This is a genomic window from Allobosea sp. CRIB-10, assembly GCF_900112185.1.
Classification (GTDB): domain Bacteria; phylum Pseudomonadota; class Alphaproteobacteria; order Rhizobiales; family Beijerinckiaceae; genus Allobosea.
This window is the reverse complement of sequence record NZ_FOKP01000009.1, coordinates 1-111,711: the sequence shown is the minus strand read 5'-3', so window position 1 is coordinate 111,711 and position 111,711 is coordinate 1. Positions and strand designations below refer to the sequence as shown.

The following is a 111,711-nucleotide window of genomic DNA, read 5'->3' as shown; positions in this document are numbered from 1 at the left end:
CGGCGCAGTAGAGCGAGGGACCGGGCGTGCCGTCATTCAGCGGCTTGCCCGGCAGCGAGCCGGCGACCACGACCGAATAGGGCGGCACCTTGCCGACATGGACATGGCCGGTGGCGCGGTCGACGATCTTGGTGGTGGCCGAGATGAACACGCCCATGGCGAGTACCGAGCCTTCGCCGACGACGACGCCCTCGACCACCTCGGAGCGGGCGCCGATGAAGCAGTTGTCCTCGATGATGGTCGGGTTAGCCTGCAGCGGCTCAAGCACGCCGCCAATGCCGACGCCGCCGGAGAGATGCACGTTCTTGCCGATCTGGGCGCAGGAGCCGACCGTCGCCCAGGTGTCGACCATGGTGCCGGAATCGACATAGGCGCCGATATTGACGAAGGACGGCATCAGGATGACGTTCGGCGCGAGATAGGAGCCCTTGCGCGCCGCCGCCGGCGGCACGACGCGGAAGCCGGCGGCGCGGAAGCGGTTCTCGCCCCAGCCGGCGAACTTCGACGGCACCTTGTCCCAGAACACGCCTTCGCCCGGGCCATGCGCCATGATCTCGTTGTCGGCGAGGCGGAAGGAGAGCAGCACCGCCTTCTTCAGCCACTGATTCGTCACCCACTCGCCGCCGACCTTCTCGGCGACGCGGGCCTGGCCGGAATCGAGCAGTTCGATCGCCTGTTCGACCGCCTCGCGGATCGCGCCCTTGGTGCTGATGCCGATCTCGGCCCGGTTCTCCCAGGCGGCGTCGATCGTGGTGGCGAGATCGGTCAGGGACATGGAGCGGCTCTCTCGTCATGGTCGGCCTTGTGCCGACCATCCACGTTTTGCGACGTGGATGAAAAGGGGAAGACGTGGATGCTCGGGACAAGCCCGAGCATGACGCGGTGAGCGATGGCGGAACCATGCGGCGCCGTCAAGGCAAAGCGGGAACACCCGGGGCGCAAGCATGTTACAATCCCAGCGGAGCCAATTCAGCGGACGCGACAGATGACCCGGATTCTCACGATGCTTTTTGCCCTCGGTCTCGCCGGTACGGCGCTGGCGCAAGGGCGCCCGCAATCCCAGTCGCTCAGTTGCGCCGCCAACCGCCAGAGCGTCATCGCCAACGGCGCGATCGTACTCGGCACCGGTGGCTATACCTATGACCGTTTCGTGGTCCATCGCGGCTTCTGCCAGTTCGACGAATATGCCGATCCGGCCTGGGTGCCGGCCCGCGACACCCCGCAATGCTTCGTTGGCTACCGCTGCAAGAGCAATCGGCCCTGGGACGACTGAAAAGCCTCAGAAGCCCGTGCGCTGGCGGATCGCGGCCGCCAGCGTGCCGTCGTCGAGATAGTCGAGCTCGCCGCCGACCGGCACGCCATGGGCGAGCTTGGTCACCTTGATCTCGAGATGCGCCAGCAGGTCGGTGATGAAATGCGCGGTGGTCTGGCCTTCGACCGTGGCGTTGAGCGCGAGGATCACTTCCTTCACCGCCGGTTCCGAGGCGCGGGCGACGAGCGCGTCGAGCGTCAGGTTCTCAGGCCGGATACCGTCGAGCGCCGAGAGCACGCCGCCCAGCACGTGATATCGGCCGCCGACCGCGCCGGAGCGCTCCAGCGCCCAGAGATCGGCGATGTCCGCGACGACGACGATCAGGCTGTCGTCGCGGCGCGGATCGCGGCAGAGCCCGCACGGGTCGCTGGTGTCGACATTGCCGCAGGTCGAGCAGACGACGATGCGCTCGCGCGCCACCGCCATCGCCTCGGCCAGCGGGCCGAGCAATTGCTCGCGCTTCTTGACGAGATGGAGCGCGGCGCGCCTGGCCGAGCGGGGGCCCAGGCCCGGCAATTTGGCCAGGAGCTGGATCAGGCGCTCGATCTCGGGGCCGGCGATGGCTTTCGACATGGGTCTCTGGGGCGTCATGGTCGGCCTTGAGCCGACCATCTCGGGACAAGAGGCATTCTGAAAGAGATGCCCGGGTCAAGCCCGGGCATGACTGCCTTCGACCCTCAGAACAGCTTCATGCCAGGCGGGATCGGCAGGCCGCGGGTGACCTCGGCCATCCGCTCCTGCACCGAGCGCTCGGCCTTGTTGCGGGCGTCGTTGCTGGCGGAGATGACGAGGTCCTCGAGGATCTCCTCCTCGCCCTGAACCATCAGGCTCGGGTCGATCTTCACCGATTTCAGCACGTTCTTGGCGGTCATCACCACCTTCACCAGACCGCCGCCGGCCGAGCCCTCGAATTCGAGCGTCTCGAGCTGGGCCTGCATGTCGGCCATTTTCTTCTGCATGTCCTGCGCCTGCTTCATCAGGCCCATCATGTCGCGCATGGCGGCGCTCCCTCGTCAGTTGTCGGTCCAGAATTCGACGCCGTCGAAATCGGGCTCGCTGTCGTCGAAGAGCGGCTCGGTTTCCGGCAGATCCTCGTCGCCACCGGCAGCGGTGGTCGGCGTCTCGGCTTCCGCCGCGCGCGGATCGCGGACGTCGACGATGCGTGCGCCCGGGAAACGCTCCATCACGGCGCGCACGGCCGGGTGGTTGGCGGCGTCGTTCTCGCGCTTGTCGCGCGCCGCCGCCGCCTGCTCGCGCAGCGTCGCCGTGCCCTCGGCGTTGACGACGGCAACCAGCCAGGTCTGGCCGGTCCATTCCTTCAGCCGCTTCGACAAATCGTTGGCGAGCATGCGGTTGCCATGCTCGGCCAGCGCGAACTCGATCCGGCCCTGCTCGAAGCGCACCAGGCGGACATCGCGCTCCAGCGCCAGCTTCATGGTGATGTCGCGCTGGCGCGAGGCGAGCGCGACGACCTCCTCGAAGCTCTGCGGCTGCGGCAGGGCGCTGGCGCGCGGCTGCGCGGCGGCAGGCATCGGATTGGCGCTGGCCAGCACCGGGCGGGCCGCGAGCGCGGTCGCACCACCGCCCGAGGGCGGGCGCGGCGCGGGCGAGCCATTGCCACCGACGGCGCCGCTGCCGTCGCGCAGCATCCGCAGCGCCTCGTCGGGCGTCGGCAGGTCGGCGGCATGAGCGAGGCGCACCAGCGCCATCTCGGCGGCCATCACCGGCCGGTCGGCCTGGCGGACTTCGCCGATCGCCTTCAGCAGCATCTGCCAGGCTCGGGCCAGCACGCGAATCGAGAGGCGCTGGGCGAAATCGGCGCCGCGTACCCGCTCGGCCTGGGACAGGCTTGAATCCTTGGCCGCCTCCGGCACGAGCTTGAGGCGGGTGACGAGATGGCTGAACTCGGCGAGGTCGGCGAGCACCACCGCCGGATCGGCCCCGGCGTCGTATTGTGCCCTGAGCTCGGTCAGGGCACCGGCGATGTCGCCCTTCATCGTGAGCTCGAACAGGTCGATCACGCGCGCCCGATCGGAGAGACCGAGCATCGTGCGGACTTCGTCCAGGGTGATCCTGCCGCCGGCATGGGCGATCGCCTGGTCGAGGATCGAGAGCGAATCGCGTACCGAGCCCTCGGCGGCGCGGGCCACGGCGGCGAGCGCCTCTCCTTCAGCCTCGATCCCTTCCGCCTGGCAGATCCTGTCGAGATGGCCGACGAGGAGGGCGGCATCGACGCGGCGCAGATCGAAGCGCTGGCAGCGCGACAGCACCGTCACCGGCACCTTGCGGATCTCGGTTGTGGCGAAGATGAACTTGGCGTGCGGCGGCGGCTCCTCCAGCGTCTTCAGGAAGGCGTTGAAGGCGCCTCCCGAGAGCATGTGGACCTCGTCGATGATGTAGACCTTGTAGCGCGCGCTGGTCGGGGCGTAGCGCACCGCGTCGTTGATCTGGCGGACATTGTCGACGCCGTTGTTCGAGGCGGCGTCGATCTCCATCACGTCGATATGGCGGCCCTCGACGATCGCCTGGCAGTGCACGCCGAACTGCGAGAGGTCGGTGGTCGGAGCGCCGCTGCCATCCGCGTTCTGATAGTTCAGCGCCCGCGCCAGGATACGCGCCGTCGTGGTCTTGCCGACACCGCGCACGCCGGTCAGCATCCAGGCCTGCGGAATGCGCCCGGCAGCAAACGCGTTGGTCAGCGTCCGGACCATGGCGTCCTGGCCGATCAGGTCGCCGAAATGCGCCGGCCGGTATTTGCGCGCCAGCACGCGGTAGCCCGCGGGCGCTGCGGCCGGGGCTGGCACCGGGGCCATGCCGGGGAAGCCCGGCTCGTCGGCGGGGACGGTCTCGTCGGTCATGCCCCTGCTTTCGCCAATCGCGGCGCGCCGGTCAACGGCGCATCTGCCATAGGAGAGCGCGAACGCGTCAGGAATGTGAGGAGGCGCGGCGCGCACGGTTCAAGCGCAGCCGAAGCTCGCGCTGAAGTAGGAGGTTGGACGAAGACCCGTTCGGTCTCGTTACGGCTGCTTCCTTCCGGACCTGACCGGGTTGGCGAGTGAGACGTCCCTCGCCAACCTCCCGGGCGCTATATCGGTATTTTGGGGGCTGAGCGCAAGCGACATCTTGCCGGCTCGCTCAGACGCGGATGAGCTTCGGCGGCGGTGAGTAGGCGCCGATGCAGCCGGTCGCCGCATGGAACCGGGCGATCTCGTCCTTGGGGAGATGGCCGAACCAGGCGGTGCGCAGATTGCTGCACCGCTCGAGCGGCCGCAGCGATTGCTCGGGCGTGCGGATGCCGATCAGCGTGATGTTCTCGAGGCTGCGCAGTTCTCCCAGCGGCTCGAATGAGGCGACCGTCAGCCGCTTGCTGCCGGAGTCCCAGCTCGGCGGCGTCTCGATCAGCAGTGTCCTGAGATTCTGAAGATGCGCAAGCGGCGCCAGATCGGTCACCTTCGGCAGGTGCAGCAGCCGCAGATACGTCAAGCTACCGAGCCCTTGGAGGAACGTCAGATCGGGATCCGGAATCGACATGATCGCCAGCTCTTCCAGGCCGGTGAAGGCAGCGACCGGTTTCAGAGTCCGGTATTTGCAGTTCCATATCCGGGCGGCGCGGTATCCGGCGGGGTCGGCGACCTCCGGAAACTGCCTCTGCGCATCCCATTCCCGGTCGAAAACAGGAGCGTGTCCGATGCCGGCGCTGGATAGGGGGGTGCTTGTCATGGCCGCGACCGTGCGGCGCATGCCGCTTAGGATTGACTTCATCCGCCCCATCCGCCATAAGCCCGCGACCTGCGCTGCCCCGGCAGCGCTGACCCTTATTGCATGACAGGCTTGGCTGACGCTGGCTTTCCCTCCGGGAGCCGTGTTCGCCCTGCCGAACAAGGCCCCGGAGACGGACCGTGAAGAGAACCTATCAACCCAGCAAGCTGGTGCGCAAGCGCCGCCACGGCTACCGCGCCCGCATGGCGACCAAGGGCGGCCGCAAGGTCATCGCCGCTCGTCGCGCCCACGGCCGCAAGCGCCTGTCGGCCTGATGAACTCAAGGCGCGCTTCAGGCGCGCCCGTTCCGGAAGACTGGCCAATCGCCATGCGCCTCGCCCGTCTGACGCAACGCAAGGACTTTCTCGCGGCGGCCGAGCACGGCCGCCGTTTTCGTTCGTCCGCCTTCACCGCGCAGGTCCTCGACAAGCCGGAACAGGAGGGTTTGCGCCTCGGCCTGACCGCCTCGCGTAAGACCGGCAACGCCGTGGTGCGCAACCGCATCCGCCGCCGCCTGCGCGCTGCCGCTGCACTTGCCCTCGCGGAGCAGACCGGCAAGCCCTGCGATCTCGTGATCGTCGCCCGACCAGAGACCGTGAACGCTGCGTTCACGGCCATGGTCGCTGACATTGCGGTCGCGCTCGACCGCGCCCGCCCGAGCGGCGGCAAGCGCCGCCCCGACCGGCGCTCCGCTTCGCGCCAAGCCTCATAGACGCCCGCCAGGGCCGCCAGCGAGACCGTTTTCAGACGATGATGATGAAAGAAGACAACCGCAATCTGCTGCTGGCGATCACGCTCTCGGTCGTCGTGCTGCTCGGCTGGCAATATTTCTACGGTCTGCCCCAGGCCGAGAAGCAGAAGCAGATCGCGCAGCAGAACCAGCAGACGCAGAGCCAGCAGGCAACTCAGCCGTCCGGCGCGCCGGCGGCTCCCGGCACCGCTCCGGCTCCGGGCCAGGGCAGCGCTCCGGCGCAGCCCGGCCAGGCACCCGTCACGGCCGCCACCGCCGCGACCCGCGAGGCGGCGCTCGCCGCCGGTCCGCGCCTCAAGATCGACACGCCCAAGATCGCCGGTTCGCTCTCGCTGACCGGCGCGCGCATCGACGACGTCTCGCTCAAGGCCTATCATGAGACGGTCGATCCGAAGAGCCCGATCATCGTGCTGCTCTCGCCGGCCGGCGGGCCGAATGCCTATTATTCCGATTTCGGCTGGGTTGCGGGGCCGGGCGCCAATGTCGCTTTGCCGAACGCGACGACGGTCTGGACTGCCGACAGCCAGGTCCTGACCGCGGCCAAGCCGGTGGTGCTGAGCTGGGATAACGGCCAGGGCCTCACCTTCAAGCGCACCATCGCGGTCGACGACAATGCGATGTTCTCGATCCGCGACGAGGTCGAGAACAAGGGCGCCAACGCCGTCACCCTCTACCCCTATGGCCAGGTCGTTCGCGTCGGCAAGCCGGCGACGCTCGGCTACTATGTGCTGCACGAGGGCATGATCGGCTCGCTCGGCGAGCAGGGTCTGCAGGAATACACCTATGACGCCATCGACAAGGAGCCGGCGCTCGGCTCGGCGACGCATGGCAAGGCCTGGAAGGATGTGGTCGGCGGCTTCGTCGGCATCACCGACAAGTATTGGGCCGCGGCCGCCATCCCCGACCAGGGCAAGAAATACGAGGGCCGCTATTCCTCGGTGCAGACCGGTTCGGTGCGCACCTATCAGGCCGACTTCCTCGGCGAAGCCGTCAATGTCGCGCCGGGCTCTTCGGCCAGCGCCTCCTCGCGCCTGTTCGCCGGCGCCAAGGAAGTGGCCGCGATCGACGGTTACGAAAAGAACCTCGGCATCAAGCGCTTCGAGCTGATGATCGACTGGGGCTGGTTCTATTTCATCACAAAGCCGATGTTCTACGTGATGGACTGGGTCTACAAGCATGTCGGCAATTTCGGCATCGCCATCCTGGTCGTGACCGTCCTGCTGAAACTGCTGTTCTTCCCGCTCGCCAACAAGTCCTACGCCTCGATGGCGAAGATGAAGGCGGTGCAGCCGGAGATGATGGCGATCCGCGAGCGCTATGCTGACGACAAGATGAAGCAGCAGCAGGCGCTGATGGAGCTGTACAAGACCCAGAAGATCAACCCGCTCGCCGGCTGCTGGCCGGTGCTGGTGCAGATCCCGGTCTTCTTCGCGCTCTACAAGATCCTGTTCATCACCATCGAGATGCGGCACGCGCCGTTCTATGGCTGGATCAAGGACCTCGCCGCGCCGGACCCGACCAATCTCTTCAACCTGTTCGGCCTCCTGCCGTTCACGCCGCCGGCCATGCTGCATCTCGGCATCTGGCCGATCCTGATGGGCATCACGATGTTCGTGCAGATGAAGATGAATCCGGAGCCGCCGGATCCGGTCCAGAAGATGATGTTCACCTGGATGCCGGTGTTCTTCACCTTCCTGCTCGGCTCGTTCCCGGCCGGCCTGGTGATCTACTGGAGCTGGAACAACCTGCTTTCGGTCGCCCAGCAGGGCTACATCATGCGCAAGCACGGCGTGAAGATCGAGCTCTGGGACAATCTCAAGGGCATGTTCAGCAAGAAGCCGGCGACCGCGAACGGCGCCGCCACGACGCCGAAGCCGGCGAACAGCAACAAGAAGTGAGGCCGCGGGGCGAGAGCCCCGGCCACGATGACATGGAACGCCGGACGCCTCTCGGGGCTCCGGCGTTTTTGTTTTGCGGATGGCCTCGTGCCGCTTCGCGGCTTGTCCGGGGCGGTGGCGATGTGCTTAGTGCCGCGCCATGCCCTTACCTGATCCCAAGACCCGCCATCCGATCGCCGGCTGGAAGGGCACGGCCTTCCTCAAGGCCGTGGTCGACCATCCGCTCGTCGAGGTCGGCGACTACAGCTACTATGATGACTCGCGCGGGCCCGAGCACTTCCTCGCCCGCTGCGTGCGCTATCATTTCGACTTCATCGGCGACCGGCTGATCATCGGCAAGTTCGTCGCGATCGCCCAGGCGGCGCAGTTCATCATGAACGGCGCCAACCATCCGATGGGCGGCTTCTCGACCTATCCGTTCGGCATGTTCGGTTTCGAGAACGTGCCCGACTTCACCCGCGACGGCCTCGGCCTGCGCGGCGACACCGTGATCGGCAACGATGTCTGGATCGGCCGCGAGGCGGTGATCATGCCCGGCGTCAGCATCGGCGACGGCGCGATCATCGGGACGCGCGCCCAGGTGTCCCGCGATGTGCCACCCTATGCCGTGGTGGTCGGCAATCCCGGCCGCGTCGTGAAGCTGCGTTTCGCGCCGGAGGTGATCTCGGCCCTGCTCGAAGTCCGCTGGTGGGACTGGGAGCCCGAGAAGATCGCACGCAACCTGCCCCTGATCGCCGGCGCGGACATCGACGCGCTGCGCGCCGCCGTGTAGGCAGGGGCGATGACCACAGATCAGACCGCGCCCTTCAGCGACGACGAACTCGAATCCGCCCGAAAACTCTTCGAGGGGCCGTGGGAGTTCGTCTGGGCCTCGACCCGGATCGACGATTTGCCGCCCATGGTCGGCCAGGAGATCGCCTTCGCCGGCCGCTCCAATGTCGGCAAGTCGAGCCTGATCAACGCGCTCACCCGCCGCAACGCGCTGGCGCGCACCTCGCACACGCCGGGCCGGACCCAACAGCTCAACTTCTTCCGCCAGGTCGGCCATGACGAGCGCCTGACCATCGTCGACATGCCCGGCTATGGCTATGCCGCCGTCGGCAAGGAGAAGGTCGCGGCCTGGACCAGGCTGATCCACGACTATCTGCGCGGCCGCGCCAATCTGATGAGGGTCTATGTGCTGATCGACGCCCGGCATGGCCTGAAGGATGTCGACGACGACGTGCTGAAGACGCTCGACAAGGCAGCGGTGTCCTATCAGGTGATCCTGACCAAGGGCGATGCGCTCAAGAAATCCGAACAGGAGGCCATGATTGCGGCGACCGCCGAGAAGATCAGGCGGCGCCCGGCCGCTTTTCCCGAGGTGCTGCTGACCTCCAGCGAGAAGGGGCTCGGCATCCCCGAGTTCCGGGCGGCGATCGCAAGGGCGCTGGCGGAGCGGGCCTGACGGCCTTGGCCGTCATCGCGAGCGGGGCGAAGCAATCCAGCTCGCAGAGCTCCTGGCCCCTGGGTTGCTTCGTCGCTTCGCTCCTCGCAATGACGGTGGAGCAGGATTGCGGCTATGCAATCTCGGACTTGCCTCGCGAGGGGACGACAAGCGCGGCTGAAAACCCCATCTTGCTGACGGGCGGCCCTGCCGCCGCAAGTTTGGAGCAGCCCCATGTCCGTAGCCGCCGACACCCAGGCCCAGCCCCGCAACGAGGCGCTCGATGCCCCCGTCCATATCGGCGCGGTCTCCCTGCGCGTGCGCGATCTCCCTGGCCTGACGGCATTCTATCGGGATGCGATCGGGCTTTCGGTGATCGAGCAGGATGCCGACCATGCCGTGCTCGGCGCGGGCGGGGAGCCGCTGGTGAAGCTGGAAGCCGGCGCACAGCACCCATCTTCGGCCGCCGGCCTGTTCCACATGGCGATCCTGCTGCCCTCGCGCCGCGATCTCGGCAACTGGCTGCGGCATGCAGCCGAGGCGCGCATCGGGCTGGAAGGCGCCTCGAACCATCTCGTCAGCGAGGCGCTCTATCTCTCCGATCCCGAGGGCAACGGCATCGAGGTCTATCGCGACCGCAGCCGCCCCGAATGGCCGCGCCTCGACGGCGGCCGGCTCAAGATGGCGACCGAGCGGCTCGACCTCGACGCGCTGCTGCGCGACGCCGACGGGCGCGCCTATGCCGGCATGCCGGAGCGCACGGTGATGGGCCACATCCATCTGCGCGTCGGCGATGTCGCAGAGGCCGAGCGCTTCTACCGCGATGCGCTCGGCTTCGAGGTGATGGTGCACTATCCCGGCGCGAGCTTCATGGCGACCGGCGGCTACCACCACCACATCGCCACCAACACCTGGCACAGCCGCGGCGCCGGCCCACGCCGCGAGAATGAGGCGGGTCTGGCGAGTTTCGAGCTTGTCGCGCGTGACGATGAGGCTCGCGCGGCGCTGAGCCGGCGCCTGGCGGCGTCCGGTGGCGATGCCGGATCGGCGGTCGATCCCTGGGGCAACCGGATCACGCTGCGAAACTGAGTATCTCAGCGCGCCAGCAGATGGCTGCGGCGCGTGCCGCTGCTATCCGGCCGAAAACCCATCGCCTCCCAGAAGGCGGATGCGCCGGCATCGGCGGCATTGAGCGAGAGCCGCGGCGCCAGCGCAAGGCCTTGCTGGATCAGCGCGCCGGCGAGCGCACGGCCGACGCCTTCGCGCCGGTTGCCCGGCCGGACATAGACATGGCGGATGCGCAGCAGATCGGGCGCCGGGTCGTAAGGGTCGGGCGTCACCGCGCCGATCGCCGCTAAAATGCCCTCGCGATAGACGGCGAACAGCGTGCTCCGCTCGTCCGTGCCGGCATAGCGCCCGGCATCCCATTCCTCCAGGATGCCTTCGACGAAGCGATAGCCCTCGGCCGCCGCCTCGTCCTGCAAGGCGGGCAGATCGTCCGGCAGGGCCTCGCTCAGCCGGACGATCTGCAGGCTCGCTGGGATCACAGACCTTCGAACAGGGCGCTGGAGATGTAGCGCTCGGCAAAGGAGGGGATGATCACCACGATCGTCTTGCCGGCATTCTCCGGCCGGGCGCCGACCTCCAGCGCCGCGGCGATGGCCGCGCCCGAGGAGATGCCGGCCGGGATGCCTTCGGCCTTGGCGAGTGCGCGCGCGGTCTCGAAGGCGGTCTGGTTGCCGACGGTGACGACCTCGTCGATCACGCCGCGGTCGAGGATGCCCGGCACGAAGCCGGCGCCGATGCCCTGGATCTTGTGCGGGCCGGGCTGGCCGCCCGACAGCACCGGCGAATCCTCCGGCTCGATCGCGACCATCTTCACCGACGGCTTCTTGGCCTTCAGCACCTGGCCGACGCCGGTGATGGTGCCGCCGGTGCCGACGCCGGAGATGACGATGTCGACGGCGCCATTGGTGTCGTTCCAGATCTCCTCCGCCGTGGTCTTGCGGTGGATCGCCGGATTGGCCGGGTTCTCGAACTGCTGCGGGATGATCGCGCCGGGAATCTCGTTCTTGAGCTCCTCGGCCTTGGCAACGGCGCCGCGCATGCCGCCGGGGCCGGGCGTCAGCACGAGCTCGGCGCCGAGGAAGGCCAGCATCTTGCGGCGCTCGAGCGACATCGTCTCGGGCATGACCAGGATGAGGCGATAGCCGCGCGCGGCGGCGACGAAGGCGAGTGCGATGCCGGTATTACCCGAGGTCGGCTCGATCAACGTGCCGCCCGGCTTGAGCGCGCCAGAGGCCTCGAGCGCATCGATCATGGCGACGCCGATGCGGTCCTTGACGCTGGAGATCGGGTTGAAGAATTCGAGCTTGGCCAGGATCGTCGCGTTGACGCCGCGCTCGGCCGGCAGGCGGTTCAAGCGAACCAGCGGGGTGTCGCCGATCGTGTCGGTGATCGAATTGTAGACGCGGCCGCGGCCGGGAACATGGGCGGGCTTCTGCGTTGCGTCGGCCATGGCGGCCTCCCTTGCTGGTGATCTAGGCGGGTCGTCTCGGATCGAGAACTTGCGCTCAAGCTAGCATCAAATCACAGAATATGTCGAGGAATGGAGTATTTAACATACTAGATTGTAAAATCTGTGTCGGCTGTCGGCTTCCCGGTCGCGGCGCGCTCTTCGGCCTCGCGACAAAGATCGGCCACGGTGACGGCGTCGAGCCTGGCGAGCCAGGCTTCCATGGCCTGCTGCATCATCGGATCGACCACGGCGTCCACCAAGGCCGAACGCGGCAGTGGCGGCAGGGTTTCGTCGGCATTGGCCTGCATCGCGGCGCGCACGATCTCGCCGGCGGTGATGCGGCGGCGCTCGCGCGCGAGTTCATAGCCGCCGCGCGGCCCCCGCACGCCCTTGAGGATCCCGACCCTGACCAGCGCCTGCAGCACCGTTTCGAGATGGCGCGGCGGCAATTCGTGCCGCGCCGCCAGTGCCTTGGCCGCAACCGGGGTGGGCCGGGCATGCAGGGCGATGTCGACTACTGCGGTGACCGCGAGCAGGCTACGGCGCGAGAGCTGGATCATGCCTTGCCTCCGGCGCCCCGCCGGGAGGCGGTGTCGCTCATCCCCGTCGAGCCGAAGCCACCAGCGCCACGCGTGGTTTCGCTGAGCTCCTCGACCTCGACGATTCCCACCTGCAGCACCGCGGCGACGACGAGTTGGGCGATGCGGTCGCCATGCGCGACGATGAAAGCCTCCTGGCCGTGATTGATCAGGATCACCTTGACCTCGCCGCGGTAGTCAGCATCGATCGTGCCGGGCGTATTGAGCAGTGTCACACCGTGGCGCAGTGCTAGGCCCGAGCGCGGCCTGACCTGGCCCTCGGTACCCTCAGGCAGTTCGAGCACGAGACCGGTCGGCACCAGCAGGCGCGCGCCCGGCACCAGCTCAAGCGGTCCGTCGGACAAGGCGGCGCGCAGATCGAGCCCGGCCGCGCCTGCGGTCTCGTAGGCCGGCAGCGGCAGATCGTGGGCGTGCGGCAGGCGCCGGATGCGGAGCGTCGCCATCGGCCGTCAGCCCTTGTGCGCCAGCAGATCGGCGAAATGCGCGACGAGGCGCGTCGCCACCTCCGCTTTCGGCAGGGTCGGCCAGGTCTCGACGCTGTCGGTGCTGACGAGGTGGACGGTGTTGGCGTCGCCACCCATCACCCCGGTGCCGCCGACGTCATTGGCCACGATCAGGTCGCAGCCCTTCTTCGCCAGCTTGGCGCGGGCATAGTCGACGACGTTCTGCGTCTCCGCGGCGAAGCCGACGACCAGGGCCGGCCGGTCAACCTCGCGCGCCGCGATGGTGGCGAGAATGTCGGGGTTCTCGACCAGAGCGAGGCTGGGCGGGCCCTTGCCGTCCTTTTTCATCTTCTGGCCGGCGGCATCGGCGCTGCGCCAGTCGGCGACGGCCGCGGCGAAGATCGCGATATCGGCCGGCAGTGCGCTTTCGGTCGCCGCCAGCATGTCGCGGGCGCTCTCGACATGGACGGTGTTGACCCCCACCGGATCGGCGATGGTCACCGGCCCGGAGATCAGCGTCACCTGCGCGCCCGCGGCCGCCGCGGCTGCCGCGATGGCGTGGCCCTGCTTGCCGGAGGAGCGGTTGGCGATATAGCGCACCGGGTCGATCGGCTCATGCGTCGGGCCGGAGGTGACGAGCACGCGCTTGCCCGCCAGCGGCTTCGGCCCGGATGGCGCGCCACCGGGCAGACGGCCCAGAAAGCCGATCGAGGGCGTCTGCCTGCTGTCGCCGGCGAGCGCCAATTCGATCGCGGCGAGCAGCTCATGCGGCTCGGCCATCCGGCCGGGGCCGCTCTCGCCGCGCTCGGCCATGGCGCCGGAATTGGGGCCTACGACGAGGACGCCATCCTTCTGCAGCGTCGCCATGTTACGCTGCGTCGCCGGATGCTGCCACATCCGCGGGTTCATGGCCGGGGCGATCAGGATCCGTTTATTCGTCGCCAGTAGCGCTGTGGAGGCGAGATCGTCGGCATGGCCGTTCGCCATCTTGGCGATGAGGTCGGCGGTGGCGGGCGCGACGACCAGAAGATCGGTCGAGCGCGACAGGGCGATATGGCCGATATCGGCCTCGTCCGTCAGCGAGAACAGGTCGGTGAAGCATTTCTCGCCCGCGAGCGAGGAGACCGCGAGCGGCGTCACGAACTGCTCGCCGGCCCTGGTCAGGATGCAGCGGCAGGCGATGCCGTGATCCTTCAGGCGCCGGATCAGCTCCAGGCACTTATAGGCGGCGATGCCGCCGCCGATGATCAAGAGGATGGAGCGGGAAGCGGACAAGGGCGTGGCTCCGGAAGGCAGGGCGCGCCGTTTGGTAGCATCGGCCGGGCCGGGCTGTCATGTGCCGTGCAACGCTGCACGAGAGGCGCGTCAGTGACGCATGTTGCAACCGCACCATGCGCTCGGCTAGTTGTTTTCGAAGGCTCCCTTGCGATCACCCAGCGACGAAGGCATCCCGATGAAGAAGGTTTTTCCTGACGCCAAGGCGGCGCTCGCCGGCGTCGTCAAGGATGGCATGACCATCATGGCCGGCGGTTTCGGCCTCTGCGGCATTCCCGATACGCTGATCGAGGCGATCCGCGACTCCGGCGCCAAGAACCTGACCTTCATCTCCAACAATGCCGGCGTCGACGGCGCCGGCCTCGGCATCCTGCTCGAGACCAAGCAGATTAGGAAGATGATCAGCTCTTACGTCGGCGAGAACAAGCTTTTCGCCGAGCAGTACCTTTCCGGCCAGCTCGAGCTCGAATTCAACCCTCAGGGCACGCTGGCCGAGCGCATCCGTGCCGGCGGCGCCGGCATCCCCGCCTTCTTCACCAAGACCGGCGTCGGCACACTGATCGCCGAAGGCAAGGAGGAGCGCGAGTTCGACGGCGAGCGCTACATCATGGAGCGCGGCCTCTTCGCCGACATCTCGATCGTCCATGCCTGGAAGGGCGATACCGAGGGCAACCTCGTCTACCGGAAGACGGCGCGCAACTTCAATCCGATGATGGCCTCGGCCTCGCGCATGACGATCGCCCAGGTCGAGCATCTCGTCCCGGCTGGCGAGATCGACCCGGACCAGATCCACACCCCTGGCATCTTCGTGAAGCGCATCGTGCACGTCGCCAATCCGGTGAAGCGCATCGAGCAGCGCACCGTGCGCAAGCGCGAAACGGCTTGAGAAGGAGATCAACGCATGGCCTGGACCCGTGAACAGATCGCCGCTCGCGCCGCCAAGGAGCTGAGGGACGGCTTCTACGTCAATCTCGGCATCGGCATACCCACCCTTGTCTCGAACTACATCCCCGACGGCATGAGCTTGCAGCTCCAGTCGGAGAACGGCATGCTCGGCATGGGCCCCTTCCCCTATGAGGGCGAGGAGGATCCCGACCTGATCAATGCCGGCAAGCAGACCATCACCGAACTGCCGACGACGAGCTATTTCTCCTCGTCCGACTCCTTCGGCATGATCCGCGGCGGCCATATCGACCTCTCCATCCTCGGGGCCATGCAGGTCGCCGAGAATGGCGACCTCGCCAACTGGATGATCCCCGGCAAGATGGTGAAGGGCATGGGCGGCGCCATGGACCTCGTCGCCGGCGTCAAGAAGGTCGTCGTGGTGATGGAGCACGTCGCCAAGAACAAGGACGGCTCGGAATCGCCGAAGCTGCTCAAGGCCTGCGACCTGCCGCTGACCGGCGCCGGCGTCGTCGACATGGTGATCACCGATCTCGGCGTCTTCGCGATTGACGAGAATGGCGGCGGCATGACCCTGATCGAGCTCGCCGAAGGCGTTACGCTCGACGAGATCAAGGCCAAGACGGAAGCGCCGTTCAAGGTCGCACTCTGACCTCGCAGAGCCGTGCCAGCGCCTCGGCAAAGGCGCGCGCGGCCGGGCCCATCGCCTCGTCGAGGCGGTGGGCGAGATAGGCTTCTGCCGGCAATTGCGCGTTCCGGCCGAGCGCCCCGGTCGCGACCCGGACCAGCCGGCCCTCGGCGAGATCGCGCTCGATCAGCCAGTGCGGCAGCCGGCCCCAGCCAAGTCCGGCCTGGATCATTGCATGCTTGGTGTCTTGCCCGGTGACGCGGCAGGTCTGCGGCGAGAGCACGTTGAAATCCTGCGCGCCCGAGATCGGCGTCGGGTCGATCTGCACGATCTGGAGATGCTGCGCGAGCTCGGAGCGGGTCAATTGGCGTCCATCGCCGGCCCGGGCGAGCGGATGCGTCGCTGCGACGACCGCGATCACCTCGATCGACGTGAGCGCCTCGATCGCGATGCGCGGGTCGCGAAAGTTCTCGCCGACGGTGATGGCGAGCGCGCTGCGTCGCTCCAGCAGCGCCGCGATCGGCCCGCCGAGCGGCTCGATGGCGAGCCGGATCGAGACGGAAGGATAGAGCTCGCGCAGGCCGCAGAGCGCTGCCCCGATCAGCGGAAACGGGAACAGCACGTCGATCGTCAGCGACAATTCGATCTCGACGCCCCGGCTCAGGCCATGGGCGCGGGCCTTCAAGGCGCCGACCCTCAGCAACACCTCCCTGATATCGGCGAGCAGGGCCTTGCCTTCCGCCGTAAGGGCAGGGCGATGGGCGGAGCGGTCGAACAGGGAAAGGCCGAGCTGAGCCTCGAGATTGGCGATGGCATGGCTGATTGCCGACTGTGCCCGCGACAGCCGCGCCGCGGCCGAACGGAAGCTGCCGGCTTCGGCTACGGTCACGAAGACTCGCATCTGGTCGAGGGTGAGCGCATCGAGCATGATCGATTTCCTTGATCGACTCGATGCCAATTATCTCACTTTTCGAGATCGGCTGAAACCCACATTTCCGGGCGACGCCGCAGCGCCATCCAAGGAACCGAGCATGGCCGATCATCCCGCAGAGATCATCGTCGCAAGATCGCGCTCATGACGGCCGCCGTCTCAACACAGGATGCCAGGACCGACTGGCTCGCCGTCTCCGTGGTCGTCGCCAGCGGCATCGTTGCGGCGCTGCAGGTCGGCAAGGCGGCGATCGCGATGCCATTGGTCCAGGCCGAATTCGGACTCGATCTCGGAACGCTGGGCTGGCTCGCATCGATCTTCGCCGTGCTCGGCATGGTCGGGGGCATCCCGGTCGGCACGCTCGCCATCGCGCTCGGCGCGCGAAACGTCCTCCTGCTCGGTCTGTTGGCCGTGGCCGTCGGCGCTTTCCTGGGCGCGGCGGCGCCGCGCTTTCCGATGCTGCTCGCCTCGCGCGTCGTCGAGGGGCTCGGTTTCCTGCTGATCATCATTGCCGGGCCGGCCATCCTCCAGCGTGTCGCCAGCCCGGATCGGCGCGACCTCGCCATGGCGGTGTGGAGCTGTTTCATGCCGACCGGCATCGCGCTCGCCATGCTGGCCGGGCTCTGGCTGACCGACTGGCGCATGATCTGGCAGGTCACCGGCGCTCTCGCCGTCATTGCCATCGTGCTGACGGGGCTGACCGTGCCGAAGTCGGATGGAGGTGCTGCGCCCTCCTGGACAGCTCTTGCCGGCGATGCCGGCGCGGTGCTGAGCACAAGCGGGCCGCTGCTGCTGGCGCTGACCTTCGCCCTCTACGCGCTGATGTTCTTCGCTCTGTTCAGTTTCCTACCGGTGCTGCTGATGCAGCGCATGCAGGTCTCGCTGGCGACGGCCGGCCTGCTCAGCGCCCTCGCGACCACCGGCAACATCGCTGGCAATCTCATCGCCGGTGTGCTGCTGTCGCGCGGCATCGGCCGGGCGAATCTGATCATCGCCGCAAGCCTCGCCATGGGCCTTTGCGGGATCGGCATCTTCCTCGGCCTGCTGCCTGATATTGCGACCTTCCTGCTCTGCGTGCTGTTCGCTGCGGCGGGCGGGCTGATCCCGGCGACATTGCTCGCCTCCGCTCCGCTCGCCGCACCGGCGACGCGATTGATGCCGGTCGTGGTCGGGCTGATGATGCAGGGCAGCAATCTCGGCCAGGTCGTCGGCCCCGTCGCGATCGGCGGCGTCATCGAGGCGCTGGGCTGGCCCTCGGCGGCCGGGCTGGTCGCCGCAGCCGCGCTGCTCGCCATGCTGACGGCGCTCGGCCTGCGCGGTGCGCTGCGTGGCGCCGCCTAGCGACGGCCATTGCGCCGTGGATCGTTCTCCCAGCCGGCGCGGACGAGCTCGGGCAGCTCGTGCTCCTCCTCGGGATAGCCGAGGCAGAGATAGCCGATCAGCTTCCACTCCACTGGGACGCTGAGGATGGCGGCGATCTCGGCCGGGTCGAGGATCGAGACCCAGCCGAGGCCGAGCCCATGGGCGCGGGCGGCGAGCCAGAACTGCGTGATCGCCGCGACGACCGAATAATCCAGCATCTCCGGCATGGTCCGTCGGCCGAGGCCGTGGCCCTGCGCCGTAGCGTGGTCGCAGAACACAGCGAACTGAATGGGCGCCTCGCGCAAACCTTCGAGCTTGAGGCGGGCATAGAGGGCCGCGCGCTCGCCCTCGTACTCCGCCAGTGCATTGGCATTGCAGTGGGAAAAGCTCGCCTGCATCGCAAGCCGCTGCTCGGGATTATCCACCCGCAGCCAGCGCCAGGGTTGCGAATGGCCGACCGAGGGCGAAAGCTGCATCAGCTCGAGCAGTTTCGTCAGCAATCCCTCCGGCACCGGCTCACGGCGGAAGCGCCGGACATCGCGACGCCAGGCGAAGAGCTCGCCGAGCTTGTCGCGGAAGCCGGCGTCGAAGGCGGGAGGCGCGCTCACGCGCCCTCCCGCATGGCGATGGCGTGGAAGAACGAGCCCGAAATGAGGCCGCGGCGACTGCCGGCGGGGGCAGGCGCCGAGCCATGCGGATCGGTGATCTCTGCGAAGGGTGGGTCCTCGCCTTGCGAGATCACCGTCGCATAGTGGAATTCGTGCCCGCTGAGCTTTGCGCCGGCGCGGCCGAGCGGCCCGTCCGCGGCAAGCACTGCATTGCGATAGCCCAGATTCATCTTGCGCTTGGCGAAGCTGGTCTCGACCGAGAGTAGCCCGGCCATGGCATGGCTGGCCCCGCCGGCGTCGATGAGAGTCTTGCCGAGCACCATATAGCCGCCGCACTCGCCATGGACCGGGCGGGTGCGGGCGAAGTCGCGCAGGCCGTCGAGAAAGCGCGAGGCGGCAGCGAGCCGGCCGGCATGCAGCTCGGGATAGCCGCCCGGCAGCCAGCAGGCATCGCACCCGTCAGGCGGCGGCTCGTCGGCGAGCGGCGAGAACGGCACGAGTTCGGTCCCCAGCGCGCGCCAGCCGGCCTCGACATGCGGGTAGACGAAGCTGAAGGCGGCGTCGCGGGCGATGGCGAGCCGCTTGCCGGGTGCCGGCAGTGGCGACATCTGTCGGCCAGAAGCGGGCAACGCGGTCGCACTTCCGGCAGCGATGACGGCGTCGAGATCGACCGCTGCCGCAACCGCTTCGGCCAACGCATCGAGGCGTTGGTGCAGATCCTCGGTCTCGCCGGCCTGGACCAGGCCGAGATGGCGCTCGGGCAGGATCAGGCTGGCTTCGCGCGGTAGCGCGCCGAACACTGGCAGGCCGATTCGCTCCATGCCGGCAGCCGCCAGCCGGCGATGCCGCTCGCTCGCGACCTTGTTGAGGATCACGCCGGCGACGCGAATGCGCTTGTCGTAGAGCATGCAGCCGAGCGCAACCGCTCCGGCCGATTGCGCCTGTCCGGAGACGTCGATGACCAGCACGACCGGCCAGCCGAGCAGCGCTGCGACGTCGGCGCCGGTGCCGGTATGCCCGTCGGGGCCGGGCACGCCGTCGAACAGCCCCATCGAGCCCTCGGCGACAATGATGTCCGCCGCTCCCGCCGCCTCATTGGCGATCTGGCCGAGCAGCGCGTCCGGCATCGCATAGCTGTCGAGATTGGCGCTGGGCGCGCCGGTCGCGGCGGCGTGGAAGGCCGGATCGATATAATCCGGCCCGCATTTCAGGCCGCGCACCTTGAGGCCGCGCCGGGTCAGCGCCCGCTGCAGGCCGAGCGTGATCGTGGTCTTGCCCGAGCCGGAGCGCGGCGCGGCGATGAGCAGGCCGCGGGTCGTCATGCCTGGCCTCCGCGCGGGCGGAAGCGGCGGTCATAACCGGTCGAATAGAGCGCGCTTTCGGAAAAGTCCTCGGCCACCAGCGCCGGCCCGACCAGGATCAGCGCGGTGCGTTCCAGCTCGGCCGCCCGGACCTGATCGGCGATGTCGCAGAGCCGCCCGCGCAGGATACGCTCCTCCGGCCAGGAGGCACGGAAGACGATCGCGACCGGACAGTCCGCGCCATAGAACGGCGTCAGTTCCTCTACGACCTGGTCGATGACATGGATCGAGAGATGGATGGCGAGCGTCGCGCCGGATGCCGCGAAGGTCGCCAGCTTTTCCTTGTCCGGCATGGCCGAGGCGCGGCCGGAGGTGCGGGTCAGCACCAGCGATTGCGCGACGCCGGGCAGCGTGAGTTCCCGTTTGAGCGCCGCCGCCGCGGCGGCGAAGGCCGGCACGCCCGGCGTGATCTCATAGGGGATGCCGAGCTGACCCAGCCGGCGCATCTGCTCGCCGGTCGCGCTCCAGATCGAAATGTCGCCGGAATGCAGCCGGGCGATGTCCTTGCCCTCGGCATGAGCGGCTTCGATCTCGGCGACGATCGCGTCGAGATCGAGCGGGGCAGTGTCGACGATGCGTGCGCCCGGCGGGCACCAGCCCAGCATCGCCTTGGGAATCAGCGAGCCCGCATAGAGGCAGACCGGGCAGGCGCCGATCAGTTCGCGCCCACGCAGGGTGATGAGGTCGATCGCGCCGGGGCCGGCGCCGATGAAATGGACGGTCACGCGGCGCTCCGGGCAAGGGCGCAGGTGACGCGGGCGGTGGCGATGCGCGGCTGGATCAGGGTCGCGCCCGGGCCGGCCGCGGCCAGCGCCGCCGCCTCGGCCACCGAGCCGACGCCATAGAGCCCGGAAATCCGGGTCGAGCGCGTGGCGCAGGCGGCCTCGAAGCCGGCGAGCGCCTCGTCGGGGATGGCGACGAGGGAGAGGTCATGCGCCTGCGCCACTGCCGCCAGCCCCGGCTCGTCCCGGCGCGAGGCAAGGGTCGCGAGGCGCTTGATCGCATCCGCGGGCAGGTTGGCGGCGGCCAGCGTCTGCGTCAGGCAGGCCTCGATATCGGCCTCCGATGTGCCCGGGCGCAGGCCGATGCCGGCGGTGACGTCGCTCACGGCTTTACCACGCGCCATTGCGTCACTGCCATCGCGGCGCGCCAGCCATGCATCGTCCCGATCGGATCGAGATGGGAGACGCCGATGCGGCGCAGATTGCCGCCATGGGCCGAGAACAGCCCGGCCAGCCTGGCTTCGCCCTCGATCGTCACCGCATTCGCCACCAACCGCCCGCGCGGCTTCAGCGCCGCGAAGGCGGCCTCGAAGACACCGGGATCGGTCAGCCCGCCGCCGATGAAGACGGCGTCCGGCGAGGCTTTTCCGGCGAAGCTCTCCGGTGCCTTGCCCTCGACGACCTCGAGCGGCGGCGCGCCGAGCGCCAGCCGGTTGCGGGCGATGCGGGCGGCGCGCTCCGGCCGCTCCTCGAAGGCGATCGCCCGGTTGTGGCGATGGCGCAGGCTCCATTCGATGCCGATCGAGCCAGAGCCGGCGCCGATGTCCCAGAGCAGTTCGCCGGCGCGGGGCGCCAATGCCGAGAGCGTGATCGCCCGGATATCGGCCTTGGTGAGCTGGCCGTCATGCTCGAACCAGTCGTCGGAGAGCCCGGTCACGAGGGGCAGGATACGGGCATCGCGGCTGGCGACGACCTCGATCGCCAGCAGGTTGAGCGGCACGATGCCATCCAGAGCGAAGGCGTCGGCTCGAGTCTGCCGGATGCGTTCGTTCGGGCCGCCGATCGTTTCCAGCACGGTGATCGTGCTTTCGCCGAAGCCGCGCGCGCTCATCAGCTGGGCGACGGCGAGCGGCGTCGAATCGTCCCAGGACAGGGCCAGCACGCGCGCGCCCGGCTGGAGAAAAGGGATGATCCTCTGAAGGGCACGGCCATGCAGCGAGACCAGCCCGCATTCCTCCTGCGGCCAGCGCATGCGCGTGCAGGCCATCGAGAAGGAGGAGAGCTGCGGGATGACGCGCATCTCGGCCGCTGGCACCGCCTTGGTCAGCCCGGCGCCGATGCCGTAATGGAACGGATCGCTGGTCGCCAGCACGCAGACATTGCGGCCCTTTTCGGCCAGAATCGCCGGCAGCGCATTGCGGAAAGGCTGCGGCCAGGGCCTGGCTTCACCGGGCACATCGCCGATCAGCTTGAGGTGGCGCTCGCCGCCAAAGACGATCTCGGCGCCCTCCAGCGCGGCCAAGGCTTCGGCGCAGAGGCCGGCGCGGCCATCCTCGCCGAGCCCGACCAGCGACAGCCAGGGTCCAGGGGGTGCGCTCGACAGCGTGGCGGTTTCAGGCGAAAACTGTTCCATGACGGTCCTCATCCTCGGCGGCACCAGCGAAGCGGCTGCGCTCGATCAGCTCCTGGCTGAACAGGCACCCGAGATTCGCGCCGTGATCTCGCTCGCAGGCCATACCGCCGACCCGCGTCCCTTGTCCTTGCCGACCCGCACCGGCGGCTTCGGCGGCATTGCCGGGCTCAGGCAATATCTCATCGACGAAGGCGTCGTCGCCGTCATCGATGCGACCCATCCCTTCGCCGCGATCATGCCTTATCATGCGCAAGCCGCCTGCAAGGCCGAAGGCGTGCCCCTGCTGGCGATCCGGCGCGAAAGCTGGAAGCCGCAGAACGGCGACCGCTGGAAGAGCGTGCCCGACATCGACGCTGCCGTCGAGGCGCTCGGCGATGAGCCGCGCCGGGTCTTCCTGACCATCGGCCGGCTCGAATTGCCGCATTTCTTCGCAGCTCCGCAGCACGAATACCTCATCCGCGTGATCGAGCCCGTGAACGATCTGCCGCTGCCGCACGCCAAGGTGTTGCAGCAGCGTGGGCCGTTCGAGGCCGCGGCCGAGGAGAAGCTGATGCGGGAGGAGGGTATCGAGGTTCTCGTCAGCAAGAATGCCGGCGGCCCGATGACACTCGGCAAGCTCGTCGCGGCGCGCCGGCTCGGGCTCCCGGTGATCATGGTCGAGCGGCCGCCCAAGCCCGATGTCGAGACCGTCGAGCATATCGATCAGGTCCTGCCCTGGCTGGTGACGCAGGGGCTCTTTGTAACCGAGCGCGGCGTATAGACGATCGGGTTTGCGCCCTCGCGGGCGATCAGCCGTGTCGCGCTGGCGCCGATCATCACCAGGGTCGCCATGTCGGCGGTCTCGGCTGTCGCAATGGCCTCGGCGAGCGTCAGGATGCGCAAGCTCTCATCGGGTCGCCCAACGGCGCGGGCGAAGATCACCGGCGTCTCGGGCGCGCGGATCGTCGCCGCCAGCTCCAGTGCCTTGTGGAGCTGCCAGGGCCGCGCCTTCGAAATCGGGTTGTAAAGCGAGATCACGAAATCGGCCGACAGCGCCGCGCTGAGGCGCGCCGTGACGACCTCCCAGGGCTTCAGGTTGTCGGAGAGCGAGATCGCGCAGAAATCGCCGCCGAGCGGCGCGCCGGCCTTGGCCGCGGCCGCCAGCATCGCGGTGATGCCGGGCTCGACTGCGATGGGAAGCTTGTGCCAATCCGGCTCGCCCGCTTCCAGCGCCTCGAACACCGCCGCCGCCATGGCAAAGACGCCAGGGTCGCCGCCGGAGACGACCGCGACGGCTCTCCCCTCGGCGGCAAGCATCAGCGCGTGCCGGGCACGCTCGACCTCGACGCGGTTGTCGGAGGCGTGCTTGGTCTGGCCATCGCGCACCGGCACACGGTCGAGATAGGGCCCGTAGCCGATAAGATCACTGGCCGCTTCGAGCGCAGCCAGCGCCGAGGGCGTGAGATAACGCGCCTCGCCTGGCCCGAGGCCGATGATGGCGAGCGAGCCGATCACAGCCGCCGCCCTTCGCCGGGGACGAGGATCATCGAGAAATAGGGCGCTTCGTCATCGGGCTTCTCCGCGAGGCGGGTCACCACCTGCCCGGCCATGGTGGCGCGCTCGACATAGATGGCGCGGTTGATCAGCCCGGCCGCTTGCAGCGCACGGCGCACTTTTGGCAGGTTGCGGCCGAGCTTCATGATCACGGCGGCATCGGTGTCGGCGAGCCGGCGCGTCAGTTCGCCCTCGGCGAGCGTGCCCGGCACCACCGTCATCACATCGTCGCCCCAGCTGATCGGGGCATCGGCGCGGGCCCAGGCGCCGGCCATGCCGGTCACGCCCGGGACCACCTCGGTCGGGAAGCGATGGGCGAGACGGCGCCACAAATGCATGAAGGAGCCGTAGAAGAAGGGGTCGCCGTCGCAGAGCACGGCGATGCTGCGGCCAGCCGCCATCTCGCCGGCGAGCTGCTCGGCCGCCTCATCGTAGAAGGCGGCGATCGGCCCGGTATAGCCCTCATCCTCGACCGGCACCTCGATCGTCACCGGGAAGGCGAGCTCGATCTCGCGGGCCGGATCCGGCGCGATGATCGCATCGGCGGTGATCCGGGCATTGCCGCGCCGGCCGCGCTTGCAGAAATGGACGAGACGGTCAGCCCTGAGGATGATGTCGCGGGCGCGCACCGTCATGTAGTCGGGATCGCCGGGGCCGAGGCCGACGCCATAGAGCAGAATGCGCGCTGCTTCGCCCACGCCGCTCATTCCTTCACCTGCGCCAGCGCGTTGACGGCCGCCGCCGCCATGGCCGAGCCGCCGCGCCGGCCGTGCACGACGAGGAAGGGCACGCGCCCGTCCTGCGCCAGCGCCTCCTTCGATTCCGCTGCGCCGACGAAGCCGACGGGAATGCCGATCACGGCAGCAGGCTTCGGCACGCCCTCGTCGAGCATGTCGAGCAGGCGGAACAGCGAGGTCGGCGCGTTGCCGATCACGACGACGGAACCTTCGAGATGCGGACGCCAGAGCTCCATCGCCGCGGCCGAGCGCGTCGTGCCCATTTCCTCGGCCAGCTTCGGCACGGACGGATCGGGAAGCGTGCAGATCACTTCGTTCTTCGCCGGAAGGCGGGCGCGAGTGACGCCATCTGCGACCATGCGGGCATCGCACAGGATCGGCGCGCCCTTTGCCAGCGCCATCTCGGCTGCTTCGGCGAAATCCGGCGACATCGCCACGTCCCTGGGCAGGTCGGTCATGCCGCAGGCATGGATCATGCGGACGACGACGCGCTCGGCCGTTCCGGAAAAGCGCGCCAGGTCGGATTCGGCCCGGATGATGGCGAAGGAGCGCTCGTAGATCGCGGCCCCGTCGCGGATATAGGCGTGACGCGTGTTCAACTTCCAACCTGCTTCTCATGCTGCGCCGCTTCCAGCAGCGCGCGGATGTCCTGACCCGGTTCGAGCCGGCGCACAAGTTCCCCGAGCGAAAGATGCGCGATCGCGTCATCGTCGGCGGTGCCAGCAACGATGACGTCATAGCGCCCGTCGCGGCCGACCAAGGTGAGGTCGGCTTTGCCCGGACGGGCACAGGACTTCGCGCAGCCAGAGACGTGGAGGCTTGCGCCGCTCGTCAGTAGTGGCGCCATCGCTTTGGTCAGCGCCGGGGCATCGGCCAGCGTCGGCATCCTGCCGCGGGCGCAGGCCGGCAAACCAGTACAGGCCGAGACCGAAAGACGTGGGTCGTTCGGCGCGACGATCAGCCCCTGATCGCGCAAGGCTTCCTGCAGGGCGCTCGCGGCGTCCGTCGAGACATCGCAGAAGGCTAGGCCGCGCCACGGGGATACCTTGATCTCGCTGATGCTGGCATTGTGGGCGAGTTCGCCCAGCCGCTGTAAGCCGGCGGTATCGGTCCGGCCGAAGGGTAATCCGGCCAGCGCTGCGACCTTGCTGTCCCGCTGGGCCACGAGGCCGACCGGTGAAGGCTTCGGCCGGATGGCTGGGAGCGGCATCGATCCGAGCCCGGACGATGTCGCCAGTACGTTTAGGGCCTCCGGCGCGAGATCGCGCATGCGGCGGATCCGTCCCGAGCTTTGCCCGCTTGCGGCGACGAAACCGTCGAGCAAACGGGCTGCCAGTATCGGGGCCTGATCCAAGGCGATTGGGCCGAACCAAAGCTCGCCCGGCAGGCCGAACGCGACTGCATCGATCGCGATCGCCCTTAGCCTGAGATCGGTGGCGAAACCATCGAGCGCCAGCGCGCCGCCGCCATCCACGACGATCGAGAACTTTGCCGGCAGGCCCGCGACGCCGCGCCCGGCATGCTCGACCGCCTCAACCAGCGCAGCGGTGTCGAGCAGTTCGTCCGCCGCCCGGCCGGCGAGCGGGGAAGTCAGCACCAGCCGGTTCGGGCCATCGCCCTCGGCTTCGTCGACGAGGCGAGCTGCCAGGAGATCATCGACCAGTGCCGGGTGCGCTTCTTCGCGGATGCCGCGCAATTGCAGATTGCCGCGGCCGGAGACCTCGATCTGGCCATTGCCATACCGGTGCGCCAGCTCGGCGACATGTGCGAGCTGGTCCGGCGTCAGCGCATTGCCCGGCGGATGCAGGCGCACCAGCAGTCCGTCGCCGGTCAGCATCGGCCGCAAGGTGCCGGGGCACCAGCCGCGCCGCATCGTCTCGCGGGCCGGGGCGCTCATTCCGCCGCCTCCCGCCCTTTGAGCATCGCGGCCGAGTTCGATCGGCTTGTCCAGAGCCCGCGCTCCTGGGCCTCCGCGAGACGGGAGCGGATCGAGGCGGCAGCCGGCGCATTCGCCTGCTCCAGCGCCTGCCAGATGGCGGGATCGCCGCAATAGGCCTGGAACACCGCATCGAACAGGCCGTCCGAGACCGCATCGGTCGCAGCCGCATAGACGAAGAGCGCGTCGACCGCCTCGGCCAATTCGGCCGCGCCGCGCCAGCCATGGGCGAGATGGCTTTCGATCCATTGGGGATGGCAGAGCCGGCCATGGACGATGCGCGAGACGTCCTCGGCCAGCGTCCTCGCCTTGGGCTTGTCCGGGTCGGAGGTGTCGAGGCTGTAAAGCGCCGCCTTGCCGCCTTGCGCCTGCATCGCCGCGACGAAGCCGCCGATCACGTCGGCGGCGCTGGTCGCTTCGAGGATGTCGCGGCCGGCGGTGTCGCTGACATGGATGAAGGCCTGCGCTTCGGCGACCCGGGTGGTGAAGCTCTCATCAGCCGCTGCGGCACCGTCAGGTCCGCCATAGGCATGGCTGGTGGCGGCGAGATACGCCTCGCCCAGTTCGGCGCGCGCCTGCCAGTCGCCATCGAGCGCCCGGTCCGCCATGGCGGCGCCGTAGCGGCCGGGCGCGGCGCCGAAAATGCGCGCGCCCGCCTCGCCGCGGCGATGGGCGGCGGCGGGCTCGTTCCACTCCTCCGGCTCGTCGAGGGCCGCGACGGCGCGCGCGGCTGCGTCGAGCAAGGCGATCTGCGCCGGAAAGGTGTCGCGGAAGGCGCCGGAGATGCGGATGGTGACGTCGGCGCGCGGCGCGGCGAGCTTGGCCTGCGGGATGATCGAGAAGCCGGTGACGCGGGTCGAGCCATGGTCCCAGAGCGGTTCCACACCCATCAGATGCAGGGCATGGGCGATGTCCTCGCCGCCCGAGCGCAAGGTCGGCGAGGCCCAGAGATCCATCACGATCCGGCGCGGATAGTCGCCCTCGTCCTGGAGATGCCTGGCGATCACGGCCTCGGCTGCTCTGGCACCGAGCTTGGCGGCCGAACGGGTCGGCAAGGCGCGCGGGTCGAGCGTCGAGAGATTGCGTCCGCTCGGCAGCACCTCCGGCCGGCCGCGATGTGGTGCGCCGGCGGGGCCGGGCTGCACGAAGCCGGCATCGAGCGCCTTCAGCAGATTGCGGCGTTCGTTCTCGGCGGAGATGGGATCGGCCTGCGAGGAGCCGAAGACATGCAAGCCGTTGCGGAAGGCGGTCTCGGCGAGGTCGCAGAGATGGGCGTCGAGTGCGGCGAGCGCGCTCGCCATGTCCTGATCGGGCGCGACGCCGCTCGCAGCGGCGAGGCCGGTCCGCTGGGCCCGGTCAATGATCTCGCGCGCGACCAGCTCGGCCCGGCGCGGATCGAGCACCTGCGCCTGCGAGTACTCCTCGACCAGGTCGCGCAGCAGCGCCGCTTCGCCGGCCGTGTCATGGCTCGCCAACGGCGGCGGCAAATGGCCGAGCGTCAGCGCCGAGAGCCGGCGCTTGGCCGGGGCCGCTTCGCCGGGATCGTCGACGACATAAGGGTAGATCACCGGCAGGGCGCCAACGGCGAGCCGCGGCCAGCAGGCGGCCGACAGCGCCACTGCCTTGCCGGGCAGCCATTCGGTCGTGCCATGGGTGCCGAGATGGATCAGCGCGTCGGCACGCAGGATTTTGCGCAGGCCGAGATAGAAGGCGAGATAGGCGTGCCCCGGCGGCGCGTCGGGGTCGTGATAGCGCGCCTTGCGATCGGGCGAAGCGTCGCGCGGCGGCTGCAGCGCGATGGCGAGCTTGCCGAAGCGCACGACGCGGAAACGGAAGGCTTCGCCGTCGCAGGCCGGGTTGGCTTCGGGTTGGCCGTGGCTGGCGAGCAGGATTTCGCGCGCGGTGGGTGGGATGGTGTCCAGCCAGGCGCGGTAGGCGGCAAGCGGAACAGCGAAGTCGGCGGGGCCTTCGGTCAGGGCCTGCATCAGATCAGCGCCGCCCAAGCTGGCGCTACCAGATGCAGCAGAGCCGATATCATAGCCGGTCTCGCCCAGCAGCTCCCGGATCGCCAGCGTGCTCTCCGGCGTATCGAGGCCGACGGCGAAACCGGCGCGGCCGCCGCGAGCGGGATAGTCGGACATCACCAAAGCGAGCTGGCGCTCGCTGCGTGGCTTGCGGCCGAGCGCGATCCAGTTTGCCGCAAGGTCGGCGAGAGCCGTGATGCCCTCGGCGTCTGGAGCCAGCCGCCGCACCGTCACGCCGGTCGCCGGGTCGGCGATTTCTTCCTTGAAGGCGACGGGGATGGCGCCAAGCCGTCCGTCGAATTCCGGCAGGGCCGCCTGCATGGCGAGGTCGGCGGCAGAGAGCCCGCGCGGCGATTCTATCCAGGCCTCCCGCGCACTGCCGACCGGTACGGCCTGCAGGATCGGGCAATCGGCGGCGTCGAGCACGAAGCCTTCGCCGTCGCGGGCGGAAAAGGCCGTGGTGGTGACGATCAGGGCTGGCTTGCGCGTTGCGATCAGCGCGGCGAGCTCGGCAACGACGCTCGCGTCCTTGAGGCTGGTCAGGGCGAGCGGCAGCGGGCTGAGGCCGCGCTGGGCGAGGGCCGCAGCGATCGCCTCTACCATCGCCGTGTCGCCTGCGGCGACGCCCGAGCGGTAGACGAGGATGGGAACCAATGGGGTATCGGCCGGCAGGGCAGCGAATGCTTCCCGCCAAGGCAGGGGCGTGGCGCTGGGGCCGAGGGCGAAGAGGATGGGGAGTTCGACCGGGGCAAGGTCGCGCCGGCCCTCATCCCCCTGCCGGGACCTTCTCCCCCGGGGGGAGAAGGGGGCTGACAGTGCCGCCTCGTCCTTCTCCCCTCGGGGGAGAAGGTGGCCCGGCGCAGCCGGGCCGGATGAGGGCAGCGCGGCGAGATGGTCCTCGATCCGCCCCAGCAGCCGCCGCATGTTCTCGGCGCCGCCACCGGCGTGGAAATAGCCGAGCAGGTCTACCGCCAACTCAGCCGGCACCGTGCCGTAGCCGGCCAGCCGCTCATCCGCCCGGTCGTCGCCGGGTAAGACCGCCAGTGCAACACCATGTCGTCTGCAGGCGGCGGCGATCTGCTCGACGCCGTAGCGCAGATAGTCGAGTCCGCCGAGGCAGCGCAGCAGCACGAAGCGCGAGCGGACAAGCGTCTTCTCGATCAGCAGGTCGATCGAGAGCGGATGCTTGAAGCGCCTGAGCGGCACCAGGCGAAGCGAGAACCCCTCCCCCTCGTGGGGAGGGGCAGGGGTGGGGGGCGAACGACTGGGTGAGCGCTCACCAAGCGGAACGCCCCCCATCCCCATACCCTTCCCCACAGGGGGGAAGGGAGGCGCTTGTGCCGGCAGCCGCTCGCCTGGCGAAGCCATGGATAGTCGGGACAGGCCCGACCATGACGACTGAGCCGCCGCCAGTGCTGAAAGATCGCTGTCGCTGAAGGAGAGGACGACGACGTCTCCCGGCGGCAGAGCGAGGTCGACGGCGTCTTCGCCGTCGTCGAGCCTCACTTCGCTGGTCGGGAGAAGATGCATCGCATCAGCCGGCGAACATGATGCCGAAAAGTGGGAACCGGTTTTCGGACGACATCATGGTCATCCCTGCAAAGCCGCTTCCACTGCGGCGCGGTCGAAGCCCTTGAGGCCGATCACCACGAGCCGGCCGTCGCGCGGCTCGTCCGCCCCCCAGGCGCGATCATAGTGATGGCCGACGCGCCGGCCGACACCCTGCACCACCAGCCGCATCGGCTTGCCGGGGATGCCGGCGAAGCCCTTGAGGCGCAGCACGCCCTCGGCCTCCGCCGCCTTGGCGAGGCGGGCAACGAGCTCTTCCGGCGAGCCGGCCTGCGGCAGCGGCAGCGCGACGCTGTCGAAATCGTCGTGGTCGTGATCCTCGCCCTCGCCGTGATGCGAGGGGCGGGCGGCAAGATCGGCCTCGGCCGCGGCGCCGAGGCCGATGATCAGCGCCGGCTCGACCTTGCCATGAGAGGTCTCGACCACCTTGATCGCCTTGGGCAGATGCTGGGCGATCTCGGCCTTGACCCGCTCGCGGCCTGCCGCGTCGACGAGGTCGCTCTTGTTGAGCAGGATCAGGTCGGCGCAGAGGATTTGGTCCTCGAACACCTCCTCCAGCGGGTTGTCGTGGTCGACCGCCTGGTCCTGCGCGGCCTGCGCCTTCAGCGCCTCCGGATCATCCGCGAACTGGCCCTCGGCCACCGCCGGCCCATCGACCACGGCGATGACGCCGTCGACGGTCACGCGCGAACGGATCGCCGGCCAGTTGAAGGCCTTGACCAGCGGCTTCGGCAAGGTAAGGCCGGAGGTCTCGATCAGGATGTGCTGCGGCGGGTTCGGCCGGTTCAAGAGCGTCTCCAGCGCCGGCACGAAATCGTCGGCGACGGTGCAGCAGATGCAGCCGTTCGGCAGTTCGACGATGTCCTCCTGCGTGCAGCCCTCGATGCCGCAGCCGGCGATGAAGGAGCCGTCGAAGCCGAGATCGCCGAACTCGTTGACGAGGACGGCGAGGCGCTTGCCGCCGGCATTCTCAAGCAGATGGCGGACGAGGGTGGTTTTGCCGGCGCCGAGGAAGCCGGTGATGATCGTGCACGGCACCTTGCCGAGGGCGGGATTCTGCGGAGCGTTCATTGATCTGATCCTTGTTTGCGCGGCAGAGGAGGCACGCGCGCGACCACGCCCTTGCGGAACGAGACGGGTCTTTCCTTCCAGGGAACGATGCCGTTGGCGCTGGCGGCGAATTTCTCCGCCCCGCTGACGATCTCGTCGAGATGCAGACCGGCGTCGAGATCGCCGATCAGATAGGTCCATTTGCCCTCGGCCGTAAGCGCGATCGTGCAGGGCCGCTTGCAGACGGAAAGGCATTCGACCGGGACGACGGCGATGCCGCTGCCGGCGAAGCGTTCGTCGAGCACAGCTGCGAGCGCGATGCCCGGCTGGTCATAGCCCTCCGGCAGGTCCTCGCGCTGGCGCCGGCAGACCGTGCAGACATGGATCGTACAGCCCGGCTCCTGCCGGGCCTCGGTCACGAGGGCGAGCTCGCCTTCGAGCATGACAACGCCTCCTTGTTCTGGTGCGGCCGTTTCCGGCCGCGCGAGGCGTCAGGCCGCCGCGGTCGCGACGCTGCGGCGCGTGACCCAGGGCCAGAGCACGCCGACGGCGAAGCCGGTGACGAGCCAGAGCGCGGCCTGGATGGCGAGCGAGAGCGCGGCGAAATGCGCAGCGATCTCGGCCGGCACCTTGCTGTCCGGCGCAGCCGGATGCGGCGCGCCGATCAGATGCGGCACCAGCAGCGCCAGCACGGCGAGCGCCCGCGCCCAGGAGGCCTCGACCCGCAGGAAGACGAAGAGCGCGCCGGCTGTGACAACTGCCGTCAGCAGCCACCAGAGCTGGCGCTGCTGCAATTCGGCTGCGGCGGAGCCCGGCAGTTCCGGCGCAAGGCCCATAGCCGGGGCGAGACCGAAGGCCAGGAAACCGCAGACGGCCCAGGCGAGCGTCCGGCGCTGGTCGATCTGCTCATTCGCCGCGATCATGCCGGCGAGCAGCAGAGCGGCGAAGCCGATCGCAGTGCCGATCGTCACCAGGCTGGTGAAGGCTGTGCGCTGCAAACCGTCCTGCGGCTTCCAGTCGTGCTCGCCAGTATGGTCCGCCCCGGCTTTCGGGTCGTTATGGGCGAGGATGATTTTGGCGTCGCCCGAGAAGGCGGCCTGCATCGGCGCGCCTTGCGACCGCAGCGCCGCCTCATAGGTCTCGGCCTTGAGGATCAGCGGGGTGGTGGTGACGTGCTGGAGCGCCGAGATCAGCAGCCCGGCCAGAAGCCCGGCCAGGATGCTGACCGTGAGAACACGCGTGACCATGTGCTTCCCCTCAATGACAGGGGAAAGCGAGGCCGTGACGGGTGTCGTGCGCCGCGTTGTGGACAGTGGACGAGGCGGCGAAGCCGACGGTGTAGATCAGCACGCAGCCGAGGATCAGCGCGGCGGCGACGGCTTTCGCCCGTTCCGAAACGCTGGCCTGGGTGGTGACGGTAGCCGTATTCATCTGGTTCTCCTTGGCCACCCCACCGGCAGCCTGCTGGACGACATCGGATGACGGCAGGTCTCCTGGCTTACGGCTTGATGTCCTGCACCGCCTTCCCGGTCGAGACCAGTGGCTGATGGCGCGGAACTCGCCGCTTACAGTTGCGGGGGCAGCCGCGGTCCTTCACCGCGTTCCCTTTTCACCTCGTCGTCGAGGCACCGTCATCGATGATCATTAGCCATCCGGTGGTCGCTGTGCAATGCAAGGCCCGACCGGAAAGCGCATGGCGGACCGCATGACCCATCCCTTGCTCACCCTCGTCCTCGGCGGCGCCCGCTCCGGCAAGAGCCACCATGCGGAAGCGCTGATCGAGGCGCTGCCGGCGCCCTGGACCTATATCGCCACCGCCCAGGCCTATGACGACGAGATGCGTGCCCGCATCGCCGAGCATCGGGCTCGCCGCTCGCGCGACTGGCAGACGGTCGATGCGCCGGTCGCGCTGCCCGAGGCGATCCGCAATGCGCCGGCCGGGCGGCCCATCCTCGTCGACTGCCTGACGCTCTGGCTGACCAATCTCCTGCTTGCCGAGCGCGACATCGCGATCGCGACCGGCGAACTGGTCGCCGCCTGCCGCGAGGCGAGCGCGCCGGTGGTGCTGGTCTCCAACGAGGTCGGCCTCGGCATCGTGCCCGACAATGCCCTCGCCCGCCGTTTCCGCGACGAGGCCGGCCGCCTGCATCAGCGGCTTGCGGCGCAGGCCGGGAGCGTGGTCTTCATGGTCGCCGGATTGCCGATGCAGGTGAAGTAGCGATGGACGAAACTGACGACGCGGCCCGCCACAAGGCGAAGATGGCAAAGCGCAAGGCGGTGCAGGACGCCGAGGTCGCCGGCAAGACGCTGGAAAAGGGCCTGCTGATCGTCAACACCGGCCCGGGCAAGGGCAAGTCGACCGCCGCCTTCGGCCTGATCCTGCGCGCGCTCGGCCATGGCTGGCGCATCGGCGTCGTGCAGTTCATCAAGGGCGCCTGGTCGACCGGCGAGCGCAAGGCGCTGGAGGCCTTCGGCGATCAGGTCTCCTGGCATTCGATGGGCGAGGGCTTCACCTGGGAAACGCAGGACAGGGCCCGCGACATCGCGGCCGCGACGAGAGCTTTCGAGAAAGCCAGGGAATTGATGGCCGACGAGGGCATCCGCTTGCTGGTTCTGGACGAGCTCAACATCGCCCTGCGCTACGACTACCTGCCGCTCGCCGACGTGGTTGCGGTGTTACAGGCCCGCCGGCCCGACCTCCACATCGTCGTCACCGGCCGCAATGCCAAGCCCGAGCTGATCGAAGCGGCGGATCTCGTCACCGAGATGACGCTGGTGAAGCATCACTTTGCCGCCGGGGTGAAGGCGCAGGAGGGGATCGAGTTCTAGAAGGCGAGCGCGGCAACGCTTCCAGCTGCCGCCAGCCCCCAGAGCAGCAGGCAGGCACGCCGGTAGAGGACGAGCGCCCGCCGGATATCCGCTGCGGTAGCTTCTGCCCTGCCATCGCCCATCCAGCCATCCTCGATCCTGACCGAGCCGTAGACGCGCGGGCCGGCGAGACGGAGCCCGAGAGCTCCCGCCATCGCCGCCTCCGGCCAGCCGGCATTGGGCGAGCGGTGGCGACCGGCGTCACGGCGCACGGCGCGCCAAGCCGCGCCGGCATCGGCCTGGCGGTCGAGCCCCGCGGCGGCGATCAGCAGCAGAGCAGTCAGCCGAGAAGCAGGCAGGTTGACGAGGTCGTCGAGCCGCGCCGCCCCCCAGCCGAAGGCGAGGTATCGCGGCGATTTGTGGCCGATCATCGAATCGGCGGTGTTGATCGCCTTGTAGAGCGCCCCGCCCGGCAGGCCGCCGAGCCCGAGCCAGAAGGCCGGCGCGACGATCCCGTCGGAAAAGTTCTCGGCGAGGCTCTCGATCGCAGCGCGCGCGACGCCGGCTTCGTCGAGGCTCTCGGGATCGCGCCCGACGATCATCGAAACGGCCTTGCGCCCGCCAACGAGTCCGCCTCGCTCCAGTCCGTCGGCAACGCGGGCGACATGCTCATGCAGGCTGCGCTGCGCCAGCAGGGTCGACGCCAGCAGCGCCAGCGGCAGCAAGGCGAGTGGTCCGGCGAGGCGGCAGAGCGCCACCAAGGCAAGTGAAGCCGCGAGCGTCACCCCGAGCAGGATCAGGAGCGCGGCGACGCCGGCCATGCGTCGCATCGCGAAGCTCATGGCTTCGCGATTGAGGCTCCGATCGAGCCGGCCGATCAGCGTGCCGATCCAGGTGACGGGATGGCCGATCCATGCGAACAGGCGCGCCGGATAGCCGATCGCCGCCTCGATCAGGAGGGCGGTGAGGAGGAGCGGCAGGCTTGCGGAGAGCGACATGGCGGCCGGGGAGACGAAGGAAGCGATCTGGCATGGCGGCGATCTCGCCACGGCCCGGGCGCTGTTTCCGCAGGCGCCCGAACCCTGGATCGATCTCTCGACCGGTATCAACCCGATCCCCTATCCGCTTCCGGAGCTGCCGTTAAGCCTGTGGCAGCGCCTGCCCGGCAAGAGGGACGAGGCGGCGCTGCTGGCGGCGGCCCGCGCGGCCTATCGCATTCGTCCGGAAAGCGGCCTCGTCGCCGCGCCCGGCACGCAGATCCTGATCGAGTTGCTGCCGCGTCTCATACCGGCAGCGAATGTCGCCGTGCTCGGCCCGACCTATGGCGAGCACGCGCCGGCTTGGCGCAAGGCGGGCGCGATTGTGCGCGAGATTGTCGATCTCGCCGCGATCGGCGACGCAAATGTCGTCGTCTTGGTCAATCCGAACAATCCGGACGGGCGCGTCGTCGCGCAGGAGACGTTGGTTGAATTGGCTGCTGCGCTTGCCGCACGAGGCGGCCTGCTGGTGGTTGACGAGGCTTTCGCCGATTTCGCGCCCGAGACCAGCCTGCCGCCGATCTTGCCCGATGGTGCACTGGTGCTGCGCTCCTTCGGCAAGGCCTATGGGCTGGCGGGCCTCAGGCTCGGTTTCGCGATCGGCGAGCCGCGTTTCACCGATGCTCTCCAGGCGATGCTCGGTCCCTGGGCGGTGGCCGGGCCGGCGCTGCATGTCGGAGCGGTCGCTCTCGGCGATGCGGTGTGGCTTTCCACGGCAGGAGAGGCCCGCGCGGCCGACAGCAAGCGGCTCGATGCACTCCTTGCTCCGCAGGGCCGGGTCGTCGGTGGGACGACACTCTACCGCCTGCTGGAGACGCCACGCGCCGCTTCGCTGTTTGAGACGCTCGGCCAGGCCGGGATCTATGTCCGCCGCTTCCAGCATGATCCGTCACGTCTACGCTTCGGCCTGCCGGGGAGCGAGGCGGAGTGGTCTCGTTTGGGGGAAGCGCTCGTGTCGGCTTGAACGTCGCTGCGCAGTCATCGCAGCCAGCGCATGCGGAGGCGTACGAGACGAAGCGGCGCCCCGACGTTATCGTCAGGTGATTCCAGCGATCCGGAGACAAGTCGCATGCAGCCTTGGCCGAAGCAGTCCGCCCTCACCATCGGCTTCGCCCATCCGGCGTATCAGATGCGCGACGAATATCTCGCCCGCAATGGCCAGGCGACGAGCTTCGAGGTCCGCAATCTCGACGACCTCAGGGCCCGCGCGCCGGAAGCCGATGTGCTGGTCGTTTCCGGGCTCTGGCGCAATGACATGCTGGAAGGGCTGAGCAGGCTGCGCTTCATCCAGTCGATCAGCGCTGGTACCGATCAGTTCGACAAGCAGAAGCTGGCCGCGGCCGGTGTGCGACTCGCCAGCGCCCAGGGCGGCAATGAGCGCGCTGTCGCCGAGCATGCCATTTCGCTGATCCTGGCGCTGACGCGTCAGCTCCATCTCGCCCGCGACAACCAGGCGAAAGCCCATTGGCGGCCGATGATCGGCGATCGTTCCCGTCGCGAGGACGAGCTCGGTGGCCGCACCCTGGTGATCGTCGGGCTCGGCCGCATCGGCCTGCGGCTCGCGGCGCTGGCTTCGGCCTTCGGCATGCGCGTCATCGGCGTGCGGCGCCGGCCGGGCTCGGAGCCGAATGTCGAGACGATCGTGCCGCCGGCTGAGTTGCATGCTGCGCTCGCCCAGGCCGATGTCGTTGCGCTGACCTGCCCGCTGACGCCGGAGACGGAGGGGCTGATCGATGCCGCCGCGCTCGCGGCGATGAAGCCGTCGGCCTACCTCATCAACGTCGCGCGAGGTCGCGTCGTCGAGGAGCCGGCTCTGATCTCGGCCCTAGAAGCCGGCCGGATCGCCGGCGCCGGCATCGATTGCGTCTATGAGGAGCCTTTGCCGGCCGCCTCGCCGCTCTGGAGCATGCCGCAGGTGCTGCTGACGCCGCACAGCGCGGGCGAGACCCGCGCGTATGAGAGCAATGTCGTCGACATCCTGTTCGACAATCTCGGCCGCCTGGAGCGTGGCGAGGCCGCGCTGCTTAACCGCGTCGTATGAACGGAGAAATTCCTGTCAATATTGGTTGATGATTGTTAATAACTTCCTGTTTGCATTCTAATTCCCATAACGCTTTTAAAATTTAATGCAATTCGGTCGCGTACAATAATATAGATTGTGGCGTCGTCAAATTTATTCTTGCCAATGTTTTTGTACCAATGCTTTGTTGATTCTTTGACGATTTTTTTTATCATTTTCTTTACGTCGCTAAAGCTACCGGGAACTTTTAAAAAAGCATTGTTAAAAATTATCTCGACAAATCCCATTTTGTAGGATGCGTCGATGGCTTCAACTAAAAGTCCTTGTGCAAAATTCATGTCGCCATAGGTGATTTCAGCTTCTTGAATTCGGTGATTTGGCCAGAAGAAACGCAAAATAGACCACGCTTCATTCTTGGTTATAAGAATTTCATCATGAGAAAAATTACGCAAGGTAGTTGCCATGCTGTCCTCTCTGTCCATTCTGCCAAAGTGAACTTTACAGTCCATCGTAGAGGGCTGAGCCTTGCGATGGATCCCGGCGCTCCGGCCGGGGTGACGGTGCAGGTCGACCGAAAATCGGCCTACATTCACCAGCGCGGACGCGGGCCGTAGCTGCCGTCGCAACCCACCAGCGGGCCGCCCGGATAGTAGTCGTCGATGATGATGTCCGGCATCTGGCAGCCACCACGGCTGACGCTGCGGGAGATGCGGCGGCGCTGCTGGCCGTAATCGTCGGGCTCGACCAAGACGGTGCGGCCGTCATAGCGCGGCTCGCCCGAGCGATCGACCGCCAGCTTCTGGGCCGGGCGCGGTGCCGGAGCTGCAACCCGCTGCGGAGCCTTCTCGGTGGCCTGCTGGCGCACCGGCGGAAGCGGCGCCGCGGCGACGTCGGTGTCCTTGCCGGCGGTCTGCGAGGCCGGGACGACCACGTCCTCGGCGCTGGCGCGCACCAGCTTCTGGACGCCGGTGTCGAGGGCGAGCGTGCGGAAGGAGGCATCGCCGCAGCCGCCGCAGCGGGCCGGATCGAGCGGGACGAGATCGACGCGGGCTTTGCCGTCGTCGGCAGCCTGGCCTTCGCCGGTGGCGCGGGCGGCGATCACCACCTTGCCGGCATCCTCGAGCTGCATCTCGATCAGCTGGGTCCGGAGCGCCCGGGCGCGGCGGTAGTTGACGACTTCGTCACCGCCCGAGACCAGGATGGCGAAGGGCGCGCCCTTGGGGGCATTGCCGCGGAAAATGTCGCGCAATTGGGTGATGGCGCGGCGGGCATCGGAGGTGACCTCCCAGCTGCCGGGCGCGAACGGGATCTGGCGCGTCGTCATGATCTCGCGGGCCGCCTGGGCGACGCCGAACGAGACCGTGCGCGAGGAGAACTCCAGCTTCAAAGACTGCGGCCGCTCGGCGACCTTCGGTGCATCCGGGCTACCACCATCGCCCTGGGCCAAGCCGGCGCCGGCAGAGACGATGACGGCGAGGGCGGCGACGGCGAGACGCAGGCGGCTGCTGCGCTGGCGGGCGGTCTGGTCGAGCTGGAAGCCCATGGCGGGTCTCCTCATGACGGGGTGTGCGCTGGGCACGTTGTCAGGCCCTTGGTGATCCCTGAGCCGGTTTCGCGAATGCCGGCGCGAAGGCGGAGCCCGAATGATGACGCGCGCGCGTAGGAAGCCGGGCATTCATTCGCTGTTCAGGAAAAAATGCTGCGCGCGGCGAAAATCCGGCAAACCGTGGCAAAGCTTGGGCAACGCCATTGCCGCGACCCGCTTTCACCCGAGGGGCCGTCGCATTGTCGAGGCTACAGGACTATGCGAAGAGAGGGTAAACAGGGGGTCTGGCTATGAAGATCGCAGATGAGCGCAAGGACAACGTCGAGCTTCCGCAGATGATGTCGCGCCGCGCGCTCGGCGGATTCGTCCTTTCGCTGCCGCTGCTCAGCGCCGTTCCTGCACTGGCGCAGACTGACCAGGGCGCGACCAACATCCTGCGCTCGCTGGCGCCGCATGATCGCGTGCCGGGCAGTGGAGGCGGCAGGGTCGTCGTGCGCCGCACCGCTCCGGTCCCGCGCCGGGTGCGACCGCGCGGTTACGGCCAGGACGTCGTGATCGATCTGACGCGCCGCGTCGAGGTCACCGTCTTCTTCGACAACGACTCTTCGGTGCTGCGCCGGGGCGCCGAGGCCACGCTGCGGCGGCTCGCCGACGCGCTGCGTGACCCGATCCTGCTCGATCAGCGCTTCCTGATCGGTGGCCACACCAGTGCGGACGGGGATTACGACTACAATGTCGAGCTCTCCCGGGAGCGGGCATCCGTCGTGCGCGACTGGCTCGTTTCCTATGGCGGCATCGACTCCGGTCGTCTCGTCGCCCACGGCTTCGGCCCGGACATGCTGCGCAATCCGCGCAGTCCCTATTCGCCCGTCAACCGCCGCGTCGAGGTCATCGCCATCACCGGCTGAGTTTTACCGTCTTCCCGAAACAACCATCGCCTCAGGGGGCACCCGTCATGGCTTTGTTCAAGCGTCTCATGCTCGGCCTCGCGCTGCTGATCTCCTTCGCAGCCGTCGCTCACGCCCAATCGCCGAATTCCCGCATCAACCTCCTGGTGATGTCGGACGACGCCGATCCGGACACGGTTCCGCGCAACAACCGCATCTTCAACCGGGTTCAGCTCCAGCTCTCGGAGTACCTGAACACCCGCGGCTTCCAGGTTTATGACGAGACCAGCCTGGCGCTCGGCATCACCCAGACCGCCCGCGTCCGCCGCCGCGACGCCGAGCTGATCGAGATCGCCCGCGCCGTCTCGACCCCGGTCGACGCCATGGTCGTCTACCAGATCTACGCCTCGGCCCGCCGTGCCGTCGCGGCCGATATCCGCTTCCCCGAGATCCGCATCGCCGGCCGCGTGCTCAATGTCCGCTCCGGTCAGTTCATCGCGGCCTTCGAGGTGGGCGGCTTCCAGCTGCCCGCTTTGCCGAACCCCTGCAGCGCCGAGTGCCTGCTCGAGACCGTCGGCACCCATTCGCGCCTCCTCGCCGCTGATCTCGGCGCGGCGATCGCCCAGAAGCTCGAAGGCTTCGCCCGGCCGGCCGGTGGTGGCACCGCGGCTGTCGGCAAGGACGGCATCGTTCTCGGTGGTGGCGCCGGCGGCGGCGCGGCTCCGGTCGCGGCCAGCGGCGACGGCTGCACCAGCCTGCCGACCGACTACATGATCCAGCTGCGCGACTTCACCGCCACCGAGGTCGACCGGATCGAGGGCGAGTTCGTCCGCTGGGGCTGCTACCGCGCCCACCGCGCCACGCAGACCACCTCGACCTCGGCCGACTTCTTCTACTCCACCTCGGCCGACTCGGCCCGCCTGACCCGCAACTTCCGCCTGATGCTGGAGCTCGTCGGCCTGAATGGTCAGGTCAACTTCTCCGGCAACCGGCTGGTCGTCAGCAAGGTGGCGACCCGCTGATCGGAAGCTGGAGCCGGGTAACCATAAAACCCGGCCTGCCTTTGCGAAAAAGCCGCCCGGTCGACATCGACCGGGCGGCTTGTTACTTTAAATGTGGCAGCAATATGCGCCGGCTGGGCGCGAACGGGGCAGGAGGGGTTCCGTTCGCCGCGACCGGGTCAGCGTTCGATGCGGATATTTGAGACATGGATTGGGGCATTGACCCGGCACGGGTCGCGGAGATCAGCACGATCGCGTCTTCGCGCCGGTTTTCCGCGCGGGACACCGAGAAGTTCGTTCTCGCAATCACCGGTGGCGGCTCGGAGAATGCCGACCTGCCGCTCTGGGACATGCTGCAGGTGCTGTTCTCGCTCGGCGCGCTGACGGCGAACCCGCGCATGCCGGCCCGCGATGCAGCGATCGGCTGCCTGCTCGACGAGAGCGGCATCTTGCTGCGGCCTCTGCGCCAGGAGGGGCCGGTGCGCGCCGTGCTCGCCGGCGCGACGATCGAGGCCTCGGCGGCTGAGATCGTTCTGTCCTACGGCGCGGGCAAGGGCGAGGCCAAGACCCGCTCCTTCTCCTGGAGCCGGATCAGGCGCGCGCTCGGCCTCGCCGACTTCCTGTTCGCCGCCGAGGCCGACGAGCGCTCGGAGGGCGGGCTCGTGGCGCTGCGCACCGCGCTCGACGCTGTCTTCGCGTTGTCGTCCTTCGACGAGGACGGCATGAAGCGCGCCGTCCAGGAGCCGGCCCGCTTCATGCGGGCCTGGCGCCGGCGCCATCTCCCTTTGCTCGCCTTTGCCGACCTGATCCGCCAGCGCGAGGCCTTCCTCAACGCGTCGGGCCGGCGCGAGCGCCAGCGCGAGTTCGATCCGGACGATCTGATCGCGCTCTGGAGCTTCGCCTTGCTGCATGGCGAGACCTGGAGCTTCGCCCGCTTCACCGAGCGCTTCAGCGCGCTGATGCGCGAGGAGCGCTCCAGCGTCGGCCGCCGTGACTTCATGGCGCCGGCCTCGATGGATACGCTGATGGCGCGCCAGCCCTCGGAGAACCCGGAAGAGGCGCTGATCGCCTGGCTCGACCATCAGGCGATCCTCGGCGAACTCGAGGACGACGAGCCGCAGGAGGACGACGAGCCGGAAGAGGAGGATGAGGACGGTGTGGTGCGCGAGCGGGTCTACGCCGCGCTGATGCGCCTGCCGGCCGAGCCGAAATTCCTCAACAAGGAGGAACGCGAGTCGATCGGCCGGGCCCTAGCCATCCTGCCGCTCGCCCATGAGCAGCCGCTGACGCTGGCCCGCTCGCGCGCCGTCGCGCCCTGGGAGAACCGGCTGGTCGAGGCGAGTCGGCGCATCGCCGGCTCCAATCGCGGCCAGGTCGACCAGAGCCCGGAGGCTTTCGACTATGCCGGCATCGGCGCGGCCCTCGCTGCGCTCGGCAAGCGCCTCGACGAATTGCTGCTGATCGGCAACGCGCTCGAGGCGATCGAGGGGCCTCAGAGCGAGGCCGCCACGGCCGAGGGACAGAAGCTGCTGCGGCGCTGGCGCCATGATCGTGCCAGCTTCCGGATCGACGATGCGAAACTGGCGCTGATCTTCGCAAGGCATGGGGGAGCACTGAGAACGGTCGCAGCAGCCCTGCACCGGATCAACAGGCAACAGAAGCGCTTCGGCGAAACGACGGACCTGGTTGCCCAGGCCGCCAGCGACGAGGCGCGGTTCACCGACGTCTTTTCGCAGCGTTATCAAGGGCGATCGAAACGGCCATGACAGACTTCCTCAACCAGGGTCCGCTCGAGGACGACCCGCGCGTCGGCCGCGCCACGGCCCGCCTGGTTCTGGCGGCGCTCGCGAGCGCCGAGCCGGAAGAGACGGCCGCCGCGAGCATCAGCCGCGCCGATCTTTGGGCGCATGCCCGCCGCGTCCGCGGCGAGCCCGTCAATTTCGCCGCGGAGCGCGCAATCCGCACCGATCCGGAGGCGGCGCGGCTTTATCGCCGCCTGCTCTCCTTCCAGGCCGTGGCGCGTAGCGAGCTGGCCGCCGCCGCCTATGACAGCAGCGCCACCCATCGCCGTATCGGCTCCTTCGAGCTCGATGTGATCGAGGAGGACGATGCGCCGCCGGCCTTGGTCATCCAGTGCCTGTCGGAGACCGACCCGGCTCCGACCATGATCGAGGTCGTCTCGATCGAGGGCGTGGTCCGCCTGCCGCTGCCGGCGCCGGTCGACAAGCACATCGTCATCGACCTGCCGCGGCAGGATGCCGAGCGCGACCTCTTGCGATTGATGCTCGCCAATCCGCTCGCGGGCGTTTATCTGCTGTAAGGTCAGGAGCGCTGCCCCAAGCAGCGCTTTTGTCTGGCTGAGGGGACGGCAGGGCCTGCGAGAGAGGACGATGGGAGATCAAAACGTCAGGCGCTCCGGCGTCTTCGTCGTGGTGCCGACGACCGACCAGCCGATCATCCTGAAGAAGCTTGCCTGGTCGGCGCGCGTGCCGGTCTCCCGCGTCGTGCTGGCGACCGAGAGCTCCGAGGTCTGCGAGCCCTGGAGCACGCAGTACAGCAACCTGCTGCGCCCGGGCGAGCCCCTGCGTCAGATCCTCGGCCTGCCCGACGGCGGCAGTTATCGTCTCGCGGCTTCCGGCTCGATCGATCAGGGCAAGAGCTGGATGGTGCCGACGCTCGCGGCCCATTGCGCGCTTGCCCATGGCGAGGCTGTGACGCACAAAGCCTCCGAAGCCAAGCTGGTGATCTGGGGTACTGGTGCGATCGACCTCTCCGTCGCCGATACGGCGGGCGAGGCGCGGGTCACCCAGCAGGAATACCACCTCACCACCAAGATCGACCGCTGCCGCCATCTCTTCGCCGATGCCGAGCATGGCGCCACGCCCGTGCTGGCACTGGTGCCGCGGGGCGAGGAGGCCGAGCGCGCCGTCGCGATCCTCGGCAAGATCCTCGGTGGCCAACCGCATCATATCGTGGTGGTCTCTTCCCTCGCGGACATCGCTGCGCCGATCGATCTCTTCCTGCGCAACGGCTCCTTCGAACCGCAGGCCGCGGCGTCCGCGCCGGAGCGGCCGGCCGCACCGGGATCGTCTTCGATGGCCCTGAAACCGTTCGAGCCCAAAACCGCCGAGCAGCCCGCCCAGCCGCAGCCCGCGCACATGGCCGCGGCGCAGCCGGAGCAGACCCTCGTCCAGCCGCGTCCGGCCGGGGACGAGCCCTCGATCGCCGATGTCCTGAAGAGCCCGCAGGCGCCCAAGCCGCGGCGCTCGGTGCTCGGCGACAAGCCGGCCTCGACCTCCTCGACCTCGCGCCTGCCCGTGATCGCGGCCGCGGCCCTTGTGCTCGTCGCGGGTGCGGCGGGCGCCGGCTGGTATCTGACGCGTGGGACTGCGACCGAGGATCCCTATCAGGTCCCGCCGACGCTGACCCAGCCCGGGGCCAGCGGGACGACGCAGCCGAGCATCGGTCAGCAGGCCGGCAATCAGCAAAGCGCGACGGCGCCCTCGCTCGGACAGCCGACGGTGCCGTCGCTGGGGCAGCCGAGCGCCGGCGCCCAAGGCGGCTCCGTCGCGATGACGGGCTCCGCCCTGGCGCGGCTGGTGACCTTGTCCGCACCGGCCGGCAGCACCTGCGAGGCCCAGATCTACGAGCTGCGGCCGCGTTATAGCGAGACGGCGGTGGACGTCGGCGATATGGCGAGTGTTCTGATCGACGGCCAGGACATTTGCGGACTCGCGCTCGATCCCGTCGCGCCGGCCAAGGCGAAGTTCCAGAACGGGACGGGCCCGGCGGTGGTGGTTTCGAAGTCGACGGCGACCCGCGTGGTCTTCAACCCGAACGCGATCCGCGGCGGCATCGCGGCCTTCCCGGTGATCCAGTTCGAGGAGCCCAAGGCGCTCTCGGTCGAGATCAGGCGGCGCTGAGCCTGCGTTTTTCAGTAGGCGTGATCGACGTTGCATCCGCGGGGAACCCTTCTCCCCTCGGGGATTCCTCTGCAAAACGCCGATCGCTTTGGCTCCTCCCTTCCCTGTTGTGGGGGAAGGGTTGGGGATGGGCGACGAACGACCGGGCGAGCGGGGACTTGTAGAAGTGGATCGCCCCATTCCCGCGAGTTCGCTCCGACTTTGCGCCCCCTCCCCCTTGCCCCTCCCCGCAAGGGGGGGGCTCTGCGCCTCTCCCGGTTTCGCAGAGGAATCGATCCGGGAGAGGGGTTCCCGCGCTTATCTTGTCTGCCGTGCTCGCCCGAGAATGACGGCTGGCCGCCTGGTTCACAGCCCCCCGCGCGTCAGGCCGCGCCACAGGCCCCAGGGCGGCGGGTCGCTGGTCGGCGAGAGCTGGCGGATTGCCGCGAGCCGGCCAGCGATCAGCGCGATCGCGATCGAGGGCAGCGCCATCAGCATGTGATGCGAGGTCGCCGCGGCGATGAAGGTCATCGGCTGGCCCATCACCGGCAGGAGGCCGAGCGCGTTGCCCCAGGAGATGCTCCAGTGCAGCGAGAAGATCGTGGCGATGCCGACCAGGATGATCGCCATGCCCTTGTTTGCCCCCTCCTGGGCCGAGCCCATGGCGCGCTCGCGCATCAGGCTGACCGCCAGCGCCAGCAGCCCGAAGACGGTGATCACCTGCGCCGCCAGCAGCGCCAGCCCGGCCGGCAGGCCGAAGCGCACCATCAGGAAGGTGGCGATGAAGTCGTTCTGCACCACCGGCAGCCGGACGAGGTCGCTGACGGTGAAGCGGCTGACGGTTTCGTCCTGCTCTTCGCCCTTGCGCTCGGCGATCGGCGTGACGCGGGCGCCCGGCAGCATGGCGCAGAGCGAGACCGGCGAGGGCGGCAGTTCGTCGAGCGCCCGGCGGACCTCGACCGGCGTCTTGTCGAGGCCGAGATCGAGCCGCGCCAGCGTGCACGGCATCTCGGCGAGCGCGACCTTGGATTGCAGCAGCTGGAAGCCGAGATCGCGATGGATCACGTCCGGGCTGCGCTCCTGCGCCGCCGTCGCGGCGCGCTTGGTGGCATGGTCGAGGTCGTACCAGGTCAGCAAGCGCTCAGCCGGCACGCGCAGAGGGCCGCCGCGCGCCTTCTCGAGCACGTCGATGGCGGCAAGTCGCTCCTTGGGGAGGTTCCACTGGCCCGAGATCGCGTAGGTGACAAGGCCGGGGAAGACGTAGATCAGCGCCGCGTTGATGCCGAGCAGGATGACAAGCACCAGCGCCAGCACGCCGCCGCGCGGCCAGCCGAGCCGGCGGACCTTGCGCTGCGGCGCGTCGGCGCGGCGCAGAAAGACGCGCATGATCTCGACCAGGCGCTTCAGCGTGCTCGGCAGCAGGAAGGCGAAGGCGAGGACGACGGCGGTGATGATGATGATCAGCGCCGGCGAATAGTCGCTCTTCAGGAACGGCACCGCCGTCAGGAACAGGATGAAGACCAGCACCGTCGCGAGGCTGACCGTCAGCCAGGAGATGTAGTGGCGCTGGTTGTAGAAATAGTCGATGCGCGAGAAACCGAGGAAGATGTGCGCCAGCACCAGCACGAGCGCGATCTTGCCGAGCTCGACCGGCTGGAAACCGGCGACGCCGGTCTCGGTGCCGAGCACGCCCCAGGCGACGAAAGCGGCGAGGATCAGGATCGCCGGCACGGCGCGCAGGAGCTGGTCCTTGAAGCCGACGCCCATGAAGAAGGAGCGCGGCAGCGCCGCGATCGAGCGCTGCGGCTGGAAGGCGATCACCACCGCGACGACCGGGATGAGGTCGAAGAACAGCAGCTTGTTCTTCTCGGCATGGATGGTGAAGTCGGTCTTCTCGGCGTCGATGCCGAGCGCCGTCAGGGTCAGGCTGCCGAGGCAGCAGAGCATGACGAGGCCGAGCCAGGTCAGGCGAAGCGGCGTGGTGAAGCGCGGCCCGATCATGATCGCGATGCAGACGATCGCATAGGCGAGGATGGTGGCGTGCAGCGCCGCCTCATAGGAAATCGAGACGCCGCCGAGCCGCGACAGCTCCGGCGCCAGCACCAGCATGGTCGTCGCCCCGATGAAGGCGGTCGAGCCGAGCGCGCCGACCAGCCGGACCAGGATGGCGCTGCGCCGGAACAGAGTGGCGTGGTGCATGGCCGAGAGCACGCCGAACGCGGCGATGCCGAGGGTCAGCAGCAGGCGCACGATGCGCTCGACACCGTTGAGCGAGGCGAGCGGGTTGCCGAGCTCGGCTGCCGACATCGGCTGGCGCGGCGGCGTCACCACCGGCCGGACGCTGTCGGTCGTCGCGGCGGCGCGCAGGGCCTCGGCGTCGTCGGGCGCGAACCGGTGGGTCTTGCTCAGCGGCGTCAGGCGCAGCGGCAGGCGGCCGTTCGATTCCGCGCCGATCTCGACGGCATAGCGGGTGCGGCCGATGATCATGTGGCTGAGCCGCGCCGGCCCTTCGGGATCGAGCTCCCAGGCGATGTCGGTGAAATCGGTGATGCGCTGGTTGCCGCGCGCGAACACGACCGGCGGGCGCGGCGCATCGACGGCGTCGCCGGGGGCGAGGAAATAGCCGCCGCCGCGCGCGACGATGGTCAGCGCCTTGAACGGCAGGGCATTGGCGGCGATGTGGACTTCCTCGCGCACCGAGCAGGTCAGGCGGCCGCCGAGCGAGACGAGCTTGTCCTCGCCGCGCTCATCGGTGGCGATCAGGCCGGTGACGACGCCGCGGATGCGGTCGGCGCTGCTGAGCGGCTGGCAGACCGGCAGCGCATTGCCGTCGAGCCTGATCGTCGAGAGCGGGCCGGTCGAGTCGATGGTGAGCTTGCGGGCGCCTTGCTTGCCGGCCTCGGTCAGGGTCAGCGCCAGCCGCCCCGGCCGCGCCTCGTCGACCGCGATCGCGAGCGCGCCGGCGGCGATGCGGTCGCCGGGTTGGAAGCGCCAGCGCGCCGAGAAGCTGCCCGAGCCGTTGGCATAATCCAGCCAGAGCCGGCGGGTATTGGCGACGTTGCGGATGGTGACGCGCCCGTCGGGCTGGCGGGTGAGGGCGACATGGCGCGCCTCGGCCGCGTCGAAGCGCTGCGGCTGAAGGAGCTCGCGCCGGCCGATCGTCGCGGTCTCGCCGCGGGCAAGCGCAAGGTCGAGCCGTTCCAGGCTGACCACCGGCCGGGCGCTCTCGATCAGATGGGTGGTGTTGTGCCACCAGAAGCCGAGAACGGTCAGGCAGAGCGCGAGCAGCACGAGCCCGGTCACGGCCCCGCCGGCGCCGCCGATGCGGATGCGCGGCAGGCGGAACGGCCGCAGGGTCAGCCAGCGCCCCATCAGCTGGCGCAGCGCGGTGGTCTCGCTCACTTCTTGTCTCCGAGCGCGGCGACCTTGCCGAGCAGGCCGGCCATCAGGCGTCCGCAGGCGCGTCCGCCGGTTTCCCGCGTATGCGAGACCAGGCAGGTGAAGGCGACGCGCTTGCGCCCCGCGACATTGTCCATCCAGCCGGCGAACCAGGCTGAGTTCATGCCGTCAGTGGTGTCGGCGGTGCCGGTCTTGCCGTAGATGCGCTTGCGCACCTCGGGCGGCAGCGAGGCCATCACGCCGGCGGCTGTGCCGCCAGGCGAGTTGACCACGCCGTGGAGCCCGCGCTGGGCATCGTCGAGGAAGGGCTCGGCCTGGCGCGGATCCATGCCGGGGATGACCGGCTTGCCCTCGTTCGGCATCGGCGTCTCGGCGACGTCGGAGACCGGCTTCAGCACGCGCGGCAGGATGACCTTGCGGGCACCGACCGATCCATAGATCGAGGCCATGGCGATCGGCGTCGCGCGCACGCCCTGGCCGTAGGAGTTGGTGGCGAGGTCGATGCGTCTGGCATTGCGCTTGTCCTCGACCGCGAGGTCCAGCGCTTCGCCGGTCAGCCGCTGCGCGCCCGGCACGATGCCGCGGGTCAGGTCGACGCCGGGCTGGGCCAGCGTGCCCGGCTGGGTGATCGGGTAGAGATGCTCGGTCATCTGCGCCAGGATCGTGCCGGTGCGGCCGGGCACCGTCGTCGGCCGGCCGCCGACCTTGCGCCCGTCCATGGTCAGCGCCATGCCGGCGAACCACAGGTTCGACGACTTGATCAGCGCCTCGCAGAAACCGATTTGCGCCCCGCGGCCGGCATCGGGGCAGCCGCTCTGCGCCGGTGAGAGGATGCCGACATTGAAGCCGGCGCCGCCATAATTGGCGATCGCGACGCCGTCGACATTGAGGATGCCGCCGCCCGGGATGCCGAAGACCTGCGCCTGCTGCCCCGGCGGCATCCGGCCCATGATCATGTCGGCGAAGCGGGGCTGCTCGCGGATGCCGAGGATGCTGGCGAGACCGGTGACCAGCTTGAAGGTCGAGCCCGGCATGGTGTGGACGTCGCCGGCGCGCCAGCCATGGCCGGCGAGCGGGGAATCGCTGTCGCGGCCGGTCGAGAGCGCCTGGATGTCCCAGCTATGCATGCCGGGCACGAAATCGGGCCAGCTCGCCAGGCCGAGCAGCGCGCCCGGCTCGTCGCCGGCATCCATCAGCAGCACGACGGCGCGGCCGTCGCCCTGATCCGGCGGCTCCTGCTCGGGGGTGAGGTTGACCGGCAGCGGGCCGGGCTTGCGCGGGCGCTTACCCCGGCCGAGACGCTCGCCCATATGCTCGTAGACGGCGTCCTGCACCAGCTTCTGCAGGCGCGGCTCGATGGTGAGCGTCAGGTTCTCGCGGGTGCGGGCCCGGCCGAGCGCGGCCGAGAGCGAGCCGACATCGCCGGCGCCATAGCCGATCATCGCGGTCAGGCCGAGCTCGTCGACGATCGGCAGCGGCACGCCGTTATTGTCGAGCGCCGGCGTGCCGTCGGCGAAATAGAGCGCGCGGGCAGCGCCCGTGCGCCGCTGCGTGACCGCGCCGCGCCAGCCGAGCTCGCAGACGAGTTTGGTCTTGGCCCGCTCGCAATCGGCCTCGATATGCGCGGAGCGCCAGAGCTTGACCTTGCCGTCCTCGCTCTGCACGCCCGGCCCACCGAGGATTTCGCGGGCACGCGGCGGCACTGCCCGGACCGGCTGGCCCTCGAAGCCGATTTCGACGTCGCGCCGGCGCGCGCCGGTGATGGTGAAGCGCCAGCCATGCGGCAGCCCCTGCTGGGCCTCTTCGGCGCAGGTGGCGAAGTCGTCGCTGTCGGAGCAGACGCGCTCGGCGGCGATGGCGAGGCCGGCGATGCGCACGGTCTGCTCGTCGCGCTTGGGATCGAGATTGACCCGCTCATTGCCGACGACGATGCGCGCCGGCTCCAGGATCATGTCGACGGTGACGCGGCGATTGCCGGCCGGCAGCCGGGTCGAGAGCACGAGCCGGTCGTCCGGCGCCCGCAAGGGGCCGAACAGGGCCCAGTCGGAGAGCTGGTTGCCTCGGCGCTTGGCGAAATCGGCGAAGTCGCGCGGCGGCGGCACCGCATTCGGCATCACGTTGAGCGGTGCGGCGAGGTCGGTGGTCTGGGCGACGCGGGCAGTCCAGCTCGATGGGCGGCAGCCGGCCGGCACCACCGGCAGCGTCAGCGGCGTGCCGTCGGCGCAGCGCCGGTCGGGCGCACGGTCGTCGCGCGCGCCGGCGATCAGGAAGGAGTTGTTCCAGGCCAGCATTTCCGAGCGGATCTGCGCGCCGGCCGGCAGGTTGCACAGCCGGTCGAGCAAGGTGCGCGAGAAGTCCTTGGTGCCTTGCGGCGTCGGCACGGTCAGCGAGGCGTCGTAGAGCGCCTCGCAGGGCTGCGAGCGGATGACGGGGCCGGCCGGGTCGAGCCAGATCAGCCCGGTCGCGACGCCTTGCTGGAACAGGTCCTCGTTCGAGCGGCTGGTTTCGGTGAAATCAGGCTGCTTGATCCAGGCGCGGCTGGCGGCGAGCTCGCCGATCAGCCCGCCCGAGAGCCAGAGGAAGCCGACGATGGTGACGGTGCCGACCGTGACGGCGGTGACGCTGCGCTTCAGGCCGCGGAAGAGCGGATGGCTCATGGCGTCGCCTCCCGGAGCTCGACCACCAGCGGCCCGAGCACGAAGGGACCGTTCGGCGGGATGATGCTGGTCCCGGCCGCCTGCGGCTTGCGCCCGCCGAGGAGCCAGATGTCGCCCGCCGACTGCACGGCGACGCCGCCGGGCGCGGCCGCGATGAAGCCGACCGGATTGTGATCATAGAGATCGTCGAGGCGCTCGACCACGCCGGAGCCGAACTGGACGCGCACGGCCTCGCCCAGCCAGTCGAAAGTGCCGTAGCCGCGCGAGGACTGGTCCGGGCCGAAGGCGATCGGCGTCTGCTCGCGCGGCAGGCCGATATAGCCGAACTCGCCATCCTCCAGCATCAGCAGCGAGCGCCGCCGCCCGTCGAAGCTCAGGCTCTCGGCCCGGAACTCGCCGCCGACGCGGCTGTAGCGCAATTCGCGCCGGTCGTAGCGGCGGGCGTCGCGGCCCTGCACGACGATGCTGTCGCGTTGGGCCAGCATGGCCGACGACATCAGGCGCCCGCCATGGCTGCGCTCGACCCAGTAGCGCGCCATCCGCCGGCCGCCGAAATTCTCGGGGATGGCGAGGCCGACCACCGCGAGATGCGGGCCCTTGGGCGGCTGCGCCTGCAGGCGGGACGGCCTCCGGTCGAGCGTGACGTCGACGAGCCCCAGCGAGACGCGGCCGATCTGCGGGCGCACGCCGAGGATCTCGAAGCGGGCATCGACATTGCCGCCGGGCAAAGCCAGCGTCTCGACCTGGATCGCCTGGGCGCGCGCCTCCGGCGTCTGCGGCAGGGCAGTAAGCAGCGGCAGGCCGCCGGCATCGCGGGCGGAGGCATCGACCGGGTAGCGGCCGAGGAAGAAGATCGTGCCACCCGGCAGATCCGGATGCACCGCCGGCGTCAGCATCTCGCTGCGTGAGAAAGCGAAGCGCGCCTGGCCGGAGTAGAGCCCGCCCGGCGTGTTGACGCCGATGATCGGCTGGCCGATCGCGGTGTCGGCATCCTGTCGGATCACCACCTCGCCATGCGGCAGCCGGTTGTCGGCGGGCGGAGCATGGACGCCATGGCCGAGATAGACCGCGACCGGTGCGGTCGCGTGCAGGCTCTGCTCGACATGGACGGTGACGCCGATATCGGGGTCGATCACGTCGCGGAAGCGCTGCTCGATCCGGTCGGCGAGGAAGCGGCCGAGCTCCTGTGCGCCGGGCAGCGCCTCGGCGGTCAGCACCACCAGCGAGGTGAAGGGCACGTCGATCGGCTGCGGGCCGCTGCCGCCATCGGTGAGCGCGATGCTGCGATGCCGGTCGATCAGGTCCTCCAGCGAGGCCTTGCCGTCCTTGGCCGGCTGGCCGCCCGCGGTCAGGCTGAACACTGGCTTGCGCCAGAGGTTTTCGATGCCGGGCATCGCCTCGCCCGGCTCGCCGGCGACGGCGCGCAGGCAGGTCAGCCGCCGCGGGTCGTGCATCACCAGGTCCATGAGATCGGGCAGGGCCATGGCGTCAGCTCACTCGGGCAGAAAAGGCGGGGTGACGGGATTGCGGTCGCGACGAGGCGGGCCGAGCCCACCTTTGTGAACGCCAGAGCCGTTTTCGCGTGCGGGTCATGACGATCCTGCGACCCCTTCAGTAGATGCGCGAGACGCGGTCGTGCTCGATCCGCCAGCAGGCTTCCCAGCCCTCATTGGCGGCGACGACCGTGACCTTGCGGCTCACCGGCGACAGCACCTCGCTGATGATCTCGCAGACGCCGAAGCCGTCGAGCCCTTCGCGATGGGCTTCGACGATCGAATCGCCCTCGAGCAGCACCATCGGATCCTGGCCGTCGAGCAGCGGGCGCAGGCGGGACAGCGCCTTGCCTTGCGGGTCGAGCCCCGGGATCGTGCGCACGAACTGGAAGCGGCGGCCGAGATTGGCGCGCCCGCCCAGGCTTGGCGCTGTCTCGTCATGCTCGGCATGGATGCGCGCGCCCGACGCGATGTCGTAGCCGAGATAATGGATGCGTTCGGCGGCGAATTCGGTGCGCAGGCCGGTGGCGCCGAGATCGCGCATCTGCACCGCCATGGCGGCGATGCCGAGCGGGTTCTTGTGCTGCACGGCGCTGCCGGCCATGTCGCCCTCGATGCCGAGAATGGCCGCGCCGGCGATCACCGCCTTCTTCATCGCCGCCGGCGAGAATGGCCGCTCGAACGGGAAGGCGGCTCGGCTGGCCGCGGCTTCGGCCGCGATCGCCTCGAAGATCGGTGGCCAGAGCGCGGCGCGGCCGGTCGGCACCATGATCACGGTCGGCCGGCGCGCCGGGTTCGGGCCGGCGGCGCGGGCGAGGCGCGGCAGCAGGCCGCCGAGCACGGCGCCGATCTCCGTGAGGCGCTGCGAGGCCTCGCCGGCTCCCTTCTCCAGCGTTGCCCGCGAGACCTTCAGCACCAGCCGGCGCGTCCCGGCCTTGTCGGGCCCGTCGATCGCGAGCTGCAGGCCGGGCCGCTGCGTGACATCCGCCAATGCCGGCTCGTCCTGGGCGACGTAGAGGCCGGTTGGATCGCCGTCCGGCTTCAGCTCGGCAAGGACGATGTCGAAGGTCTCGTCGGCTGCATCCGCATCCCAGCGGTAAGCCGTGCCGGAAGCCTGCGCCGTCTCGCTGAGACGCGTGGCGAGACCAGCCTTGGCCTGTTTCACCGCATTGCGCAGCCAGCCGCGTGCCGCCAGAGCGGCAGCGTCCTCGCGCTGGATGGAGCGGGCAAGCGAGGCTTCGGCGAAGGCCGGTTGCCAATGCGCGTCCTGTCCGTCCATTGCCCGGTCGATCAAGGTCGCAGCGATGCCGGTCAGCGCCTCGTCGATCAGGTCGCCGCCGACAGGCAGGCCGAAGGTGGCGAGCGTCGCATGGGTGAGCCGGTCGCCGTCGCGGCGCAGCGAGGCGAGCGCGACGTCGCTGGTGCCGCCGCCGATGTCGAGCGTGACCAGCAGCGCCTCGCTTTGGTCGGGCACCGCGGCGCGTACCTCCGGCAGGCTGGCGACATAGCGCGCCGCCGCGACCGCTTCGGGCACGGTGACGGCCGCGTCCGGGAAGCTGGTCGCGCCGGGGAAGAGCCGCTCCAGCCGCTGCGCGAAGAGCTCGAGCGCGGCGCGGTAGCGCGAGGCGATCTCGTCGCCGATGCCGCTCGGGCAGGAGACCAGGATGCGCGGCACCACCGGGGGCGGCGCCTGGTCCTCGACGCGCAGGCGGTCCTCGCCGAGGCGCAGCACATAGAGGTCGACCAGTTCGTCGAGGACATCGGCGACCAAAGGCGCGATCTCGACCGTGTTGGTGGCGACGACGCGATCCGTGCCGGCGTCATAGCGGTGGACCTGATCGTTGAGTGTCAGCGAGACCGCGCCCGAGGTCAGCGCATGCTTGAGCGAGTCGATCCGTCGGCCGCCCTCCGGCAGGCCGGGCTGCGGCGGCGGAGCGGGAGCGGAGACGTCGTAGCGCCGCGCGAAAGCCTTGAGCCGGCGCGCGACGCTGGCGCGATCGGAGCCGATCAGCGCAAGATCCGGCAGGCTGTGCGGCGCATGGTCGGCGCGCAGATTGTTGCCGGAATCGAGCCCGACATGGCTCGGGATCAGCGGCGCGGCGCCGGCATCGTGCAGGGTCGCCTCGCCATGGCGCGGATCGACATGAGCGGCGAGCCAGGTGCCCAGCGCCAGCGGCTTGATCTCGGTCGCCCGGCCGGCGGCGCGCGGTGCGCCCGACCAGATCGAGGTGGCGGAAGCGCCAAGATCGATGCAGATCGGCAGGCGGTGGACGCGGCGGTTGTAGCGCAGCGGCAGGCTCGCCTGCGCGAAGGCCCGGCCAGCCTCGTCACCGGCCTTGATCGCCAGCGAGACGGTGATCTCGCCGCGCAGCACATTGGCGCCGCTGGTGCGCACGGCTCGCGACAAGCTCGTCGTCAGGTTCTGCATCGGCACGACGACGCGGCCGCGCCGGCCGAAATCGCCATCGCGCACGATCTCGAGCGGGAAAGGTGTCGGCGGCTCGGCGATCTCGCTCTCGCCCATGCGGCTGCTGACCTCGACGGTCAGCGGCGCGGTCCGGGTCAGCGGCCAGCGGCGCAGATCGATCACCAGCCCGTCGCAGCGCACGATCGAGGTCTCGTCGTCCGGGTCGACCTCGGCGTTGAGACCGCTCGCGATCTCGAACTGCGCGCTGCCTCCGAGCGGGCAGGTGAAATGCTCTCCGGCGATCGTCAGCGCGACCTCGCCGCGATTCTGGCTGCGGATCGGCACCGAACGGGATTCGAGCGCGCTCGACCAGGGCTTGGCCGGACCATCGCTGTCGTGGCCGGCGCCGTCCTGGCCGACCCAGCCGCCGAGCTTGGCGGTGAACCTGACCTGCAGTGGCGCCTTCGGATTGGCCTGGCTGGTCTCGTCGACGAAATCGAGCACGGCATCGCGCGTCAGCGTCACGTCGAGCCGCACCTCCTGGCCGGCCAGCGCCGGCGCATCGGCGAGCCAGATCAGATGCCGGCTGGTCGACGTGCCGCTATCCGGAAAGCGCCGCAGCGAGACCGAATGATCCATCGGCGCGGCGACGCCGAGCGAGAGATGCTGCGCCTTCAGGCCGAAGCAGCTCGCCTCGATGGTGAGCCCACGCCGGCCTTCGAGCACGATGTCGCGGGGGATGTCGACCGCGATCTGGCCGACCGCGAGCTGCTTGCCGGCCTGCAGTGAATCCAGGTCAATCTCGACCGGCTCGATCCGCCATTCCGGCTGGGAGGCGCCGGCGAGCGCCGCGATCTTGATGAGGCGCCGCGGCGATGCGCGGGTGCCGCCGGCGGTCTCGACAATGGTGGAGAAGGCGATTTCGAGGCTGGCGTCGCTGTCGACATCGGCCTGGGCCCGGTGGCTCGCGACCGCGCGCATCACGGCCTCGCGTTTCAATCCCAGCACCAGCCGCTCGCCGGCGCGGACCGCAGCCTTGTCGAGCAGGGCATTGCCCTGCAGCCAGCCGATGTCGGCGCCGCTCACCAGGCTCGGCGCATGCGAGACCAGCGAGACCGTCACCGCCTTGACCATGTCCTCCGGCGCCTCGAAGGCGAGGAGGTCGATCAGCTCGCCGCTGCGGTCGAGCGCGATGGTCGCGGAAAAGCTCCCGAGCCGGGTCTCGAGATTGTAGCAGGGCAGAGTGGTCATGCGTCCTGCCTCGAACCGGTGTTCGCCGTGACTTCGCCGGCGAGCGCGGTGCCCCAATGATGATCGAGCCCGGTCAGCGCGGCAGCGGCGGCGAGATAGCGCGGCAGCAGGTCGCCGCTGCCGGCCCTGAGCCGGCGATAGGCGGCGCCGAAACCGGTATCGTGCGGATCGGCCAGCGCTTTCCCGGCAAAGGGCACGCTGGCGAAGGCGGCATCCGCTTCATGCAGCGCCATCTGCGCCAGGAGCAGGCGGCCATAGCTTTCGAGGGTCGCGCGCAGCGCCTGGTTCCGTTCCGTCGTGCCGCCGGGCGGGCCGAGCAATGCGTCGATCTGCGCCGAAAGTCCCGTCAGGGCCGGGGCGAGGCTTTCGATATGTGCGAGCGAACCGGCGAACGGGCGACTCGTCGCGGTGAGCCGCGCGGCGCCCTTGACGGGGTCGCCGCTGCGATGGGCCCGGGCGGCGAGGCCGGGATATCCGGCCACGCCTTCCCAATTGCGGATGAGGTCCGCGGCGGCCGCTGCCTGTTCCACCTCGCGTCGCAAGCTGGCGAAATGGCCATGCAGCAGGACGATCTCGCCTGGGGTGAGCTCGCCGAGCCGGCGCGCCAGCTCATCGGTGATCGCCGCCGGCTGGCTCGCCTGCCGCGCCGCATCGCCGAGCTCGCTGCGCATGCGGGCGATCGTCTCGAGGCCGGGGGCGGGCTGCCGTTGCGGCTGCCGGCGCAGCTCGAACAGCAAGGTATCGAGCGGCGAGAGCCGGCGTTGCCCGCTACGCGTGGCGGCGTCCGCCATCGCCTGCTCGACCTCGGCGGCGAGTTCGGGCTCGATCCAGCTCTGATGGGCGCTGGCGGCGACATCGTGCAGCAGGCGCATGGCGCGCCGGTCGTGCCCGGCCAGCGCCATCGCCTCGCGGGCGAGCGCCTGTGGAAGCGCCGGATCCTCGTACCAGGCGAGAAGCCGGGCCAGCTCCGCCTCCGATCGATCCGCACCGGGTAGGGGCAGGAGCAGCCTGACCGTGCAGGCGCGGGCCGCGAGCTCCGGCTGCGCGCTCGTCCGCAGCAGCATGGCGATCTGCTCGCCGAGCGCGCGTTCGCCGAGCTCGTCGATCCGGCCCGCATCGATTCCGGTGGCGGCCGCCAGGGCTTCGAGCAGGCCGGCCGGAGCGGCGGGGGCCTTGGTCGTCGAGGTCTTGGCTCGTGCATCGAGCCGAGCCAGCGGGCCTGTCGGCGCTTGAGCGGCCCGCAGAGCGAGTTCGCTGAGCAGCGTGCCGAGGCGCGCCGGCCGGCTTGCGCTCGTCGCCCGCCACAGCCCTTCGGCCTGGCGCCCGGCGGCGAGCGCCAGATCGTCGTGCAGCGGCGAGGCCGTGCCGGACGCCGCGACCACGAGAGCATTGCCACCGGCCTGGCCGATGGTCAGCCCCGTCGCGGCAGACGCGCTGTAGCGCGCGCCATGCGGGGTCGCCGCGAAGACGCCATCCTGCCAGCGCAACGTCATCGGGCTGCCGCTGACCGCCTCGCCATCGCCGTTCCAGACGAGCTGGCGGCGCGGCTCGGCGAAGATGATGACGTCGTCCTCCTCGGCCCAGTCGGGAAGCGAAAGCAGACTATCCTTGGCCTCGGCGCGCGGCCGCAGCAGGCGAAAGCCGCGGCGCAGCGCGGCGACGCGGCCAAGGCCCGTCGCATCGACGTCGCGCTGGTCGGCCGGTGCCGCGGCCAGAGTGTCGAACTCGGCCTCGATGGCGAGCCGCAGGTCTTGGTCGATCTGCGACAGTGCCTGCCTGGCCTCGCGCATCGCCGCCGGCAGATGCGCCACCAGCAGCCCTTCGGCGATCGTCTCGCTGCCATCTCCGGTGAATGCGAGCGTCAGCCCGCCCGCCTCGCGACGGCGCGCCGTCAGCACGGTCGTCGCGGCGCGTTCATCGTCCGGATGCAGGAACGGGCCGACCAGCAGCCGATAGCCCTCGCTCTCCGAGCCGCTGGCGCGGTTCAACCCGGAGGCCATGGGTGCCGCTTCCAGAGCTGAGCCGGCACCGGCCGGTCCGGTCTGGACGGTCAGTGCACCGGCGTCGTCGAGATGAGCCTGCACCAGGGCCAGGCCGCCGGCGTTCCGGTCGGCCTCGGCGAGAGAGAGCCGGTCGTCGAGCTGCACCGGAATCGTGCTCAGCCGGCCATCGGCTTCAACCGTCACGGCGTGCACGGCCCGGCTCCCGGCAGGCAGAAGCGCGAACAGCGGCGCCGTTCCGGCGTCGGCGGCGGCGATCAGGCTGATGCGCCCGCCGGCCTCTTCCGCCGCGAGGAAGCGGACCGGTGCGCTATGCCGCCAGAGCGCGGCGATATGACCTGAGCCGTCCCAGATGACGGCGACCGGCGCCACGGAAAGAGTCACGGAAGCGGGCTCCGGGGAAGACGAGCTGAGCGGAACAACGGGGACGGACCTTGCGCGATGGCCCGCCGTCTTGCAAGACAGACCCCGGGCTCGACTTTCGTCACGCGGGCCTGATCTTGCGGCCATTTGGCCACCTCTGCGGAAACCTGCCTGCCCGGGACATGGGCTGCGGCATGGTGGCGGCTCGAATGGAGCGGAATGTGATGAGCGCAGAATCGGTTTGCTTCGCGGCCCTGCCGGCTGCTTTGCCGGCTGCGCTGGCTCAGGCGATTGCCGGCGAGGACGTTGCGCTGCGCCGGCTGGCCTTGTCCGAGGCTGCCGGGGCGGAGACGCACGAGGTCGAAGCGAGCTTCATCGCGCCGCGCCTGCTGCCGCGGCTGTTCCGCGATTCCGCCCAGGCTGCTTCGCAAGCCCAGGAGGCGCTCCAGGGCGCCGGCCGGCTGATCGTCCTGCTGCCGGTCGGACGCTATGACGACGGCGTCTGGGCGCCGATCATCGAGCGGATCCTGGCGGGGCTCGAGGCTGCGGTCGCCCGCCCGCGCGAGATCATCCTCGCCTGGAGCGGAATGGAGCCTTTCCTGGCGCCATTCGGTCGCCGCGCCGAGGAGGTCTGGAGCGATCCGCGCCTCGTGCCCGCCATGCTTGGCGTCCTCGAACGCTCGGCCCGTTCGCTTCCGGCTGTGCTCGACGCGGCTGCCGGGGTCCGTCGCGGCCTGGTTCGCTTCGAGCCTGCCGATGATGCGGGACCTGCGCGGGCGGCGCTGGCACTGGCCTGAGCACATCGACAGGCCGGTTACTTCCAGACCAGGGCGTTGGCGAGGTCGCGCCGGCCGCATTCGAGCGACATGGCGTTGACGGCGGCCCGATAGCCCTGCAGCGAATAGATCACATGCGCTGGCCGGCCGTCGGGCGCGGTGCCCCTGATCTCGAGCGTCGTGCCCCGGTTGTAGCCGGCGACCGCGTCCATATCGAGGATCGGCTGGCCGTTCGAGCCCTGCTTCATCGGACGGATGAAGTTGCCCGCCGCGGTCGGCGCAGCGTTGAGCCGGCGCGCCATGCCGCCGCCTTCCCGGATCACCGCCTCGAACGGCGTATTGGGCTTGTAATAGCGCTTGTCCTCGATCAGGTGCTGGAGATCGCCGTTTCCGACCCCGGCACTGCTCGCCTGCAGCAGGATGAACGGCGCTTGCTCGCGCCAGTAGCGCGGCCCGGCTTCCTGCGCCGCGGTATAGGCGAAGCAGGTGCGCTGGCCGGTGCGCGGATCCTCCGAGACGCTGGCGTACCAGTCCTGGAAGCGGCGCAGCAACCGGCCCGGCGCTTCCGGCATCAGCATGTCGCTGGTGTCGACCGCACGCGCCCGCAGCTGGAAGTCCTGCGCGACCGGGCCGGCGCTGGCGACGCGGATCGTATACTCGCCGGGGCGGAGCTTGTAGCGCCGCAGGTTCGGCCGGCTCGGATTGGCGATGTGGATCGTCTTCATCGGCGCATTGTTGCGCCCAAGCACGTCGACGGGGACGGCCGGGTGCGGCCCGCGCACGCTGGCTGTCGGGATGTCGACCTCGACATAGGATTCCTGCGCGACCAGGAAGGGATATTGCTGCAGCGCGCGACCGCCTTCGATGCGGGCATTGATCCGCATCGGTGTCTGGTCGAGCCGCGGCGTCTGCGTCTCCGGGCCGAGCGCGGCCCATTGCTGCATCGTCGGCAGCTCGTCGAGCGTCACCAGCCCGTCCTCGGAGATGGGAGTGGTGTTCCGGCGGTTGACGCTGACGGAGATGCGATAGCCGAGCGGGCGCGGGTCGACGGTGACCATTCCCTCCCAACGCTTGTCCTCGGCGCCGGCCGGATCATGGGCGATGACGAGCGAGACATGGCGTTCGGCCCGAATCTTGGTCTCCTTCTCCTCGGCGTTCTGCTTGCTCAGCGCGCGCCGCAGCTTGTCGGAGAAGAATTCCTGCCAGCCGGGGCTGACCGGCAGTCCGCTCAGCATCCTCACCGAGAGCGTGACCGGATTGGAGGTGTCGACCGAGGCGGCCCAGACGCCGGCCGCGACCCGGTTGAAGAGCTCGTCGGTCGAGCTGTACTCCTCGCCGATGAAGTCCTGCGAGACGGGGAAGGGGTCGAGGCTTGGCGAGCAGCTCTCATAGCCGTTCCAGCCATGCGCAGAGAGGTTGAAGCGCGTCGCCGCACCGACCTTGTAGCCGGAGGCTCGCACCTCGATCTGGATCTTGCTGAGCTGTTCCTTGTTGTCACCGGCCAGCGGATTGTCGAGCACGCCGGTGTCGACGATGCCCTTGATCGGGTCGAGGTCGAGCCAGGGCGCCATGGTGATGCCGGGGATGTTCGAGAATGCAGCCCGGATCTGCTGCATGATGTTGTTGCCCTGGTCGGTCGTGAACGCGTCCCGCGTCACGGGACGGGAGGCGATGCCGATGGTGACCGGCAGCTTGAGCTGGGGGCATTGCTGCTGGATGCGCTGCCACAGGATCTGGGCGGCGGAGCCGAACGGGTTGTAGGGGTCGAACCCCTGCATCATCTGCGTCTGCGCCGTCGCCTTCACTGGCGATGCCGCCGTGAGGCCGGCAACCGTCAGGCAAAGGATCCGTCTCGTCAGCGCTTTCGCAGTCATTTCGGTTCGGTACTCATGAGGTCCTCCCTCGCGAACGAGGGAGGACCGGTTCTGGTTTAGCCCGCGGCTCAGATGCCGGAGGCTTCGTTCGTGGCCAGATTGACCTCGACCTGGTCGGTACCGGCGGCCTTGCCCTCGCGGGTCACGCTGCGCTCGACCACGCGGATGCGCTGGCCCTGGCTGTTGTTATAGGTGCGCACGGTGCGGGCGCGCACGACGACCGCCTGGCCGCTCGAATTGCGGAAGCTCTGGACGTTCGAGCCGCCCGAGCGCGCCGCGATGTAGGCGGCCTCGCGGGCGCGCTCCTTCTCGATCGCGTCGGCGATGACGAGACCGGCGACACCGCCGATCAGGGCGCCGATCGCAGCGCCGCGCCAGCCGCCGGCCGCGCCGCCGATCAGGGCGCCGGCACCGGCGCCGAGCGCGCCACCAGCCGCGACACGCTCCTGCGACTGGGTGCAGCCGCCAAGCGCGAGCGCGCCCGCGACGAGAATGGTTCCGGCTTTCATGGTCTTGGCATGCATCACGTCACCCCAGTAAAAAGTTGCTTCCAAAATGGATGGTGCCAACAATCTGGTAGCCCTTGCAGCCGGCAGAGCCAGTTTCGCAGAAGCGGGCGGGACCATACGGCACCACACCTGGCATCTGTTCCATATTGGCCTTTTTTGGGCAAGGGCCGCCGTAGTTTGTCACGATTTTGCCAAGTTTTAAATTGTTCGCGTGCCGATGACGCCCCGTCGAGCCAAGAATGACAGGGCCTTGCGGGGTTTCGCCTGACGGCTGTTCGGCCGCATCGAGCGCCGCTGGCACGACATCTTTAAAAACACCGAGTTCATCTTTAACGCTTTTCCGGCAGCTGTGGTTAATTCGCCTCGGTCGGCCGCGAGCATCATCGCGCGGGGCTGCGCGTCGCGACTCGCATCGGCATGCCCTTGCCGGGGCGCAGGGTGATGCGCTGGACCGGCACCGGCGCCTCCTCGCCGGCATGCTCGAACTGCAGCCGCCGCAGCAGCGTCGCCAGCACGATCACCGCCTCGATCATGGCGAATTGCTGGCCGATGCAAATCCGGGGGCCGGCGCCGAAGGGCAGATAGGCAAAGCGCGAGATCGCCTCGCGGGCTCCCGGCAGAAAGCGCTCCGGCCGGAACCGGTCCGGCGCCTGCCAGAGTGTCTCGTGCCGGTGCAAGAGATAAGGCGAGACCACCACCAGCGCGCCCTTGGGAATGAAGCATGCGCCCGTGGCATCGTCGGCCAGCGCCGTGCGCGACAGCGACGGCACCGGCGGATAGAGCCGCATCGCCTCTTCGATGACGGCGCGGGTCAGCGCCAGGCGGCTCCCCGACAGGGCCGCAGCGGCGAGATCGTCGCCGGCTGCATCGATCTCGGCCTCGAGCGCTTCGCGCACGTCCGGGGCGAGCGAGATGAGATAGAGCGACCAGGTAAGGGCGTTGGCGGTGGTCTCGTGGCCCGCACCGATGAAGGTGACGATGTTGGCGCCGACCTCGGCGTCGCTGAGCCCGGTCCCGGTCTCGGGGTCGCGCGCCGCGAGCAGGGCATCGAGCAGATCCGGCTTCTCCGGCCGCCAGGTCCCGCCGGCGTGCAGCGCCTGCCGCTCGGCGATGATCGCCTTGACCTGGGCTTCGAAGAAGCTGATCGCCGGCCGCGCCATCCAGCGGCCGATGCGCGGCAGCCAGGACGGCGCGCCGAGCACGTCGAGTGGATCGATCCGGCCTTGCGTCTCGAAATAGCGGGTCAATGCCTTGCCGAAGGCGTCGGCGCCGCCGGCGATCGCGTTCGAGAACATCGTCTCGGCCAGGATGTCGTAGGTGACGCGGGTCATGTCTGCCGAGATGTCGACGATGCGGCCGCCGCGCCGGCGCGCCATGCGCTCGGCGGTCTTCTCTGCGGGTGCCACCATGCGCTGGGCCAAAGCCGTGACCGAGCGCGGCGTGAACAGCGGCGCCAAGGTCCGCCTTGCCCGCTTCCAGGCGTCGCCCTCGGCCGTGAGCAAGCCTTCGCCGAGGCCTGGCGCGAGGACAGTGCGCTGGAGATCGTCCTTGCGGTAGTTCGCCGCGTTCTCGACCAGCACATGCCGGACGACCTCCGGGTCGGAGACGACGACGCCATAGCCGAACAGGCCCTCGCCGGCGACGATCGGCTCGCGGAAATGACGCGCCCGCCAGATCGTCAGCGGGTTGCGGCGCAGGCGCAGCAGCAGTTCGAGCCGACCGAACTCATGTTCTTCCGGCACCGGAGCTGGCGGCCGACGCCGGCGAGCCTGGACCGCCGAAAGGGTCGCGTTCGCTGCGCTCATGAGATCTCTCCTTGCGGAGCCGAGGTCGGTCGTTTCGAACACTCCGATCGGAACCGGCTCTGAGGGCGACAATCTCCTTTCGGTTTTAGGCATTCCAAAGGCGCAAACCGCATGCCAACTCGCTCTGCGATTGTTGCATTGCAGAGAATAATTCGCGCAATCTTGTGCAGTGCACAATAAGTGTTATTTTAGGCATCCAAGGAGCCATCAAGATGCCCGAATACAAGAATCCTCCCCCGCGCGTCCTGCGCCCCCGCGTCGAGCTGCCGACCCTCGAGGAGGCGGTGACCGCGGCGCAGTGCATGAGCGATTCGCCGGATCAGCAGGCCGAACTCGCCGCCCAGCTGATGGGCGTGCCTGTCGCCGAGGTCGTGCCGCTGATCCGCAAGGCCGCGCACCGCACCACCGTGATGACGCCGAACCGCTCGGTCGTCGTGGTCCGCCGTCCGGCCCGCACCTTCTCACCGCGCCTCGCCGAGGCGATGCGGCGCTGAACGGCGCAGCCGACCACGCCTTAAAGCATTTCTGTGTTTCTCTGAATCACGGAAATGCTCTAGGCCTTTGTTTTATCGCATTTTTTTACGCGAACCGGTATCCACTTCGCTTGAAAATGCTCCAGTTCTGCCCATTGCGAACGCCGGAAGCCTGGAAGGGCCTCCGGCGTTTTGCGTTGCGGGGTCTCAGCTCGCCGAGCCGATCTTGTCGAGGATCGGGCAATCCGGCCGCTGGTCGCCATGGCAATGGCTGGCGAGGTGGCGCAACGTCGCCGCCATCGCCTGCAATGCAGCGGCTTTCTCTTCCAGTTCGGCGACATGCTTCAGCGCCAGCGACTTCACATCGGCGCTCGCCCGCGAGCGGTCGCGCCAGAGCGCCAGCAGCGAGCCCGTCTCCTCGACCGAGAAGCCGAGGCTGCGGGCCCGGCGCACGAAGCGCAGTGTGTGGACGTTCGGCTCGGCATAGACCCGATAGCCCGATTGCGAGCGCGCCGGCGGCTCGATCAGCCCGATCTGCTCGTAATAGCGGATCATCTTGGCGCTGACGCCGGAAGCCTCGGCGGCTTGTCCGATGTTCATCCCATCCTCCCGAAGGCAGTGGCCGGGGTAGCGCCCGGCCCGGTCGCTGTGGTGTCCTGCCGCACCGCGAAGCGGCGCAGCCGGAGCGCGTTGGCCAGCACGCTGACGCTGGAGAAGGCCATGGCGAAGCTGGCGAAGACCGGCGACATCAGCACGCCCCAGAGCGGGTAGAGCGCGCCGGCCGCAACCGGGATCAGCAGCACATTATAGCCGAAGGCCCAGCCGAGATTTTGGCGGATGTTCGTCATCGTCGCCTTGGAGAGGCCGATCGCCTCCGGCACATGGGTGAGATCGCCGGAGATCAGCACGATGTCGGCGCTCTCGATCGCAATGTCGGTGCCGGCGCCCATGGCGATGCCGATATCGGCCTGGGCCAGAGCCGGGGCGTCGTTGATGCCGTCGCCGACGAAGGCGACCTTGGCGCCGCCCTCCTGCAGGCGCTGGACGATCGCCGCCTTGTCGGTCGGCAGCACTTCGGCCTCGACCGCGTCGATGCCGAGGCGGGCTGCAATCGCTTCGGCGGTGGCCCGGTTGTCGCCGGTCACCATGACGATGCGCAGGCCGAGCGCCTTGAGAGTCGAGATCGCAGCCGGTGTCCCGGGCTTGATCTGGTCGGCCACGGCGACGAGGCCGGCGAGCCTGCCGTCGATCGCGACATAGAGCGGGCTCTCGCCGTCGCGGGCGAAGGCGGCAGCCTTGTCAGCCAGGTCGCCGAGCGCGACGCTGTGCTGCGCCATCAGCTTCTGCGAGCCGACGAGTATCTCGCGGCTTTCGACACGGGCGGAGATGCCGAGGCCGGGCTCGGCCGCGAAGCCAGTGGCCGGTGCGAGCGCAAGGCCACGCCGCTTCGCTTCCGCGATGATCGCCTCTGCGGAGGGGTGCTCGGAGGCGCTCTCGGCGGAGGCGGCGAGGCGCAAGGCCTCGTCTTCCGCAAATCCCGCGGCAACAACGAAATGGGTCACCTCGGGCCGGCCCTTGGTCAGCGTTCCCGTCTTGTCGAATGCGATGGTCGAAACCTCGCTCAGGCCCTGCAGCGCCGCGCCCTGGCTGAACAGGATGCCCAGCTCGGCGGCGCGGCCGGTGCCGACCATGATCGATGTCGGCGTCGCCAGGCCCATGGCGCACGGACAGGCGACGATCAGCACCGCGACGGCGTTGACGAGCGCGTAGGTCAAAGCGGGCGAGGGACCGAAGGCGAGCCAGGCCGCGAAGGTCAAAAGCGCGACGGCGATCACGGCCGGCACGAACCAGTTGGTGACGCGGTCGACCAGCGCCTGGATCGGCAGCTTGGCGCCTTGCGCCTGCTCGACCATGCGCAGGATCTGGGCGAGCAAGGTATCGGCGCCGACCTTCTCCGCCCGGAAGCGCAGCGCGCCGTTCCGGTTGATCGTGCCGCCGATCACGGCCGAGCCGACGCTCTTATGGGCGGGAGCCGGCTCGCCGGTCACCATGGCTTCGTCGACATGGGACGCGCCGTCGACGACCTCGCCATCGACCGGGATCTTCTCGCCCGGCCGGACCAGCACGAGGTCGCCGACCCGGACATGCTCGATCGCGATCTCGCTCTCGACGCCGTCGCGCAGCACGCGGGCCGAGCGCGCCTGCAATTGCACCAGCCGCTTGATCGCCTCGCTGGTGCGGCCCTTGGCGCGGGCCTCGAACCAGCGCCCGAGCAGGATCAGCGTGACGATCACTGCGCCTGTCTCGAAATAGGTGTAGTCCGTTCCGGCCGGCAGCCAGCCGGGCACGAAGGTCGCGACCACCGAATAGGCATAGGCCGCGCCGGCGCCGAGCATGACCAGCGCGTTCATGTCGGGTGCGCCGCGCAGAAGCGCCGGCCAGCCCTTCAGGAAGAAGCGCAGGCCCGGTCCGAACAGCACGATGGTGGTGAGGCCGAAGGCGAGGAGCTTCAGCACGAAGGCGTCGATGCGGGCATGGAGCCAGTGATGGAAGGCCTCGCTCAGATGCGGACCCATCTCGAGGATCATCAGCGGCAGGGTCGCCAGCGCCGCGACGACGACCGAGCGGCCGAGCGCGGCCTGCTCCGCCTGGCGGCGTGCGGCGGCGGCATCGCCGTCGTCGCTGCGCCCCTCGTCGAGGGGCCGAGCTTCATAGCCTGCAACCGTGACCGCCGCGACGAGCGCCGGCGTGATGCCGCCATCGGCCGCCCGCACAGTCGCCCGCTCGGTCGCGAGATTGACCTGCGCGCTCAAGACGCCCGGCACGGCGCGCAGCGCCTTCTCGACCCGGCCGACGCAGGACGCGCAGGTCATGCCGGAGATCGCCAGGGTGATGTCCGTCGCGCGCGGTTCGTAGCCGGCGCCGCGGATCGCATCGGCGACCGCGCTGGTGTCGGCACCGGCGAGCGTCACGCGCGCCTTGCCGGTCGCGAGGTTGACCGCGGCTCCGCCGACCCCCGGGACGGCGGCGATCGCCTTCTCGACCCGGCCGACACAGGACGCGCAGGTCATCCCGTCGACCGGAATATCGATCACGCTGGGTCCGGTTGCAGGCGTTTCATGCTTCGCATGCATCGTCATGACGCATCATCTTCCTTCTCTTGCTGGAAGATGGCTACACCTTCCCATCATGGGAAGGTCAAGCGGTTGTTTTTCGGCAACGGAGCTGGTTCGTCCAGCGACCGGCGAGACAGAAACCGGGTGTCGCCAGCCGGCCGCCGGGCGTTTCATCGCCGCCCGGGGATCGGCGAAGGAATTGGACGATGGCGACCACAGCGATCGGCAGCGCAAGAGTGCAATCGATCGAAGAGCGCGTGGCTGCGCTCGACTGGCAGGGGATCGAGAGCGAGCTGGACGAGCATGGTGTCGGCTTGACTGGTCCGTTGCTCGACGCTGGCGCCTGCGCTGCGCTGCGCGACCTCTATGGCGAGCCCGGGCATTTCCGCAGCCGCATCGTCATGGCGCGCCACGGCTTCGGACGCGGCGAATATCAGTACTTCGCCCATCCGCTGCCTGAGGCGATCGCGGCGCTGCGACCACTGATCTATACCCGGCTCGCGCCGATCGCCAATCGTTGGAACGCTTCGCTCGGAATCGACCAGCGCTATCCAGGCGCGCTCGACGACTTCCTCGCGCTCTGTCATGCGCGAGGCCAGGAGCGGCCGACGCCCTTGCTGCTGAAATACGGCGCCGGCGACTACAACTGCCTGCATCAGGATCTCTATGGCGACCTGTTCTTCCCGTTCCAGATGGTGATCTTGCTATCTGAGCCGGGCCGCGACTTCACCGGCGGCGAATTCACCGTGGTCGAGCAGCGCCCGCGCATGCAGTCCCGGCCGGAGGTCGTGCCGCTACGGCAGGGCGAGGCGGCGATCTTCGCCGTGCAGCATCGGCCGGTGCAGGGAACGCGCGGAACCTATCGCGTCAACCTGCGCCATGGCGTCAGCCGGGTGCGCTCCGGCGAGCGCTACACGACCGGGCTGATCTTCCACGATGCGCGCTGAGGGGCTGCTTCAGGCCTCGTCCAGCTTCAGGCCGCGGATGATCGCACCGAGCGCTGGTTCGTCGACGAGGTCGGCGGCGTCGGCCTGGGTGAACCATTGGCAGCGGCGTTGTTCCTGCTCGGGCCAGGTCGGCAGCTGTTCCGCCACCGCGAGCAGATGGAGCCTGACCTTGCACAGCACGAAATCGCGGGTGCGCCGTTTCCAATAGGTGTAGCGGCCAACCGGCTTCTTGCTGATCTCACCGACGAGCCCGGCTTCCTCCATGGCTTCGCGCGCAGCGGCTTCATGCCCCTTCAGCCCGCGGATCGGCCAGCCTTTCGGCACGATCCAGCGCTGCGTCTCGCGGGTCGTCACCAGCATGATCTCGACGATGCCGTCGGGCCTGCGCCGGTAAGGTATAGCGCCGATCTGTACCTTCGGCTCCGCCGCTCGCTTGCCGGCTGCCGCCTTTGCCACTCTTGCCAACCTTCCATTCGCTGCCCAAGCGGCAGCATATGGTGATTCGCATACGAACTCGCCAGTGGATTCCATAGCCGGCAATTCTTTTCAGCGGATTGCGATGCAGACGCCGCAATCCGCTGGCTGCCCTCACGAATTGGCGTGCCGGGTCGCCCCTGCTCGTCTCAGAGCTTCTTGCCGTCTTTGTCGAACTGCTTGAGGAAGGCGGTGAGGTCCGCGATTTCCTTCTCGTTCTTGATGCCGGCGAAGACCATCTTGGTGCCGGGGATCTTGGCCCGGGGATCCTTGATGTACTCGGCGAAGACGGCCTCGTCCCAGGTGATGTTGGCGCCCTTGTTGGCGGTCGAATAGCTGTAGCCCTCGACCGCGCCGGTGTGCCGGCCGAACAGGCCGTTGAGCTGCGGTCCGACCAGGTTCTTGGCGCCTTCGCCGATCTGGTGGCAGGCCCGGCACTTGTTCCACGAACGCTCGCCGGCCGAGACGTCCTGCGCCGAGGCAGGGAACGCGGCGAAGGCGGCGAAGGCAAGCAGTGCGGCCGGGGCGATCAGTCTCATGGGCAGCCTCATAGGGTCGGTTCTTTTCAGCTTAGACCCTTTCTGAGATAGCGCAGCCTGTCCCCTGGGATACAGGACAGTTCGTCGCGGCTGCTACAGGGCGCCGATCCACTCGGCGACATTGGCGGTGAAGGCATCGGGGCGCGAGATCGGAAAGTAATGCCCGCCCGTATCGAGCAGGGTCTTGCGGGCTCCGGGCATGGCCGCGGCGAGTTCCTCCTGGAGGAAAGCAGGGACGATCATGTCGTCGCGCGCGCCAAGGATCAGTGTCGGCGCAGCGATCTCTCCGGCCCACCTCGAAGCGTCGAAGGCGCGCAGTGCGCCGATCCGTTCGCGCACGATCTGCTTCGCTTCGGGTGTGTCCGGCGCGGTCGCGACCGCTGTCTCGTACACGCTCCAGTGCGCTTCGAGCCAGGTTGGCGGATAGGTCATCAACGCCGCGCTCGCCGCATAAGCGCGCGGATGCTGGTCGAGGATGGCGAGGCGGGTTTCGAACAGCGCGGTCATGTAGCGGTTCTGCTTCAGCCAGCTGCCGCTGACGATGAGCCCGTCGAAGCGGTCCGGCGCCTGGCGCGCCAGCGACAGACCGATGCAGCCACCCGTCGAGTGCCCGAGCACTGTGGCGCGCTCGACGCCGGCGGCGTCCAGCACGGCGAGACAGTCCTTGGCGAGCTGATCGATCGTGCAGGGGGCGCTGCCACGATCGCTGGAGCCGATGCCGCGCTGGTCGAAGCGCAGCACCTGGAAGGAACGGGCGAGCGTCGCGGCATTGTCGTCCCAGAAGGCGGTGCTGCCGGCGAGCCCGCTGACCAGCAGCAACGGTCGGCCCTGGCCCTGTGACAGGGCATGCAGCGTCGCGCCATCCGGCAGAGGCACCCGGAACTCGCCGTTGACCGCAACCCCTCCGGTCGTGCTCGAAGCCGCGTCGGAAGGCTCGTGCTGGTGCCGTCGCGCTTGTGTCATGGCTGCTTGTCCTCTGGCGCGGTCGGGCTGTCTGTCGGGCAGGATAGGCGGGATCGTTCGGCGCGTGAGTGCGCGGCGCCTTGACCTGGATCAAACCGCATTTGCGTCGCGATGGCTCGCGAGGAGCCGAGCGGGACGGTCCCATTGGCGGCTAGCCCTGCCATGCCGATCTCCCTTGCGTTTCCCCTGGCCAATGATCGCGCCGGGGGAGGCGGTGTTGTCCAGCCGCCTTTCTTCATGGCGGCATTGGCTTAGACGCAGAGCGGGGCTGCTGAAAAGGGCTTTGTCATGCGTCTGACGCAGGCGATGCCGGCTACAGGCAGTTGACCCAGAGCACGCGGGTGACGCCGTCATGCTGATTGGCGAAGCGGTGCGGCCGCGATGAGAGGAAGCGGAAGCTGTCGCCCTCGCGCATCACCCAGCTCTCGTTCTCGACATTGAGCAGCATGGTTCCGCTGAGCACGAGGCCGGCTTCCTCGCCATGATGGATATAGTGCTCGTCGCCGGTGCTGGCGCCCGGCTCCATCTCGACGATGAACAGGTTGAGCCTGGCACCCTCGGCCTGCGGGGTCAGCAATTGCTTGCGGATGCCGGAGCGCCAGAGCTGCAATTCGCCGCGATCGGCCTGGCGGACGATGGTCGCGGTCGGATCGTCCTGGCGCGCAACGGCCGGGAACAAGTCCGAGATCGCTGTGCCGAGCGCATCGGCGACGGCGGCGAGCACGCGCAATGTGGGCGAGGACAGGCCGCGCTCGATCTGGCTGAGGAAGCCGATCGACAGGCCGGTGCGGCTCGCGAGCTCCTCCAGCGACAGCCGGCGCGCGCGCCGGAGCTGGCGCAGCCGCGCCCCGATCTCGCGGTCGACATGCAGATGCGGCAGGTCGGCGGCAGGCAGGCTCATTGCGATTCCTTCTTCGTCTTTTTCATGTGCATGAAAATCGCTTGCCGGCAAGGCCGCTCTATGCTCGTATCTTCATGCTCATGAAAATTCGAGCCGGCGCCTCACTGGGTGCACGGACAAATGAGGGGACATTGCCATGGAACGCCGGACCTTTCTGACCCTATTGGCCGGAGGCGCCGTCGCCGCGTCTGTCTCGCCGGCCGCCGCCCAGTCCGTCCTCAAGGTCGGCTCGACCCCGACCGGCATCCCCTTCACCTTCCTGGACACCAAGACCAGCACGATCGAAGGCGTGATGGTCGACCTGATCAGGGAGGTCGGCAAGGAGGCCGGCTTCAAGGTCGAGGTCGAGGGCATGCAGTTCTCCACTCTGATAGCCGGTCTGACCAGCAACAAGATCGATCTGATCGCGGCCGCCATGTACATCACCCCGGCGCGCAAGGAGGCGATCGACTTCTCCGATCCGATCTACACCTATGGCGAGGGCCTGATGGTGCCGAAATCGGACGCCAAGGACTACAAGTCGGTCGACGAGCTCAAGGGCTATGTCGTCGGGGCCCAGGTCGGCACCGCCTATGTCGAGCCGCTGCAAAAGGGCGGCATCGTCTCCGAGGTCAAGATCTACAAGACCATCCCCGACATCCTCGCCGACGTGAATGCCGGCCGCATCCAGGCCGGCTTCGCCGACGGGCCGATCGTCGCCTACAATCTGCAGCAGGGCCTGTTCCCGCAGGTGCGGCTGGTGAAATCCTACCAGCCGATGTTCACCGGTTCGGTCGGCATCGGCGTGCGCAAGAGCGATGGCGAGCTCCTGAAGAAGGTCAACACGGCGCTCGCCAAGCTCAAGGCCGATGGCAGCCTCGCCAAGATCCTCGCCAAATGGGGTCTTGAATGAGCTCGCGCCCGGTGCGCTGACCTAAGCTCTCCATTCTTCATCGTGAGGCGGCGCCCGGCGCGCCGCCCGTTCGGATAGTTCGAGGCTCATGCAGACCATCCTGCGCGATGCCGGCACCTTCCTGCCGATCCTGCTCCAGGGCCTGAAGTTCACCATCCTGGTGACGCTCGGCTCGCTGGCGCTGTCCACCGTCCTGGGGCTGGTCTGGGCGCTGATGCGCGTCTCCGGCGTCGCCTGGCTCGCCTTCATCGCCAAGGTGATCGTCAACGTGCTGCGCGGCATCCCGATCCTGGTGCAGCTGTTCTACATCTACTTCGTCTTCCCCGAATTCGGCGTGGCATTGTCGGCGCTGCAGGCCTCGATCATCGGTCTCGGCATCGCCTATTCCGCCTATCATTCCGAGAATTTCCGCGCGGGCATCGAGGCGATCGATCATGGCCAGGTCGAAGCGGCCCAGTCGATCGGCATGGGCTGGTTCATGATGATGCGCCGGGTGATCCTGCCCCAGGCGATCAAGGTGATCCTGCCGCCCTACGGCAACATCATGATCATGATGCTGAAGGATTCCTCGCAGGCCTCGACCATCACCGTCGCCGAGCTGACGCTGCAGGGCCAGATCCTGGCCTCCTCGACCTTCAAGAACATGACGGTCTACACGCTGGTCGCGCTGCTCTACCTCTCGATGAGCCTGCCGCTGATCGCCTTCGTCGGCTGGCTGGAACGCCGCTTCGGCAAGGGAGCCAGGCGATGATCGAGCTCTCCGGCGTCACCAAGAGCTTTGGCTCCCATCAGGTGCTGAAAGGCATCACCGGCAGCGTCCAGCGCGGCGAGGTCGTCTGTCTGATCGGCCCGTCCGGCTCGGGCAAGTCGACGATCCTGCGCTGCATCAACGGGCTCGAATCCTATGATGGCGGCGCGATCACGGTCGACGGGGCGAAGGTCGATCGTGCCGACCGCTCGATCCAGGCCATCCGCACCGCCATGGCGATGGTGTTCCAGCGCTTCAACCTGTTCCCGCATCGGACTGCCCTCGAGAACGTCGTCGAGGGGCCGATCCATGTGAAGAAGGAGCCGGCCGCTGAAGCGCTGGCGCGTGGCCGCGATCTGCTCGCCCGCGTCGGCCTCGCCGACAAGTTCGGCGCCTATCCGGCCCAGCTCTCCGGCGGCCAGATGCAGCGCGTCGCCATCGCCCGTGCACTCGCCATGCAGCCCAAGGCGATCCTGTTCGACGAGCCGACCTCGGCGCTCGATCCTGAACTGGTCGGCGAGGTGCTCGGCGTGATGAAGAGCCTCGCCGAAGAGGGCATGACCATGCTGGTCGTCACCCATGAGATGGGTTTTGCCCGCGAGGTCGCCGACCGCGTCCTCTTCCTCGACGGCGGCGTCATCGTCGAGGAAGGCGCCGCCCGCGAGGTGCTGAGCGCGCCGCGCAATCCGCGCACGCAGGATTTTTTGCGCCGCGTGCTCAAGCCGATCTGAGGAGGCCACGATGGCAGAGCCCTTCCCGCTGCAGCCCTCGCTCTGGCACGCCACCGCCCCGGCGGCTGCGCAGACGCCGCCGCTCGCCGGCGATGCCCGCGCCGATGTCTGCATCGTCGGTGCCGGCTATGCCGGTCTCTCGACGGCATTGCATCTCGCCGAGGCCGGCGTCTCCGTCGTCGTGCTGGAAGCGCGCGAACCGGGCTGGGGCGCGTCGGGCCGCAATGGCGGGCAGGTCATCCCCGGCATCAAATACGATCCCAGCGAGATCGTCTCCAAATATGGGCCGGAGGCCGGCGCAGCCCTGGTCTCCTTCGTCGGCTCGACCGCCGATCTCGTCTTCGGGCTGATCGAGAAGCACGGCATGGACGTTCCGCATCGCCGCGCCGGCTGGATTCAGGGCGCGCATACGCCGGCCATGGTCGAGACGGTGAAGCGTCGGGCCGACGAATGGGGCATGCGCGGCGTCGCCGCCCGCTATCTCGATGCCGATGCTGCCAGCCGCCTGCTCGGTACTGACCGCTATCTCGGCGGTTGGCTCGACCCGCGCGGCGGCGGCGTCCAGCCGCTCGCCTATGCCCGCGGCCTCGCCCGTACCGCGCTGAAAGCAGGCGCCGCGATCCACGGCCAGAGCCCGGTGACCGGCCTTCGTCGTGACGGTGGTAACTGGGTCGTGAGCACCGCGCAGGGCGCCAGCGTCACCGCGCCGCGCGTGGTGGTCGCGACCAATGGCTATACCGGCGACCTGATCCCGAAACTGCGCCAGACGGTGATCCGGCCGAACTCCTTCATCGTCGCGACCGAGCCGCTTTCCGACAATCTCGCCGGCACGATCCTGCCGGAGGGTCAGGTCACCTCCGACACCCGCCAGTTGTTGCTCTATTTCCGCAAGGACCACACCAACCGCTTGCTGATGGGCGGGCGCGGCCCGTTCCGCGAGCCGCAGAGCGCCGACGACTGGGCTCATCTCGAGCGCGTCGTCGGCAAGATGTACCCGGAGGCCAGGGACCTGCGCATCGATTATCGCTGGTGCGGCCGCGTCGCGCTGACCCGCGATTTCCTGCCGCATCTGCACGAGCCTGAGCCAGGCTTGCTCGTCGACATCGGCTGCATGGGCCGCGGCGTCGGCCTGCAGACGGCGATGGGCAGGGCGATGGCGCACTATCTCTCGACTGGCGACAGAGCGAGCCTGCCTTTCCCGGTGACCTCGATCACGCCGCTGCCATTGCATGCGCTGAACGAGCTCTACGTCTCCGCCATCATCGCCTGGTATCGCCTGACCGATGGCGGCATGAAGGACCGCGCCGCTTGACCGGCGCCGGTTCCTGACGCAGGGCGGGGACATGAGCATCGTCCTCGCCTGCGATCTCGGCGGCACCTCCTTTCGCGCCGCCCTCGTCGATGACACCGGCGCCGTTCGCGCCCAGCACGCCATTGCCGGGCCGGTGAGCCGCGACGACCGTTCGGGTGCTTCCGAAATCGAGCCCGACGCCTGGTGGTCCCTGCTGGTCGAGACCTGCGCAGGCTTGGCCGCCGAGGCTCCGGCGCTGTTCGAGGCGATCGAGGCGGTCGCGATCTGCGGCGTCACCCGCACCCAAATATTCCTCGATCGCGATGGCAACTCATTGCGACCGGCCATGACCTGGAAGGATACACGCGCCGACGCATGCGCGGCTCGCCTGCGCGAGAGGCTGGGTACGGCTCATCCGGAAAGCGCCGCGGTCAACGCCTTCCATCCGCTCGCCCGCCTCGCCTGGCTGCGCGAGCAGGAGCCGGAGGTTTTTGGCAGGCTCGCCTGCCTGCTCGAGCCGAAGGACTATCTGAATTTCCGCCTGACCGGTCGGCGGGCCAGCGACCGCGTCTCGCTGGCGCGCTTGCTGGCTGCGGCGAGCCCGCATGGCAGCCATGATCTGCTGGCTGCGGCCGGCATTCCCGTTACGATCCTGCCGGAGATGCTGGAGCCTTGGGAGCAGGTAGCGCCGGTCCAGCCCGGCCTGCCCGCGCCGCTCGATCGTCTCGCCGGCAAGCCGGTCTTCTGCGCCTCGAACGACACCTGGGCGGCGGTGGTCGGCCTCGGCGCCATGCGCGACGGCTTCGCCTACAATATCTCCGGCACCACCGAGGTGCTCGGCGTCGTCGGCCGCGAGCCGGCACGGGCGGAAGGCCTGTTGACCGTCGACTGGCGCGGGCTCTTCCAGCTCGGCGGCCCCAGCCAGACCGGCGCCGACACCGTCTCCTGGCTGCTCGCGCTGCTCGGACGCGATGATTCAGCCGTCGGGCAGGAGATCGATGCGCTGCTCGCGGCGCCGCGCCAGCCTCAGCCCCTGCTCTTCCTGCCCTACCTCCAGGGCGAGCGCGTGCCTTACTGGGACCCGTCCCTGCGCAGCGCGCTCGTCGGGCTGAACCGCCGGCATGGACCGACCGACCTGGCCTTCGCGGTGCTGGAGGGCGTCGCCTGCCTCAATCGCATCGTGCTGGAACGGGCCGAAGCGGCCATCGGCCGCGCGGCGACCGAAATCCGCTTCGGTGGAGGCGCTGCGGCCAATCCGGTCTGGAGCCAGATCAAGGCCGATCTCTGCGGCCGGCCGGTCGTCGTCGCAGCCTCCAGGGAGCCCGGTCTGCTCGGCGCGGCGATCATCGCCTTCGCGGGGCTCGGCCGCTTTGCTTCCCTTGCTGACGCGCAGCAGGCGCTCGTCAGCGTCGCGCGCCGGTTCGAGCCCGATCAAGCCCGCAAGCCGGCCTATGACGCGCTCTATACTCTGTTCCGCCGGGCCGAGGATGCGCTGGCGCCGATCTCCCGCGATCTCGTCGCTGCCGCGCAGAATGGCGGGACGCTCGCCGACCTCGCGCGCCATGCGTCTGCGATCGCGAGCCTGCACGCCGATTGACGTTGCGGCGGGTGAGCTGGCGTCTTACCCAATTGGAACCAGTTTCCAGAGAGAGGTCCATGTCACCTTCGCGCCGTTTCGCCGCGTTTCATCGCTCCGCCGTCATCGGCAAGGCCGGCTGATGCCGAAGCCCGTTACCCTGATCACCGGCGCCTCCGGCGGCATCGGCAGCGCACTCGCGATGACGCTGGCACCGGCGCACAGGCTCGTCCTCTCCGGGCTGGAGGGGGGCCCGCTGGTCGAGCTGGCGGAGCGTCTCCAGGCCGAGGGCGCGGACGTCGCCGCCATGACCGGCGATGTCCGCGACCGTGGCCTCGCCGGAGCGTTGGTCGAGCTCGCGGTAGAGCGCTTTGGCCAGCTCGACAATCTCGTCACCGGCGCCGGCGCCTCGCGGCCGGTGCCGCTGGTCGAGATGGAGGACGAGGAATGGGACAAGCTCGTCGACATCAACCTGTCGGCCGTCTTCCGCGTCTCCAAGGCTGCCGCCCGGCGCATGATCGAGCAGGGCGAGGGCGGGGCGATCGTCCACATCTCGTCGATCGCGCATAGCAACGGCGGCGCCAACCTTGCCTATGGCTCGGCCAAGGGCGGCGTGGCGACGCTGACCTATGGCATGGCCCAGCAGCTCGGCCGCCATGCCATCCGCGTCAACGCGGTCGCGCCGGGGATCATCGACACGCCGATGGTGCGCGGCGGCTTCGCCAGAGAGTTCAACGCGCTGGTCGAAGGAGCCTCGCAGCGTACCCCGCTTGGGCGGCTCGGCCGTCCCGAGGATGTTGCGGGCGTCATCGCCTTCCTGCTCTCGCCGGCGGCGGCCTTCGTCACCGGCGCGCTGATCCCGGTCACCGGCGGCATCGAGATCCTCTCGCCGATCTCGGCGATCGCCAAGGGAAACGCCTGACGATGCGCGAGATCATCGGCCGCTACGGCACCGCGCTCGCAGGCCTCGTCCTGATCGTCTTCTTCGTCGCCTTCGCGCCGAACTTCGCGACGACGATGAACGTCATCAACGTGCTGAAGGATACGAGCTTCCTCGCCATCCTGGCGCTCGGCTTCACGCTCGCCCTGATCGTCTCCGAACTCGACCTCTCGATCGCCGAGGTCGCGAGCCTGTCGGCCGTCGTCACCGGCTGGCTCATCCAGGGACAGCAGCATCCCGCGCTCGCCGTCACAGCGGGGCTGCTGGTCGGGCTCCTCTGCGGCGCGGCCAATGGCTATGGCGTCACGGTGCTGCGCGTGCCCTCGCTGATCATGACGCTCGGCATCGCGGCGATCGCCAAGGGCTTCGCCTTCATGATCACGCAGGGCGTCGCCTTCGTCGGGCGCTGGCCGACCGGCTTTACCGGGCTGGCGCGCGGCTACAGCTTCGGCATCCCCAATCTCGTGCTCTGGCTCACCGCCGTCACGCTCCTGACTTACGGCCTGATCAAATGGACCCGTACCGGCGCGCATATGGTCGCAACCGGCGAGGCTGACGAGGCGGCCCGGCTCTCCGGCATCGCCACCGCCAGGATGAAGCGTATCGGCCTTCTGCTGACCGGGCTGTGCGCCGGCATCACCGCCGTGCTGCTCGCCGCCAACCTGTCCTCGGCCGCGCCGAACATGGCCGGCGACTACCTGCTCTACGCCATCGCCGCCGTGCTGCTGGGGATGACCATGTTCGAGCCCGGCAAGCCGAACATTCCCGGCACCGTCTTCGCCGCTCTGGTGCTGAAGGTGCTCGGCAACGGCTTGGTGCTGATGGGCGCAGCCTATTACGTTCAGGACATCGTTCTCGGGGTCATCATCATCGGCTCGGTCGCCTTTTCGGCCAGCGCGTTGAAGAAGGCGGCGTTCAAGGTCTGACAGTTCACAAGGACAACGAGGGGAGAGGTCGTCATGGTCGGTTTGAGGAAGATTCTGCTGGCGGCTGTCGCCGTCGTCGGGATGGCTCAGGAGGCGGGGGCTTTCGAGCTCGGTGTCATCGGCTTCCAGTTCTCGTCGGAGACGCATGCTCGCGTCGCCAATGCCGCTGCGGCCGCAGCCAGGGCCAAGGGCTGGACCGTCACGCTGCTGAACTCGGAAGGCGCGCTGCCCAAGCATGCCGAGCAGTTCGACGCGCTGATCGCCAAGAAGGTCGACGCGATCATCATCGCCATGGGCAAGCCGGTCGAGGCCGACGCCCAGTTCAAGGCGGCCAAGGACGCCAGGATCCCGGTGATCACCGTGCAGTCGGGCGCGAGCCCGCATGCGCTCTTCGACATCCAGACCAACGAGTACAAGGTCGGCGCGGAAGCCGCGCTCTACCTGCTCGGCCAGCTCGGCTATCAGGGCAACATCGTCACCGCCCGTTTCGATCTCAACGTCGCCTCGCGCATCCGCGGCAAGCTGCTCGACAACGTCCTCTCCGAGAACCAGGCCGTGAAGGAACTCGGCAAGTTCTCGATGGCCCGCACCCAGAGCTGGCGCGACGATGTCCGCGCCGGCATGCAGGCGCTGCTCCTGCAGAACCAGGGGAAGATCAACGGCATCTGGGCCTCGTTCGATGGGCAGGCCTACATCATCGACGACCTCTTGCAGGCCCAAGGCGTGAAGAAGGGCCAGATCCCGCTGGTCTCGGTCGATGGCGGCAAGGAGACCTATGCCCGCATCGCCGACCCGGCCTCGACCTTCACCGCCACCGTCTCGATCCCGTTCGAGGAGATGGGCAAGCAGGCGGTCGACGCGATCCAGACCATCGTCGTCGACAAGAAGCCGAAGGAGACGATCACCTCCGGCCCCTATCTCTTCACCGACGCCGTGCTGGTCGACAAGAACAACGTCCAGCAGTTCCTGAAGTGAAGGGCGAAGCGGCCACCGTTGCGTCATGGTCGGGCTTGTCCCGACCATCCACGTCTTCATTGGTCGAGGTCCGTGTTCAAGACGTGGATGCTCGCCACAAGGGCGAGCATGACGGGCAGTGCCTCCGGAGCGATCTGCGATGACCGCCACCCCCCTCCTCTCCCTCCGCGGCATCGGCAAGGCTTACGGCCCGGTCGTGGCGGTGCGCGAGGTCGATCTCGACATCTTTGCCGGCGAGGTCGTCGCCATCTGCGGCGACAACGGCGCTGGCAAGTCGAGCCTGATCAAGGTGATCTCCGGCGCCGAGGAGGCCACCTCGGGCACGCTTCATATGCGCGGCAAGGAGGTCGTCTTCGCCTCGCCGCATGATGCGCTGAGCCATGGCGTCGCGACGATCTACCAGGATCTCGCTCTGGCCCCGCGCCTCTCCATCGCCCAGAATGTCTTCATGGGCTCGGAGCTGACGCGGCCGCTGCTGCTGCCCTTCCTGCGTGTGCTCGACAAGAAGCGGATGGCGCAGGAGGCGCGCGGCTTCCTCAAGCAGCTCTCGGTCACGGTCGAGGACATGGAGCGGCCGGTCGAGCGGCTCTCGGGTGGCCAGCGCCAGGCGGTGGCGATTTCGCGCGCGCTGCGCTGGAAAGCCGAGATCATCATCATGGACGAGCCGACGGCGGCGCTCGGCGTCAAGGAGACCGCCCTCGTCCTCGACCTGATCCGCAAGCTCAAGGCCGACGGCAGGACGGTGCTGCTGATCAGCCACAACATGCGCGACGTCGTCGCGCTCGCCGACCGGGTGGTGATCATGGGCGCCGGCCGCAAATATGTCGACCAGCCGCTCGGTGACCTCACCGCCGACGATCTCAGCCACATGATCATGGCCGGCAACGCCCGGGCGGCTTGAGATGACCAGCGAAACCATCGTCATCGACACCGATCCCGGCCAGGACGACGCCGTCGCCCTGCTCCTTGCCTTCGCCAGCCCGGAGCTCGACCTCAAGGCGATCACCACCGTCGCCGGCAATGTCCCGCTCGCCCTGACCACCGCCAACGCGCTGCGCATCCGCGAGCTCGCCGGGCGCGAAGACGTGCCGGTCCATGCCGGCGCCGATCGGCCGCTGCTCTTCCCGCTCTCGACCGCCGAGTTCGTCTGCGGGCCCGACGGCCTCGCCGGCGCCGATTTGCCGCCCGCGCGCGGCAGGGCCAGCGCGACGCATGCCGTTGAGGCGCTGATTGCCATTCTGCGGTCCGCGCCCGACGACAGCGTCACGCTCTGCCCGCTCGGGCCGCTGACCAATCTCGCTTTGGCCTTTCGGCTGGCGCCGGACGTCCTGCCCAAGGTCAGGCGCATCGTGCTGATGGGCGGGGCGCTGGCGCTCGGCAACATCACCCCGGCGGCCGAGTTCAACGTCCATGTCGACCCGCATGCCGCCGCGATCGTCTTCGCCTGCAGCCGGCCGATCGTGATGTTCGGCCTCGGCGTCACCCATCAGGCGATCGCCTCCCATGAACAGGTCGCACGCCTGCTCTCGTTCGGCAACGCGACAGGCAAGGCGGTGCATGGCATGCTGACCCGGCCGCGACCCGGCGGGCTCGGCACTGGCGGTCATCCGATGCACGACCCCTGCGTGATCGCCTTCCTGCTCTGGCCGGAACTCTTTTCGGGGCGCGACTGTTGTGTCGAGGTCGAGGCTGGCGACGGTCCCTTGCGGGGCCGCACCACCATCGACTGGAACGGCCGGCTCAAGCGGCCGGCCAATGCCCATGTCGTCGCGAGCGTCGAGGCGGAAGCGCTGTTCCAGCGCCTGTTCGACCGGCTCGCGACGTTGCCGTGATCGGAGGCGGAAATGGCCCATTTCGTCGAGGAACTGCAGCTCGAGGCCGAGCGCGCGATTCTGGCGATGCAGACGGCCGCGCTCGCCGCCCGCCAGCTCCATGCCCGCGCCGAACTGATGCGCCATATGCTGACCACCGCCCGCAAGGTCGCCGGCAAGCCCAAGGCCGAGGCGGTCGAGACGGTGGTGCGCGAATGGATGGACGCCTGGAATCTCGGCCGGCAGGACTGGCCGCACATCGCCCGCGAGATGGAGGCCTTTACCGCCGCCTTCCACGACTATGCCAACGAGCCTGGTGACGGGAACGACGCCGCGCTGCGCCGCGCCTGCGATGCGCTCGATGCGGTGCTGGCGCGCGAAAACACCTCGATCAGCGACCAGATGGCCTTCCGCTCGCAATGCGCCCATCGCTGGTGGGAGCTGGTCGTGCCGGTGCCTAGCGATCTCCCGGGCGCCAAGCCGCGTCCCTCGGTACCGGCGCTCGATGCTGAGGTGCCGTTCTGGCAGTCCGGCTGCGCCGGATTCTGCCGCTGAGGGCCGGCCGATGCAGCCGCTCCAGCTGACGCTCCGCCCGGCCAGCCTCGCCGACGCCCAAGCCTGCCAGCGCCTGTCGGCTGCGGTCGGCTGGCCACATCGGCGCGAGGATTGGGAGTTCGCCCTGTCGCTCGGGCAGGGTTTCACGCTCTCGATCGAGGACGAGCTCGTCGGCGTCGGGCTCTGCTGGGGTTTCGGCACGAGCCACGCCACGCTCGGCACCATCATCGTCGCTCCGGACCAGCAGGGACAGGGCATCGGCAAGCTGCTAGTGGAGCGGCTGATCGCGGCGACGGAAGGGCGGACGCTCGGTCTCGTCGCTACGCCGCAGGGCGAGCCGCTCTATGCCCGCTACGGCTTCATCGCCATCGACGAGGTCCGCCAGCATCAGGGCGATTGGCCGGAACTCGCGGCGCCCGTGCTTGCCGCGAACGAGGTCATGCGCTCGGCCATCGCTGCCGATCTGCCGCTGCTGGCGCAGCTGGATAGCGAGGCGACGGGGTTGCCGCGTGCGCCAGTCCTCGAAGCCTTGCTGGCGCGCGGCCATGCCATCCTGATCGAGCGCGCCGGCGCGCCCGCCGGCTTCGGCTTCCTGCGCCGGCATGGCCGCGGCTGGCTGATCGGCCCGGTCGCTGCCGTTGATGACGCTGCCGCCTGCAATCTGATCGCGGCGCTGCTCGCCGCGCGTCGCGGCGATTTCGTCCGAATCGACGTGCCGGCTCGCAGCGGCCTCGGCGCCTGGCTGAGCGAATGCGGCCTGCCGCTCGTCGCCTCCGGCGCGGTGATGGCGCGCGGCGCGGCACCGGTCGCTCCCGGCCCGGCGCATCGCTTTGCCCTCGTCAACCAGGCAATGGGCTGACCAGCATCGCTGCCGCAGCGTGCGCGCCCAGCGCCTGCAGCCCGCTCCAGCCGTGCCAGATCGTGTAGAGCCCGACCAGGACGATCAGCAGGCTGGAGACATACGGCGCCCGCGCTGCGAGGGTCGATAGCCAGCTCGAACGCTTCTCGACGGCACGCAGGCTGAGCGAGGCGGCGACACCGACGGCCACCAGCGTGATCGCCAACCCGATCGAGAAGCACAGCACCAGTACCGCGCCGAGCGCGATCTCGCGCAGCTGCATGCAGATCAGCAGCACGGTGATCGCCGCCGGGCACGGGATCAGCCCGCCGGTCAGCCCGAACAGCACGATCTGCCAGGTCGTCACCGGCCGGTCGGCGAAGCGCTTGCGGATGTCATCGGCATGGACGCGTTGATGCGCGTCCATCGGCGCGTCGTCGGCGGCCTTGTCGTGGCTATGGCTGCGCCCATGCGAGTGACCAGGCGCGTGGGAATGTCCGTGGCTGTGGCCATGACCATGGGAGTGACCGTGACTGTGTCCATCGCTGGCTGGGCGCAGGGCACGCTGCTCGTTCCAGGTTCGCCACAGCATCCACGACGCGATTGCGATGATCAGCACGCCTGAGGCGAGCTGGAACCAGGGCTCGGTCGCTTCGGCATTGAAGTCGCGCGTCAGATAAAGGCCGCCGAGCACCACACCCCAGACGACGAGGGTATGCGAGAGCGTCGCGGCGAGCCCGAGCAACATGGCCTGTAGCACCGAGCCGCGGATGGCGACGATGAAGGCCGCCATCATCGTCTTGGAGTGGCCGGGCTCGAGTCCGTGCAGCGCGCCGAGCAGGATCGCGCTCGGAATGAACAGCCAGGCATGGCCGGCGCCCTGCGCCAGCAATTCGGTGAAGCTCGGCACGACATGGTGCTCCGGATCCGGAACGGATCGCGCGCTGCCGTGCCGTCCGGCCTTGCCGGAGCTGGTCGGGGGCGCCCGCTTCGTCCTCGCCCGCCCGACCATCGGGATGCGTCCGGTCTCGCGCCGGCGCCTGCCTGATCGGGTGCCGCTTGCTCAGCGGATGCCTCGCTCTATAACCTCCCGGGGAGGATAGGATCAAGACGGAAGGGCCGGGGAATGCAGGACGAGGAACACGCCCGGATCCACCATCACCGGCATCCGGAGATCATCACGCGGCTGAAGCGGGCCGAGGGGCATCTGCGCTCGACCATCGAGATGGTCGCCGATGTGCGCTCCTGCCTGGAGATCGCCCAGCAATTGCAGGCGGTCGAGGGCGCGATCGCCAATGCACGCAAGATCCTGATCCAGGAGCATATCGGCCACTGTCTCGAAGAGGCGGCCGGCAGTCTTCCGGCCGAGGCGCGCGGGCTGCTCGCCGAGTTCAAGGCGATGACCAAGTTCCTTTGAACGGCCGCTCGGGAATGGCCGGGTTGCCGAACTGGCGCTGGCGGTTCCAGCTTGCGTCGCGCAAGATCGCTTCTGAAACGATTTAAGTTCCAATCCAAGGGAGGAATGATGCTCGACGATCTCAAGGGGCTGCGCGCCCTTGTCACCGGCTCCAGCACCGGCATCGGCGCCGCCGTGGCCAAGGCCTATGCGGCCAATGGCATGCGCGTCGTCGTCCACTACAAGTCGAGCGAGGTCGAGGCGAACGCTGTTGCGGCCGAGATCAGGGCGGCCGGCGGCGAGGCGCATGTACTGCAGGCCGATGTCGCCGACAGCAAGCAGGCGGTCGATCTCGTCGACAAGGCCGCCGACAAGCTCGGCGGGCTCGACGTCCTCGTCAACAATGCGGGCGCGCTGGTGAAGCGCACGCCGATCGCCGAGATCGAGGACGAGTTCTTCGACAGCGTCGTCGACCTCAATGTCCGCTCGGTGGTGATGGCCTCGAAGGCGGCCCTGCCCTACCTGAAGAAATCCGGCGGCAAGTCGAGCGTGATCAATCTGAGCTCGATCGCGGCGCGCAATGGCGGCGGGCCCGGCTCCTCGCTCTATGCGAGCTCGAAGGCCTTCGTGCTCAATCTGACACGGGGCATGGCCAAGGAGTTCGTGCCCTTCGGCATTCGCGTCAACGGCGTCTCGCCTGGCGTGATCATGACGCCGTTCCACGAGCGCTATTCGACCGCCGAGCAGATCGAGGCCATGCGCAAGACAGTGCCGATGGAGCGTGTCGGCACGCCGCAGGATAATGTCGGCGTCTTCCTCTTCCTCGCCAGCCCGGCGATGAGCGGCTACATCACCGGCCAGACGATCGAGGTGAACGGCGGTCAGTACATGGTCTGACCGTCACTGTGGCTTCGGCGTCCTTGACGTAGCGGGCGGCGCACCAGCATGGTCTCGGCACCGTGTAGCTGGGTAGACCGTGATGCCGATCCGCCGCAAAGACTTGCCGACGCCGGCTGCCCTACGCGTCTTCGCGACGGTGTTCGCGACGATCTTCGTCGCCGGCTGTGCCGGCGACGTGCAGGGTGTGCTGAAGCCGGTGGCCTCGACCGTGCCGGGCACCAGCAAGGTCACCATGCTGGTCGCGACCACGCGCGCGGCCGATCCCGATGCCGGGGTGCTGTACTCCGGCGAGCGCGGCAAGCCGTCCTTTGCCGAGATGGTGATCTCACTGCCGCCCGACAGCCGCCGCAAGGTCGGCGAGGTGCAGTGGCCGAGCCGTTTGCCGGGCAATCCCGAGACCGACTTCGTCACGCTCAGGGTCGACAAGCTCGATGCCAAGACCGGGCTCGCCCGCTTGCACGAACGCGTCTCGCGCGTGCCGAAGCGCCGCGTCATGGTCTTCGTCCACGGCTTCAACAACCGCTTCGAGGATGCGGTCTATCGCTTCGCCCAGATCGTCCACGATTCCGACGCAAACGTCGTGCCGGTGCTGTTCACCTGGCCCTCGCGCGGCTCGCTCTTCGCTTATGGCTATGACCGCGAGAGCGCGACCTACTCACGCAATGCGCTCGAGAACCTGCTGCAGGCGCTGGCGCGCGATCCGGCCATCGGCGAGGTTTCGCTGCTCGCCCACTCGATGGGCAACTGGGTGGCGCTCGAGGCCTTGACCCAGATGGCGGTGCGCAATCGCGGTATCCCGCCGAAGATCGCCAATGTCATGCTCGCCTCGCCCGATGTCGACGCCGACGTCTTCCGCACCCAGATCGCGGAGATGAAAGGGCGGCGGCCGAATTTCACTTTGTTCGTCTCGCAGGACGATCGTGCGCTGGCGGTCTCACGCCGGGTCTGGGGCAACAAGGATCGCCTCGGCGCCGTCGATCCGGACGTCGAGCCCTACAAGAGCGAGTTCGAGACGGAAAAGATCGTTGTTCTGAACCTGACCAAGCTGCGCACCGGCGACAAGCTCAACCACGGCAAGTTCGCCGAAAGCCCGGACGTGGTGAAGCTGATCGGCACGCGTCTGGTCGACGGCCAGCCGATCACCGATTCCCGGGTCGGCCTCGGCGAGCGCCTGATCGAGGTGACCGGCAGCGCCGCCGCGGCAGTCGGTACCGCCGCCGGCATCGTCGTCTCCGCCCCGGTTGCCGTCATCGATCCACAGGCGCGTCGCCATCTCGGCGACCGGGTCGAACATCTCGGCAATAATATTCATGACACGGGCGCGGCGGTCGGCGACACCGTGACCACGCCGTTCCAGAACCCGAACCTCCCGCGCTGAGCGGAAGCCTTACCGGCTAAATCGCACCGGCACCGACAGAGAGATCGCGCCGCCGCCGCCGACGCCTGGCGGCGGAGCCGGGACCGGGCTGGCGCGGCGGATCATCGCCGCTGCTTCGGCATCGAGCGCGGAATCGCCCGACGAGCCGACGACGCGCGACGAGAGCACATTGCCGCTGCGGTCGATCGCGAAGGCGACCTGGACCGTGCCGGGACTCGCTCCACCGGGGAAACGCTTGTAGCGATTGAGATGGGCGATCAGCGAGCCGCGCCAAGAGGCGGTCGAGACCGTCGGCTGGCTCGCCGTGCCCTGGGCGGTGCTGGTCGGGGCCGAGGCGCGCTGCTCCGACGGTTTCGGCGCCACGGCCTCCTTGGCCCGCTGCTCGACCGGCTTGCGCTCGACGACCTTGGGCTTGGGCTTCGGCTTTTCCTTCTTCTCGACGACCTTCGGCGGCGGCTTCTTCTCCACCGGCTTCGGCTCCGGGGGAGGTGGCAGCAGCACGGCGTCGAGCTTCGGGATCTGCGGCAGCTCGGGCAGCTTGATCTCGGGTTGCTCGACCGGTGTCGGCTCGGGGATCGGCTCCGGCTCGGGCTCAGGTGGTGGCGTCTCCTTGACCGGCTCGGGTGGCGGTGGTTCAGGCTCGGCCCGCTCCGGCGCGACCGGCAGCTCCTCCGGCGGCGCCTCGGGCGCGACCGAGAGCGCGGCGAGTTCGATCATCACCGCCGGCTCCGGCGCGCCGGCAGCGGCTTCCGCCGGGCGCCAGTGCACGCCGACCCAGGCGAGCCCGCCATGGGCCGCGGCGACGGCGACGGCGGCGACGCTCCAGCGCAGCGCGGTCAGCCAGCGGCGATGCGGCGCGGTCGTGATCACGGCTTGCCAGCTCCCTGCGCCGCCCCCTGGCCGGTGTCTTCAAGGCCGACCAGCGCGATCTTGAGATAGCCGGCTTGGCGCAGCTTGTTCATCACCTCCATCAGCTCGCGATAGGCCACGGCCCCGTCGGCGCGCAGGAACACGCGCTGCTCGCGATCATTGCTGGTCTGGCGGTCGAGCGTGGCCTGCAACAGCTCGCGCGGCACCGTATCGTTGCCGAGGGCGAGCGACAGATCCTGCTTCACCGTCAGGAAGACCGGCTTCTCGGGCCGCGGCTGCGGCTGGGCGTTCGAGACCGGCAGGTCGACCGCGACGTCGACGGTCGAGAGCGGGGCCGCGACCATGAAGATGATCAGCAGCACCAGGATCACGTCGATGAACGGCGTGACGTTGATCTCGCTGACCTCGCCGAGATCGCCGTCCTGCGGCTCCTTGAGCGAAACCGCCATCGTCTCACTCCGCCGGAACGCGCGGCATGGCAGCCGGCTGGGCCGGCACCGCATGCAGATTGGTGCGAACCTGCTGCGCGGCCTGGCGGCGCATCCGTTCGAGATCGCGCGAGAGATGGCGCAGCACCTCGCCCGACGCGTCCGACAGCGTAGCGCGGTAGCCGGCGATGGCGCGGGCGAAGACATTGTAGATGATCACGGCCGGGATCGCGGCGACGAGGCCGATCGCGGTCGCCAGCAGCGCCTCGGCGATACCGGGCGCCACGACGGCGAGATTGGTCGTCTTCGACTGGCTGATGCCGATGAACGAGTTCATGATGCCCCAGACTGTGCCGAACAGGCCGACGAAGGGGGCGGTCGAGCCGATGGTGGCGAGCAGGCCGGTGCCGCGCGCCATGCTGCGGCCGGCTCTGGCCTCGATCCGCGACAGCGCGATCGCGACACGTTCCTTGATGCCGTCCTCGCCGAGATCGTCCGAGCGCTGGCGCTCGCTCTGGGCGGCGCCGACCAGCTCCGCGACGGTGCCGCGCGCCTGGCCCTTGCGGCCGGCGATCGCCCGCGCGGCCTCGTCCAGGCTGATCGATTCTTCCAGTCGGCGCACGGCGCGCTGCGCCCGCGTCTTGGCGGCAGCGAGTTCGAGCGCCTTGGCGAGCCAGATCGTCCAGGTCACCAGCGAGGCGAAGGCGAGGCCGAGCATCACCGCCTTCACGACGATGTCGGCCGCCATGAACATGCCCCAGGGCGACAGGTCATGCGGCAAGGTCGCCTGTCCTGCGATAGTCGGAGGGGCGGGAACTGTTGCGGGCATGGCGGCCTGGGGTGCCCCAGCCGCAGGCGTGGCAGCCGGCGTTGCTTGGGGCGGCGCTGCAGCCGTCGGCGCGGCGCCGCTCGGAGAAACCGGAGCGGCCTGACCAGCCGGAGCTGTCGCGGCAGGGGCAGGGGTCGAAGCAGCCGGTGCAGGGGCCGATCCGCCATGCGCGCCGGACGGGCTGGACTGCTGTGCTGGCGCCGTTTCGGCCGGAGCGGTCTGGGCGATGGCGACGACGTTCGCCATGGGCATGGCGGCAATGGTCGTCGCGAGCAGGACAGTGCCGATCAAACGCTGCATCGAATAGATCCGTGGTCTTTCGGCGCCCCTCCTTGGCGGGAGCGCTTTCCGGGCGGAGCTGCATCCGAGGCGCAGCGCCGGGCGACCGCGAGACGGCATCGGTGAGGACATCGTCGGCAGCGATCGTCCCCAGCAGTTAAACCAGAGCGAATTGGTTAGCAAATACAATAGTTTACATATATTCTAAAGTAAGGCTTCCACTGCTCTCCGTCCGGAACAGTTCAAGTATTCCGGATGCTTGGGCGGACTGCCGACTTGTTTCACCTTTGCGCGAGGACCGCGCCGGGATCGAGGGCGTCAGGCCGGCCGAACGACGCTGCTCAAGCGACATCCGACCCTCGATGCCTCAGACCGTGCCGGCGTCGACGATGAAGTTCTGGCCGGCGCACATGCGCGAGACGTCCGAGCAGAGGAAGAGCACCATCTGCGCGATGTCCTCCGGCAGGATCTCGCCCTTCAGCGCCTGCGCCGCCTGGTTGGCCGCGCCCTTCTCCGGCGTCCACCATTTGGTGCGCTGGGGCTCGGTCATCACCCAGCCCGGCGTGACGCAGTTGACCCTGATGCCGTCGGGCCCGAGCGCGCGTGCCAGCGAGCGGGTGAAGCCGATCACCGCCGATTTCGCCGTGGTGTAGGCGATCATGTGCGGCGATCCCTTCATCCATGAGGTCGAGGACAGGTTGACCAGCGCTCCGCCGCCGAGCCCGCGCATGTCCGGCGCCAGAGCCTGTGCCACGAACATCATCGGCCTGAGGTTCACGGCGAAGCGGTCGTCCCAGTACGCTTCGCTGACCGCATCGAAGTCATGCCGCTCGTCATGGCCGGCATTGTTGACGCCGATGGTGAAGGGACCGTGCAGGCCACGCGCCGCAGCGATCGCCGCCTGCGTCGCCGGGACGTCGCGCAGGTTGACCTGATGGAACGAGGCCGGGTTGCCGGCCGCTGTGAGCTCGGCTGCGAGCCGCTCGCCCCGTTCGGCGTCGATATCGAGGAAGGCGACCTTGCTGCCCTGCCGCGTCAGCGCCTCGACAATGGCGCGGCCGATGCCGTCGGCTCCGCCGGTGACCAGCGCCGCCTTGCCGGCGAGATCGGGATAGCTGGCTTCGACCCTCAACCGGCGAACTCCGCTGCGGCTAAGCCGGGCACATCGACCGGCAAGGTGAAGAGCCCGCCCGAGAACGGCGCTTCAGCCAGCACTCGCGAAGGGAGCCGGATGCGAGCCGTGGTGATGAACAGCGTCTTGAGGTCGGGCCCGCCGAAGGCGAGGCTGGTCGGGCGCGGCACCGGCAGCCAGACCTCGCGATCGAGCCGGCCGTCCGGCGCATAGCGGTGCAGGCACCAGCCATCCCAGATCGCGCACCAGACGAAGCCCTCGGCATCGACCGCGAGCCCGTCCGGCCGGCCGGCGACCTCGGCGAAGACGCGGCGATCGGCCAGCGTCCCGGTTTTGGCCTCGAACGCGTAGGCATAGATGCGGCTATGGGCGGAATCGACGAAGTAGAAGCTCCGTCCGTCCGGGCTCCAGTCGAGCCCGTTGGCGACGGTGAGCCCGCTCTCCTGCCGCTGCCAGGAGAGGTCCGGCGCGATCGCGTAGAGCGAGCCCGAAGCGCGGCTGGCGTCAAGCCGCATCGTCCCGGCCCAGAGCCGGCCCTGCCGGTCGCATTTGCCGTCATTGAAGCGATTGTCGGGGATGTCGGCCTCGGGATCGGCGAGCGGCGTCAGCCGGCCGCTGGCGAAATCGAAGGCCTCCAACCCCTCCTGCGTCAGCACCACCAGCCCGCCGCCGCGGCGGCCGAGCACGGCGCTGACCAGGCGCGGCAGCGTCACCTCCTCGTTGTTGCCGGTCGCCGGGTCGAAGCGGTTGACCGAGGGCGCGAGGATGTCGACCCAGTAGAGCCGCTGCTCACCGGCCGACCAGTAGGGCCCCTCGGCGAGATGGGCGCCCCAGGGCAGCACGCATTGCACGTTCGGATCGACCGGCCGGGCCGAGCGCGGCGCCGGGGAAATGTTCATCTGCGTCGCGCCGACATTGCCGGAGATCTGCCTCGCGGCCGCCATCAGGTCGCGGCCGGTGGTGTGCAGCCGCTCGCGCGTCAGCCGCGAAGACGGGCCGAACACGCCGATCGCCGCGACCGCCCGGCCGGTATGGTCGAAGATCGGCGCCGCGACCGAGGCGACGCCGGCGACATGCTCCTCCTGCGAGACAGCATAGCCGCGCGCCCGGGTCAGCGCGAGGTCGGCGGCGAGCGCTTCTTCCTCGGTGATGGTCGTCTCGGTGTAGCGCTCTAGCTTCAGACGATCCACGAGGGCGCGCTGCTCATGCGGCTGGACGAAGGCGAGCAGGGCCTTGCCGCCGGCGGTGCAATGCAGCGGCGCGCGCCGGCCGATCTCGATGCGGAAGCCATAGGGGCCGCCGCGGCTGCGCTGGTCGATATAGAGTACCTCGCCATTGTCGATGGCGCAAAGCGCGGCGGTCTCGCGCGTCTCCTCGGCCAGCCGGTCGAGCGCGGGCGCGCCGGCGCCGCGCAAATCGAAGGATTCCCAGACCCGGTGGGCGAGCTCGAACAGGCGGTGGCCGAGCCGGTAGGTGTTGTCGCTCTCCTCATGCCGGATCAGGCGGAAGGTCAGCAGCGTGTTGAGCATGCGCGCCAGCGTGCCCTTGGGCAGGCCCGTCGCGGCCTGCAGGTCGCGGAAGCGCGGCGGTGCCGGCGCCTCGCCGATCACGTCGAGGAGATAGAGGCCCTTGGCGAGGGCGGCTGCGCCGGTCGGGACGTCGCGCTCGTCCGGCGTCAGGACGCGCGCTTCGCCCGCGCCTGCGCCGCCTCGCCGATCATGCGCTCGAAGGTCCATTGCGGCTCAAATCCCAGTTCGGTCCGGGTCCTGGCGTTCGACGTCTCGTAGAAGACACCGGCGCCCGGCAGGTCGATGGTCTTCAACGGCAGTCCCGTCAACTCCGCCATCATCGGCAGCGCGGCGGCGAAGTCGACCGGCTCGGTCGCGCCGAGATTATAGGTGCGGCCGGCGGCCCGCTCGTCCGACAATGCCAGCAGGATGCCGGCGACCATGTCGCGGGTGTCGGTGATGTGCATGCGGAAGGGGCGGCCGGCCTCGTTGCGCGACAGCACCAGCGCCTCGCGCCCATCGTCGATGGCGCGCAGCGCCGCGACGGCGGCGGCATTGCCGAAACCCTCCTGCTGCCGGATTTTTGGCTGCAGGAAGAAGCGCGGGCCGGAGAAGAAGCTGCCGGGATCGAGCAGTTCCCCCGCATCCTGCGTGTGCGAGAAGCGCAGGATGGTCGCTGGAGTGCCGCTGGTCCGCTCGAAGAAGCGCACGATCTCTTCGCCGAGCAGCTTGCTCAAACCGTAGGGCGAGCGCGGCTTCAGCGGATGGTCCTCGTCGATCGGCTGATAATCCGGCACGTTCTCGGGATAGACCTCGCCGGAGGAGGCGAAGACGAGCCGCTTCGGCCTTACCGCCGCGGCCTCTTCCAGCAGCACACGGGTGCCCTCGACATTGGCTTGGAACAGCCTGTCCCGATCGGCGGGCAGCCAGGACATGAAGGCGCCGAGATGCAGGATCGCGTCAGTGCCCTGCACGGCCTCCCTCGCCGCAGCGCGATCGTCGAAGCCGCCGAGCACCTCGCGTAAAGCGGGGTGATCGATGCCGCTGGCGCGCAGGTCGAAGCCGGTGACGCGGTGGCCCGATGAGAGCAGTTCGCGGGCGACACGCGAGCCGACGCGCCCGGCGCTGCCGGTGACCAGGATCGTCTTCATCGGATCGCCTCGCCGCTGGCGGCATCGAAGACATGCAGGCGGGCCGGATCGAAGGACAGCGTCAGCGTCTCGCCCGGCGGGCGCAGCTCCGGATTGATCAATCGCGCGATCAGCGAGGTCCGCCGTGACTCATCGTCACCGCCGGAGCTCGCCTCGCGGCGATGCTCCTCGGGCAGGTCGACATAGACATATTGCTCGCTGCCGAGGCTCTCGATCAGCCGCGGGGTCACCGTGAACGAAATCGATCCCGGGCCGGCGGCGATGTGCTCGGGTCGAAGGCCGACGACGATCTCCCTGCCAGCGAGCGCGGCGGAGTTCGCGATCGGCAGCGCCACATCATGGCCGAACAGCTTCGCCATAACGCCGCCGCTGGCGGCCTGCGCCTTCGCCCTGAGGAAGTTCATGCCGGGCGAGCCGATGAAGCCGGCGACGAAGAGATTGGCCGGCTCGCGGAACATCACATCGGGCGAGGCGATCTGCTGGATCACGCCGTCCTTCATGATGACGATGCGATCGGCCATCGTCATCGCCTCGGTCTGGTCGTGGGTGACGTAGATCGTGGTGACACGCAGCCGCTTGTGCAGGGCGCTGATTTCGGCGCGGGTATGGACGCGCAGTTTGGCGTCGAGATTGGAGAGTGGCTCATCCATCAGGAAGGCCTGCGGCTCCCTCACGATCGCCCGGCCGAGCGCGACGCGCTGGCGCTGACCGCCGGAGAGGGCACGCGGCCGCCGCTCGAGCAGATGGTCGATGCCGAGGATTTTTGCGGCCTCGTTGACGCGCCGGTCGATCTCGCCGGCATCGGTGCCGCGCATCTTCAGGCCGAAACCCATGTTCTTGGCTACGGTGAGATGGGGGTAGAGCGCGTAGTTCTGGAAGACCATGGCGATGTCGCGGTCGCCCGGGGCGAGATCGGTGACGTCGCGCTCGCCGATCGCGATCGTGCCGGAGGAGGCTTCCTCCAGCCCGGCGAGGATCTTGAGCATGGTCGACTTGCCGCAGCCCGACGGGCCGACGAGGACGACGAATTCGCCATCGGCGATGTCGAGCGAGAATTCCTTGAGGACGGTGAGCCCGCCATAGGATTTGGTGACGCTGTCGATGCGGATTCCGGCCATGGGACGTCTCTACTTCTCGGCGCCGGCCGTCAGGCCGCCGACGAGATAGCGTTCGAGGAAGAGGTAGATCGCGAGGATCGGCAGGGCGACGAGGATGGAGGCGGCGGAGATGTCGCTCCAGTTCGAGATGTACTCGCCCTTCATCGTGGTGATGCCGAGATTGGCGGTCCAATTGCCCTGGGCGTTGGTCAGGAAGGTGCGGGCATATGCATAGTCCGACCAGGACAGCACGAAGCCGTAGAGCGCGGTCGCCGCCAGCCCCGGCGCCGAGACCGGCAGGATCACCCTGACCAGCGCGCCGAGCGGCGAGCAGCCATCGACCATCGCCGCCTGCTCGAGCTCGTGCGGGATCGTGTCGAAATAGCCCTTCAGCATCCAGGTGGTGAACGGGATGATCAGCGTGGCGTGGGCGAGGATGATCGACCAGAGGCTGCCGATCAGCTCGAGATTGCGGAAGATGCCGAAGAGCGGGATCACCAGCAGCGTCGCCGGCAGCATTTTGGCGGTCAGGATGAAGAGGCCGAGCGACTGGCCGCCGCGCACCCGGAAGCGCGACAGGCTGTAGCCGGCGAGCACCGAGACGACCATCGAGATCGCGACCGCGCCAATGGCGGCGAGGGCCGAATTGCCGAGCCAGAGCAGGATCGGTCGCTCTGCCATGATCTGGCCGAACACGCCCCAGCGCGGCTCGGCCGGCCAGAAGCTCGGCGGCAGTTGCCGCAGCTGGCTCGGTTCCGATAGCGCGGTGACGAGGAGCCAGTAGATCGGGAAGACCAGGATGGCGCAGGTTGCGATGACGAGCGCGTAGAGGGCAAACGCGCGGAGTGAGCGGCGTTTCACGACAGCGCCTCGCATTCATTCGCGCGGTCATCCCGGGCGACTGAAAGGAGACCCGGGATCCATTCCCGAGCATTTCCGAATAAGGTTCCGGAATGGATCCCGGATCGCCGCTTCGCTTCGTCCGGGATGACCATGCGGGGGGTGAACGCGATCCGGAAAATCATCGCCGCCTCCTCAGATATTGTCCGGAGCGCGGGCGATCATCAGCCGGCTCGCGATCACGCAGACGATCAGGGTGATGACGCCGATGGCGGAGGCGTAACCCATCTTGAAGAAGCCGAAGGCCTGCTCGTAGGTCATGATCGAGAGCGACTGCGTCGCCTTCAGCGGCCCGCCGCCGGTCAGCACGTAGATGATCGAGAAGTCGCGGAAGACCCAGAGCATCACCAGCACGAGCGTGACGCCGATCACCGGCATCAGCGAGGGGATGGTGATGTGGATGAGCCGCTGCCAGGCGCGGGCGCCGTCGACCTTGGCGGCGTTGTAGAAATCCTCGGGGATCGACTGCAGGCCGGCGAGCATCATGATCGAGACGAAGGGATAGCCCTTCCAGACCATCACCGTGCAGACGACGGCGAAGGCCGCCTCGGGCGAGGAGAACCAGTTGATCGTCTGATCGACCAGGCCGAGCTTGATGAAGAGCCAGTTCATCAGGCCGAAGGAGGAATCGAACAGCCAGGCGAAGATCACGACTGCGATCACTTCCGGGATCGCCCAGGGCAGGGCGACCAGCAGCCGCGCCAGCGCCTGGCCCTTGAAGCGGTTGTTGACCAACAGCGCCGTGCCGAGCCCGAGCAGGAAGCAGAAGAAGGAGACGATGGTGACGAGCTTAAACGTCACCCAGCAGGCGTTCCAGAAATCCTCGGAGGCGAAGAGGCGTTCGTAATTGGCGGTGGTGAACGGCCGCCGCGGCTGGTCGAGCCGGGCGATGTTGACGCTCTGGAAGGAGAGATCGACCGAGACGAACAGCGGATAGACGATGATCAGCGCAATCAGCAACACTGCCGGCGCCAGCAGGAGATAGCCGAGCCAGTGCCGCCGGCTCGGGCGGGCAAGGTCGAGGAAGGCTGATCGGGGCATGGGGCCTCCTTGCCGAAGCTCGTCATTCTCGGGCGGAGCGAAGCGCAGACCCGAGAATGACGAGAGGGCGCTGGTTTCCGAGATGGCCGGGTCAAGCCCGGCCATGACGGCACTCCGGCTACTGCTTCTGCAGCGCCTCGGCCTTGGCCTGCATCGTCGCCGCGACCGCCTTCGGGTCGAGGTCCTGGATGATCATGCGCTGCGATTCTTCCATGACCATCTTGGCGAACTCGTTGAACTGCAACTCCAGCCCCTTCGGGATGCGGTCGACCTTGGCGTCGGCTGCCGCTTTCGTCGCCTGCACCAAGAGGTCGAAATGCGGCGTGTCCTTGGTCGCGGCCGAGGTGTCGGCGCGCGGGGAGGGCGGCGGCGAGGCACCGAGCGTCGCATAGCTCGACTGGAACTTGTCCGAGGTCGCGATGGCGATGAAGTCCCAGACCAGCTTCTTGTTCTCCTTGGGCGCATCGGCGGCGATGCCGAGCACGTTGGAGGAGCCGCCGACCGGCGGCTTGAACGGCACCATGCCGAGCTTGATCTGGTCCTTGGCCTTGCCTTTCTGGATGATCGGGTAGAGCCAGGGCCCGTCCATCTTCATCGCGATCTTGCCGTCGGCGAACATCTGGCGGACCTCGCCGGCCGCCAGGTCGCGCGGGGTCAGGCTGGTCTTGACGATGGTCTTCCAGCGCGACAGGCCCTCGATCATCTGCGGCGTGTTGATCGTTACCTTGCCGGCATCGTTGGTCCAGCGCCCGCCGGCATCGAGCGTGTAGTTCATCATCTCGCTCATGTACTGGCCGCCGCCGCCCTTGGTCTCGTGGCCGGTGCCGAACTGGTCGACGATGCCGTCGCCGTTGACGTCCTTGGTCAGCTTCTGCGCGGCGGCGAGGAATTCGGCATAGGTCTTCGGAACGGCAAGACCTTCCTTCTTCAGCAGCTCTTCGTTGTAAGCGAAGATGTAGCCAAAATAGAGCATCATCGTGCAGACAGTCTGCTTGTTCCAGCTGCAGGTGTCCTGCCCGGCCCAGCCCTTGAGGTCGAGCTTGGCCTCCTTGATGTAAGGATCGAGCGGCTCCAGCCAGCCATTGTCGGCGAATTTCTGGAACTCGAAGGAGGCGAGGTGGACGATATCCGGCGGCTTGCCGCCGGCGAATAGCGTCGTCATCGTGTCGGCATAGGCGCCGCGCTCGACCTTGGTCCATTCGATCTTGACGCCGGGATGCGTCGCCTCGAACTCCTTGATCACCGAGCCCCACCAGTCGCCGACGCCGCGCTCGTCCTTCTGCCAGGAGACGAACTTGAGCACCTTGCCCTGCGCCCAGGCGGCGCCGGGGAGAAAGCCGGCGGCGAGCGCGAGCGCAGCCGCGGAGAATGCTAGCCTTGTCCTCGTCATGGTCTCCTCCTCCCTTGGTTTTTCTAGTCGCTAGAGCCGCTTCAGCAGCTTGAGCGCTTCCTTCGATGGCTCGACCCCGAGGCCTGGACCGCTCGGCAAACGATAGAAGCCGCCGCTGCAGTCCATGTCGCCCAAGAGCAATCGCCGGTTCGGCTCGAAGATCGAGTGCTGGAATTCATGGCACTCGACCGCCGACAGCGCCGAGGATGCATGCAGGCTCGCCGCGAGGAACAGGCCGATGCCAATCGTGGCATGCGGGATGACCCTGAGGTGGTGCGCCTGCGCATAGAGGCCGATGCGCATGAACTCGGTCACGCCCTTATGGCCCATCTCCGGCTGCACGATGGCGCAGGCCCGCCGAGCGGCGCGCGGCACGAGATCGTAGACGGTGCGCCATTCCTCGCCGGCCGCGACCGGCGTCGAGACCTTGGACGCCACATGGGCGAGACCGTCGAGATCCTCCGGCTTCACCGGCGCCTCGGCGAACCAGAGCCCATGCGGCTCCATCGCCCGGATCGCCGCGACGGCCTCTTCGCTGGTATGGACCCAGTGCATGTCGCAGGCGATGCGGGCTTGCGGGCCCAGCCGCTCGCGCAGCGTCGCGATCTCCGCGACATTGCCGTCATCGGCGACCGGCGCGGCGAACTTGAAGCTGCCGAAACCCTTGTCCTGCCATTCCGCCGCGAACTCGGCTCGCTCGGCCCGCGTCGGCTTGGGCAGGCCGGAGATGTACGCCGGCAAACGCTCATGTTTCTGCCCGCCGAGCAGCTTGACCAGCGGCAGGCTGGAAAGCTTGCCGCAGAGGTCCCAGAGCGCGATGTCGATCGCGGCGAGCGCGTCGAGATAGAAGCCGCCGGTATAGCCGCGCACCCGCATCAGGTCGTAGAGATCATCATGGATGACGCTGACGTCGCGCGGGTCGCGCCCGACGACGAAGGGGCCGAGCAGGTCGTCGATGATCGCCATCGTCGCGCCGGGGGCGACGATGCCATAGGTCTCGCCCCAGCCAACCGCGCCGCTTGCCGTCTCGATCCGCACGATCACGGTGCGGTCGACGGTCGGATAGACCGTGCGGTTGCCCTTGCGGACGATATAGCCGTGATCGTTGATGCGCTCGCCCTCGCGCAAGGCGCCGAGATAGGGCGTCTCGCGCGGAATGGTGATCGAGAAGACCTCGACGCGGGCGACGCGCTCGGCCATCAGACGCCTCCGGCGAGCGTCGGCTCGCGCGCATCGACTGTCATGAGGTCGGCGCAGGCATCCAGCCAGGCGTCGATCTCGGCGACATCGAGCGCATCCATCGGCGGCACCTTCGCCCGCACGACCTGGTTGGTCAGCACGCCGCGCCGCGTCAGCACATGCTTGGTGAAGGCCATGCGGAAATTGAACTGGATCACCAGCAGCGGCAGCGTCCGCATATAGAGATCGCGCGCGCGAGCGATGTCGCCGCTGCGATAGGCCCGGTCGATCGCGACATGGATGTCGGCGAACTCGACTGCCGGCATCGCGCCGCAAGCACCGCGATTGTATTCGTCGATCAGATAGCGCGCCCCGCCGCCGCCGATCACGCCTTTCAGATGCTCCGGCTTGCCGGCGGCGATCGCCGATATGGCGAGGCCAGACGGCAGCGTCTCCTCCTTGACATAGCTGATCGCCGGATTGGCGCCGACGATTTGCAGGATCGCCTCGTGCTTGAGGTCGGAGCCGCGCGGCGCCGGCGCGTTCTGCAGCACGATCTCGATGCCGGGCACGGCCGCGGCGATCTCGCCATAGAAGGCCGAGACCGCTTCCGCCGTCGCGCCGACGCTCTTGGGCGCCTGGATCATGACGTGGCGAATGCCGTTGGCCAGGGTCTCGCGGCAATGCGCGATCGCTTCGAGCGCGGTCGGGGCGCTCGCGCCGGCGACGATCGGGACGCGACCGCCGACTTTGCTGGCCACGACCTTCAGCAGCGTCGCCCGCTCGGCCGCGGTGAGTTCGTCGACCTCGCTGGCGAAGCCCGGGAACACCACGCCGTCGACGCCGCAGGCGAGGGCGAAGTCGACGATCCCCGCCATCGCCTCGGGATCGACAGCGCCCGCCTCGGTGAACGGCGTCGGCAACACCGGGAGCATGCCCTGCAGCACTGCGTTCCTCCAATCGATCCATATTATGGATCATTTGTTTTCTCATATGGACCGTACTTCTCATGCCTGAAACCGTCAAGCGGGCATGAAAAAGGCCGCCGGGTTTGCGCCCGGCGGCCTCGATAATTTCGCAGCTTCTGGCGGCGATCAGTGCTTGTGGGCTTCGGCCGGAGCGCGGGCGCCGACCGACTGCACGGAGAATTCGACCGGAACCGCTCCGGCCTTCTCGAAGGTCAGCGTGCCCTTGACCTTCTCGCCCTCCTTGAGCTGGCGCTTCAGATCCATGAACATGATGTGGTAGCCGCCGGGCTTCAGCTCGAGCTTGGCGCCGGGCTTGAGATCGAGGCCATCGGGCAGTCCGCGCATGGTCATCACGCCGTTGTTCATCGCCATTTCGTGGATCTCGACCTTGCCGGCGATCTCGCTGCTGCCGCCGATCAGGCGGTCGGGCGCAGCTCCGGTGTTGGTGACCGCGACATAGCCGCCGGCGACCTTGGCGCCGGCCGGCGTCGCGCGCGTCCAGGGCTGCTCGATCTTGAGCGGGCCGGCCGTGTAGTTCTGGGCGACGGCGGCGCCGCCGAGCGCCAGGGCGGCGACGGCGGTGTAAGCGAGGCGAGAGACCATCGGAAACTCCTTCGGTTGTGAAAGTTGGATCGGGTTCAGGGGCGGATGTCGAGCGTGTCCTTGAGACGGGTCATTTCGAAATCCGAGACCAGGATCTCGAGCTCGATGGTCCAGCGGCCTGCGACGGGAAGCGTCAGATTGCCAACCTGCCAGCTACCGTCCGCCTGCTTCGCAGCCTGCCGCTCGATCGGCTCGATGCCGGCTTCCGGCCGTGACAGGGCAAGCCGCAATTCCTTCGCCGCGAGCGAGCCGAACTGGCCGTCGAGCAGCGAGACGGTGATGGTCACAGGGCCGGTGCGGCCCGGCGTCACGCTGATGTCGGCCATCGCCTTGTCGGTGTGGATATGGACGGTGGCCGGCTGCGCTGCCGCGGCGGCGAGGGCGCGGGGCGGCGGCGTGAAGCGCCAGAGCGCGACGACAGCGAGGATGGCGACGATGATCGCGATCTCAGCCGCGATGATCCGGGTCAGCAGCGGTCGGGCGCTCGCGCGTCCAGACGCCGCCGCAGGCGTCAGCCGGTAGCGATTGAAGGCGCCGAGCCCGATCAGCATTGCGACGAGCACGAGCTTGCCGGTGAGCACGAGGCCGTAGGGTGTGGTGAGCAGGGCTTGCGGATGCTCGACCTGGACGATGGCGAGCGCTAGGCCGCTGAGCACGATGGCGAGCAGCAGCGCTGGAATCCGCCGCGAGAAGCGTCGCAGCGCCTGCACTCCCTCAGGCTGGCGCAGGCCGAAGGCGAGGGGCAGCAGTGCGCCCGCCCAGCCGGCCATGCCGACCGCGTGCAGGAACACGGCGGGGCGGGTCAGCATCTGCGGTTCGGCCGCACTGGCATGACCGCTCGCCGCGAGAGCCGTGCCGGCGCCAAGCCAGCCGAGGATTGCGACCAGGCGTCCGCTCTGATCGGGCATGCGGAGCGCGATCAGCGCGACGAGCAAAGCGAGACCGACCACCAGCGCAGTGCGGCCGAAGCTGCTCGCAGCCGCCGCCTGCCAGGCTGCAGGCTCCAACGCGCCGGACAGCGGCAGTGCCAGCGCATCGAGCCCCTGCGCCGCGAAGGCGACCGGCAGCGACAGCAGCCCGAGCACAAGGAAGCCCGCGATCGGCCGGCGCGCGGTTGCGGGAATGGGGGCGATCCACACCATGAAGGCGACACCGCCGATGCCCAAGGCGAGACCGAGATAAAGTCCGAGCTTGCCGAGCCAGAGCGCGATGCGGACCGCCGGCTCGGTCTGGTTGGCGGTGATGGCAGGCGCAGCACTCGGCGCCCCGACCGAGAACAGCACCGAGCCGCCGACCGGATGGCCGTCCTCGGAGACGACGCGCCAGCTCAGTATATGCGTGCCATGGGCAAGGTCGGCCGGTGCGATGATCGTGAGCGTCCGGTCCGCGAGCGCAAAGCGCGTCAGCGCGCGGCTCGTCCCGTCCGGGCCGATCAGGTTTAGCACCAGCGGCGCGACGGGTTCGCTGAAGCTCAGGCTGAATTCGCCGGGTGCGCTGGCGACGACCGCGCCGTCGGCCGGAACGGTCTTCGTCAGGGCGGCATGCGCCAGTGCCTGCCCCGCCGTCGCGAGCGAGGCGAGGGCGAGGCCGAGCAGGACGAGGATAAGGCGAAGCTGCCGGGTCATGCGGTCGGGCAACCGGGCTCGGAAGCCCGGCCGCGCTGCCTCACTTCTTCGGCGTCAGCTTCAGGCCGGGGGCCGGGAACTTGTAGTCGTCCGCCGCCTTGCCGGCCGCCGGGATCTCGATCCAGCGCTCGGTCGCGCCGCCCTCGCATTCCTGCACGACCGGCACGTAAAGCGTGGTCTCGGGCTTGAGATCGGCGGTCAGATAGGCGCGCAGGACGAACTCGTCATAGTGCTCGTCGAGCAGCTTGCCGCCGCTCCAGCTGACTTCGGTGACGCCTTCGGCCGTCGGCGTGCCGTAGTAGTCATAGGACTTCTCGTACTTGCCCTTGGTCGTCTCCAGCGCCCAGCCGGGCTTGGGCATCGGCTTGACCGCGATTACGCCCTCGGGGATGCGGACGCGGACATTGGTCGTGGCCGCGCCCTTGCAACCATGCGGCACGCGCAGCACGGCCTTGTAAGTCGAGCCGACCGGGGCCTGCTGGGTCTCCAGCGTGACATGAGCGAAGGCCGGGCCGGCAGCGAAAGCCGCGACGAGGGCGGCGAGCGAAAGCGATTTCATCGTCGAGAGTCCTAACGAAAGGGCGCCAGCACGGCCGGCGCAGCCGCTCGTGGCGGCCGGGGTTCGGGAAGCGCGCGCGATCCGGCAACGGGCCGTCGCGAATGAATGGAGTTGGGAGGGGCCGCTGGCGGCCGTCAGCAAGGGGCAGGCGACGCGAGCAGAGCGCGCAGGCCTATCCTGTTCAGACTCTGGCGGGCGGCGCGCGCGGATTCGCTGGAGATCGCCCGGCGGCGAAACCGGCCGGCAGGTCGAGCCGGCGCTGGAAGGCGACGAGATCGACGGCGCGATGGATGACCGGCAGAGAATTGCTCGGGGCGGCTGGAGCGCCGGTGCCGGAGAAAGCGCAGCCGAGCATGCAGCAGCTCATCAGCTCATGCGCGGCCGCCTCACCGTGCCCGGTCGGTCCTGCCGTCTCACCGGGCGCGCAGAGCGTCATCGCCAGCGAGCGGTCGAGGCTGAAGCTCGCCGCATTGGCGCCGGAGGCGAGGCCCGCGAAGATCGCCTGGAGCACGACGAGATAGGCCGCGGCCAGCGCGACCCAGCGTCTCATCCCTGCTCTGCGACGCCCTGCGGACAAAACCGATCCTCCTGCCGCTTCGATAGCATGGCTGCCGGCAGGGTCAATTTCCGTCAATGTCTCAGTGGCCGTGATGCTCGCAATGGCTATGGTCGGCCAGCGCCTCGATCACGGCGCAGTCGCTGGCGGCGACGCCGCCCGAGCAAACCGTTGCGATCCGGGCGAGTTCCGCCTCCAGCGAACGCAAACGTGCGATCTTGTCGCGCACTTCCTCGAGATGCTCGGCGGCGATCGCATGGGCTTCGTCGCAGGCCATGCCGGGTGTGTCCGAAAGCCGCAGCAGGGTGCGGATGCTCTCGACCGCGAAGCCGAGATCGCGCCCATGCTTGATGAAGGCGAGCCGCTCGACATGGGCGCGGCCATAGCGGCGCTGGTTGCCCTCGGAGCGCTCCGGCTCCGGCAGCAAGCCGACCTGCTCGTAATAGCGGATGGTCTCGACCTTGACCCCGGTCCGCTCGGCCAGCGTCCCGATCGGCACCACGCGCTCAAGGGACTTTGCGAGAGCTTTTGCCGGCCGCATGATTTTTCCTCTTGAAGCTGTAGTGGCTAGAGGTTGTAGGTAGGTGGTCCCGCAACGCTGTCAAGCGGAGACGACGCATGGCCACTGCCGCAAAAACCGAAACGGAAACGCTGTCCTGGAAGGTCGGCGGCATGGATTGCGCCAGTTGCGCCGCGAAGATTCGCGGTGCGGTCGAACGGCTGCCCGGTGTCTCCGATGTCCGTCTTTCGGTGATGTCGGAAACGCTGACGCTCGCCCTCGACGAGAGCCGAACGCGGCGCGACGCCGTCGAAAAGCGCGTCGTCAGTCTGGGCTATACGGCGACGCCGGCGAGCGCGCCGCGCGTGGCAACGCCGGAGCCGGCTTCGAGCTGCGGTTGCGGTCATGACCACGGCTCGGAAGAGAAGGCGCATGATCATGCGCGCGACCACGCTCACGACCACGACCGTGCCCATGGCAAGACCGGCAAGTCCGCCGACCATGGCCACGGCCTGCCCGGCCATGTCCATGAGCCGACGCCGGAAGGCGTCTCCTGGTACCAGACCGGCAAGGGCCGGCTCGTCCTCCTGACCGGGGCGCTGCTCGCCGGCGCCTGGCTTGCCAAGCTCGCCGTCTCGGATGCGGCCGCCTATTGGGCTTTCGTCGTCGCCTGCGTGATCGGCGTGGTGCCGGTGGCCCGCCGCGCTTTCGCAGCGGCCAGGGTCGGCGAGCCCTTCACCATCGAGATGCTGATGACGATCGCCGCGACCGGCGCGCTCGTCATCGGCGCGGCCGAGGAGGCGGCGCTGGTCGTCTTTCTCTTCGCCGTGGGCGAGGTGCTGGAAGGCGTCGCCGCCGACCGAGCCCGCGCCTCGATCCGCGCTCTCGGCGATCTCGTGCCGAAGACGGCTCTGGTCGAGGAAAACGGCGAGACCCGCCTGGTCGATGCTGCCGCGCTGACGGTCGGCCAGATCGTGCTGGTGCGTCCGGGCGATCGCATCCCGGCTGACGGCGCCATCAGCGACGGCATCTCCGGCATCGACGAGAGCCCGGTCACCGGCGAATCCGTGCCGAAGACCAAGGGTGTTGGCGATCCCGTCTATGCCGGCTCGGTCAATCGCGAGGCGGCGCTGCGCGTGCGCGTCGAGAAGGCGGCGCAGGACAACACCATCGCCCGCATCATCCGCCTGGTCGAGGAGGCGCAGGAAGCGCGCGCGCCGACCGAGCGCTTCATCGACCGCTTCTCGCGGATCTACATGCCGGCGATCGTCGGCCTCGCCATCCTGGTCGCACTGGTCCCGCCGCTCGCCTTTGGCGGCGAGTGGTCGGTCTGGATCTACCGGGCGCTGGCGCTGCTCTTGATAGGCTGCCCCTGCGCGCTGGTCATCTCGGTGCCGGCCTCGATCGCGGCGGCGCTCTCGACCGGCGCGCGCCAGGGCCTGCTGCTCAAGGGCGGCGTGGTGATCGAGGCGGCCGCGCGCACCGGCGTCGTCGCCTTCGACAAGACGGGAACGCTGACCGCGGGCGAGCCGCGCGTCACCGAAATCGTCGCGCTCGGTCGCGAGGAGCGCAAGGTCGTCGAGCTCGCCGCCGCCGTCGAGACCGGCTCCAGCCACCCGCTGGCGCTCGCCATCATCGCCCGCGCCAAGGCGGATGGCGTCCCGGTGCGTGCCGCCGCCAATGCGGCCGCGATCGCCGGCAAGGGCGTCACCGGCGAGCTCGACGGCATCGCCGTCTTCGTCGGCGCGCCACGTCATGCCCGGGATCGCGCCAGCTTCGATGCGGCGGCGCTGGAAGCGGTCGAGCGGCTCGAAACCGCCGGCAAGACGGTTGCTGCCGTCATCGCCGACGGTGAGCTCGCGGGCCTCATCGCCTTGTGCGACGAGCCGCGCGAGGATGCCGCTGCTGCCATCGCCGAGCTCAAGGCGCTCGGCGTCCGCTCGGTGATGCTGACCGGTGACAATGCCCGCACCGGCGCCGCCATCGCCGGCTCGCTCGGCCTGGAGCACAAGGCCGAATTGATGCCGGACGACAAGGTCACTGCGATCAAGGCGCTCTCGCGGGAGGCGCCGGTGATGATGGTCGGCGACGGCATCAACGACGCTCCCGCGCTGGCCGCCGCCACTATAGGCGTCGCGATGGGTTCGGGGACCGACGTCGCGCTGGAGACCGCCGATGGCGCCGTGCTGAAGAGCCGGGTGCGCGACATCGCCGCCATGATCCGGCTGGCCCGGGCGGCGATGGGCAATATCCGCGCCAATATCGCGATCGCGCTCGGCCTGAAGGCGGTGTTCCTGGTCACCAGCGTGCTCGGCTACACCGGCTTGTGGGTCGCGATCCTCGCCGATACCGGCGCGACCGTGCTGGTTACCGCGAACGCGCTGCGCCTGCTGCGCTTCGACGCCGGCAAGGCCGGCTGAGGAGCGCCGCATGTCCGGCATGGAGAGAGTGTTCTTCCGGCTCGGTGTCGCCAGAGAAGTCGCATGAGCTGGTCGCGCAGGCTAGCCTCTGTTGCCGCCGTCGCCCTCGCGGCCGCCGGGCTCGATCAGGCCAGCAAATGGCTGATGCTGGAGGTCGTGCTCAATCCGCCCCGGCTGATCGCGCTCACGCCCTTCCTCAACCTGCGCCTCGGCTTCAACACAGGCGTCAGCTTCGGCCTGTTCCGCGATACGCTCGAAGCCTGGCCGGGGCTGCTCGGGCTGTTCAAGTTCGCGGCCGGCTTCGGTCTTTTGGTCTGGGCGACGTTCGCCGGGCATCGCCTCGAACGTATCGGTCTTTCGCTGATGGCGGGCGGCGCCTTCGGCAACGCGATCGATCGCTGGCGCCAGGGCGCGGTCACCGACTTCCTCGACCTGCACTGGGGCGATTGGCACTGGCCGACCTTCAACGGCGCCGATATCGCACTGAGCTTCGGCGTAGTGCTGATGCTGCTGGCCGCGTTACCGGTGATGAACCGGAGAGACGGTCACGAGCAGCGCCTCTAGCCACCGCAATTTCGACACAGGCAGAACCGAAAGCCACACGATGGAATCGTTCATCGCCGCCTTGGTCTCGCTCCTGATCCTCGATCCGATCCAAGGCGCCATCACCCGCCAGCTCGGGGCCCTCGGCATTCCGCGCGACAGCGCCGAGAAGGTGGCGACTTGCGCTCGTGCCGCGGCGCCGACGATCGTGACGCGCATCGGCGAGAATCCGGGCTGGGGCATCGTCCAGATCGTCCGCTTCTGGACGGGGGCGGCGAGCCCGGATGTCGTGCTGGTCGAGATCGCGCCGCAATGCGCTGGCGCTGTCGAGACGGCCAAGCGCGCCATCGGCCGTTCGGCCTGACACATTGGGTCGGCACGCGCCGTTTACGGAAACGTCAATTGAACCTCGACCGGCCTGAGGTCGCAGGGTCGCGCGGTTTCCAGCCCATTCACGAGTCGTTAGCGCCAGACGCCGATAATTTTAGCCATGTCCGACCTCTCACTCTTCCGGCGTCTCCGGCGCTTCGCGCTGCTCGGCGTCGTCGCCCTTGCCCTGTCGTCCTGTGTCGGGATGGAGGGCGACAGCCGCGGCAACCAGCCATTGCCGGCCGCGCTCGTCTCGCAGATGTCGGCGAAGGGCATGAGCCAGGCCGACCCGATCGTCGTGCGCCTCTACAAGAAGGAGAGCGAGCTCGAGGTCTGGAAGCGCGACCGCTCCGGCCAATACGCTTTGCTCAAGACCTATCCGATGTGCCGCTGGTCGGGGCAGCTCGGCCCGAAGAAGCGCGAGGGCGATCGGCAGGCGCCGGAGGGCTTCTATACGGTGACGCCGGAGCTGATGAACCCGCGGTCGGCGTATTATCTGTCCTACAATCTCGGCTATCCGAACGCGCTGGAGAAGGCGCAAGGCTATACCGGCTCGGCCCTGATGATCCACGGCGCCTGCACCTCGGCCGGCTGCTACGCCATGACCGATGACGGTGTCACGGAACTCTATGGTCTCGCGCGCGAAGCCTTCGCCGGCGGCCAGCGCAGCTTCCAGGTCCAGGCCTTCCCCTTCCGGATGACGCCCGAGAACCTGGCGCGCCATCGCAGCAATCCGAACATCGCCTTCTGGCGCAATCTCAAGGAAGGTTCGGATCATTTCGAGGCGACGCGCCAACCGCCTCGGCTCGCGACCTGCGGCGGCCGCTACGTCTTCAATCCGGCAGGCGATGCCTCGGCCTTCGTCCCGGGCGCGCCGTGCCCGGCCTATGAGACCGATCCGGAGGTCGCGTCTCTGGTCTCCGCGCGCAGCGCCCGCGACGAGGCGCGCCTCGCCGAGCTCACCGGCAGCACGCCGGCGATGAGCTATGCGCTGATCGACGGCGGCATGCATCAGAGCTTCCGCAAGCTGCTGCGCAATATCGGGCCGGAACGGATGCAGCCCATGGTCGCCGGCAAGGTCGAGATCAGCGCGCCGCAGGCTGCACTGGCCGATCCCTATGGCGGTGGCGACGATGGGCCGCAGCAGGCATCGGTGACCGGGTCGATTTCGCCGCGTTGACGCCGGGCAAGCCGGCGGCCAGACAGAGCGCCATGCCGATCCTCAAGATCATCCGTTACGGCGCCTGGGCTGCTGTCATCCTTGTCGCCTTCGCCACCGGAGCGATCACGCTCGGCTGGTGGCGTGTCGACGGACCCGGCCGGCCGAGCTTGGGCGCGTCCGTATCGACCCCGCTGGCCGATGTCGGCGGTCCCTTCACCTCGACCGACCATACCGGCCGCAAGGTCTCGCAGGCCGACTATCTCGGCAAGCCGACGCTGGTCTTCTTCGGCTTCACCCATTGCCCGGAGGTCTGCCCGACCACGCTGTTCGAGCTCACCACCCTGCTCGGCAAGCTCGGCCCCGAGGCCGACAAGCTCAATGTGCTCTTCATCACCGTCGACCCCGAGCGCGACACGCCGGCGCAGCTTTCGCTCTATCTGCAATCCTTCGATCCGCGCATCGTCGGGCTCTCCGGCACGCAGGCCGAGGTCGACGCGGCGCTGAAGGCGTACAAGGCCTATGCCAGGCGCATCCCGACGCAGGACGGCTACACCATGGATCACACCGCCTCGGTCTATCTGATGGACGCGGAAGGGCGCTTCCGCAGCCTGATCGACTATCACGAGGAGCAGGACTCGGCGCTGGCGAAGGTCAAGTTGCTGCTGAAGCGCTGAAGGCCGTCATTCCGGGGCTTCGCGAAGGGAAGAGCCCGGAATCTATGACCACGACGCGCCTCCAGCGTCATTGCGAGGAGGCGAAGCCGACGAAGCGATCCAGGAGCGGCAGAGCACTACGATTGCTGGATTGCTGCGCTGCGCTCGCAATGACGGTGAACGTCGTGGTCATAGATTCCGGGCTCAGTCCTGGCGGCCTGCCCCGGAAAGACGGCGAGGTTCCAAGCAAAAGCCCTCACCGCCGGTTCATGAGGATCATCTTCTCCTGCGTCATGTCGCGCATGGTGTAGGGGATGCCGCCGATGCCGTAGCCGGATTGCTTGCGGCCGGCGAAGGGCATCCAGTCGGTCCGAAAGGCGGTGGGGTCGTTGACCATCACCGCGGAGGCGTCGAGCCGCTCGGCGACATGCAGGGCGACGTCGATGTCTTGCGCGAAGACGCTGCCCTGGAAGGCGACATCGAGCGAATTGGCCTGGGCGATGGCCTGGTCGAGCTTGCTGTAGCGATAGACGCAGACCAGCGGCCCGAACACCTCGAGCTGCGAGACCTTGGCGTCGGCGGCCGGGTCGAGCAGCACCGCCGGCTCCAACGTCGTCTCGGAGAGCCGCTTGCCGCCGGTCGCCAGCTTTGCCCCGCCCTTTACCGCTTCCTCGATCCAGCTCGCCACCCGGTCGACCTCCTTCGGCAGGATCAGCGGGCCGACCTCGGTCTCCTTCAGCACGGGATCGCCGGTGCGCAACTTGGCGACGCGCGCCACCAGCCGCTCGGTGAAGGCATCGGCGATCTCCTCATGCACGAAGATGCGCTGGGTCGACACGCAGACCTGGCCGGCATGGTAGAAGCCGCCCTTGACGACGGGCTCGATGATCCTGTCGAGATCGGCGCTGCGGTCGACGATCGCCGGCGCGGCCCCACCATGCTCCAGCGCCGAGCGCGCCCCATGCGCCAGCTTGGAGTGCAGGTACCAGCCGACCTTGGCCGAGCCGATGAAGCTGAGGAAGGCGATGCGCCGGTCGGTCACGAGCGCCTCTGCGAGCTCGTTCGTCTCCGGCATGAACATCTGGCACCAGGCTTCCGGCAGGCCGGCCTCGTGCACCAGCGCGACGAAGTCGCGGCAGCAGAGCGGCGTCGTGCTCGCCGGCTTGATGATCACCGGGCAGCCGACGGCGATCGCCGGCGCGACCTGGTGGACGATCAGGTTGAGCGGATGGTTGAAGGCCGAGATCGCCGCGACGATGCCGATCGGCTCCTTGGTGGTGAAGGCCCAGCGGTTCACGGCCGCCGGCGTCAGCCCCATCGGGACCTCGCGTCCACCGAAATTGCGGAGTTCGTCGGCGGCGTTATGGATGCCGTCGATGGCGCGCGTCGTCTCGATGATCGCATCGGTCAGCGGCTTGCCGCCTTCGCGCGCGATCTGGCGGGCGAAATGGTCGCGCTTGGCCGACAGCAGTTCGGCGAGCTTGCGCAGGATCGCGATCCGCTCATGGGGCTTGAGCCAGTGATCGCGATCACGGAAGACCTTCTCGGCTGCCTGCAGCTTGGCTTCGAGCGCCGCGGCATCGTCGGTGGCGATCTCCTCGATCGGGGCGCGATCATAGGCCTGGACCACTGTCAGCATCTCGGTTTCCTTCGGGCTTCCGGAGTCGTGCTGTTGCTGCTCTGCGCGCCGTCATTCCGGACAAGCTGCGAAGCAGCGTAGCTCCGGAATCCATCGTTCAGCGTAGGTCCCAATGATGGATTCCGGCGCTCCGCTTCGCTCCGGCCGGAATGACGACCAAATCTCAGCGGAACTGAGGGTGTTCGTTCAGGCCAGCTCGATATCCGGCGTCTTGTTGCGCAGTTCCTCGACAAGCACGCGGGTGTTCTCCGAATAGTCGATCGGCACCTCGACGAGATGCACGCCGCCGCCCTTGAAGGCCGCTTCCAATGTCGGGACCAGCTCGGCCGCCGAGCCGACGCGCGAACCCTTGGCGCCATAGGCTCTGGCATAGGCCACGAAATCGGGGTTGCCGAAGCTCATGCCGTAATCGGCGAAGCCGTCGACCGCCTGCTTCCAGCGGATCATACCATAGGCGCTGTCGTTGAGGACGACGACGACGAGGTTGAGGCGCAAGCGAACCGCGGTCTCCATCTCCTGGCTGTTCATCATGAAGCCGCCATCGCCGCAGACCGCCATGACCCGGCGCTGGGGATGCAGCATCGCCGCCATCATCGCCGAGGGCAGGCCGGCGCCCATCGTCGCCAGCGCATTGTCGAGCAGCAGCGTGTTGGCGACATGGGTGCGGTAATTGCGCGCGAACCAGATTTTATACATGCCGTTGTCGAGGCAGACCATGCCGTCCTCCGGCATCACGGCGCGGATGTCATGGACGATGCGCTGCGGCGTGATCGGGAAACGGTCTTCCTCGGAGCGGTCGTTGAGATGCGCTAGGATCTTCTGGCGCAATTCCAGCATGACCGGATCGGCTTCGAGCCGGCCGCCGAGCCGCTCGGCCAGTGCCGTGACGGTCGCGCCGATATCGCCGATCACCTCGGCATCGGGGTGGTAGACCTGCTCGACCGTCGCCGACTGGTAGCCGACATGGATCACCTTCGGCCCGCCGGCGCTCTTCATCAGGAAGGGCGGCTTCTCGACGGTGTCGTGGCCGATCGCGATGATCAGGTCGGCGCGGTCGACCGCTTGGTGGACATAATCACCCTCGGAAAGGGCGGCCGTGCCGACATAGAGGTTCGAGCCGCCGGTGACGGCGCCCTTGCCCATCTGGGTGTTGAAGAAGGGCAGCTTGATCCGCCGCACGAAATCGGAGAGCGGCTCGACCAGCCGCGGCCGGTTGCCGGCGGCGCCGATCATCACAAGCGGTCGCTTGGCCGCCACAATCATCTCGGCCGCGCGGGCGATCGCCCTCGGATCAGCCACCGGCTGCTCCAGCGGATGCACCGGGATCAGCGGCACGTCGGCGACCTCCTCACCGGCGATGTCTTCCGGCAGTTCGAGATGCACCGGGCCGGGCCGTTCCTCCATCGCGACGCGGAAGGCGTCGCGCACCACCGCCGGGATGCTGGCGGCGCTGACGATCTGCCGGGTCATCTTGGTCAGCGGCTTCATCGAGGCGACGACGTCGACGATCTGGAACCGCGCCTGCTTGGCGCTCATGATCGCCTTCTGCCCGGTGATCAGGATCATCGGCATGGCGCCGAGATGGGCATAGGCCGCGCCGGTCGAGAAGTTGAGCGCGCCGGGCCCGAGCGTCGCGATGCAGACGCCGGGCTTACCCGTCAGCCGGCCATGCGTCGCGGCCATGAAGGCCGCGGCCTGCTCATGCCGGGTCAGGACGAGCTCGATCTTCGAGGTCCGGAGCGACTCGACGACGTCGAGATTCTCCTCGCCTGGGACGCCAAAAATGCGGTCGACGCCCTCGTTCTCGAGGGCGGCCACCAGGAGATCGGAACCCTTCGTCATCGCCTTCTCCTGTCGGAAGCGCCTCTGTCCATGGGAAGGTAGGCCGCCTGCACGCGAAGGGAAAGCCGGCGCATGGCAGGGTTGCTAGCGCGGCAGGGAGATTCCTACGCCGCCAGCGCGCGCCTTCTCCAGGACGAGATGCGCCAGCGCGAGATCCGCCAGCGCGAAGCCGCGGAAGCAGAACAGTGAGCGCTTGGTCCCGGCGTCGGCGAGCGGCGCTTGCACGAGATCGGCGAGATCATGGCCGAAGCGGACGCTGGTGACCGGCTGGCCGTCGACATCATAGGGCGCCTGCGACTGGGCGAGGCTGTCGGTTGCCAGGATGTCGAAGGCGGGCAGGGCCTCTGGCAGCCAGCTGCGGCCGGTATCGACGGCGGCCGCAAAGGCCGCGCCCTTCATCCGCCTGGCGTCGAGGAACGGACACAAGCCCGGTGCTGCCGGCACCATCGAGATGACGAGGTCGGCTTGGGCGAGGAGCGTATCGGCATCGTCGACGATCTCGATGGCGAGGCCCCGCGCCGCGGCCATCTCCGCCAAGCGCTCGGCCGAACTGCGGCTGCGGCTCAGCATCAGCGCGTTGGCGAGATCAGGATAGAGATCATGGAAAGCGGCGAGGTGGGCATGAGCCTGCAGGCCGCAGCCGACGAAGCCGATCGTACGTGCATCCGGCGGCGCGAGCAGCGAGGCGGCGGCTGCCGACATTGCCGCGGTCCGCACCAGTGTGATCTCGTCGCCGTCGAGGATGGCGAGCGGTGCGCCGGTGGCATAGTCGCTGGCGCAGATCAGAGCGCTGACGCTTGGCACAGTGCTGCCCGGCTGTGACGGCGCGGAGGCGACCCATTTCACCGTGGCGATAGCCTGAGCCTCTGATGCTGCCGTCATCGCCTGAAAGGCGTGGCCGGGTCCGAGCGCGAGCGCGCTCTTCGGCAGGCTGCGGTTCAAGCCGGCGGCATGGTCGCAAAAGGCGCGAAGCACCGCCTCGCGCGCCTCAAGCGGGGACACGGCGCAGGCCCGCACATCCTTGTGCGAGAGATAGAGAAGGGGATTGCTCATCGCTCGGACCGCTTCGTGACGGGGGGATGATATAAGCTAGGCGGCCCATAGGATTTGGGTATGAGCACAGGATGGATGGCGGGCAAGGCCGGAACGAGCTTCCCGTGCCGAGCGGCTCCCTCAAGGAGCAGGCCGATCGCAGCTGTCATTCGATTTGGACCGGCCTGGCTGGCCCTATCCATTTGCCGGGTAAGCGCTAAGCCATTGAAAACACGCGATCTTCCAACCGAAATCCATTTTTGTCGAAAAACTTTCAAGAAGCGTGTTGACAGTCTGAGTGGGGTGCTCCTATAAAGCGGCCATCGAGACGGCGCCGCCGCTGGCGGGGCCGCT

General features: G+C 68.5%; 107 protein-coding genes, 1 other RNA gene and 1 riboswitch (1 of these 109 only partly in view). Of the genes, 43 read left to right on the top strand and 65 right to left on the bottom strand.

Features of this window, described 5'->3' with window-relative positions:
• Positions 1 to 775 carry the 5' portion of a 2,3,4,5-tetrahydropyridine-2,6-dicarboxylate N-succinyltransferase gene (dapD, locus tag BMZ69_RS13705; protein ID WP_092157381.1) on the bottom strand. The gene continues 68 nt to the left of window position 1, outside the view, so 775 of the gene's 843 nt are visible here — the first part of the coding sequence; it begins with the start codon at positions 773 to 775; its stop codon lies off the left edge, out of view.
• A 210-nt stretch (positions 776 to 985) separates the two neighbouring features.
• On the opposite strand from dapD, the gene BMZ69_RS13700 reads away from it, so the two are divergent.
• Entirely contained in the window at positions 986 to 1,273 is a 288-nt protein-coding gene (locus BMZ69_RS13700) for a hypothetical protein (protein ID WP_092157379.1), read from the top strand.
• A gap of 6 nt (positions 1,274 to 1,279) precedes the next feature.
• Here BMZ69_RS13700 and recR read toward each other — a convergent pair whose 3' ends face one another.
• From recR to BMZ69_RS13675, 5 genes are all read right to left on the bottom strand, one after another.
• Positions 1,280 to 1,885, bottom strand: a complete 606-nt coding sequence (gene recR, locus BMZ69_RS13695; protein ID WP_092157376.1) for a recombination mediator RecR — start codon at positions 1,883 to 1,885, stop codon at positions 1,280 to 1,282.
• Positions 1,886 to 1,989: 104 nt separating this feature from the next.
• Positions 1,990 to 2,310 (bottom strand): YbaB/EbfC family nucleoid-associated protein, encoded by a 321-nt coding sequence (locus tag BMZ69_RS13690; RefSeq protein WP_092157374.1) that lies wholly within the window; start codon positions 2,308 to 2,310, stop codon positions 1,990 to 1,992.
• Positions 2,311 to 2,325: 15 nt separating this feature from the next.
• Positions 2,326 to 4,170, bottom strand: a complete 1,845-nt coding sequence (locus BMZ69_RS13685; RefSeq protein WP_092157372.1) for a DNA polymerase III subunit gamma/tau — start codon at positions 4,168 to 4,170, stop codon at positions 2,326 to 2,328.
• Between the two features lie 125 nt (positions 4,171 to 4,295).
• Positions 4,296 to 4,392, bottom strand: an RNA gene (gene ffs / locus BMZ69_RS13680) — signal recognition particle sRNA small type.
• Positions 4,393 to 4,447: 55 nt separating this feature from the next.
• A complete protein-coding gene (locus tag BMZ69_RS13675) occupies positions 4,448 to 5,053 on the bottom strand; it encodes a leucine-rich repeat domain-containing protein (protein ID WP_092157370.1) in 606 nt (201 codons plus the stop codon).
• 158 nt (positions 5,054 to 5,211) lie between these two features.
• On the opposite strand from BMZ69_RS13675, the gene rpmH reads away from it, so the two are divergent.
• The 6 genes from rpmH (at position 5,212) to BMZ69_RS13645 (ending at position 10,235) form a co-directional block, all read left to right on the top strand.
• Positions 5,212 to 5,346, top strand: coding sequence for a 50S ribosomal protein L34 (gene rpmH, locus BMZ69_RS13670; RefSeq protein ID WP_038364779.1), 135 nt, complete (start codon positions 5,212 to 5,214; stop codon positions 5,344 to 5,346).
• Between the two features lie 53 nt (positions 5,347 to 5,399).
• A complete protein-coding gene (gene rnpA, locus BMZ69_RS13665; protein WP_175506799.1) occupies positions 5,400 to 5,783 on the top strand; it encodes a ribonuclease P protein component in 384 nt (127 codons plus the stop codon).
• 44 nt (positions 5,784 to 5,827) lie between these two features.
• On the top strand, positions 5,828 to 7,720 hold the full coding sequence (gene yidC / locus BMZ69_RS13660) for a membrane protein insertase YidC (protein WP_092157555.1): 1,893 nt from the start codon (positions 5,828 to 5,830) through the stop codon (positions 7,718 to 7,720).
• Between the two features lie 139 nt (positions 7,721 to 7,859).
• Positions 7,860 to 8,492, top strand: coding sequence for a CatB-related O-acetyltransferase (locus BMZ69_RS13655; RefSeq protein ID WP_092157366.1), 633 nt, complete (start codon positions 7,860 to 7,862; stop codon positions 8,490 to 8,492).
• A 9-nt stretch (positions 8,493 to 8,501) separates the two neighbouring features.
• Positions 8,502 to 9,167, top strand: coding sequence for a ribosome biogenesis GTP-binding protein YihA/YsxC (gene yihA / locus BMZ69_RS13650; RefSeq protein ID WP_092157364.1), 666 nt, complete (start codon positions 8,502 to 8,504; stop codon positions 9,165 to 9,167).
• A 213-nt stretch (positions 9,168 to 9,380) separates the two neighbouring features.
• The gene (locus tag BMZ69_RS13645; protein WP_092157362.1) at positions 9,381 to 10,235 is read left to right on the top strand and encodes a VOC family protein; all 855 of its coding nucleotides are present in this window, start codon (positions 9,381 to 9,383) and stop codon (positions 10,233 to 10,235) included.
• A 5-nt stretch (positions 10,236 to 10,240) separates the two neighbouring features.
• Here BMZ69_RS13645 and BMZ69_RS13640 read toward each other — a convergent pair whose 3' ends face one another.
• The 5 genes from BMZ69_RS13640 to BMZ69_RS13620 form a co-directional block, all read right to left on the bottom strand.
• Positions 10,241 to 10,693, bottom strand: a complete 453-nt coding sequence (locus tag BMZ69_RS13640) for a GNAT family N-acetyltransferase (RefSeq protein WP_092157360.1) — start codon at positions 10,691 to 10,693, stop codon at positions 10,241 to 10,243.
• Complete coding sequence (gene cysK, locus BMZ69_RS13635) at positions 10,690 to 11,664, bottom strand: cysteine synthase A (protein WP_092157358.1); 975 nt, start codon at positions 11,662 to 11,664, stop codon at positions 10,690 to 10,692. Before cysK ends, BMZ69_RS13640 begins: the two co-directional genes overlap by 4 nt.
• Before the next feature lie 107 nt (positions 11,665 to 11,771).
• A complete protein-coding gene (locus tag BMZ69_RS13630) occupies positions 11,772 to 12,224 on the bottom strand; it encodes an RrF2 family transcriptional regulator (protein WP_092157356.1) in 453 nt (150 codons plus the stop codon).
• The gene (gene dut / locus BMZ69_RS13625; protein WP_092157354.1) at positions 12,221 to 12,706 is read right to left on the bottom strand and encodes a dUTP diphosphatase; all 486 of its coding nucleotides are present in this window, start codon (positions 12,704 to 12,706) and stop codon (positions 12,221 to 12,223) included. The genes BMZ69_RS13630 and dut overlap by 4 nt, the downstream gene beginning before the upstream one ends.
• A gap of 6 nt (positions 12,707 to 12,712) precedes the next feature.
• Positions 12,713 to 13,981 (bottom strand): phosphopantothenoylcysteine decarboxylase domain-containing protein, encoded by a 1,269-nt coding sequence (locus tag BMZ69_RS13620; protein WP_092157352.1) that lies wholly within the window; start codon positions 13,979 to 13,981, stop codon positions 12,713 to 12,715.
• Between the two features lie 178 nt (positions 13,982 to 14,159).
• Between BMZ69_RS13620 and BMZ69_RS13615 the strand changes: the two genes are divergently transcribed.
• Together BMZ69_RS13615 and BMZ69_RS13610 are read left to right on the top strand one after the other, a co-directional pair.
• Positions 14,160 to 14,867, top strand: coding sequence for a CoA transferase subunit A (locus tag BMZ69_RS13615; RefSeq protein WP_092157350.1), 708 nt, complete (start codon positions 14,160 to 14,162; stop codon positions 14,865 to 14,867).
• 15 nt (positions 14,868 to 14,882) lie between these two features.
• Complete coding sequence (locus tag BMZ69_RS13610; protein ID WP_092157348.1) at positions 14,883 to 15,536, top strand: 3-oxoacid CoA-transferase subunit B; 654 nt, start codon at positions 14,883 to 14,885, stop codon at positions 15,534 to 15,536.
• Here BMZ69_RS13610 and BMZ69_RS13605 read toward each other — a convergent pair.
• A complete protein-coding gene (locus BMZ69_RS13605; protein ID WP_092157346.1) occupies positions 15,520 to 16,440 on the bottom strand; it encodes a LysR family transcriptional regulator in 921 nt (306 codons plus the stop codon). The genes BMZ69_RS13610 and BMZ69_RS13605 overlap by 17 nt on opposite strands.
• Before the next feature lie 147 nt (positions 16,441 to 16,587).
• Between BMZ69_RS13605 and BMZ69_RS13600 the strand changes: the two genes are divergently transcribed.
• Positions 16,588 to 17,784, top strand: coding sequence for an MFS transporter (locus tag BMZ69_RS13600; protein WP_092157344.1), 1,197 nt, complete (start codon positions 16,588 to 16,590; stop codon positions 17,782 to 17,784).
• On the opposite strand, the gene bluB is transcribed toward BMZ69_RS13600, so the two are convergent.
• The 5 genes from bluB to cbiE are packed head-to-tail and all read right to left on the bottom strand — an operon-like array spanning position 17,781 to position 22,129.
• Complete coding sequence (gene bluB / locus BMZ69_RS13595; RefSeq protein ID WP_092157342.1) at positions 17,781 to 18,413, bottom strand: 5,6-dimethylbenzimidazole synthase; 633 nt, start codon at positions 18,411 to 18,413, stop codon at positions 17,781 to 17,783. The genes BMZ69_RS13600 and bluB overlap by 4 nt on opposite strands.
• Positions 18,410 to 19,735, bottom strand: a complete 1,326-nt coding sequence (locus BMZ69_RS13590; protein WP_092157340.1) for a cobyrinate a,c-diamide synthase — start codon at positions 19,733 to 19,735, stop codon at positions 18,410 to 18,412. Before BMZ69_RS13590 ends, bluB begins: the two co-directional genes overlap by 4 nt.
• On the bottom strand, positions 19,732 to 20,499 hold the full coding sequence (cobM, locus tag BMZ69_RS13585; protein ID WP_092157338.1) for a precorrin-4 C(11)-methyltransferase: 768 nt from the start codon (positions 20,497 to 20,499) through the stop codon (positions 19,732 to 19,734). The genes BMZ69_RS13590 and cobM overlap by 4 nt, the downstream gene beginning before the upstream one ends.
• A complete protein-coding gene (locus tag BMZ69_RS13580; RefSeq protein ID WP_091834662.1) occupies positions 20,496 to 20,882 on the bottom strand; it encodes a cobalamin biosynthesis protein in 387 nt (128 codons plus the stop codon). Before BMZ69_RS13580 ends, cobM begins: the two co-directional genes overlap by 4 nt.
• Positions 20,879 to 22,129, bottom strand: a complete 1,251-nt coding sequence (gene cbiE, locus BMZ69_RS13575) for a precorrin-6y C5,15-methyltransferase (decarboxylating) subunit CbiE (RefSeq protein WP_092157335.1) — start codon at positions 22,127 to 22,129, stop codon at positions 20,879 to 20,881. The genes BMZ69_RS13580 and cbiE overlap by 4 nt, the downstream gene beginning before the upstream one ends.
• Here cbiE and BMZ69_RS13570 point away from each other — a divergent pair.
• Positions 22,128 to 22,889: a cobalt-precorrin-6A reductase gene (locus BMZ69_RS13570; protein ID WP_092157333.1), complete on the top strand. Its 762-nt coding sequence runs from the start codon at positions 22,128 to 22,130 to the stop codon at positions 22,887 to 22,889. The genes cbiE and BMZ69_RS13570 overlap by 2 nt on opposite strands.
• Here BMZ69_RS13570 and cobJ read toward each other — a convergent pair.
• The 9 genes from cobJ to BMZ69_RS13525 form a co-directional block, all read right to left on the bottom strand.
• Positions 22,832 to 23,623 carry a precorrin-3B C(17)-methyltransferase gene (gene cobJ, locus BMZ69_RS13565; RefSeq protein ID WP_092157332.1) on the bottom strand — a complete coding sequence of 264 codons (792 nt, stop codon included), beginning with the start codon at positions 23,621 to 23,623 and terminating at the stop codon, positions 22,832 to 22,834. The genes BMZ69_RS13570 and cobJ overlap by 58 nt on opposite strands.
• Entirely contained in the window at positions 23,620 to 24,297 is a 678-nt protein-coding gene (locus BMZ69_RS13560) for a precorrin-2 C(20)-methyltransferase (RefSeq protein ID WP_244543366.1), read from the bottom strand. The genes cobJ and BMZ69_RS13560 overlap by 4 nt, the downstream gene beginning before the upstream one ends.
• 68 nt (positions 24,298 to 24,365) lie before the next feature.
• Positions 24,366 to 24,998 (bottom strand): precorrin-8X methylmutase, encoded by a 633-nt coding sequence (locus BMZ69_RS13555; RefSeq protein ID WP_092157330.1) that lies wholly within the window; start codon positions 24,996 to 24,998, stop codon positions 24,366 to 24,368.
• Positions 24,995 to 26,296 (bottom strand): precorrin-3B synthase, encoded by a 1,302-nt coding sequence (cobG, locus tag BMZ69_RS13550; RefSeq protein ID WP_092157329.1) that lies wholly within the window; start codon positions 26,294 to 26,296, stop codon positions 24,995 to 24,997. The genes BMZ69_RS13555 and cobG overlap by 4 nt, the downstream gene beginning before the upstream one ends.
• Positions 26,293 to 29,658, bottom strand: a complete 3,366-nt coding sequence (cobN, locus tag BMZ69_RS13545; protein WP_280142098.1) for a cobaltochelatase subunit CobN — start codon at positions 29,656 to 29,658, stop codon at positions 26,293 to 26,295. The genes cobG and cobN overlap by 4 nt, the downstream gene beginning before the upstream one ends.
• 291 nt (positions 29,659 to 29,949) lie before the next feature.
• The gene (cobW, locus tag BMZ69_RS13540; RefSeq protein ID WP_092157327.1) at positions 29,950 to 30,999 is read right to left on the bottom strand and encodes a cobalamin biosynthesis protein CobW; all 1,050 of its coding nucleotides are present in this window, start codon (positions 30,997 to 30,999) and stop codon (positions 29,950 to 29,952) included.
• Positions 30,996 to 31,421 carry a DUF1636 family protein gene (locus BMZ69_RS13535; RefSeq protein ID WP_092157326.1) on the bottom strand — a complete coding sequence of 142 codons (426 nt, stop codon included), beginning with the start codon at positions 31,419 to 31,421 and terminating at the stop codon, positions 30,996 to 30,998. The genes cobW and BMZ69_RS13535 overlap by 4 nt, the downstream gene beginning before the upstream one ends.
• Positions 31,422 to 31,469: 48 nt before the next feature.
• The gene (locus BMZ69_RS13530) at positions 31,470 to 32,225 is read right to left on the bottom strand and encodes a CbtA family protein (protein ID WP_092157325.1); all 756 of its coding nucleotides are present in this window, start codon (positions 32,223 to 32,225) and stop codon (positions 31,470 to 31,472) included.
• 10 nt (positions 32,226 to 32,235) lie between these two features.
• The gene (locus tag BMZ69_RS13525) at positions 32,236 to 32,409 is read right to left on the bottom strand and encodes a CbtB domain-containing protein (RefSeq protein WP_092157553.1); all 174 of its coding nucleotides are present in this window, start codon (positions 32,407 to 32,409) and stop codon (positions 32,236 to 32,238) included.
• Positions 32,410 to 32,443: 34 nt separating this feature from the next.
• A riboswitch (cobalamin riboswitch) is annotated at positions 32,444 to 32,626 on the bottom strand.
• 45 nt (positions 32,627 to 32,671) lie between these two features.
• Here BMZ69_RS13525 and cobU point away from each other — a divergent pair.
• Positions 32,672 to 33,196 (top strand): bifunctional adenosylcobinamide kinase/adenosylcobinamide-phosphate guanylyltransferase, encoded by a 525-nt coding sequence (gene cobU / locus BMZ69_RS13520; protein WP_244543357.1) that lies wholly within the window; start codon positions 32,672 to 32,674, stop codon positions 33,194 to 33,196.
• A 2-nt stretch (positions 33,197 to 33,198) separates the two neighbouring features.
• Entirely contained in the window at positions 33,199 to 33,807 is a 609-nt protein-coding gene (gene cobO / locus BMZ69_RS13515; RefSeq protein WP_092157324.1) for a cob(I)yrinic acid a,c-diamide adenosyltransferase, read from the top strand.
• On the opposite strand, the gene cbiB is transcribed toward cobO, so the two are convergent.
• Positions 33,804 to 34,784 carry an adenosylcobinamide-phosphate synthase CbiB gene (gene cbiB / locus BMZ69_RS13510; RefSeq protein WP_092157323.1) on the bottom strand — a complete coding sequence of 327 codons (981 nt, stop codon included), beginning with the start codon at positions 34,782 to 34,784 and terminating at the stop codon, positions 33,804 to 33,806. The genes cobO and cbiB overlap by 4 nt on opposite strands.
• On the opposite strand from cbiB, the gene cobD reads away from it, so the two are divergent.
• Both cobD and BMZ69_RS13500 read left to right on the top strand, forming a co-directional pair.
• Positions 34,783 to 35,787 carry a threonine-phosphate decarboxylase CobD gene (cobD, locus tag BMZ69_RS13505; RefSeq protein WP_092157316.1) on the top strand — a complete coding sequence of 335 codons (1,005 nt, stop codon included), beginning with the start codon at positions 34,783 to 34,785 and terminating at the stop codon, positions 35,785 to 35,787. The genes cbiB and cobD overlap by 2 nt on opposite strands.
• A 105-nt stretch (positions 35,788 to 35,892) precedes the next feature.
• The gene (locus BMZ69_RS13500; protein WP_092157315.1) at positions 35,893 to 36,864 is read left to right on the top strand and encodes a D-2-hydroxyacid dehydrogenase; all 972 of its coding nucleotides are present in this window, start codon (positions 35,893 to 35,895) and stop codon (positions 36,862 to 36,864) included.
• Between the two features lie 35 nt (positions 36,865 to 36,899).
• On the opposite strand, the gene BMZ69_RS31140 is transcribed toward BMZ69_RS13500, so the two are convergent.
• Positions 36,900 to 37,307 carry a hypothetical protein gene (locus BMZ69_RS31140; RefSeq protein WP_139219052.1) on the bottom strand — a complete coding sequence of 136 codons (408 nt, stop codon included), beginning with the start codon at positions 37,305 to 37,307 and terminating at the stop codon, positions 36,900 to 36,902.
• A gap of 125 nt (positions 37,308 to 37,432) precedes the next feature.
• On the bottom strand, positions 37,433 to 38,386 hold the full coding sequence (locus tag BMZ69_RS13495; protein ID WP_092157314.1) for a hypothetical protein: 954 nt from the start codon (positions 38,384 to 38,386) through the stop codon (positions 37,433 to 37,435).
• A gap of 293 nt (positions 38,387 to 38,679) precedes the next feature.
• On the opposite strand from BMZ69_RS13495, the gene BMZ69_RS13490 reads away from it, so the two are divergent.
• The 5 genes from BMZ69_RS13490 to BMZ69_RS13470 all read left to right on the top strand — a co-directional run bounded on the left by BMZ69_RS13490 (position 38,680) and on the right by BMZ69_RS13470 (position 44,200).
• A complete protein-coding gene (locus tag BMZ69_RS13490) occupies positions 38,680 to 39,297 on the top strand; it encodes an OmpA family protein (RefSeq protein WP_092157313.1) in 618 nt (205 codons plus the stop codon).
• A 47-nt stretch (positions 39,298 to 39,344) separates the two neighbouring features.
• A complete protein-coding gene (locus BMZ69_RS13485) occupies positions 39,345 to 40,298 on the top strand; it encodes a hypothetical protein (RefSeq protein WP_092157312.1) in 954 nt (317 codons plus the stop codon).
• Positions 40,299 to 40,483: 185 nt separating this feature from the next.
• On the top strand, positions 40,484 to 42,043 hold the full coding sequence (locus BMZ69_RS13480) for a hypothetical protein (protein WP_092157311.1): 1,560 nt from the start codon (positions 40,484 to 40,486) through the stop codon (positions 42,041 to 42,043).
• Entirely contained in the window at positions 42,040 to 42,597 is a 558-nt protein-coding gene (locus tag BMZ69_RS13475) for a hypothetical protein (protein WP_092157310.1), read from the top strand. The genes BMZ69_RS13480 and BMZ69_RS13475 overlap by 4 nt, the downstream gene beginning before the upstream one ends.
• 70 nt (positions 42,598 to 42,667) lie before the next feature.
• Positions 42,668 to 44,200, top strand: a complete 1,533-nt coding sequence (locus BMZ69_RS13470; protein WP_092157308.1) for a hypothetical protein — start codon at positions 42,668 to 42,670, stop codon at positions 44,198 to 44,200.
• A gap of 345 nt (positions 44,201 to 44,545) precedes the next feature.
• On the opposite strand, the gene BMZ69_RS13465 is transcribed toward BMZ69_RS13470, so the two are convergent.
• From BMZ69_RS13465 to BMZ69_RS13445, 5 genes are all read right to left on the bottom strand, one after another.
• Positions 44,546 to 47,581, bottom strand: a complete 3,036-nt coding sequence (locus tag BMZ69_RS13465; RefSeq protein ID WP_092157307.1) for an MATE family efflux transporter — start codon at positions 47,579 to 47,581, stop codon at positions 44,546 to 44,548.
• Positions 47,578 to 50,235, bottom strand: a complete 2,658-nt coding sequence (locus BMZ69_RS13460) for a penicillin-binding transpeptidase domain-containing protein (protein ID WP_092157306.1) — start codon at positions 50,233 to 50,235, stop codon at positions 47,578 to 47,580. The genes BMZ69_RS13465 and BMZ69_RS13460 overlap by 4 nt, the downstream gene beginning before the upstream one ends.
• Complete coding sequence (locus BMZ69_RS13455; protein ID WP_092157304.1) at positions 50,232 to 51,719, bottom strand: hypothetical protein; 1,488 nt, start codon at positions 51,717 to 51,719, stop codon at positions 50,232 to 50,234. The genes BMZ69_RS13460 and BMZ69_RS13455 overlap by 4 nt, the downstream gene beginning before the upstream one ends.
• A 127-nt stretch (positions 51,720 to 51,846) precedes the next feature.
• Positions 51,847 to 55,386, bottom strand: a complete 3,540-nt coding sequence (locus BMZ69_RS13450; protein WP_092157302.1) for an acetate and sugar kinases/Hsc70/actin family protein — start codon at positions 55,384 to 55,386, stop codon at positions 51,847 to 51,849.
• Positions 55,383 to 57,770 carry a hypothetical protein gene (locus tag BMZ69_RS13445; RefSeq protein WP_139219051.1) on the bottom strand — a complete coding sequence of 796 codons (2,388 nt, stop codon included), beginning with the start codon at positions 57,768 to 57,770 and terminating at the stop codon, positions 55,383 to 55,385. Before BMZ69_RS13445 ends, BMZ69_RS13450 begins: the two co-directional genes overlap by 4 nt.
• Positions 57,771 to 57,973: 203 nt before the next feature.
• On the opposite strand from BMZ69_RS13445, the gene BMZ69_RS13440 reads away from it, so the two are divergent.
• Entirely contained in the window at positions 57,974 to 58,546 is a 573-nt protein-coding gene (locus tag BMZ69_RS13440) for a hypothetical protein (protein ID WP_092157298.1), read from the top strand.
• 17 nt (positions 58,547 to 58,563) lie between these two features.
• On the opposite strand, the gene BMZ69_RS13435 is transcribed toward BMZ69_RS13440, so the two are convergent.
• The 4 genes from BMZ69_RS13435 to BMZ69_RS13425 form a co-directional block, all read right to left on the bottom strand.
• Entirely contained in the window at positions 58,564 to 60,399 is a 1,836-nt protein-coding gene (locus BMZ69_RS13435; RefSeq protein WP_092157296.1) for a hypothetical protein, read from the bottom strand.
• A 68-nt stretch (positions 60,400 to 60,467) separates the two neighbouring features.
• Entirely contained in the window at positions 60,468 to 60,923 is a 456-nt protein-coding gene (locus BMZ69_RS13430) for a glycine zipper domain-containing protein (protein ID WP_092157295.1), read from the bottom strand.
• Positions 60,924 to 60,927: 4 nt separating this feature from the next.
• A complete protein-coding gene (locus BMZ69_RS31595) occupies positions 60,928 to 61,209 on the bottom strand; it encodes a hypothetical protein (RefSeq protein ID WP_175506797.1) in 282 nt (93 codons plus the stop codon).
• Positions 61,210 to 61,288: 79 nt separating this feature from the next.
• Positions 61,289 to 62,713 (bottom strand): cytochrome P450, encoded by a 1,425-nt coding sequence (locus tag BMZ69_RS13425; protein ID WP_175506796.1) that lies wholly within the window; start codon positions 62,711 to 62,713, stop codon positions 61,289 to 61,291.
• 212 nt (positions 62,714 to 62,925) lie between these two features.
• Between BMZ69_RS13425 and BMZ69_RS13420 the strand changes: the two genes are divergently transcribed.
• Positions 62,926 to 63,207 carry a hypothetical protein gene (locus BMZ69_RS13420; RefSeq protein WP_092157292.1) on the top strand — a complete coding sequence of 94 codons (282 nt, stop codon included), beginning with the start codon at positions 62,926 to 62,928 and terminating at the stop codon, positions 63,205 to 63,207.
• Between the two features lie 186 nt (positions 63,208 to 63,393).
• Here the strand turns inward: BMZ69_RS13420 and cueR are convergent, their stop codons facing one another.
• Both cueR and BMZ69_RS13410 read right to left on the bottom strand, forming a co-directional pair.
• The gene (gene cueR, locus BMZ69_RS13415; RefSeq protein ID WP_092157272.1) at positions 63,394 to 63,786 is read right to left on the bottom strand and encodes a Cu(I)-responsive transcriptional regulator; all 393 of its coding nucleotides are present in this window, start codon (positions 63,784 to 63,786) and stop codon (positions 63,394 to 63,396) included.
• Positions 63,783 to 66,326, bottom strand: a complete 2,544-nt coding sequence (locus BMZ69_RS13410) for a heavy metal translocating P-type ATPase (RefSeq protein WP_244543356.1) — start codon at positions 66,324 to 66,326, stop codon at positions 63,783 to 63,785. Before BMZ69_RS13410 ends, cueR begins: the two co-directional genes overlap by 4 nt.
• Before the next feature lie 182 nt (positions 66,327 to 66,508).
• Between BMZ69_RS13410 and BMZ69_RS13405 the strand changes: the two genes are divergently transcribed.
• The gene (locus BMZ69_RS13405) at positions 66,509 to 67,249 is read left to right on the top strand and encodes a 2OG-Fe(II) oxygenase (RefSeq protein WP_092157271.1); all 741 of its coding nucleotides are present in this window, start codon (positions 66,509 to 66,511) and stop codon (positions 67,247 to 67,249) included.
• Positions 67,250 to 67,258: 9 nt separating this feature from the next.
• Here the strand turns inward: BMZ69_RS13405 and BMZ69_RS13400 are convergent, their stop codons facing one another.
• The 4 genes from BMZ69_RS13400 to BMZ69_RS13385 form a co-directional block, all read right to left on the bottom strand.
• Entirely contained in the window at positions 67,259 to 67,705 is a 447-nt protein-coding gene (locus BMZ69_RS13400; RefSeq protein ID WP_244543355.1) for an NUDIX hydrolase, read from the bottom strand.
• Positions 67,706 to 67,872: 167 nt separating this feature from the next.
• Positions 67,873 to 68,262: a c-type cytochrome gene (locus BMZ69_RS13395; protein ID WP_092157547.1), complete on the bottom strand. Its 390-nt coding sequence runs from the start codon at positions 68,260 to 68,262 to the stop codon at positions 67,873 to 67,875.
• Between the two features lie 93 nt (positions 68,263 to 68,355).
• On the bottom strand, positions 68,356 to 69,225 hold the full coding sequence (locus BMZ69_RS13390) for an alpha/beta fold hydrolase (protein WP_092157264.1): 870 nt from the start codon (positions 69,223 to 69,225) through the stop codon (positions 68,356 to 68,358).
• Positions 69,226 to 69,538: 313 nt separating this feature from the next.
• The gene (locus tag BMZ69_RS13385; RefSeq protein WP_092157255.1) at positions 69,539 to 70,126 is read right to left on the bottom strand and encodes a helix-turn-helix domain-containing protein; all 588 of its coding nucleotides are present in this window, start codon (positions 70,124 to 70,126) and stop codon (positions 69,539 to 69,541) included.
• Between the two features lie 136 nt (positions 70,127 to 70,262).
• Here BMZ69_RS13385 and BMZ69_RS13380 point away from each other — a divergent pair, with 136 nt between their 5' ends.
• The 12 genes from BMZ69_RS13380 (at position 70,263) to BMZ69_RS13330 (ending at position 81,430) form a co-directional block, all read left to right on the top strand.
• Positions 70,263 to 71,018 (top strand): ABC transporter substrate-binding protein, encoded by a 756-nt coding sequence (locus tag BMZ69_RS13380; protein WP_092157253.1) that lies wholly within the window; start codon positions 70,263 to 70,265, stop codon positions 71,016 to 71,018.
• 88 nt (positions 71,019 to 71,106) lie between these two features.
• Complete coding sequence (locus BMZ69_RS13375; protein WP_092157252.1) at positions 71,107 to 71,769, top strand: amino acid ABC transporter permease; 663 nt, start codon at positions 71,107 to 71,109, stop codon at positions 71,767 to 71,769.
• Positions 71,766 to 72,497 (top strand): amino acid ABC transporter ATP-binding protein, encoded by a 732-nt coding sequence (locus tag BMZ69_RS13370; RefSeq protein WP_092157250.1) that lies wholly within the window; start codon positions 71,766 to 71,768, stop codon positions 72,495 to 72,497. Before BMZ69_RS13375 ends, BMZ69_RS13370 begins: the two co-directional genes overlap by 4 nt.
• A gap of 10 nt (positions 72,498 to 72,507) precedes the next feature.
• Positions 72,508 to 73,809, top strand: a complete 1,302-nt coding sequence (locus BMZ69_RS13365) for an NAD(P)/FAD-dependent oxidoreductase (protein ID WP_092157243.1) — start codon at positions 72,508 to 72,510, stop codon at positions 73,807 to 73,809.
• Positions 73,810 to 73,840: 31 nt separating this feature from the next.
• Positions 73,841 to 75,385, top strand: a complete 1,545-nt coding sequence (locus BMZ69_RS13360; protein ID WP_092157241.1) for a xylulokinase — start codon at positions 73,841 to 73,843, stop codon at positions 75,383 to 75,385.
• Between the two features lie 121 nt (positions 75,386 to 75,506).
• Positions 75,507 to 76,286 (top strand): SDR family NAD(P)-dependent oxidoreductase, encoded by a 780-nt coding sequence (locus BMZ69_RS13355; RefSeq protein ID WP_175506795.1) that lies wholly within the window; start codon positions 75,507 to 75,509, stop codon positions 76,284 to 76,286.
• A gap of 2 nt (positions 76,287 to 76,288) precedes the next feature.
• The gene (locus tag BMZ69_RS13350; protein WP_092157238.1) at positions 76,289 to 77,230 is read left to right on the top strand and encodes an ABC transporter permease; all 942 of its coding nucleotides are present in this window, start codon (positions 76,289 to 76,291) and stop codon (positions 77,228 to 77,230) included.
• Positions 77,231 to 77,263: 33 nt separating this feature from the next.
• Positions 77,264 to 78,205: a sugar ABC transporter substrate-binding protein gene (locus BMZ69_RS13345; RefSeq protein WP_092157236.1), complete on the top strand. Its 942-nt coding sequence runs from the start codon at positions 77,264 to 77,266 to the stop codon at positions 78,203 to 78,205.
• A gap of 139 nt (positions 78,206 to 78,344) precedes the next feature.
• Complete coding sequence (locus tag BMZ69_RS13340; RefSeq protein WP_092157224.1) at positions 78,345 to 79,106, top strand: ATP-binding cassette domain-containing protein; 762 nt, start codon at positions 78,345 to 78,347, stop codon at positions 79,104 to 79,106.
• Position 79,107: 1 nt separating this feature from the next.
• Positions 79,108 to 80,037, top strand: a complete 930-nt coding sequence (locus BMZ69_RS13335) for a nucleoside hydrolase (RefSeq protein ID WP_092157217.1) — start codon at positions 79,108 to 79,110, stop codon at positions 80,035 to 80,037.
• A 12-nt stretch (positions 80,038 to 80,049) separates the two neighbouring features.
• Complete coding sequence (locus BMZ69_RS31590; protein WP_175506794.1) at positions 80,050 to 80,571, top strand: hypothetical protein; 522 nt, start codon at positions 80,050 to 80,052, stop codon at positions 80,569 to 80,571.
• A 10-nt stretch (positions 80,572 to 80,581) separates the two neighbouring features.
• A complete protein-coding gene (locus tag BMZ69_RS13330) occupies positions 80,582 to 81,430 on the top strand; it encodes a GNAT family N-acetyltransferase (RefSeq protein WP_175506793.1) in 849 nt (282 codons plus the stop codon).
• Here the strand turns inward: BMZ69_RS13330 and BMZ69_RS13325 are convergent.
• Positions 81,411 to 82,319 (bottom strand): nickel/cobalt efflux transporter, encoded by a 909-nt coding sequence (locus tag BMZ69_RS13325; RefSeq protein ID WP_092157545.1) that lies wholly within the window; start codon positions 82,317 to 82,319, stop codon positions 81,411 to 81,413. The two genes, BMZ69_RS13330 and BMZ69_RS13325, sit on opposite strands and share 20 nt — an antisense overlap.
• 216 nt (positions 82,320 to 82,535) lie before the next feature.
• On the opposite strand from BMZ69_RS13325, the gene BMZ69_RS13320 reads away from it, so the two are divergent.
• From BMZ69_RS13320 to BMZ69_RS13310, 3 genes are all read left to right on the top strand, one after another.
• Positions 82,536 to 82,826, top strand: a complete 291-nt coding sequence (locus BMZ69_RS13320) for a metal-sensing transcriptional repressor (protein ID WP_092157215.1) — start codon at positions 82,536 to 82,538, stop codon at positions 82,824 to 82,826.
• A gap of 108 nt (positions 82,827 to 82,934) precedes the next feature.
• On the top strand, positions 82,935 to 83,702 hold the full coding sequence (locus BMZ69_RS13315; RefSeq protein WP_092157543.1) for an SDR family NAD(P)-dependent oxidoreductase: 768 nt from the start codon (positions 82,935 to 82,937) through the stop codon (positions 83,700 to 83,702).
• Between the two features lie 82 nt (positions 83,703 to 83,784).
• Complete coding sequence (locus tag BMZ69_RS13310) at positions 83,785 to 85,083, top strand: alpha/beta hydrolase (RefSeq protein ID WP_092157214.1); 1,299 nt, start codon at positions 83,785 to 83,787, stop codon at positions 85,081 to 85,083.
• A 9-nt stretch (positions 85,084 to 85,092) separates the two neighbouring features.
• Here BMZ69_RS13310 and BMZ69_RS13305 read toward each other — a convergent pair whose 3' ends face one another.
• The 17 genes from BMZ69_RS13305 to BMZ69_RS13225 form a co-directional block, all read right to left on the bottom strand.
• Complete coding sequence (locus tag BMZ69_RS13305) at positions 85,093 to 85,953, bottom strand: energy transducer TonB (protein WP_092157213.1); 861 nt, start codon at positions 85,951 to 85,953, stop codon at positions 85,093 to 85,095.
• On the bottom strand, positions 85,950 to 86,402 hold the full coding sequence (gene exbD, locus BMZ69_RS13300) for a TonB system transport protein ExbD (RefSeq protein ID WP_092157211.1): 453 nt from the start codon (positions 86,400 to 86,402) through the stop codon (positions 85,950 to 85,952). Before exbD ends, BMZ69_RS13305 begins: the two co-directional genes overlap by 4 nt.
• Positions 86,403 to 86,406: 4 nt before the next feature.
• Entirely contained in the window at positions 86,407 to 87,510 is a 1,104-nt protein-coding gene (exbB, locus tag BMZ69_RS13295) for a tonB-system energizer ExbB (RefSeq protein WP_092157210.1), read from the bottom strand.
• 346 nt (positions 87,511 to 87,856) lie between these two features.
• On the bottom strand, positions 87,857 to 88,621 hold the full coding sequence (locus BMZ69_RS13290; RefSeq protein WP_092157208.1) for an SDR family NAD(P)-dependent oxidoreductase: 765 nt from the start codon (positions 88,619 to 88,621) through the stop codon (positions 87,857 to 87,859).
• On the bottom strand, positions 88,618 to 90,357 hold the full coding sequence (locus tag BMZ69_RS13285; protein WP_092157205.1) for an SMP-30/gluconolactonase/LRE family protein: 1,740 nt from the start codon (positions 90,355 to 90,357) through the stop codon (positions 88,618 to 88,620). Before BMZ69_RS13285 ends, BMZ69_RS13290 begins: the two co-directional genes overlap by 4 nt.
• Positions 90,297 to 91,280 (bottom strand): NAD-dependent epimerase/dehydratase family protein, encoded by a 984-nt coding sequence (locus tag BMZ69_RS13280; RefSeq protein WP_092157204.1) that lies wholly within the window; start codon positions 91,278 to 91,280, stop codon positions 90,297 to 90,299. The genes BMZ69_RS13285 and BMZ69_RS13280 overlap by 61 nt, the downstream gene beginning before the upstream one ends.
• A complete protein-coding gene (locus BMZ69_RS13275) occupies positions 91,277 to 92,398 on the bottom strand; it encodes an ABC transporter ATP-binding protein (protein WP_092157202.1) in 1,122 nt (373 codons plus the stop codon). Before BMZ69_RS13275 ends, BMZ69_RS13280 begins: the two co-directional genes overlap by 4 nt.
• A 9-nt stretch (positions 92,399 to 92,407) precedes the next feature.
• Positions 92,408 to 93,238 carry a carbohydrate ABC transporter permease gene (locus tag BMZ69_RS13270; protein WP_092157541.1) on the bottom strand — a complete coding sequence of 277 codons (831 nt, stop codon included), beginning with the start codon at positions 93,236 to 93,238 and terminating at the stop codon, positions 92,408 to 92,410.
• Positions 93,239 to 93,412: 174 nt separating this feature from the next.
• Complete coding sequence (locus BMZ69_RS13265; RefSeq protein ID WP_175506792.1) at positions 93,413 to 94,318, bottom strand: carbohydrate ABC transporter permease; 906 nt, start codon at positions 94,316 to 94,318, stop codon at positions 93,413 to 93,415.
• Positions 94,319 to 94,436: 118 nt separating this feature from the next.
• Positions 94,437 to 95,708, bottom strand: a complete 1,272-nt coding sequence (locus BMZ69_RS13260) for an ABC transporter substrate-binding protein (protein ID WP_092157195.1) — start codon at positions 95,706 to 95,708, stop codon at positions 94,437 to 94,439.
• A 30-nt stretch (positions 95,709 to 95,738) separates the two neighbouring features.
• A complete protein-coding gene (locus tag BMZ69_RS13255) occupies positions 95,739 to 96,908 on the bottom strand; it encodes a mandelate racemase/muconate lactonizing enzyme family protein (protein ID WP_092157194.1) in 1,170 nt (389 codons plus the stop codon).
• Complete coding sequence (locus BMZ69_RS13250) at positions 96,908 to 97,822, bottom strand: dihydrodipicolinate synthase family protein (protein ID WP_092157539.1); 915 nt, start codon at positions 97,820 to 97,822, stop codon at positions 96,908 to 96,910. The genes BMZ69_RS13255 and BMZ69_RS13250 overlap by 1 nt, the downstream gene beginning before the upstream one ends.
• A gap of 159 nt (positions 97,823 to 97,981) precedes the next feature.
• Entirely contained in the window at positions 97,982 to 98,458 is a 477-nt protein-coding gene (locus BMZ69_RS13245; protein WP_092157188.1) for a copper chaperone PCu(A)C, read from the bottom strand.
• Positions 98,459 to 98,493: 35 nt separating this feature from the next.
• Complete coding sequence (locus BMZ69_RS13240) at positions 98,494 to 100,083, bottom strand: copper resistance CopC/CopD family protein (RefSeq protein WP_092157187.1); 1,590 nt, start codon at positions 100,081 to 100,083, stop codon at positions 98,494 to 98,496.
• 40 nt (positions 100,084 to 100,123) lie between these two features.
• Positions 100,124 to 100,642, bottom strand: a complete 519-nt coding sequence (locus BMZ69_RS13235) for a YcnI family copper-binding membrane protein (RefSeq protein ID WP_092157185.1) — start codon at positions 100,640 to 100,642, stop codon at positions 100,124 to 100,126.
• A gap of 181 nt (positions 100,643 to 100,823) precedes the next feature.
• Positions 100,824 to 101,192, bottom strand: coding sequence for a hypothetical protein (locus BMZ69_RS13230; protein ID WP_092157182.1), 369 nt, complete (start codon positions 101,190 to 101,192; stop codon positions 100,824 to 100,826).
• Between the two features lie 88 nt (positions 101,193 to 101,280).
• Positions 101,281 to 101,700, bottom strand: a complete 420-nt coding sequence (locus BMZ69_RS13225) for a MerR family transcriptional regulator (RefSeq protein ID WP_092157537.1) — start codon at positions 101,698 to 101,700, stop codon at positions 101,281 to 101,283.
• A 116-nt stretch (positions 101,701 to 101,816) separates the two neighbouring features.
• Between BMZ69_RS13225 and BMZ69_RS13220 the strand changes: the two genes are divergently transcribed.
• The 5 genes from BMZ69_RS13220 to BMZ69_RS13200 all read left to right on the top strand — a co-directional run bounded on the left by BMZ69_RS13220 (position 101,817) and on the right by BMZ69_RS13200 (position 106,865).
• A complete protein-coding gene (locus BMZ69_RS13220; RefSeq protein WP_092157172.1) occupies positions 101,817 to 104,117 on the top strand; it encodes a heavy metal translocating P-type ATPase in 2,301 nt (766 codons plus the stop codon).
• A 63-nt stretch (positions 104,118 to 104,180) separates the two neighbouring features.
• Positions 104,181 to 104,681, top strand: a complete 501-nt coding sequence (gene lspA / locus BMZ69_RS13215; RefSeq protein ID WP_092157170.1) for a signal peptidase II — start codon at positions 104,181 to 104,183, stop codon at positions 104,679 to 104,681.
• A gap of 40 nt (positions 104,682 to 104,721) precedes the next feature.
• Positions 104,722 to 105,024: a hypothetical protein gene (locus BMZ69_RS13210; protein WP_092157167.1), complete on the top strand. Its 303-nt coding sequence runs from the start codon at positions 104,722 to 104,724 to the stop codon at positions 105,022 to 105,024.
• A gap of 126 nt (positions 105,025 to 105,150) precedes the next feature.
• Positions 105,151 to 106,209, top strand: a complete 1,059-nt coding sequence (locus BMZ69_RS13205; protein ID WP_092157161.1) for a L,D-transpeptidase family protein — start codon at positions 105,151 to 105,153, stop codon at positions 106,207 to 106,209.
• Positions 106,210 to 106,241: 32 nt separating this feature from the next.
• Entirely contained in the window at positions 106,242 to 106,865 is a 624-nt protein-coding gene (locus BMZ69_RS13200) for an SCO family protein (RefSeq protein ID WP_092157159.1), read from the top strand.
• Positions 106,866 to 107,100: 235 nt separating this feature from the next.
• On the opposite strand, the gene BMZ69_RS13195 is transcribed toward BMZ69_RS13200, so the two are convergent.
• The 3 genes from BMZ69_RS13195 to BMZ69_RS13185 all read right to left on the bottom strand — a co-directional run bounded on the left by BMZ69_RS13195 (position 107,101) and on the right by BMZ69_RS13185 (position 111,378).
• Positions 107,101 to 108,483, bottom strand: coding sequence for an aldehyde dehydrogenase family protein (locus BMZ69_RS13195; protein ID WP_092157157.1), 1,383 nt, complete (start codon positions 108,481 to 108,483; stop codon positions 107,101 to 107,103).
• Positions 108,484 to 108,669: 186 nt separating this feature from the next.
• Positions 108,670 to 110,325, bottom strand: coding sequence for an acetolactate synthase large subunit (locus BMZ69_RS13190; protein WP_092157156.1), 1,656 nt, complete (start codon positions 110,323 to 110,325; stop codon positions 108,670 to 108,672).
• An 84-nt stretch (positions 110,326 to 110,409) separates the two neighbouring features.
• Positions 110,410 to 111,378, bottom strand: coding sequence for a hypothetical protein (locus tag BMZ69_RS13185; RefSeq protein ID WP_092157154.1), 969 nt, complete (start codon positions 111,376 to 111,378; stop codon positions 110,410 to 110,412).
• Positions 111,379 to 111,711 lie beyond the last annotated feature (333 nt).

Coding starts and splice junctions, on each gene's coding strand:
- BMZ69_RS13700 (WP_092157379.1), top strand. CDS start 986: ATGACCCGGATTCTCACGATGCTTTTTGCCCTCGGTCTCGCCGGTACG.
- recR (WP_092157376.1), bottom strand. CDS start 1,885: ATGTCGAAAGCCATCGCCGGCCCCGAGATCGAGCGCCTGATCCAGCTC.
- BMZ69_RS13690 (WP_092157374.1), bottom strand. CDS start 2,310: ATGCGCGACATGATGGGCCTGATGAAGCAGGCGCAGGACATGCAGAAG.
- BMZ69_RS13685 (WP_092157372.1), bottom strand. CDS start 4,170: ATGACCGACGAGACCGTCCCCGCCGACGAGCCGGGCTTCCCCGGCATG.
- BMZ69_RS13675 (WP_092157370.1), bottom strand. CDS start 5,053: ATGCGCCGCACGGTCGCGGCCATGACAAGCACCCCCCTATCCAGCGCC.
- rnpA (WP_175506799.1), top strand. CDS start 5,400: ATGCGCCTCGCCCGTCTGACGCAACGCAAGGACTTTCTCGCGGCGGCC.
- yidC (WP_092157555.1), top strand. CDS start 5,828: ATGAAAGAAGACAACCGCAATCTGCTGCTGGCGATCACGCTCTCGGTC.
- BMZ69_RS13655 (WP_092157366.1), top strand. CDS start 7,860: ATGCCCTTACCTGATCCCAAGACCCGCCATCCGATCGCCGGCTGGAAG.
- yihA (WP_092157364.1), top strand. CDS start 8,502: ATGACCACAGATCAGACCGCGCCCTTCAGCGACGACGAACTCGAATCC.
- BMZ69_RS13645 (WP_092157362.1), top strand. CDS start 9,381: ATGTCCGTAGCCGCCGACACCCAGGCCCAGCCCCGCAACGAGGCGCTC.
- cysK (WP_092157358.1), bottom strand. CDS start 11,664: ATGGCCGACGCAACGCAGAAGCCCGCCCATGTTCCCGGCCGCGGCCGC.
- BMZ69_RS13630 (WP_092157356.1), bottom strand. CDS start 12,224: ATGATCCAGCTCTCGCGCCGTAGCCTGCTCGCGGTCACCGCAGTAGTC.
- dut (WP_092157354.1), bottom strand. CDS start 12,706: ATGGCGACGCTCCGCATCCGGCGCCTGCCGCACGCCCACGATCTGCCG.
- BMZ69_RS13615 (WP_092157350.1), top strand. CDS start 14,160: ATGAAGAAGGTTTTTCCTGACGCCAAGGCGGCGCTCGCCGGCGTCGTC.
- BMZ69_RS13610 (WP_092157348.1), top strand. CDS start 14,883: ATGGCCTGGACCCGTGAACAGATCGCCGCTCGCGCCGCCAAGGAGCTG.
- BMZ69_RS13605 (WP_092157346.1), bottom strand. CDS start 16,440: ATGCTCGATGCGCTCACCCTCGACCAGATGCGAGTCTTCGTGACCGTA.
- BMZ69_RS13600 (WP_092157344.1), top strand. CDS start 16,588: ATGACGGCCGCCGTCTCAACACAGGATGCCAGGACCGACTGGCTCGCC.
- BMZ69_RS13590 (WP_092157340.1), bottom strand. CDS start 19,735: ATGACGACCCGCGGCCTGCTCATCGCCGCGCCGCGCTCCGGCTCGGGC.
- BMZ69_RS13570 (WP_092157333.1), top strand. CDS start 22,128: ATGACGGTCCTCATCCTCGGCGGCACCAGCGAAGCGGCTGCGCTCGAT.
- cbiE (WP_092157335.1), bottom strand. CDS start 22,129: ATGGAACAGTTTTCGCCTGAAACCGCCACGCTGTCGAGCGCACCCCCT.
- BMZ69_RS13560 (WP_244543366.1), bottom strand. CDS start 24,297: ATGACGGTGCGCGCCCGCGACATCATCCTCAGGGCTGACCGTCTCGTC.
- cobG (WP_092157329.1), bottom strand. CDS start 26,296: ATGAGCGCCCCGGCCCGCGAGACGATGCGGCGCGGCTGGTGCCCCGGC.
- cobN (WP_280142098.1), bottom strand. CDS start 29,658: ATGGGGGGCGTTCCGCTTGGTGAGCGCTCACCCAGTCGTTCGCCCCCC.
- cobW (WP_092157327.1), bottom strand. CDS start 30,999: ATGAACGCTCCGCAGAATCCCGCCCTCGGCAAGGTGCCGTGCACGATC.
- BMZ69_RS13535 (WP_092157326.1), bottom strand. CDS start 31,421: ATGCTCGAAGGCGAGCTCGCCCTCGTGACCGAGGCCCGGCAGGAGCCG.
- BMZ69_RS13530 (WP_092157325.1), bottom strand. CDS start 32,225: ATGGTCACGCGTGTTCTCACGGTCAGCATCCTGGCCGGGCTTCTGGCC.
- BMZ69_RS13525 (WP_092157553.1), bottom strand. CDS start 32,409: ATGAATACGGCTACCGTCACCACCCAGGCCAGCGTTTCGGAACGGGCG.
- cobU (WP_244543357.1), top strand. CDS start 32,672: ATGGCGGACCGCATGACCCATCCCTTGCTCACCCTCGTCCTCGGCGGC.
- cobO (WP_092157324.1), top strand. CDS start 33,199: ATGGACGAAACTGACGACGCGGCCCGCCACAAGGCGAAGATGGCAAAG.
- cobD (WP_092157316.1), top strand. CDS start 34,783: ATGGCGGCCGGGGAGACGAAGGAAGCGATCTGGCATGGCGGCGATCTC.
- cbiB (WP_092157323.1), bottom strand. CDS start 34,784: ATGTCGCTCTCCGCAAGCCTGCCGCTCCTCCTCACCGCCCTCCTGATC.
- BMZ69_RS13500 (WP_092157315.1), top strand. CDS start 35,893: ATGCAGCCTTGGCCGAAGCAGTCCGCCCTCACCATCGGCTTCGCCCAT.
- BMZ69_RS31140 (WP_139219052.1), bottom strand. CDS start 37,307: ATGGCAACTACCTTGCGTAATTTTTCTCATGATGAAATTCTTATAACC.
- BMZ69_RS13495 (WP_092157314.1), bottom strand. CDS start 38,386: ATGGGCTTCCAGCTCGACCAGACCGCCCGCCAGCGCAGCAGCCGCCTG.
- BMZ69_RS13490 (WP_092157313.1), top strand. CDS start 38,680: ATGAAGATCGCAGATGAGCGCAAGGACAACGTCGAGCTTCCGCAGATG.
- BMZ69_RS13485 (WP_092157312.1), top strand. CDS start 39,345: ATGGCTTTGTTCAAGCGTCTCATGCTCGGCCTCGCGCTGCTGATCTCC.
- BMZ69_RS13480 (WP_092157311.1), top strand. CDS start 40,484: ATGGATTGGGGCATTGACCCGGCACGGGTCGCGGAGATCAGCACGATC.
- BMZ69_RS13475 (WP_092157310.1), top strand. CDS start 42,040: ATGACAGACTTCCTCAACCAGGGTCCGCTCGAGGACGACCCGCGCGTC.
- BMZ69_RS13470 (WP_092157308.1), top strand. CDS start 42,668: ATGGGAGATCAAAACGTCAGGCGCTCCGGCGTCTTCGTCGTGGTGCCG.
- BMZ69_RS13460 (WP_092157306.1), bottom strand. CDS start 50,235: ATGAGCCATCCGCTCTTCCGCGGCCTGAAGCGCAGCGTCACCGCCGTC.
- BMZ69_RS13455 (WP_092157304.1), bottom strand. CDS start 51,719: ATGGCCCTGCCCGATCTCATGGACCTGGTGATGCACGACCCGCGGCGG.
- BMZ69_RS13450 (WP_092157302.1), bottom strand. CDS start 55,386: ATGACCACTCTGCCCTGCTACAATCTCGAGACCCGGCTCGGGAGCTTT.
- BMZ69_RS13440 (WP_092157298.1), top strand. CDS start 57,974: ATGAGCGCAGAATCGGTTTGCTTCGCGGCCCTGCCGGCTGCTTTGCCG.
- BMZ69_RS13435 (WP_092157296.1), bottom strand. CDS start 60,399: ATGACTGCGAAAGCGCTGACGAGACGGATCCTTTGCCTGACGGTTGCC.
- BMZ69_RS13430 (WP_092157295.1), bottom strand. CDS start 60,923: ATGCATGCCAAGACCATGAAAGCCGGAACCATTCTCGTCGCGGGCGCG.
- BMZ69_RS13425 (WP_175506796.1), bottom strand. CDS start 62,713: ATGAGCGCAGCGAACGCGACCCTTTCGGCGGTCCAGGCTCGCCGGCGT.
- BMZ69_RS13420 (WP_092157292.1), top strand. CDS start 62,926: ATGCCCGAATACAAGAATCCTCCCCCGCGCGTCCTGCGCCCCCGCGTC.
- cueR (WP_092157272.1), bottom strand. CDS start 63,786: ATGAACATCGGACAAGCCGCCGAGGCTTCCGGCGTCAGCGCCAAGATG.
- BMZ69_RS13410 (WP_244543356.1), bottom strand. CDS start 66,326: ATGACGATGCATGCGAAGCATGAAACGCCTGCAACCGGACCCAGCGTG.
- BMZ69_RS13405 (WP_092157271.1), top strand. CDS start 66,509: ATGGCGACCACAGCGATCGGCAGCGCAAGAGTGCAATCGATCGAAGAG.
- BMZ69_RS13395 (WP_092157547.1), bottom strand. CDS start 68,262: ATGAGACTGATCGCCCCGGCCGCACTGCTTGCCTTCGCCGCCTTCGCC.
- BMZ69_RS13390 (WP_092157264.1), bottom strand. CDS start 69,225: ATGACACAAGCGCGACGGCACCAGCACGAGCCTTCCGACGCGGCTTCG.
- BMZ69_RS13385 (WP_092157255.1), bottom strand. CDS start 70,126: ATGAGCCTGCCTGCCGCCGACCTGCCGCATCTGCATGTCGACCGCGAG.
- BMZ69_RS13380 (WP_092157253.1), top strand. CDS start 70,263: ATGGAACGCCGGACCTTTCTGACCCTATTGGCCGGAGGCGCCGTCGCC.
- BMZ69_RS13375 (WP_092157252.1), top strand. CDS start 71,107: ATGCAGACCATCCTGCGCGATGCCGGCACCTTCCTGCCGATCCTGCTC.
- BMZ69_RS13370 (WP_092157250.1), top strand. CDS start 71,766: ATGATCGAGCTCTCCGGCGTCACCAAGAGCTTTGGCTCCCATCAGGTG.
- BMZ69_RS13365 (WP_092157243.1), top strand. CDS start 72,508: ATGGCAGAGCCCTTCCCGCTGCAGCCCTCGCTCTGGCACGCCACCGCC.
- BMZ69_RS13360 (WP_092157241.1), top strand. CDS start 73,841: ATGAGCATCGTCCTCGCCTGCGATCTCGGCGGCACCTCCTTTCGCGCC.
- BMZ69_RS13355 (WP_175506795.1), top strand. CDS start 75,507: ATGCCGAAGCCCGTTACCCTGATCACCGGCGCCTCCGGCGGCATCGGC.
- BMZ69_RS13350 (WP_092157238.1), top strand. CDS start 76,289: ATGCGCGAGATCATCGGCCGCTACGGCACCGCGCTCGCAGGCCTCGTC.
- BMZ69_RS13345 (WP_092157236.1), top strand. CDS start 77,264: ATGGTCGGTTTGAGGAAGATTCTGCTGGCGGCTGTCGCCGTCGTCGGG.
- BMZ69_RS13340 (WP_092157224.1), top strand. CDS start 78,345: ATGACCGCCACCCCCCTCCTCTCCCTCCGCGGCATCGGCAAGGCTTAC.
- BMZ69_RS13335 (WP_092157217.1), top strand. CDS start 79,108: ATGACCAGCGAAACCATCGTCATCGACACCGATCCCGGCCAGGACGAC.
- BMZ69_RS31590 (WP_175506794.1), top strand. CDS start 80,050: ATGGCCCATTTCGTCGAGGAACTGCAGCTCGAGGCCGAGCGCGCGATT.
- BMZ69_RS13330 (WP_175506793.1), top strand. CDS start 80,582: ATGCAGCCGCTCCAGCTGACGCTCCGCCCGGCCAGCCTCGCCGACGCC.
- BMZ69_RS13320 (WP_092157215.1), top strand. CDS start 82,536: ATGCAGGACGAGGAACACGCCCGGATCCACCATCACCGGCATCCGGAG.
- BMZ69_RS13315 (WP_092157543.1), top strand. CDS start 82,935: ATGCTCGACGATCTCAAGGGGCTGCGCGCCCTTGTCACCGGCTCCAGC.
- BMZ69_RS13310 (WP_092157214.1), top strand. CDS start 83,785: ATGCCGATCCGCCGCAAAGACTTGCCGACGCCGGCTGCCCTACGCGTC.
- exbD (WP_092157211.1), bottom strand. CDS start 86,402: ATGGCGGTTTCGCTCAAGGAGCCGCAGGACGGCGATCTCGGCGAGGTC.
- exbB (WP_092157210.1), bottom strand. CDS start 87,510: ATGCAGCGTTTGATCGGCACTGTCCTGCTCGCGACGACCATTGCCGCC.
- BMZ69_RS13285 (WP_092157205.1), bottom strand. CDS start 90,357: ATGGACCTTCGAGCGCATGATCGGCGAGGCGGCGCAGGCGCGGGCGAA.
- BMZ69_RS13280 (WP_092157204.1), bottom strand. CDS start 91,280: ATGAAGACGATCCTGGTCACCGGCAGCGCCGGGCGCGTCGGCTCGCGT.
- BMZ69_RS13275 (WP_092157202.1), bottom strand. CDS start 92,398: ATGGCCGGAATCCGCATCGACAGCGTCACCAAATCCTATGGCGGGCTC.
- BMZ69_RS13265 (WP_175506792.1), bottom strand. CDS start 94,318: ATGCCCCGATCAGCCTTCCTCGACCTTGCCCGCCCGAGCCGGCGGCAC.
- BMZ69_RS13260 (WP_092157195.1), bottom strand. CDS start 95,708: ATGACGAGGACAAGGCTAGCATTCTCCGCGGCTGCGCTCGCGCTCGCC.
- BMZ69_RS13255 (WP_092157194.1), bottom strand. CDS start 96,908: ATGGCCGAGCGCGTCGCCCGCGTCGAGGTCTTCTCGATCACCATTCCG.
- BMZ69_RS13250 (WP_092157539.1), bottom strand. CDS start 97,822: ATGCTCCCGGTGTTGCCGACGCCGTTCACCGAGGCGGGCGCTGTCGAT.
- BMZ69_RS13245 (WP_092157188.1), bottom strand. CDS start 98,458: ATGGTCTCTCGCCTCGCTTACACCGCCGTCGCCGCCCTGGCGCTCGGC.
- BMZ69_RS13240 (WP_092157187.1), bottom strand. CDS start 100,083: ATGACCCGGCAGCTTCGCCTTATCCTCGTCCTGCTCGGCCTCGCCCTC.
- BMZ69_RS13235 (WP_092157185.1), bottom strand. CDS start 100,642: ATGAAATCGCTTTCGCTCGCCGCCCTCGTCGCGGCTTTCGCTGCCGGC.
- BMZ69_RS13230 (WP_092157182.1), bottom strand. CDS start 101,192: ATGAGACGCTGGGTCGCGCTGGCCGCGGCCTATCTCGTCGTGCTCCAG.
- BMZ69_RS13220 (WP_092157172.1), top strand. CDS start 101,817: ATGGCCACTGCCGCAAAAACCGAAACGGAAACGCTGTCCTGGAAGGTC.
- lspA (WP_092157170.1), top strand. CDS start 104,181: ATGAGCTGGTCGCGCAGGCTAGCCTCTGTTGCCGCCGTCGCCCTCGCG.
- BMZ69_RS13210 (WP_092157167.1), top strand. CDS start 104,722: ATGGAATCGTTCATCGCCGCCTTGGTCTCGCTCCTGATCCTCGATCCG.
- BMZ69_RS13205 (WP_092157161.1), top strand. CDS start 105,151: ATGTCCGACCTCTCACTCTTCCGGCGTCTCCGGCGCTTCGCGCTGCTC.
- BMZ69_RS13200 (WP_092157159.1), top strand. CDS start 106,242: ATGCCGATCCTCAAGATCATCCGTTACGGCGCCTGGGCTGCTGTCATC.
- BMZ69_RS13195 (WP_092157157.1), bottom strand. CDS start 108,483: ATGCTGACAGTGGTCCAGGCCTATGATCGCGCCCCGATCGAGGAGATC.
- BMZ69_RS13190 (WP_092157156.1), bottom strand. CDS start 110,325: ATGACGAAGGGTTCCGATCTCCTGGTGGCCGCCCTCGAGAACGAGGGC.
- BMZ69_RS13185 (WP_092157154.1), bottom strand. CDS start 111,378: ATGAGCAATCCCCTTCTCTATCTCTCGCACAAGGATGTGCGGGCCTGC.